Annotated in this window: 100 protein-coding genes, 1 pseudogene and 1 riboswitch (1 of these 102 running past the window's edge); of the genes and pseudogenes, 39 read left to right on the forward strand and 62 right to left on the reverse strand. The window is 70.4% G+C overall.

Features of this window, described 5'->3' with window-relative positions:
• The 7 genes from ACZ601_RS16190 to ACZ601_RS16220 all read left to right on the forward strand — a co-directional run.
• Positions 1–1,497: the 3' portion of a hypothetical protein gene (locus tag ACZ601_RS16190; protein WP_469538027.1), read on the forward strand. Its footprint begins 159 nt before the window's first position; the window shows 1,497 of its 1,656 coding nt (coding positions 160–1,656); the start codon falls outside the window, past its left edge; it ends in the stop codon at positions 1,495–1,497.
• Complete coding sequence (locus ACZ601_RS16195; RefSeq protein WP_469538028.1) at positions 1,494–2,645, forward strand: hypothetical protein; 1,152 nt, start codon at positions 1,494–1,496, stop codon at positions 2,643–2,645. The genes ACZ601_RS16190 and ACZ601_RS16195 overlap by 4 nt, the downstream gene beginning before the upstream one ends.
• A 128-nt stretch (positions 2,646–2,773) precedes the next feature.
• Positions 2,774–3,898: a tyrosine-type recombinase/integrase gene (locus tag ACZ601_RS16200; protein WP_469538029.1), complete on the forward strand. Its 1,125-nt coding sequence runs from the start codon at positions 2,774–2,776 to the stop codon at positions 3,896–3,898.
• On the forward strand, positions 3,895–4,221 hold the full coding sequence (locus ACZ601_RS16205; RefSeq protein ID WP_469538030.1) for a helix-turn-helix domain-containing protein: 327 nt from the start codon (positions 3,895–3,897) through the stop codon (positions 4,219–4,221). The genes ACZ601_RS16200 and ACZ601_RS16205 overlap by 4 nt, the downstream gene beginning before the upstream one ends.
• On the forward strand, positions 4,218–6,596 hold the full coding sequence (locus ACZ601_RS16210) for an XRE family transcriptional regulator (RefSeq protein WP_469538031.1): 2,379 nt from the start codon (positions 4,218–4,220) through the stop codon (positions 6,594–6,596). The genes ACZ601_RS16205 and ACZ601_RS16210 overlap by 4 nt, the downstream gene beginning before the upstream one ends.
• Positions 6,593–7,426, forward strand: coding sequence for a hypothetical protein (locus ACZ601_RS16215; RefSeq protein WP_469538032.1), 834 nt, complete (start codon positions 6,593–6,595; stop codon positions 7,424–7,426). Before ACZ601_RS16210 ends, ACZ601_RS16215 begins: the two co-directional genes overlap by 4 nt.
• A 230-nt stretch (positions 7,427–7,656) precedes the next feature.
• Entirely contained in the window at positions 7,657–8,565 is a 909-nt protein-coding gene (locus tag ACZ601_RS16220) for a DUF5677 domain-containing protein (protein ID WP_469538033.1), read from the forward strand.
• Positions 8,566–8,768: 203 nt separating this feature from the next.
• Here the strand turns inward: ACZ601_RS16220 and ACZ601_RS16225 are convergent, their stop codons facing one another.
• Positions 8,769–9,038, reverse strand: coding sequence for a hypothetical protein (locus tag ACZ601_RS16225; protein ID WP_469538036.1), 270 nt, complete (start codon positions 9,036–9,038; stop codon positions 8,769–8,771).
• Between ACZ601_RS16225 and ACZ601_RS16230 the strand changes: the two genes are divergently transcribed.
• Entirely contained in the window at positions 9,027–9,800 is a 774-nt protein-coding gene (locus ACZ601_RS16230) for a hypothetical protein (protein WP_469538038.1), read from the forward strand. The genes ACZ601_RS16225 and ACZ601_RS16230 overlap by 12 nt on opposite strands.
• The gene (locus tag ACZ601_RS16235) at positions 9,797–10,207 is read left to right on the forward strand and encodes a hypothetical protein (protein ID WP_469538040.1); all 411 of its coding nucleotides are present in this window, start codon (positions 9,797–9,799) and stop codon (positions 10,205–10,207) included. The genes ACZ601_RS16230 and ACZ601_RS16235 overlap by 4 nt, the downstream gene beginning before the upstream one ends.
• Before the next feature lie 206 nt (positions 10,208–10,413).
• Here the strand turns inward: ACZ601_RS16235 and ACZ601_RS16240 are convergent, their stop codons facing one another.
• The 12 genes and pseudogenes from ACZ601_RS16240 to ACZ601_RS16295 form a co-directional block, all read right to left on the reverse strand.
• The gene (locus ACZ601_RS16240) at positions 10,414–12,579 is read right to left on the reverse strand and encodes a family 16 glycosylhydrolase (protein ID WP_469538043.1); all 2,166 of its coding nucleotides are present in this window, start codon (positions 12,577–12,579) and stop codon (positions 10,414–10,416) included.
• A 66-nt stretch (positions 12,580–12,645) separates the two neighbouring features.
• Entirely contained in the window at positions 12,646–13,521 is an 876-nt protein-coding gene (locus ACZ601_RS16245) for a glycosyltransferase family 32 protein (protein WP_469538046.1), read from the reverse strand.
• 202 nt (positions 13,522–13,723) lie between these two features.
• Positions 13,724–14,125 (reverse strand): annotated as a pseudogene (locus tag ACZ601_RS16250) (PIG-L deacetylase family protein); the annotation flags it as partial.
• Positions 14,122–14,589 (reverse strand): hypothetical protein, encoded by a 468-nt coding sequence (locus ACZ601_RS16255; RefSeq protein WP_469538048.1) that lies wholly within the window; start codon positions 14,587–14,589, stop codon positions 14,122–14,124. The pseudogene ACZ601_RS16250 and the gene ACZ601_RS16255, both read right to left, overlap by 4 nt.
• Positions 14,517–15,383 carry a class I SAM-dependent methyltransferase gene (locus ACZ601_RS16260; RefSeq protein WP_469538050.1) on the reverse strand — a complete coding sequence of 289 codons (867 nt, stop codon included), beginning with the start codon at positions 15,381–15,383 and terminating at the stop codon, positions 14,517–14,519. Before ACZ601_RS16260 ends, ACZ601_RS16255 begins: the two co-directional genes overlap by 73 nt.
• A gap of 106 nt (positions 15,384–15,489) precedes the next feature.
• Positions 15,490–16,530, reverse strand: a complete 1,041-nt coding sequence (locus ACZ601_RS16265) for a GNAT family N-acetyltransferase (RefSeq protein ID WP_469538053.1) — start codon at positions 16,528–16,530, stop codon at positions 15,490–15,492.
• A gap of 177 nt (positions 16,531–16,707) precedes the next feature.
• Positions 16,708–18,573: an ABC transporter ATP-binding protein gene (locus tag ACZ601_RS16270; protein ID WP_469538512.1), complete on the reverse strand. Its 1,866-nt coding sequence runs from the start codon at positions 18,571–18,573 to the stop codon at positions 16,708–16,710.
• A 625-nt stretch (positions 18,574–19,198) separates the two neighbouring features.
• The gene (locus tag ACZ601_RS16275) at positions 19,199–20,041 is read right to left on the reverse strand and encodes an SGNH/GDSL hydrolase family protein (protein WP_469538056.1); all 843 of its coding nucleotides are present in this window, start codon (positions 20,039–20,041) and stop codon (positions 19,199–19,201) included.
• 130 nt (positions 20,042–20,171) lie between these two features.
• Positions 20,172–21,191 carry a hemolysin family protein gene (locus ACZ601_RS16280; protein WP_389213244.1) on the reverse strand — a complete coding sequence of 340 codons (1,020 nt, stop codon included), beginning with the start codon at positions 21,189–21,191 and terminating at the stop codon, positions 20,172–20,174.
• Positions 21,188–22,525 carry a hemolysin family protein gene (locus ACZ601_RS16285; protein WP_440576700.1) on the reverse strand — a complete coding sequence of 446 codons (1,338 nt, stop codon included), beginning with the start codon at positions 22,523–22,525 and terminating at the stop codon, positions 21,188–21,190. Before ACZ601_RS16285 ends, ACZ601_RS16280 begins: the two co-directional genes overlap by 4 nt.
• Before the next feature lie 169 nt (positions 22,526–22,694).
• Entirely contained in the window at positions 22,695–23,120 is a 426-nt protein-coding gene (locus ACZ601_RS16290; protein ID WP_469538059.1) for a GNAT family N-acetyltransferase, read from the reverse strand.
• A 124-nt stretch (positions 23,121–23,244) separates the two neighbouring features.
• The gene (locus ACZ601_RS16295) at positions 23,245–24,525 is read right to left on the reverse strand and encodes a cytochrome P450 (RefSeq protein WP_469538062.1); all 1,281 of its coding nucleotides are present in this window, start codon (positions 24,523–24,525) and stop codon (positions 23,245–23,247) included.
• Positions 24,526–24,816: 291 nt separating this feature from the next.
• Here ACZ601_RS16295 and ACZ601_RS16300 point away from each other — a divergent pair, with 291 nt between their 5' ends.
• Together ACZ601_RS16300 and ACZ601_RS16305 are read left to right on the forward strand one after the other, a co-directional pair.
• Positions 24,817–25,044: a hypothetical protein gene (locus ACZ601_RS16300; RefSeq protein WP_030921856.1), complete on the forward strand. Its 228-nt coding sequence runs from the start codon at positions 24,817–24,819 to the stop codon at positions 25,042–25,044.
• On the forward strand, positions 25,041–25,412 hold the full coding sequence (locus ACZ601_RS16305; RefSeq protein WP_024493430.1) for a hypothetical protein: 372 nt from the start codon (positions 25,041–25,043) through the stop codon (positions 25,410–25,412). Before ACZ601_RS16300 ends, ACZ601_RS16305 begins: the two co-directional genes overlap by 4 nt.
• Positions 25,413–25,498: 86 nt before the next feature.
• Here ACZ601_RS16305 and bioD read toward each other — a convergent pair whose 3' ends face one another.
• Genes bioD through bioB form a run of 3 tightly spaced genes read right to left on the reverse strand, consistent with a single transcriptional unit; the run spans position 25,499 to position 28,680 of the window.
• Positions 25,499–26,188 (reverse strand): dethiobiotin synthase, encoded by a 690-nt coding sequence (bioD, locus tag ACZ601_RS16310; protein WP_469538067.1) that lies wholly within the window; start codon positions 26,186–26,188, stop codon positions 25,499–25,501.
• 1 nt (position 26,189) lies between these two features.
• Positions 26,190–27,494: an adenosylmethionine--8-amino-7-oxononanoate transaminase gene (locus ACZ601_RS16315; protein ID WP_469538069.1), complete on the reverse strand. Its 1,305-nt coding sequence runs from the start codon at positions 27,492–27,494 to the stop codon at positions 26,190–26,192.
• A complete protein-coding gene (gene bioB, locus ACZ601_RS16320) occupies positions 27,487–28,680 on the reverse strand; it encodes a biotin synthase BioB (protein ID WP_469538071.1) in 1,194 nt (397 codons plus the stop codon). The genes ACZ601_RS16315 and bioB overlap by 8 nt, the downstream gene beginning before the upstream one ends.
• 142 nt (positions 28,681–28,822) lie before the next feature.
• Between bioB and ACZ601_RS16325 the strand changes: the two genes are divergently transcribed.
• The gene (locus ACZ601_RS16325) at positions 28,823–29,965 is read left to right on the forward strand and encodes an 8-amino-7-oxononanoate synthase (protein WP_469538074.1); all 1,143 of its coding nucleotides are present in this window, start codon (positions 28,823–28,825) and stop codon (positions 29,963–29,965) included.
• Positions 29,966–30,013: 48 nt separating this feature from the next.
• Here the strand turns inward: ACZ601_RS16325 and ACZ601_RS16330 are convergent, their stop codons facing one another.
• Positions 30,014–30,220, reverse strand: coding sequence for a DUF397 domain-containing protein (locus ACZ601_RS16330; protein WP_469538077.1), 207 nt, complete (start codon positions 30,218–30,220; stop codon positions 30,014–30,016).
• A gap of 25 nt (positions 30,221–30,245) precedes the next feature.
• Positions 30,246–31,106 carry a helix-turn-helix domain-containing protein gene (locus ACZ601_RS16335; RefSeq protein ID WP_440576692.1) on the reverse strand — a complete coding sequence of 287 codons (861 nt, stop codon included), beginning with the start codon at positions 31,104–31,106 and terminating at the stop codon, positions 30,246–30,248.
• Positions 31,107–31,325: 219 nt separating this feature from the next.
• On the opposite strand from ACZ601_RS16335, the gene ACZ601_RS16340 reads away from it, so the two are divergent.
• Entirely contained in the window at positions 31,326–31,757 is a 432-nt protein-coding gene (locus ACZ601_RS16340) for an ATP-binding protein (RefSeq protein WP_469538080.1), read from the forward strand.
• A gap of 19 nt (positions 31,758–31,776) precedes the next feature.
• Here ACZ601_RS16340 and ACZ601_RS16345 read toward each other — a convergent pair whose 3' ends face one another.
• The gene (locus ACZ601_RS16345) at positions 31,777–32,694 is read right to left on the reverse strand and encodes a LysR family transcriptional regulator (protein WP_469538083.1); all 918 of its coding nucleotides are present in this window, start codon (positions 32,692–32,694) and stop codon (positions 31,777–31,779) included.
• A 72-nt stretch (positions 32,695–32,766) separates the two neighbouring features.
• Here ACZ601_RS16345 and ACZ601_RS16350 point away from each other — a divergent pair, with 72 nt between their 5' ends.
• Positions 32,767–33,420, forward strand: a complete 654-nt coding sequence (locus ACZ601_RS16350) for a LysE family translocator (protein ID WP_469538086.1) — start codon at positions 32,767–32,769, stop codon at positions 33,418–33,420.
• 39 nt (positions 33,421–33,459) lie between these two features.
• Here the strand turns inward: ACZ601_RS16350 and ACZ601_RS16355 are convergent, their stop codons facing one another.
• From ACZ601_RS16355 to ACZ601_RS16365, 3 genes are all read right to left on the reverse strand, one after another.
• A complete protein-coding gene (locus ACZ601_RS16355; RefSeq protein WP_440576688.1) occupies positions 33,460–33,933 on the reverse strand; it encodes a C40 family peptidase in 474 nt (157 codons plus the stop codon).
• Positions 33,934–33,961: 28 nt separating this feature from the next.
• Positions 33,962–34,040: riboswitch (cyclic di-AMP (ydaO/yuaA leader) on the reverse strand.
• Positions 34,041–34,438: 398 nt separating this feature from the next.
• On the reverse strand, positions 34,439–34,747 hold the full coding sequence (locus ACZ601_RS16360; RefSeq protein WP_440576687.1) for a hypothetical protein: 309 nt from the start codon (positions 34,745–34,747) through the stop codon (positions 34,439–34,441).
• Between the two features lie 7 nt (positions 34,748–34,754).
• The gene (locus ACZ601_RS16365; RefSeq protein ID WP_469538090.1) at positions 34,755–35,387 is read right to left on the reverse strand and encodes an ATP-dependent Clp protease proteolytic subunit; all 633 of its coding nucleotides are present in this window, start codon (positions 35,385–35,387) and stop codon (positions 34,755–34,757) included.
• Positions 35,388–35,485: 98 nt separating this feature from the next.
• On the opposite strand from ACZ601_RS16365, the gene ACZ601_RS16370 reads away from it, so the two are divergent.
• Entirely contained in the window at positions 35,486–35,770 is a 285-nt protein-coding gene (locus ACZ601_RS16370) for a type II toxin-antitoxin system Phd/YefM family antitoxin (protein WP_469538093.1), read from the forward strand.
• A 65-nt stretch (positions 35,771–35,835) separates the two neighbouring features.
• On the opposite strand, the gene ACZ601_RS16375 is transcribed toward ACZ601_RS16370, so the two are convergent.
• Positions 35,836–36,825, reverse strand: coding sequence for an ABC transporter permease (locus ACZ601_RS16375; protein WP_469538096.1), 990 nt, complete (start codon positions 36,823–36,825; stop codon positions 35,836–35,838).
• Between the two features lie 133 nt (positions 36,826–36,958).
• Between ACZ601_RS16375 and ACZ601_RS16380 the strand changes: the two genes are divergently transcribed.
• From ACZ601_RS16380 to ACZ601_RS16410, 7 genes are all read left to right on the forward strand, one after another.
• A complete protein-coding gene (locus tag ACZ601_RS16380) occupies positions 36,959–37,588 on the forward strand; it encodes a TetR/AcrR family transcriptional regulator (RefSeq protein WP_469538098.1) in 630 nt (209 codons plus the stop codon).
• A 138-nt stretch (positions 37,589–37,726) separates the two neighbouring features.
• Positions 37,727–38,029, forward strand: coding sequence for an urease subunit gamma (locus tag ACZ601_RS16385; RefSeq protein WP_311307100.1), 303 nt, complete (start codon positions 37,727–37,729; stop codon positions 38,027–38,029).
• A 13-nt stretch (positions 38,030–38,042) separates the two neighbouring features.
• Entirely contained in the window at positions 38,043–38,354 is a 312-nt protein-coding gene (locus ACZ601_RS16390; protein WP_440578174.1) for an urease subunit beta, read from the forward strand.
• Positions 38,347–40,068: an urease subunit alpha gene (locus ACZ601_RS16395; RefSeq protein ID WP_469538101.1), complete on the forward strand. Its 1,722-nt coding sequence runs from the start codon at positions 38,347–38,349 to the stop codon at positions 40,066–40,068. Before ACZ601_RS16390 ends, ACZ601_RS16395 begins: the two co-directional genes overlap by 8 nt.
• 31 nt (positions 40,069–40,099) lie before the next feature.
• A complete protein-coding gene (locus tag ACZ601_RS16400) occupies positions 40,100–40,762 on the forward strand; it encodes an urease accessory protein UreF (protein WP_469538104.1) in 663 nt (220 codons plus the stop codon).
• A gap of 110 nt (positions 40,763–40,872) precedes the next feature.
• A complete protein-coding gene (gene ureG / locus ACZ601_RS16405; protein WP_024493327.1) occupies positions 40,873–41,550 on the forward strand; it encodes an urease accessory protein UreG in 678 nt (225 codons plus the stop codon).
• Positions 41,547–42,320 (forward strand): urease accessory protein UreD, encoded by a 774-nt coding sequence (locus ACZ601_RS16410; RefSeq protein WP_469538107.1) that lies wholly within the window; start codon positions 41,547–41,549, stop codon positions 42,318–42,320. Before ureG ends, ACZ601_RS16410 begins: the two co-directional genes overlap by 4 nt.
• 4 nt (positions 42,321–42,324) lie before the next feature.
• Here ACZ601_RS16410 and ACZ601_RS16415 read toward each other — a convergent pair whose 3' ends face one another.
• From ACZ601_RS16415 to ACZ601_RS16425, 3 genes are all read right to left on the reverse strand, one after another.
• On the reverse strand, positions 42,325–43,374 hold the full coding sequence (locus ACZ601_RS16415) for an NAD-dependent epimerase/dehydratase family protein (RefSeq protein ID WP_469538110.1): 1,050 nt from the start codon (positions 43,372–43,374) through the stop codon (positions 42,325–42,327).
• Between the two features lie 64 nt (positions 43,375–43,438).
• Complete coding sequence (locus ACZ601_RS16420) at positions 43,439–44,152, reverse strand: lysophospholipid acyltransferase family protein (protein ID WP_469538113.1); 714 nt, start codon at positions 44,150–44,152, stop codon at positions 43,439–43,441.
• Between the two features lie 226 nt (positions 44,153–44,378).
• Entirely contained in the window at positions 44,379–46,505 is a 2,127-nt protein-coding gene (locus ACZ601_RS16425; RefSeq protein ID WP_469538115.1) for a glycoside hydrolase family 6 protein, read from the reverse strand.
• 1,157 nt (positions 46,506–47,662) lie between these two features.
• Here ACZ601_RS16425 and ACZ601_RS16430 point away from each other — a divergent pair.
• Positions 47,663–48,061, forward strand: a complete 399-nt coding sequence (locus ACZ601_RS16430) for an SSI family serine proteinase inhibitor (RefSeq protein ID WP_469538118.1) — start codon at positions 47,663–47,665, stop codon at positions 48,059–48,061.
• An 84-nt stretch (positions 48,062–48,145) separates the two neighbouring features.
• Here ACZ601_RS16430 and ACZ601_RS16435 read toward each other — a convergent pair whose 3' ends face one another.
• From ACZ601_RS16435 to ACZ601_RS16480, 10 genes are all read right to left on the reverse strand, one after another.
• Positions 48,146–48,304, reverse strand: a complete 159-nt coding sequence (locus tag ACZ601_RS16435) for a hypothetical protein (RefSeq protein ID WP_037778359.1) — start codon at positions 48,302–48,304, stop codon at positions 48,146–48,148.
• 66 nt (positions 48,305–48,370) lie between these two features.
• Positions 48,371–49,321, reverse strand: coding sequence for a cytochrome c oxidase assembly protein (locus ACZ601_RS16440; protein ID WP_440576590.1), 951 nt, complete (start codon positions 49,319–49,321; stop codon positions 48,371–48,373).
• Positions 49,322–49,440: 119 nt separating this feature from the next.
• A complete protein-coding gene (locus ACZ601_RS16445; RefSeq protein ID WP_073736192.1) occupies positions 49,441–50,466 on the reverse strand; it encodes a 6-phosphofructokinase in 1,026 nt (341 codons plus the stop codon).
• A gap of 143 nt (positions 50,467–50,609) precedes the next feature.
• Positions 50,610–51,338 (reverse strand): type 1 glutamine amidotransferase, encoded by a 729-nt coding sequence (locus ACZ601_RS16450; RefSeq protein WP_073736191.1) that lies wholly within the window; start codon positions 51,336–51,338, stop codon positions 50,610–50,612.
• A gap of 34 nt (positions 51,339–51,372) precedes the next feature.
• On the reverse strand, positions 51,373–52,611 hold the full coding sequence (locus ACZ601_RS16455) for a Mur ligase family protein (protein ID WP_073736190.1): 1,239 nt from the start codon (positions 52,609–52,611) through the stop codon (positions 51,373–51,375).
• Between the two features lie 183 nt (positions 52,612–52,794).
• On the reverse strand, positions 52,795–53,790 hold the full coding sequence (gene sbnA / locus ACZ601_RS16460; protein WP_469538125.1) for a 2,3-diaminopropionate biosynthesis protein SbnA: 996 nt from the start codon (positions 53,788–53,790) through the stop codon (positions 52,795–52,797).
• 53 nt (positions 53,791–53,843) lie between these two features.
• Positions 53,844–54,914 (reverse strand): 2,3-diaminopropionate biosynthesis protein SbnB, encoded by a 1,071-nt coding sequence (gene sbnB, locus ACZ601_RS16465; protein ID WP_469538128.1) that lies wholly within the window; start codon positions 54,912–54,914, stop codon positions 53,844–53,846.
• Positions 54,911–55,927, reverse strand: coding sequence for a TauD/TfdA family dioxygenase (locus ACZ601_RS16470; RefSeq protein ID WP_469538131.1), 1,017 nt, complete (start codon positions 55,925–55,927; stop codon positions 54,911–54,913). Before ACZ601_RS16470 ends, sbnB begins: the two co-directional genes overlap by 4 nt.
• A 27-nt stretch (positions 55,928–55,954) precedes the next feature.
• Positions 55,955–58,516 (reverse strand): non-ribosomal peptide synthetase, encoded by a 2,562-nt coding sequence (locus ACZ601_RS16475; protein WP_469538134.1) that lies wholly within the window; start codon positions 58,514–58,516, stop codon positions 55,955–55,957.
• Positions 58,513–61,044: a Pls/PosA family non-ribosomal peptide synthetase gene (locus ACZ601_RS16480; RefSeq protein ID WP_469538137.1), complete on the reverse strand. Its 2,532-nt coding sequence runs from the start codon at positions 61,042–61,044 to the stop codon at positions 58,513–58,515. The genes ACZ601_RS16475 and ACZ601_RS16480 overlap by 4 nt, the downstream gene beginning before the upstream one ends.
• Before the next feature lie 291 nt (positions 61,045–61,335).
• On the opposite strand from ACZ601_RS16480, the gene def reads away from it, so the two are divergent.
• The gene (gene def / locus ACZ601_RS16485) at positions 61,336–61,890 is read left to right on the forward strand and encodes a peptide deformylase (RefSeq protein ID WP_469538140.1); all 555 of its coding nucleotides are present in this window, start codon (positions 61,336–61,338) and stop codon (positions 61,888–61,890) included.
• Positions 61,891–61,978: 88 nt separating this feature from the next.
• Here def and ACZ601_RS16490 read toward each other — a convergent pair whose 3' ends face one another.
• Entirely contained in the window at positions 61,979–62,392 is a 414-nt protein-coding gene (locus ACZ601_RS16490; RefSeq protein WP_469538143.1) for a winged helix-turn-helix transcriptional regulator, read from the reverse strand.
• An 89-nt stretch (positions 62,393–62,481) separates the two neighbouring features.
• Between ACZ601_RS16490 and ACZ601_RS16495 the strand changes: the two genes are divergently transcribed.
• The gene (locus ACZ601_RS16495; RefSeq protein WP_469538146.1) at positions 62,482–64,026 is read left to right on the forward strand and encodes an MFS transporter; all 1,545 of its coding nucleotides are present in this window, start codon (positions 62,482–62,484) and stop codon (positions 64,024–64,026) included.
• Positions 64,027–64,102: 76 nt separating this feature from the next.
• On the opposite strand, the gene ACZ601_RS16500 is transcribed toward ACZ601_RS16495, so the two are convergent.
• Complete coding sequence (locus ACZ601_RS16500; protein WP_469538149.1) at positions 64,103–64,753, reverse strand: TetR/AcrR family transcriptional regulator; 651 nt, start codon at positions 64,751–64,753, stop codon at positions 64,103–64,105.
• Between the two features lie 186 nt (positions 64,754–64,939).
• On the opposite strand from ACZ601_RS16500, the gene ACZ601_RS16505 reads away from it, so the two are divergent.
• Together ACZ601_RS16505 and ACZ601_RS16510 are read left to right on the forward strand one after the other, a co-directional pair.
• Complete coding sequence (locus ACZ601_RS16505) at positions 64,940–66,169, forward strand: acyl-CoA dehydrogenase family protein (protein WP_440578930.1); 1,230 nt, start codon at positions 64,940–64,942, stop codon at positions 66,167–66,169.
• Between the two features lie 161 nt (positions 66,170–66,330).
• Entirely contained in the window at positions 66,331–66,729 is a 399-nt protein-coding gene (locus tag ACZ601_RS16510; protein WP_440579341.1) for a hypothetical protein, read from the forward strand.
• Between the two features lie 80 nt (positions 66,730–66,809).
• On the opposite strand, the gene ACZ601_RS16515 is transcribed toward ACZ601_RS16510, so the two are convergent.
• From ACZ601_RS16515 to ACZ601_RS16530, 4 genes are all read right to left on the reverse strand, one after another.
• Positions 66,810–67,298: a glutathione peroxidase gene (locus ACZ601_RS16515; protein WP_469538153.1), complete on the reverse strand. Its 489-nt coding sequence runs from the start codon at positions 67,296–67,298 to the stop codon at positions 66,810–66,812.
• Between the two features lie 104 nt (positions 67,299–67,402).
• Positions 67,403–67,975 carry a GNAT family N-acetyltransferase gene (locus ACZ601_RS16520; protein WP_469538156.1) on the reverse strand — a complete coding sequence of 191 codons (573 nt, stop codon included), beginning with the start codon at positions 67,973–67,975 and terminating at the stop codon, positions 67,403–67,405.
• Between the two features lie 13 nt (positions 67,976–67,988).
• Positions 67,989–68,561, reverse strand: a complete 573-nt coding sequence (locus ACZ601_RS16525; RefSeq protein ID WP_469538515.1) for a helix-turn-helix domain-containing protein — start codon at positions 68,559–68,561, stop codon at positions 67,989–67,991.
• Positions 68,562–68,606: 45 nt separating this feature from the next.
• Positions 68,607–70,367: a cation:proton antiporter gene (locus ACZ601_RS16530; protein ID WP_469538158.1), complete on the reverse strand. Its 1,761-nt coding sequence runs from the start codon at positions 70,365–70,367 to the stop codon at positions 68,607–68,609.
• 206 nt (positions 70,368–70,573) lie between these two features.
• On the opposite strand from ACZ601_RS16530, the gene ACZ601_RS16535 reads away from it, so the two are divergent.
• Complete coding sequence (locus ACZ601_RS16535; protein WP_469538161.1) at positions 70,574–70,804, forward strand: DUF6011 domain-containing protein; 231 nt, start codon at positions 70,574–70,576, stop codon at positions 70,802–70,804.
• A 32-nt stretch (positions 70,805–70,836) separates the two neighbouring features.
• Here ACZ601_RS16535 and ACZ601_RS16540 read toward each other — a convergent pair whose 3' ends face one another.
• On the reverse strand, positions 70,837–71,718 hold the full coding sequence (locus ACZ601_RS16540; protein WP_469538164.1) for an acyl-CoA thioesterase: 882 nt from the start codon (positions 71,716–71,718) through the stop codon (positions 70,837–70,839).
• A 46-nt stretch (positions 71,719–71,764) separates the two neighbouring features.
• Entirely contained in the window at positions 71,765–74,278 is a 2,514-nt protein-coding gene (locus ACZ601_RS16545) for a DEAD/DEAH box helicase (RefSeq protein WP_469538167.1), read from the reverse strand.
• A 182-nt stretch (positions 74,279–74,460) separates the two neighbouring features.
• On the opposite strand from ACZ601_RS16545, the gene ACZ601_RS16550 reads away from it, so the two are divergent.
• On the forward strand, positions 74,461–75,252 hold the full coding sequence (locus tag ACZ601_RS16550; RefSeq protein ID WP_440579331.1) for a metal-dependent hydrolase: 792 nt from the start codon (positions 74,461–74,463) through the stop codon (positions 75,250–75,252).
• 41 nt (positions 75,253–75,293) lie between these two features.
• Here the strand turns inward: ACZ601_RS16550 and ACZ601_RS16555 are convergent, their stop codons facing one another.
• Entirely contained in the window at positions 75,294–76,289 is a 996-nt protein-coding gene (locus ACZ601_RS16555; RefSeq protein WP_469538170.1) for an Lrp/AsnC family transcriptional regulator, read from the reverse strand.
• A gap of 160 nt (positions 76,290–76,449) precedes the next feature.
• Between ACZ601_RS16555 and ACZ601_RS16560 the strand changes: the two genes are divergently transcribed.
• Positions 76,450–78,039, forward strand: a complete 1,590-nt coding sequence (locus ACZ601_RS16560) for a DHA2 family efflux MFS transporter permease subunit (RefSeq protein ID WP_469538172.1) — start codon at positions 76,450–76,452, stop codon at positions 78,037–78,039.
• A gap of 105 nt (positions 78,040–78,144) precedes the next feature.
• Positions 78,145–79,017 carry a methylenetetrahydrofolate reductase gene (locus ACZ601_RS16565; protein WP_469538179.1) on the forward strand — a complete coding sequence of 291 codons (873 nt, stop codon included), beginning with the start codon at positions 78,145–78,147 and terminating at the stop codon, positions 79,015–79,017.
• Between the two features lie 11 nt (positions 79,018–79,028).
• Here ACZ601_RS16565 and ACZ601_RS16570 read toward each other — a convergent pair whose 3' ends face one another.
• From ACZ601_RS16570 to ACZ601_RS16585, 4 genes are read right to left on the reverse strand one after another with little or no spacing between them, the layout of a single operon-like run.
• A complete protein-coding gene (locus tag ACZ601_RS16570) occupies positions 79,029–80,819 on the reverse strand; it encodes an ABC transporter ATP-binding protein (RefSeq protein WP_469538182.1) in 1,791 nt (596 codons plus the stop codon).
• Positions 80,816–82,576 (reverse strand): ABC transporter transmembrane domain-containing protein, encoded by a 1,761-nt coding sequence (locus tag ACZ601_RS16575; protein WP_469538185.1) that lies wholly within the window; start codon positions 82,574–82,576, stop codon positions 80,816–80,818. Before ACZ601_RS16575 ends, ACZ601_RS16570 begins: the two co-directional genes overlap by 4 nt.
• 53 nt (positions 82,577–82,629) lie before the next feature.
• Positions 82,630–84,411, reverse strand: a complete 1,782-nt coding sequence (locus ACZ601_RS16580) for an ABC transporter ATP-binding protein (protein WP_469538187.1) — start codon at positions 84,409–84,411, stop codon at positions 82,630–82,632.
• Positions 84,408–86,258: an ABC transporter transmembrane domain-containing protein gene (locus ACZ601_RS16585; RefSeq protein WP_469538190.1), complete on the reverse strand. Its 1,851-nt coding sequence runs from the start codon at positions 86,256–86,258 to the stop codon at positions 84,408–84,410. Before ACZ601_RS16585 ends, ACZ601_RS16580 begins: the two co-directional genes overlap by 4 nt.
• A 261-nt stretch (positions 86,259–86,519) precedes the next feature.
• Between ACZ601_RS16585 and ACZ601_RS16590 the strand changes: the two genes are divergently transcribed.
• On the forward strand, positions 86,520–87,260 hold the full coding sequence (locus ACZ601_RS16590) for a hypothetical protein (protein ID WP_440573819.1): 741 nt from the start codon (positions 86,520–86,522) through the stop codon (positions 87,258–87,260).
• Here the strand turns inward: ACZ601_RS16590 and ACZ601_RS16595 are convergent.
• Both ACZ601_RS16595 and ACZ601_RS16600 read right to left on the reverse strand, forming a co-directional pair.
• Positions 87,251–90,190, reverse strand: a complete 2,940-nt coding sequence (locus tag ACZ601_RS16595) for an FAD-binding and (Fe-S)-binding domain-containing protein (RefSeq protein ID WP_469538195.1) — start codon at positions 90,188–90,190, stop codon at positions 87,251–87,253. The genes ACZ601_RS16590 and ACZ601_RS16595 overlap by 10 nt on opposite strands.
• A 42-nt stretch (positions 90,191–90,232) precedes the next feature.
• Positions 90,233–90,676, reverse strand: a complete 444-nt coding sequence (locus ACZ601_RS16600; RefSeq protein WP_469538198.1) for a MarR family winged helix-turn-helix transcriptional regulator — start codon at positions 90,674–90,676, stop codon at positions 90,233–90,235.
• A gap of 259 nt (positions 90,677–90,935) precedes the next feature.
• Here ACZ601_RS16600 and ACZ601_RS16605 point away from each other — a divergent pair, with 259 nt between their 5' ends.
• The 3 genes from ACZ601_RS16605 (at position 90,936) to mltG (ending at position 94,968) form a co-directional block, all read left to right on the forward strand.
• On the forward strand, positions 90,936–92,741 hold the full coding sequence (locus ACZ601_RS16605) for an ABC transporter ATP-binding protein (protein WP_469538201.1): 1,806 nt from the start codon (positions 90,936–90,938) through the stop codon (positions 92,739–92,741).
• 155 nt (positions 92,742–92,896) lie between these two features.
• On the forward strand, positions 92,897–94,039 hold the full coding sequence (locus tag ACZ601_RS16610) for an FAD-dependent oxidoreductase (protein ID WP_469538204.1): 1,143 nt from the start codon (positions 92,897–92,899) through the stop codon (positions 94,037–94,039).
• A gap of 89 nt (positions 94,040–94,128) precedes the next feature.
• Positions 94,129–94,968, forward strand: a complete 840-nt coding sequence (mltG, locus tag ACZ601_RS16615; protein WP_469538207.1) for an endolytic transglycosylase MltG — start codon at positions 94,129–94,131, stop codon at positions 94,966–94,968.
• A 97-nt stretch (positions 94,969–95,065) separates the two neighbouring features.
• Here the strand turns inward: mltG and ACZ601_RS16620 are convergent, their stop codons facing one another.
• From ACZ601_RS16620 to ACZ601_RS16645, 6 genes are all read right to left on the reverse strand, one after another.
• Positions 95,066–96,154: an NAD(P)-binding domain-containing protein gene (locus ACZ601_RS16620; RefSeq protein ID WP_469538210.1), complete on the reverse strand. Its 1,089-nt coding sequence runs from the start codon at positions 96,152–96,154 to the stop codon at positions 95,066–95,068.
• 67 nt (positions 96,155–96,221) lie between these two features.
• Complete coding sequence (locus ACZ601_RS16625) at positions 96,222–97,430, reverse strand: LLM class flavin-dependent oxidoreductase (RefSeq protein WP_440573813.1); 1,209 nt, start codon at positions 97,428–97,430, stop codon at positions 96,222–96,224.
• Positions 97,427–98,455 carry an ABC transporter substrate-binding protein gene (locus tag ACZ601_RS16630; RefSeq protein ID WP_469538214.1) on the reverse strand — a complete coding sequence of 343 codons (1,029 nt, stop codon included), beginning with the start codon at positions 98,453–98,455 and terminating at the stop codon, positions 97,427–97,429. The genes ACZ601_RS16625 and ACZ601_RS16630 overlap by 4 nt, the downstream gene beginning before the upstream one ends.
• 57 nt (positions 98,456–98,512) lie before the next feature.
• Positions 98,513–99,283: an ABC transporter ATP-binding protein gene (locus ACZ601_RS16635; protein WP_469538216.1), complete on the reverse strand. Its 771-nt coding sequence runs from the start codon at positions 99,281–99,283 to the stop codon at positions 98,513–98,515.
• Positions 99,256–100,158, reverse strand: a complete 903-nt coding sequence (locus ACZ601_RS16640; protein ID WP_469538219.1) for an ABC transporter permease — start codon at positions 100,156–100,158, stop codon at positions 99,256–99,258. The genes ACZ601_RS16635 and ACZ601_RS16640 overlap by 28 nt, the downstream gene beginning before the upstream one ends.
• A gap of 223 nt (positions 100,159–100,381) precedes the next feature.
• A complete protein-coding gene (locus tag ACZ601_RS16645; protein WP_311307964.1) occupies positions 100,382–100,465 on the reverse strand; it encodes a putative leader peptide in 84 nt (27 codons plus the stop codon).
• A 92-nt stretch (positions 100,466–100,557) separates the two neighbouring features.
• Here ACZ601_RS16645 and ACZ601_RS16650 point away from each other — a divergent pair, with 92 nt between their 5' ends.
• Both ACZ601_RS16650 and ACZ601_RS16655 read left to right on the forward strand, forming a co-directional pair.
• Positions 100,558–100,980: a secondary thiamine-phosphate synthase enzyme YjbQ gene (locus ACZ601_RS16650; RefSeq protein WP_469538222.1), complete on the forward strand. Its 423-nt coding sequence runs from the start codon at positions 100,558–100,560 to the stop codon at positions 100,978–100,980.
• Between the two features lie 1,209 nt (positions 100,981–102,189).
• Complete coding sequence (locus ACZ601_RS16655) at positions 102,190–102,519, forward strand: hypothetical protein (RefSeq protein ID WP_469538225.1); 330 nt, start codon at positions 102,190–102,192, stop codon at positions 102,517–102,519.
• Between the two features lie 101 nt (positions 102,520–102,620).
• Here ACZ601_RS16655 and ACZ601_RS16660 read toward each other — a convergent pair whose 3' ends face one another.
• Complete coding sequence (locus tag ACZ601_RS16660; RefSeq protein WP_469538228.1) at positions 102,621–103,889, reverse strand: DUF6357 family protein; 1,269 nt, start codon at positions 103,887–103,889, stop codon at positions 102,621–102,623.
• 124 nt (positions 103,890–104,013) lie between these two features.
• Here ACZ601_RS16660 and ACZ601_RS16665 point away from each other — a divergent pair, with 124 nt between their 5' ends.
• Positions 104,014–104,619 carry a class I SAM-dependent methyltransferase gene (locus tag ACZ601_RS16665; RefSeq protein ID WP_469538231.1) on the forward strand — a complete coding sequence of 202 codons (606 nt, stop codon included), beginning with the start codon at positions 104,014–104,016 and terminating at the stop codon, positions 104,617–104,619.
• A 108-nt stretch (positions 104,620–104,727) separates the two neighbouring features.
• Here the strand turns inward: ACZ601_RS16665 and ACZ601_RS16670 are convergent, their stop codons facing one another.
• The 4 genes from ACZ601_RS16670 to ACZ601_RS16685 form a co-directional block, all read right to left on the reverse strand.
• On the reverse strand, positions 104,728–108,036 hold the full coding sequence (locus ACZ601_RS16670) for a GH92 family glycosyl hydrolase (RefSeq protein WP_469538234.1): 3,309 nt from the start codon (positions 108,034–108,036) through the stop codon (positions 104,728–104,730).
• Positions 108,037–108,511: 475 nt separating this feature from the next.
• The gene (locus ACZ601_RS16675) at positions 108,512–109,549 is read right to left on the reverse strand and encodes an ABC transporter permease (RefSeq protein ID WP_440573805.1); all 1,038 of its coding nucleotides are present in this window, start codon (positions 109,547–109,549) and stop codon (positions 108,512–108,514) included.
• Positions 109,546–111,132 carry a sugar ABC transporter ATP-binding protein gene (locus ACZ601_RS16680; RefSeq protein ID WP_469538239.1) on the reverse strand — a complete coding sequence of 529 codons (1,587 nt, stop codon included), beginning with the start codon at positions 111,130–111,132 and terminating at the stop codon, positions 109,546–109,548. Before ACZ601_RS16680 ends, ACZ601_RS16675 begins: the two co-directional genes overlap by 4 nt.
• Before the next feature lie 97 nt (positions 111,133–111,229).
• Positions 111,230–112,273 carry a substrate-binding domain-containing protein gene (locus tag ACZ601_RS16685; protein ID WP_440573803.1) on the reverse strand — a complete coding sequence of 348 codons (1,044 nt, stop codon included), beginning with the start codon at positions 112,271–112,273 and terminating at the stop codon, positions 111,230–111,232.
• Positions 112,274–112,725: 452 nt separating this feature from the next.
• On the opposite strand from ACZ601_RS16685, the gene thpR reads away from it, so the two are divergent.
• Entirely contained in the window at positions 112,726–113,304 is a 579-nt protein-coding gene (gene thpR / locus ACZ601_RS16690; RefSeq protein ID WP_469538242.1) for an RNA 2',3'-cyclic phosphodiesterase, read from the forward strand.
• The last annotated feature ends 36 nt before the right edge of the window (positions 113,305–113,340 follow it).

Consider the following 113,340-nt stretch of genomic DNA (forward strand, 5'->3'; position numbering starts at 1 on the left):
CACCTGTTCGCGCGGTTCCTGTCCGAGCTGGAGAACCCGTCGTCGGACTTGGACGGCTTGACTGCGGCCATGCTTAAGCGTTGGCGCACGCAGCACATCGGTTCCAGTGCGGGGCGGAACGCGCTGCAGCTCGTCCGTGCCCTGCTCTGGCGGGATCCGCGACTGGCTGACGGACCGGTGGCCGAGGAGCTTGCCCGGCGCATTCCCAGTTCCAGTCCGAGCAAGCAGTCTTACGACGAGGAGGACCGAGAACGCGTGCGGCTGGCCGCGCAGAAGCAGTTCCGGGCGGCCCTGCTACGGATTCGGGAGAACTCTGAGCTGCTGCATCAGTGGCGGTCCGGCACGCTTGACGAAGGTAGCCGTGAGTGGCGTCTTGGCCAGATCCTCGACGAAGTCGCCCGCACTGGTGACGTCCCTCGCAAAGTCGGCCCGCAGGGCAAAGCCTTCATGAGGAACCACCGTCTCCTGGGCGGGAGGAGGCCCGAGGTCACCTGGGGGCGGCTGTTCCTCACCCGCAGCGAGCTGACGGCGCTGGCCGTCCTCCTTACGGACAGGTTCGGATGGAATCTGTCCGTCTATGACCGCATGCCCACGCCCACCACTGCGCCCGCAGTGGCAGAGACAGCAGCCAAGACCTACCAGATCCAGATCGAGAAGCGCCGCCGTGGCGGCGGACGTTGGTACTCAACGGAGAACATCACCGACTCCGGGGCCGACTCTCGCGGGCGACTGATCACCCAGGCCCTGGAAGCGACCGAGCACGGACGTCATCTGGCCGCCCGCCTGGCCCCAGGCACTGATCTGCTGATGGTCGCCCGCACAGGCCGGATCGGTCAGGAGCACGAGAACCTGGACCGCCCTATGCCGGTCGGTCCGCTCGCCTTCGGCGTCTCGGGAACCGACGGCAAGCGGTGGGCGCGGGCACACCAACTGGGCGGATCGCCGTTCCAGCGGACGCGCAGGACGACGGTGACTCGCGAAGGCCGTCCGTTGCAGCAGACGCAGGGGACACACGAAAGCGTCTACGTCCTGCCGGACAAGCACGTCCAACGAGCCGCCCAGAGCGTCATCGCAGACGGAGCGGCCGAGGCCCTCGAACAGGCCCGGGACGTCGTTTTCAGGGGCCGCCTGAGTACACAGCGAGTGCCCGGGCACCAAGAAACGGCAACGGCCGACTGCGAGGACGCGGCGGCCAGTCCCTGGCCGGCCGCGGACGGCGACTGCGGGGCGGACTACCTACTCTGTCTGGCCTGTCCCAACGCTCACGTTCACCCTGGCCACCACCCTCGTCTGGCCCATCTACACCAACGCCTCCTCAGCCTGCGATCCGCACTGCCCGAGGACTCCTGGAACAAGCATTGGCAAGATCACCTGCTCCGACTGGACGACCTGCGCAGCAAGTTGGGCCCGGCGTCCTGGAGTGCCGCCCTCGGCCAGGTCGACGAGGACGACCACCTCGTCATTGATCTCCTGCTGGAAGGGAACCTCGCTCCATGACCAGCGCCCTCGCCCACCAGGACGACCCCTACACCTTGCCCCTGCCCACGGGCGACACACCGGTGGTGCTTCCTCAGTGGATTCGGCCCGGCAATTCGCACCACAACGCGCGTTTCCGGGACGCGCTCTGGCCGCTGGCACCGCTCATCGACAACCCCGGAGTAGACCTCACCGCGATCAACTGGGAGAAATGCCCCCGAGACCTCCACGGTCAGGTGAAACTCGCCGCCTGGACCATGATCAACGGACGCCTGAGATCCACGTATCTGCAGACCCGCGGTGCACGGGCCCGAGCTCGCCGCTCCGCCGGCGTGCTTCAGGTCACCTGCCGTGAATGGATGCGGCTGGCCCGCTGGCTTCACACGCATGGGATCACAGATCTCGCTCAATGCGACACCGACGCATGGCGGCGGTACATTGCCCAGCGCTGGACGGACAGATGCAGCCGGACGGAAGCCGAGAAAATCCTGGGGCGGCTGACAGACCTGTGGCTGTTCGACCAGCTCAGCGCACGTCCTGCCGGAATCGCCCGTCCCCCGTGGGACGCCGAGGGCGCCGACGACTTCCTTCCCCCTGCCGACACCGCCAGTGCCGGGACCGAGAACTCGACCGAGCCGCTCGATCCCCAGGTCATCGGACCACTGCTGGTATGGGCCATCCGCATGGTCGAAGACTTCGCCGACGACATCCTGGCCGGGTGGGCTGAACACTGTCGCCTGCGATCTCTCGCCACCACAAACCGGACAACGCTCTCTGGGCGAGTCGAACTGGAGGCTCTGGTGCTGCCACTTCTGCGCGCAGGGGCCCAGCTGCCCGCCATGGGAAGGCAGGGAACCCACAAACTCGCTCGCGCCTACCTCGCCGGCACAACCGGCGCTAGCCTCGCCCAGGTCGACCAGCTGAATGTTCGGCACGGGCTCACCTCGCTCGCCGCCCAACGGCCTGGCCCCTGCCCCATGCAAGTACCGGTCACCGGTCGCATCAAGGGAAGCCCCTGGCGCGAATCCCTTGACTACCACGAAGCCGCCGAGTTGATGCGGCATCTCGGAACTGCAGCCTTGGTGATATGCCTATATTTGACGGGAATGCGTCCGCAGGAAAACGAGGCGGAGTTGCATCTGATGCAGCACTCCGCAGGGTCCAGGTAATCGTGAATCAGCAGGTGATGGGCCTCTGCTTGGCCATCCTCTCGCACTGCGCAGGCAATCTACCAGCGGCTCTTGCGCTTCATCGAAGTCACCCCAACAATGATGCGTCTAACGCAACGGAGGTTGGAGTGGCGAAAGCGGCCGATTTGGCAGGTGCGGCACACCTGATGCTCGTGGACGGGATCTCCTACATGGACCCCGCGCCTGCCGTGTTCGAGGCCATGCTGGAGGGGTGGACCAAGCAGCAGCGAGCCCGTTTCCTGAAGTGGGACGGGACCATCAAGCCGCGGCTGTCGCTGGTCCGCCGGTTCGCCGAGTTCTCCAACCAGTACCCGTGGCAGTGGCAGCCGGCGGAGTTTGAGGCGTTCATCGACCATCTGCGCACGAAGACTCCGACGTTCACGGTGTCGAGCGGTCGCAACTACCAGAACCACCTGCGGCTGTTCTGCGAGTTCATCACCGATCCGCGCTACGGCTGGATGTCCGTCTGCCAGGAGCGCTTCGGTGAGGTGCCGGTCCAGATCCTGCACGAGTGGAACACCGTCACCCACGTCAGCGAGTACGAGGGCGACCCGAGCCGCAGGCCACTGACCTACGACGAGATCCAGGACCTGTTCGACGCCGCCGACGGACGGGTCGAGGAGATCCGAAAGCGCGGACGCAAGGGCGCGTTGACCGCGATGCGCGATTCCGCCCTGCTCAAGACCTACTACGCCTACGGCATGCGGCGCCGGGAGAACGTCGGCCTCGACCTCGCCGACCTGCGGCTCAACCCGAAGGCCCCGCAGTACAAGCGCCACGGAGCGGTGTTCGTACGCTGGGGCAAGTCGTCCAAGGGCAGCCCGCCCAAGCGCCGCACCATCTTCACTGTCCCCGAGATGGACTGGATCGTCGACGACCTCGACCACTACCTGACCGAGGTCCGACCCCGCTTCAACGTCGGCAAGCACCCCGCGATCTGGGTCACCGAACGCTGCGGGCGCCTGTCACGCCGGTCGGCGAACGAAGCCTTCCAGGCCGCCAAGCAGGCTGCCGGCCTGCCCGAAGAACTCGAATTGCACTGCCTGAGGCATTCCTATATCACACATTTGACCGAATTTGATTACCCGGAACGGTTCATCCAGGACCAGGCCGGTCACGGCTATGCCAGCACGACGGCCCTCTACACCGGCGTCTCGGACGAGTACCGCAACCGGCTGGTGCACAAGAAGTTGGGCCAGCGATACCCCGGCATCTGGGAGGACGCGAAGTGATGAAGAAGATGGGCTACCGCTGGAATCTGCGCAAGCTCATGGCCGACCGGGAGATGTTCCAGACCACCGACCTGGTGCCACTGCTGGCCGAACGGGGTGTCACCCTCTCGCGCGAGCAGGTCTTCCGCCTGGTCACGCAGCCGCCGCAGCGGATGTCGATGGACACCCTCGCGGCTCTGTGCGACATCCTCGACTGCCAGCCCAACGACCTCATCGAGATCCAGGTCGTCAACGAAGAGGTACGCAAGACCGCCGGCGGCGAGGCACCCGGGTCGCTGCCGGCCGTGCGCCGGACCTCGATCCGGCGACCGGAGGGCCTGTGACCGCGCCTTCGCCGACCGCTCCGTCGGTCGTCGCCCGTCTTGCCGCACAGGCGGCTCGGTTGAAAGCCGCCACGAACGCTGCCGTTGTCCAGGTCACCACGGTTCTGCCGACGCTCAGCACCGCCGAGGCGAACGCGGTGTTGGAGGCGGCGGTGCCGATTCCCGTCCGCGGCGCCGCTCGGTTCCTGGAGGAGCTGGCCGATCACATGACAGCTCACCCCGATGCCTTGACCTCGGGCAGTTCTCTCTGCCCACCGGTTCTGCTGCGGCTGGCCGAGGTGCTGCATGAAGCTGGCCAGCCGGTCGTTCGACCCGGATGCGCGCACTGCGGCAAGATCCGGTCTGACCTGCGTCAACTCCGGCCCGAAGGTCGGGTCTGCGGTTCGTGCGACGCCCGAAGCCGCAACCGCGAAACTTGCGCACGGTGCCACCGTGACGGCCAGCGCGTCACTGCCCGGCGCCCGGAGGGACCGATCTGCCATCGCTGCTACCGCGCGGACCCCGCCACGTTCGAGGAGTGCGCCGGCTGCGGTCAGCTCCGACACCCGGTGGTGCGACGGGACGACGGCCGAGGGCTGTGCATGAAGTGCTGGAAACGCCCGATACACACCTGCGTCAGCTGTGGGAAGTCCGCGGCGGCCGCCCTCGTTGACGACGACGGCGCACTCTGCCACCTCTGCTACAACCGTCATCGCCGGCCCCGGCGGCTCTGCGGCCGGTGCGGAAAGCTCAAGCGCATCGCCCGCAACGCGCGCGACGGCCAGCCGGACCTCTGCGACGGCTGCTACCAGGGCCCCGAGGCGACCTGCTCAATCTGCAGCCGGGTCCGCCCCTGCACCAGCCGTGATCAACAGGGCCAGCCGCTCTGCGCCACCTGCTACCAGCGACACCGCACCGGTGAGCCGTGCGCCCGCTGCAGTCAGACCAAGCCCGTCAACACCCGATGGCCGATCGGGCCGGTCTGCATGACCTGCTACACAGCCGTGCTTCGGTCACCGGCCGAGTGCCCTCGCTGCGGCACGGTCCAGCCACTGATCGCGCGGGACAACGACGGCGCTGGCGTCTGCGGCCCCTGCGTCGGCTTCGCCGCCGACTACACCTGCAAGCAGTGCGGCCGGGCCGGCAACCCCCACAGCCGCGGCCGATGCGCTCACTGCGTCCTCGCCGAGCGGGTCAACGCCCTGCTGGCCGGGCCGGACGGCACCGTCGTTCCGCAGCTGGAACCGCTCGCGTCCGCGCTGGCGTCCCTCCCCTCGCCGTTCCCCGCCATCCAGTGGATCAAGGAGAGCCCGAACACCAGGCTCCTCGCCCGGCTCGCGGCAGACGGCCAGCCCCTGAGCCACGAGTTGCTGGACGAGCTCCCACCCAGCCGGAACCAGCGCTACATCCGGCAACTCCTGGTACACACTGGCGTGTTGGCCGAGCGTCATGAGGACCTCGAACGCATCCCCGGCTGGCTGGAGCACGAGCTCGCGGACAAGCCGGACGCGCACGCCAAGCTTGCCCGCCCGTTCCTGCACTGGTTCCTGCTTCGGCGAGCACGCCAACGAGCCGCAATCCGCCACCGTCCCGCCTCCGCCGACCGCGACCTGCGGCGCCGTGTCAGCGTCGCCCTGGACTTCCTGGCCTGGATGGATCAACGCGACCTGGTCCTCGCAGACCTCGCCCAAGAGCACATCGACGACTGGATCACCGGAGCCACCAGCCAACGCCGCTACCTAATCCGATACTTCCTGAAATGGACCACGAGCCGTCGACTCACCCGCGAGCTGACTGTCCCCTCCATCCCGAGCCAGGAGCCCCAGAACCTGCTCGACGAGGACGACCGATGGCCACTCCTCCAGCGCTGCCTGACCGACGATGCCCTGCCTACGGACGTCCGCGCCGCCGGCGCGATCACCCTCCTGTTCGGCCCGTCCACCGAACGCCTCTGCCATCTGACACCCGAGCACCTCAAGTTCGGTGACAAGCACGCCCACCTGGTTCTGGGCCGACACCCCGTCCTGCTGCCTCCACGACTCGCCGAGCTCCTTCGGCACCTCGCCGAACAACCTCAACTGCGGCCCCAGCTCTCGCGAGTACACCCAGGCCCTCAATGGCTCTTCCCGGGCATGGTCCCCGGAAAGCCGATCTCCACACACAGCATGACCCAGAAACTCAACCGGCACGGCATCCCGGTTCGCACCGCCCGCAACGCGGCGCTGGCCGCCCTCGCTGCTGACCTCCCCAGCCCGATCCTCGCCGACGTGACCGGCATGCACCGCCACACCGCACTCCGCTGGGTCGCCTACGCCCGGCGCGACTGGGCCGAATACCTCGCCGCACGCGCCGAAGCCCACACTGAAAAACTGCAAGAGAGGAATAACAGGGCATGACAGAGCGACCAGAACGTGAACCCGAGAAGAACGAAACGCCGCGCATGGTTAGCATTCCAGGTCGCCTTGAGTATCCTGAAAACCTGAGCCCTGGGAAAACAAAGAAAGGCGGTCTCCATCACAACCTCTACAACAGCCAAGGACGCCTCACGGGCCATGGTGACTTCTTTCCCGACGCAGAGAACGAAACAGATCCACTAACGGACAACGAGTACACGTCGGCTTCACGAACACAGGAGCGCGACGAATTCGCTGAGGCGATCTCTGATCTTCTCGCTCAAATTATCGCCGATGTCGCTTTTGCGCTAACGCCGCTCGTTAAGAGGTGGTGGGAAGATCGGGAGCTGCTGGCGATTAGGGCTCGCCGAACCAAATTTTCTCGGCGGAACATGCCTGCTGGAACCCGCGAGACCGGCAGTCGACCCGCCGCTGTCGAAGCGTCGACTGTGATTGAGGCTACAGTCGTAGATTCCTCGCGAGAGGTGGTTGCCGCACTCGATGGTGATAGAACCAGCATGAGTAGCGCAGAAGCGCAATTGCGTCTTCTGCTGGCTCTGCTGGCTAAGGAATTTAGCGAGGAGCAGGTAAGGATAGTATCCAATGCCGACATTGAAGACGATGGTGGTTTCGTTGACCTGAAATTCGCAGTTGATGAGCTTACGCCTCAGCGAATTGCGACCATCTTCAAGGCGCTTGAGGCGAATCCATTGTTTCTCGGTAATGAGACCTTGGCTGAACTCGGGAAGACTCTCGGGGGGAACGAGAAGATCAACGAGACAGTTCGCCTGACTGATTCTGAGAACCATCCGCGTAGCCTCGACGAGCGCTGATGGCCTGTCCACGAGAGAGCTCATCACCACCCTGTGGCGCCTGGCCCCGTTCCCCTGGTGAGTTCTCGACAGGGCGAGTCTGGTTGGCACGCGAGCCGGAGACGTCCCCCACGCCTGGCCGCCGGGCCGAGCTGGTGTCAACACCGGCTGAGTCGTCTCAAGTCTCAGGAATAGCGCACGGTTGGAATAACCCCATCCCGCCAGTAACAACGAAGTGATAGGTCGGCGAAATGTCACACGCGAAAGATGAAACTAGCGGCGCCGCTGATGACTTGGCAGGTGGCGGCGAGAATCTCATGCGACGAATTGAGGTAACCGAGGAGTTTATCGAACTGGCCAATCGACTGCTTGACGTCGGCGACCTCAAGTGGTCAGAGGCGATGGCCGACTATCGCCGCCTCGCCGTAAACGCATGCCTTCGCCATCAGATCGAAAGCATGAAGGCCGCAACGATTCTCGCACGGCAGGACCTAGGGCATCTCGCCGTTTCATTTGTTCGCGCATCGCTTGAAGATGTCTTGTACCTTGGCTTCTTTGGGTCGCTGCCGCTTGAAGATTCACAGGAGCTCTTTCTGCTGCTGGGGAACTGGGACGCGACGCGGTCGCTGCTGGCCCAACGCGCCTATGTCGGCGATGACGTCATGAAGGAGCTCTGGTATCCGGAAGGATTTCTTGATGCCGCAGAGATCAAGCGAGACGAAGTTCGATCAAGCCTGAAAGGTATACAGAAGCGCTACAAGTGGTCGGGAGGTATCCTTCCTGCCACCGACTGGATTGCCGAGCGAGCAGGAAAGAAGGAGCTTTACGATTATCTCCATGCTGCTACCAGTCGAGCGCTGCACTTTTCTGCTGGCGAAATTATGCGGCGAGGCTGGGGCCACCCCTCCGGCAGAATGACTACTAATAAGCCGGAGTTTCGATCGCATCTTGCATCGTTCGCGCTTGACCAGCTCTGGCGGCTTCATGTGGAGTCCTGGGACGCCACTTCGCCCTTCTGGGAGAGTGCTGGCGTTAGCGGTGACGATAGCTTGAGCTTTTCTGATACTGAACCTGTACTGAATCGCCTACTTGCATTGGGAAAGGTTCCGCTCGTCCACGCTCATGAATGGAACCTGACTCCCGAGGGGCCGTTGCGCTGACTACGGAACGCGAGCAGTGCTGCGATCGCCGGTCCCAGTCTCGTCCGGACTGGGCAGAACTGGGACCGGTCGGCAGGCTGGCTGTCAAGTTGGCGGTAGCTGAGGCGCACAGCTCCTCATGCTCGCACCTCGCGTCGGCGCGCGGCGAGGGAATAGCGCACGGTCGGAATAACCCCCTCCCGCCAGTAGTCGCAGCCCTGCGGTCAGGCTGCTGTCCTGACCCGCAGCCTGCTTCGGATGGCACCGTCCAGCGCCACCTGATCCGCAGCCGTCACTTCAAGAACGTCACCGATGACGACGGCAACCATGTCTCCGCCGGTGAACAACGCGCTGTCCCCTGGGTTGCGATCACCCCTGTCGTCCGGGCGATCCGAATCCTCGAACGCATTGTTCCCCACGGTGAGCTGCTGTTCAGCGCCACCCATCACGACTTCCTGGGGCGACGAGGCCGCCATGGAGCGTTGAAGAAACACGCCCTGAACCTTCGGATCGAGGACTTCATCGTGTGGGTGAACCGGGAGGCCCAAGTGCAAGGGCTGTCGGACCAGTCCATCCCCCAGGATCCCCACGGCGCGCTCGGCATGTCCCGGTTCAGAAGGACCCTCGCCTGGCACATCGCCCGACAGCCCGGAGGACTGGTCGCCCTCGCGATCCAGTACGGACACCTGCGCACCATCTTGGACGCCCGGACCTCGAGCGGTTACGGCTCCCGAAGCCGCGGTGGCATCCACTCTGTCCTCGATATCGAGACGGCCCTGGCGGCCGCTGATACTGCCGCCCGCCTGCGCGACCGTGTGGTTGCTGGGGAGAAGGTCTCCGGCCCGGCCGCTCGCCGGGCGTTGACCGCTGCTGCGATGACGCCGCGGTTCGAGGGCCGGATCGTCCCCACGACGTTCGCGAAGAAGGCCGCCAGGTTCCTCGCTCGGGACGGCGTTGTGCTTTACGACAACCCGGATGCCTTTCTGATCTGCGCGTTCAAGAGGGACAACGCGCTCTGCGAACCTGATCCGGGAGCGACCGCGCCGAGGCAGTACGCCTGCCAGCAAGGTTGCGGCAACGCCGTCCGCACCGAGGCCCACGCACAGCAGATGCGGGAAAAAGCCGACGAGATCGATCTCAAGGCCAGCCTCCTCCCGGAGAAGCTCGCCAACCGGCTGCGTCGTAATGCCGACAACTTCCGCGAGATGGCCGATGCCCATGACGCCACCGCCCAGACCGCCGAGGTTCTGAAGTGAACCAGCAGAACCAGGACGAACGCAGCTTCATCCGCCAGGCGATGGACCGGCTTCTGGCTGGCAAGGCCACCGCTTCCAACGGCAGCCTCACCGCCGCCGCGCTCGCCGCCGAGGCCGGCGTCCACCGCATGGCTCTCTACAAGCGGCACGCAGACCTGAAGAACGAGTTCGAAGAGCGCGTCCGCACGGAGACCAAGCAGGTCCCGGAGACGGAGAAGCAGCTGCGGGCGACCATCGCCAAGCTCAAGAAGACCATCGCGAACCAGAACACCGAGCTCAAAGAACTTCGCGATCTGGTGACTCGCTTGACCCTTGCCAGCGCTGTTCTCACCCAAAGGGCGGATATCCCATCGCAGCGCACCCCGGCCGCTGACAACGTCATCCCATTCCGCCCGCCAACTACCTGAGCTCCTCGACTACCGCGGCCGCCGCAGGCATCACGCTGCGGCGGCCTCGCTTCGTTCCAGGGTCCTTTCGAGCAAACCAAGGAAGCTGAACACAAGATTTGACAGGGGACCGCATGCCACAGCCATGCCTCTGCGCCCCCGTTACTGCCGCCATCCCTGTGTTCCGTCCGGCAACCTGCGTATATGCGGAAGTCCGCTTGCCCCTTTCATGCTTGGGGCAGGCCACGGGCCTCGAGTGAACTGATCTCCAGCACAGCCGGGAGGGCCTCTCTCTCGAGGGGGCCGGCGAACTCGGTGGACTCGCTGCTCCACAGGTTCACGTTGAACTCCAGAGGCTGGTCGGGGACCGGTGTCGGGTCCCACAACACCCGCTCGTACACAGTGGCCCCGTCCACCCGCCACCGGATGCAGTCGGGCTGCCAGTCGATCTCGTAGTGGTGAAACTCCTTCGACGCGTCGAAGCCGAGGTCGATGACCGCAGGCGTGCCTCGGTAGCCATACTCCAGCTTCGTGCCGGGGATGCCGGGGTTATAGAAGACGTTGACGAGCATGCGAGTCGTGTCTTGGCCGAGGATCTCGATGTCGATCTCCTGGCGAGGACCGTTGCGGTGGAGAAACAAACCTGTCACCAGGCCTGATCCGGAGGGGGCGCGCAGGCGAGCACTGAAGGTGCCGTAGGTGAAAGATGGGCGGCTGGCTATGGCGGCCCCCGTGAGGTCGCGGACTTTACTCACCTCCTCTCGGAGCGTGAGCGTGGCGGGTCCGCGCGGCGGCAGGGTTGCATTGCCGGGCCGGAAGAGGGCTCTGTTGCTGGGAAAGGTGTCCTCCCGGAGGTACCAGTACCTGTCCTCAAGCTGGGTGCCCTCGTGCCACGTGGCCGCATTCTGGCTGGCCTGAAGAGCGCTGTCCTGTGGGGCTGACATTTTCGGCATGATGCCCGACCACCCCGCGCGTTGAATGATCCAGGGGCTGGTGTCCCAGGCCAGAGGGTGTCCGGAAGCGCTCGCGTCACTCTGTGAGCGGGGCGCGACACTCCGCTGGCCCTGCTCGGGCTGGCTTGGCCAGGGGTGGGTGGGGTAGTCGCATGCGAGGAATCGGGCGAGTGTCTGCCAGGGGTCGGGGTCGTCGGCCGGGAGCATGAGTCGTCGTTCGGGTCGTTGTTGATCCCATGCTTCCTGGAACGGGGACGGTGGCTTCGCCGCCGTCGTGGACGTGGTCGTCATGATGAGGCGCACCCGATTCGCGGAAACGATACGTGCGACCTCGCGCGGAGTCAGGGAGCCGATATTGACATATGCATCGAATACGCGGCTCCGACTACCGCGGACGAGCGCCTGGGTTTCGTCGGCGGGCAAAGTGGTCAGATCACTGACGCAGCGGAATCCGAGGACGGAGAGTGCCTTGGCAAGAGTGGACAGACCAGTTCCGGGCTCGCCAATAACCAAGATCGGGTCCCGTGTCGGGCGGTGCTGGAGGGATTGGGGCGCTTCGCGCCGGATGGCGCCCACTTTCGCCAGGACCGGCATGACGGAGTAGGAGTTGCTCGAGGCGATGCCTGGTCGCTGCTCAATAATGGGGCGGTGCGTCATCTGTACATTGAGGTGGCTGAACTGCTGGTTGATCCACAGGTCGATGGGGCCGTGGGCCGGCAGCTGGTCAAGTAGCTTGCGCGCTCCAGCTTGGGAGAGCACGTAGCCAGATAGCTGCCAAACTCCCCTAGTAGGGCGCCGCAGTTGAGGCTTTCTTTGGCGTCGAGGGTCTGCTTCCTCACCGGTCTCTTGGTACGAGAGGTAGAGGAGATCGACGGGGTGGCCAGCATCGGAGCTTGCCTGTATGTCGCTCCAGGCGTGCTCGAGCACGGACATACATGTCCGGGTGACGTACGCATCGTCTTCAAGTACCAAGGTGTAGGGAGCGTCGCTGGTGGCAATGAGCTGCCAGACGTGGATGTGTGAGAGGGCTACCGCGATCTCTTGCGGCGTCATGTCGATGCGGGTGGCGCGTGCGGCGTCGTCGATGTCGAGGCGAGGATGCGGGTCGACCAGGAGTTGCTCGGCCAGTGTGTAGGTGGGCTCAAGGAATTCCGGCGGAGGTGAATCCTGTAGGTAACGGGCGTCGACGGCCGGGAAGCGTCTGGCAAGGGTGTGCAGCGGGTGGCCAGCCGCGTCACGGAGCCGACTTAGTTCACGGTTGACCATGGTCCACCGCTCTTGAGCGCGGTCGAGGTTGATCACGTAAATGCGCTCGATCGCCGTGGCCGCATGGTGGGACGAGAACGCGGTGCTCCGCCGGCGAGTTGAAAGGCGCCTGGTGCGGTAGCGTGCGTGGGCCCACAGGGAAATGGGCAGGCCGTGCAGGGAACTGATGTTCATGGGCGGGGAGACACTGCCTCTGTTGTTCGAATGGTCTGCTGCTGGGCCACGTGTCCGGTCCAGTGGTCAGTGCTGCTGGCTCCATAGGCGCCAATTGCGCTCGTCACTGCGGTAGCTGAGCGGCCACCGGCTCACGGCTACGGTGTCCCAGGCGAGGAGGATTTCGACGTCGATCGATTGTCCGAACCGCTCCCGGTGAAGCGCATGTCGGGCGAGTGCGACGGTGAGGTTGCCTGGCCCCGTCAAGGACTGGATGTCCAGGGGACCGCCGGTGTGAGCGAGGAGCGCGGCCGTGGATGCTTGAAGCGCCGCAACGACGACGGGATGCCCGGCAGGCGCGATGATCGGGTTGTTGTTGACGTAGTGGATGAACGTGCCTCTGTAGCCGTCGGCTGTCATGGCCTGCTGCGGGTCCACCATGGTGTCGGTGGCGGTGTCGTAGCACAGCGCCTGCAGTCGCAGCCGCGAGTCGCGGAACAGAGAGGTCCAGTCGGTGCCCTGATAAACGTCGTCCGCATCGACGTAGAAGCCGCCGTTTCGGGCGAGGTAGCACAGCCGGAGGTAGTCGCTGCGCATCGCCGGGTGAGAACAAGAGTCGAAGGCTGCTGTATGCGCCTCACCGAACAGCAAGTTGATGAGCTTGCGCGCCGAGTCGTCGTCGTAGATCTCTCGCCGAAAGCCCTGGTCTTCCAGCACCGTCCAGCTCGTCATGCACTCCTGGACATCGGCGGGGATGTGTGCGGAGTCGTCCCAGAACTGGACGATCACGCGGGGAATGGGGTCGGCAGGTGCTGCTGCCGTGGGCTTGGACAGCATGCCGGTGAGATGCCGAAGGTATTGGGACCTGTATGTGTGGTCCTCTTCGATGTCCTGCGCGGTGAGTGTGCGCTCCCCGACCGCCTCCGGCTGGCCGTACAGCCCAGGCGGCGTGGGCACGGTCATCGGGCCCCCCGCCGGAAGCTCAGCCTGTTGATCTTGAATCCATCGCTCCGGGCCACGGAATCTCCCCTTGCCTTTTGTGTTCTGTTCTTAATGGTAGTGAGAAGAGGACGAAGGAAAGACGGTTACGTTGCGCTGTCGGGCGACTCATAGCGCTGACCCTGCCCTCACTACAAGCGTTGAGCTCTGAACACATGGACTTGACAGGGAAGCCGGTCAGCTGCCCGAGCACGTCGTGCGTGACCACGACATCGGGACGGAACTCCCTCAAGTGGTACACGACATGGCCGACGGCCTCGTCGAGCGGTACATCGACGAGCCGGGCCCGACCGGGGGCGGACGCCGGGTCGCGGGCATCGGCGTGGCCGAGCATGCGCGGCTCGCCGGCGCCGAGCGCACGCAGGGCGTCGCTGAGTTCAGCCGCGCGGGGACTGTCCGGCGCCCACGTGGTGGTGACGACCGCCGTGCGGGCACCGTCGGCGGAGCTCCGTGCGAGCACACCGCCGGCCAGCAGGGACTCGTCGTCGGGGTGGGCGAACACGCCCATCAGTGAGGGGGCGAGCCGGTTCGTGCCACCGCCGGAGGGCCCGTTGACCGGGTTCGTCATGTGCGCCTTCCCACGGCGACGGTTTCGGACGGAGCGTCCGGCCCGGTGACCCGGGCGCCACGGCCGGGCCAGCCGAGAACCAGTCGCGAGGCCGGTTTTTCGAGCACGTCGCCGGGTGGCAGGTGGTCGTCCGGGGTTCCGGCCGGGTGGACGCTCATGGAGGGGTAGCCGCTCGCGCGCACGTCCCGGTCCCACGTGCGCACGCACAGGGCGAACCGCCGCGCCAGCTCCGGTCCGGCCGGCCCGTACGCGTGGATGTAGAACTCGGTGCGGGAACCGGCTGGTTCAGGCGCATCACGGACCTTGATATGGGTCAGGTAGGCGAGCGAGCCGTCGGCCACGACCGCTGCCGCGTCACGCTGGGCGACGAGCTCGGACCCGTCCGGGACGGTCAGCCGGCAGAACCCGGCCAGGGTGCTCGCCGCGAAGACCTGCAGCGTCTCGAAATTGAACGGGCCGGCCACGACGAGTCCCGTGGCAAGCTCGTGGCGCGGCCCGCGCAGGGCCTCGTCCAGACCGCCGACTTCACCCGGGTCACCGTTCTCCCACCCACCGTGACCGCCCCGTCGGCCAGCCGGCCCAGCAGGACCCGCCCGGCCGCGTCGGTGACCACGGCCGCAGCGCCCGCCACCGCCTCCGGGTTCGGCCGTCCCTTCTCCACCGCGGTGAACGACCCGTCCGCGCCGCGCAGCACCAGCACCGCCAGTCCATCCGCCTCGAACCTCAGGGCCTCCTCGAAACCGTCCGCGATCGAGCTGAGCTCGTTCTCGTCCAGGGCGATGTGCCGCCTCTCCGGCGGGGTGTGTTTCACCACCGGTGTGATGACGACGATCGCCCCGCCCTCCCGCAACCGCGCCCCCAGAGCCCGCAGCACGGACGATCGGTTGGTCAAGAAGGCGACGCTCAGTCGGAGGGTGACCAGGTCGTATCCCGCCTCGCCCTCATCGGGCAGGCCGGGCAGGCCGGGCAGGCCGCATTGCTCCAGGTCCAGCTGCAGCCAGCGCACCCCGGACACCGCGGCCTGCTCCGATCGGGCCCGGACGAGCGCGCCTTCGGTGAAGTCGACCGCGTCCACCTGATAGCCCATGCCGGCCAGCGCCGCGGCAAGCTCCCCGGTTCCGCATCCGGCGTCGAGGGCCCGTCCGCCCTCCGGAGCCGGGACGTGCTCAGCCAGCAACGCCCGCTCTGCGTCGCCCAGCGGATCAAACCCCCGGCCGCCGTCGTAATGCTCCTGCCAGGCTTCCTTCCTGACCTGCATCAACGTGTCGCTCCCCTCACCGTCGTACGGTTCCTGACGTCTGATCGCTGAGCGCCCGCGGCCCACATGCCATCGGCCTCCCGCAGGTCGCCCGGCGGCATGATGGTCAGCTGTTCCCCCAGCCCCAGGAGTCGAAGTACGCGGTCGTGCCGGTCAGCCGAGCCGTCATCACCGCGTCCAGGCGGGCGAAGTCCTGCGAGGGCATGAGCGGCTCCCATTCCTTCAACGTGAGGACACGCACGGCGTCATGTTCGTCCGGGTCCAGGACGATGGACCGGATCTGCGCGTCGGAGAGCCGACCGCCGTCGAAGACGCATCCCGTCGTGGAGTACGGCCAGTCGCCCCCGGGCGGTCCGAAGACCGAGGCGAGCAGTCGGGGCGGCCCCGCCACGTCGAGGCCGGTCTCCTCACGGCATTCGCGCTGCGCCGTCTGCCAAGGCCGCTCGCCGTGATCCATCGTGCCGCCGGGGAACTGCCAGGGATGCGCCTCGGAGTAGGTGGCCCGCAACTGCACCGGGCGGTTGTCCTGGTCGGTGAAGAAGATGAAGGCCGATCCGGTCGACTTGGGGACCGAAGAGGCGTACTCCTCCGGTGGGAGCAGGACACGGCCGGCGGGCGGCTCGACGCGGGCGGCCGCTCCCACGAGCCGCGTCATCCGCATCAGCGCGGGATCGGCCGTGAATCCCAGGTCCCGGTACAGCGGTGCGGCCTCCTCGCTCGCGTGCAGTTCGAAGAGGGTGCCCCCGTCCGCCTGGAGCCGGTCGAGGAGGGCGGACAGCACCTCCCTGGCGAGGCCGCGGCGCCGGAACTCCGGTCGTGTGGCCACCACGTGCACGCGCGCGGCCAGCCCCTTGGGGTAGGCGGGCGCCGGGAGGACCGGGTGGATCAGGCCGAGCGCGCAGGAGACGACCGACCCGTCCGGTGCCAGCGCGACCTGGGCGCGGGCGTCTCCTCCCGGGGACAGGCGACGGGCGAGCTGGGTACCGCACAGCGCGGACCACTCCGTGTCGAGGGGCTCGGAGAGGACGAACTCGGACCGCAGACCGATGATGCCCTCGGCGTCGGCGGGACCGGCCGCGCGGGTGGCCGGGCGCCCGGTCCCGGCCTGCGGCCCCACCGTGGCGGTGGGGGCGAGGTCGCGCTTCATGGAACAACTCCTGTCGTCGAGTGGGATGGGCGGCGCTCGGCGCGCGGCCGGGTCGGAGCCCGTCGGCCCTTCGGGGGCGGCCGTCGGGACGGTGCGGTCATGCGGCGCCGGGAACCCCGCCACGGCGCGTACGCGGTCCTGCGCGCTCGCCGCCCCGGTTCCGCGCTGCGGGCGCCCTCATGCGCGGGTCGCCCCGTGCGTGTCGTCGTTCGCCTCCGAGGTGACCTGGTAGGACAACAACTGCTTGAACAGGCCGTCTTGTTCGGCAAGAACCTTGTAGGTGCCCTCCTGCACGACCCTGCCCCCGTCGAGGACCACGATCCGGTCGGCGACGGCCACGTTCGTGATCCGGTGGGTCACCAGCAGTACGACCCGGTCCCGGGCCAGGTCCCGTAGCCGCTGGAAGATCCGGTACTCGGCACGCGGGTCGAGGTTGGCGGTCGGCTCGTCGAGGACCAGGAGCCCGGCCTCGCGGAAGAACGCCCGTGCGAGGGCGATGCGCTGCCACTGGCCGCCGCTCAGCTCCTCGCCGTTCAGCCACTCTCGGGCCAGAAGGGTGTCCAGGCCGGCGCCGAGCTTGTCGATGACCTCGTCGGCGTCGGCGGCCTCGCACGCTTCGAGAACCGCGGCGTCGCCCCGGGCCGTGGGCTGCCCCTGGGTCACGTTCTCCCGCACCGTCAGCGGCCAGTGCGCGTAGTCCTGCGGCACCAGGGCCACCTGCTGCCACAGCGCCTGCGGATCGGCGTCGTCGGTGGGGACGCCGTCCCACAGCACCTGCCCGCACGTAGGCACGTACAGACCGCTGACCAGCTTCGACAGGGTCGACTTTCCCGAGCCGTTGAAGCCGACCAGTGCGGTGACCTCGCCGCGGCGCAGGGTGAGCGAGACCTCGGACAGCGCGTCCTGGTCCTTTCCGGCGTAGCGGTGCGAGACCGACCTGATCTCGATCTCGTCCGGCGGTTCCGGCCGGTGCTCGCCGCGGCGCATGGCGTACCCGCCGGCGAGGTCGAGGAACCGTGACCAGTCGTCCATGTACAGGCCCGTGCGCACGGCCCTGGCCCCGACGGCGACGAGCCCGCGCACCGACTGGCCCACCGTCTGCAGCGCGAAGACGGCCGTCCCGGCGTGCCCGACGCTGATGCGGCCGGTGGCCAGCAGCCACACCACCGCCGCCCACACGACGGCAGATCCGAGGCCGCCGCAGAGCGCGCCGAGCAGCGACATGCGGGCGCCCTTGTCGGCAGCGGTGCGGTCCTCGCGGTTGATCCGGGCGACTGTCTGCCGGTACCGGCCGGAAAGGAAGGCGGCCATCGTGCCGGCCCGGATCTGGTCCGCGGCCTCCCTGGTGAAGATGTGCCAGCGCAGGACCGACAGCATGCGGTTGTCGCCGTTGCTGCGGAGGTTCGCCAGGTAGCGCACCCGGGCGGCGCTGACCTGTGCGAGGGCCTGCGGCAGGCTGGCCGCGACCAGGAGGGGGAGGAGCGTCCAGTTCACCCCGGCGAGCACGGCGGCACCGGCGAGGAAGGACGCGGTCGAGGCGATCAGGTCCTGACCTTCGTTGATCAGGTCGCCGGTGACCTGCGCTCCGCGGTCGGCCGCTTCCCGGTCGCGGTTGAAGTCGGGGTCGTCGTAGGCGGAGAGCTCCACCGTGGCGCAGCCGGTGAGCAGCATCTGCTCGGCCTCGCGCGACATGAGGGGGCTCAGCCGGGATGAGAGCCAGCTGACGGTGATCCCCAGCAGGGCCCGTACCCCGGAGGCGGTGGCCAGCAGGGCCACGGACGGCCATGCCTGCAGGAGCCGGTGGTAGACGTCTCCGCTGGTCAGCAGTGCGGTGAGGGTGCCGCTGATCGCGATCAGGCCCAGCGCCTGCATCACGCCTGCCGCCGTCTGGCACAGCAGAAGGCCGATGGTGGCCCGTCGGTCGACGCGGTGGGCGAGAGCGAGGGACCGCCGGACCAGCTGGGGCAGGCGCCGGGCCATGTCGCGCATCCGGATCGACCGCCCGGCTGCTTCCCGGCTGCCCGTCAGGTCCACGTACCGCATCTCCGGGACGGCGGAGGCCTGCTCCGGCCCGGTGGCCTGTTCCGGCCCGGTGGCCTGTTCCGGCCCGGTGGCCGTCGTGTGTCCTGTTGCCGAGTCGGGCGGGGTGGGGCGCGGCCCCGGGACGCTCCCGGTCGATTCATCGGTCGACTCACTCATGCCTCCCACCCCGTATCCGGACGTGATGAGCAGCGGGTGTCGTCCATACGGAGCATCGTCGCGGCGGCAGGGCGCCGTTCGATTCCAGAGGGCTGATGCACGGGGGCGGGGGCGGGATTCATGACGTTGCTCCATCCGGGCGGCGAAGTGGCACTGGTGCTCTAATAACGCCCCGGATCGGGCTCCGTCACGGCTCATTTTGTGAACACACGTTCTGATTGGGCGGATTGGGCGGGCGGGGCGCGGCAGCGGGCGCTGAAATCAGTTCGATGCGGCCAGTCACCCTTCCGGGGGATTGCCATGCCGACCGCGGCGCCGGTGCGGCGGCATGGCTGAGCGGGCCGTGGCGAGGATGAGGCACGACCCTGGAGTGATCTTCGGTGATCTCTGTGGTGGCCGTCGGGCGCGCCTTGTCCGGCCCGACCGGGCCGGGCAAGGCGGGGGACGGAGGACGGCCGACGGAGTACGGCTATTCGCCCGCGTCCACGCGGCGCCACGTGGCGACCGGGCCCGGGGCGACGGCCTCGTCAGGGGTCACCCAGAAGGCCAGCCCATGCTCGGCGCTGAACTGCGCCCCCGAACGTCCGTCCCCCGAGGAGCGGCCGGTCAGGCGCCGCCCTATCCAGGGAAACAGGTGCTCACGCGCGAAGCGCACATCGTCGATGCGCCGGGTGGCCCAGTGCGGCGGGACGGCGGCGGCCAGCGGCGTCCGCCAGTCCGTCTCCGCGGGCAGGCCGAGGGTCTGCCACACCGCCTCTGCCACCCTGCGGTGACCCTCGGCGGTCAGGTGCAGCCGGTCGACGTCCCACATCCGGGGGTCGCCCAGCGCCTGTGCCCCGTACAGATCGACGACCTCCGCGCCATGCCGGGCGGCCAGATCGTCGACCAGGGAGAACAGCTCCTCCATCCGGGGCCGGAACCGTTGCATCACCGGTCCGTTGCGCCCCGGGCTGCGCATCAGCACCAGCTTCTTGCACGACGGCGCGAGGCGTTCCACGGCCTCCTCCAGCCGCCCGCGGACCATGCCCATGTCGCACTTGGGACGCAGGGTGTCATTGAGGCCGCCGACCAACGTCACGACGTCCGCCCGCAGGTCCGCGGCGACGTCCACCTGCTCGTCGACGATCTGGCCGATGAGCTTCCCGCGCACGGCGAGGTTGGCGTACCGGAATCCGGGAGTCCGGGCCGCGAGCCGGGTGGCGAGGACATCGGCCCAGCCCCGGTACGAACCGTCGGGCAGCCGGTCCGACATGCCCTCGGTGAACGAGTCGCCGATCGCGACGAGACTGGTGTAGGTAGCATTCATTTCCATGGCGATGTGATGATATCGCGGTGCCGCCCACCCCTTCCCGGCGCGCGGGCCGCCTGCAACGCACCGAGCGCGAGGTCAGGCAGCCCGGCCCCGGCCCCGGCTCGCGTACAGGAGCCGGGGCCGGGGCGGGTCACCGTGCCTGCGGCCGTCCCACGAGTTCCCGGAGCACGTCCTCCATCGTCACCATTCCGGCCAGCCGGTCGTCCTCGTCGACGACCGCCGCAAGGTGCGTACGGCTGCGCCGCAGCGCGGTCAGTACGTCGTCCAGGGGGGTGGACGCCCGGACCCGGGCGATCGGCCGCATCGCCGTCACCGGGAACGGCTCATCGCGGGGCGTGACATCGAGGGCGTCCTTCACATGGAGGTAGCCCAGGATCCGCTGCTCGCTGTCCATCACCGGGAAACGGGAGAACCCGGTCTCCGACGAGAGCCGCTCCAGCTCCTCGGGGCTCGTACCGACCCTCGTGTACATCACCCGGTCCACCGGCAGCACCACATCGCGCACGGGCCGGCGGCCCAGCTCCAGCGCGTGGTGCAGCCGCTCCGCCGCCCGGTCGTCGACCAGTCCGGCATCCCCGGCGTCCTTCACCAGGCGGGCCAGCTCGTCGTCCGAGAAGGTGGCGGAGACCTCGTCCTTCGTCTCCACCCGCAGCAGCTTCAGCAGCGCGTTGGCGAAGGCGTTGATCGCGAAGATCACCGGACGCAGTGTCCGGGCCAGCGCCACCAGCGGCGGACCCAGCACCAGCGCGGTCCGCACGGGCTCTGCGAGCGCGATGTTCTTCGGCACCATCTCGCCCAGCAGCATGTGCAGATACGTCGCCACGGACAGCGCGATCACGAACGAGACCGGATGGACCAGCCCGTGCGGCATGCCCACGGCGTCGAAGACCGGCTCCAGCAGGTGTGCGATGGCCGGTTCCGCGACGATGCCGAGGACCAGGGTGCAGAGCGTGATGCCCAGCTGTGCGGCGGCGAGCAGCGCGGAGACGTGTTCGAGTCCCCAGATGACGCTGCGCGCGCGCCGGTTCCCGTCCTCCGCCTGCGGCTCGATCTGACTGCGCCGTACGGAGATGAGCGCGAACTCCGCGCCGACGAAGAAGGCGTTCACGACCAGGGTCATCAGCCCGATGAAGAGCTGTACGGCGGTCATCGGCCCTCCTCCGGCGCATCGTCGGAGCCGGGCAGCGGCGCGTGCAGCAGCGCGCGGGCGGCGCGGCGACCGGAGGCGTCCACCACGTCGAGCCGCCAGCCGGCGAACTCGACCACGTCACCGACGACGGGGATCCGGCCCATTTCCGAGGCGATCAGCCCGGCAAGGGTCTCGTACGGTCCGTCCGGCACGCGCAGTCCGATCCTCTCCAGCTGGTCGGCCCTGGCGGCGCCGTCGGCCGACCACAGGGTGCGTCCGTCGGCGTCCTCACCGGCAGGCGCGAGATCCGGTGTCTCGTGCGGGTCGTGCTCGTCGCGCACCTCGCCGACGACCTCCTCGACGATGTCCTCCAGCGTCACCACGCCGGCCGTGCCGCCGTACTCGTCGATGACGACCGCCATGGCGAGCTTCCCGGAGAGCCGGTCCAGCAACCGGTCCACGGTCAGCGTCTCCGGTACGAGCAGCGGCTCGCGCAACATGTCCCCGACCCGTTTACGGGGCCGCTGTTCCGCGGGGATCGCCAGCACGTCCTTGATGTGGGCGACGCCGACGACGGTGTCGAGGCTGCCCCGGTACACGGGGAACCGGGACAGGCCGGTCGCCCGGGTGGCGTTGGCGACGTCCTCGGCGGTGGCCCGGACCTCCAGCGCGGTGACCTGGACCCGCGGGGTCATCACGTTCTGCGCGGTCAGCTCCGCGAGGTTGAGTGTGCGGACGAAGAGCTCGGCGGTGTCCGCCTCCAGGGCGCCGGCCTTGGCCGAGTGCCGGGCAAGGGCCACCAGCTCCTGAGGGCTGCGGGCCGTCGCCAGCTCCTCGGCGGGTTCGAGCCCGAAGCGGCGCACGATCCGGTTGGCCGTGTTGTTGAGGTGGCTGATGAAGGGCCGGAACAGGGCGGTGAAGACCCGCTGCGGGGTGGCCACGGTCTTCGCGACCGCCAGCGGCGAGGAGATCGCCCAGTTCTTCGGGACGAGCTCGCCGACGACCATCAGGAACACGGTGGACAGGGCTGTACCGATCACGAGCGCCAAGGACGACGACACACCGGCGGACAGCCCGACGGCTTCGACCGGTCCCTTGATCAGTTTCGCGATCGAGGGCTCTGAGAGCATGCCGACCACCAGATTGGTGACGGTGATGCCCAGCTGGGCACCGGAGAGCTGGAAGGTGAGGCTGCGTACCGCCTTCATGGCGCTCGAAGCGCCACGTTCACCCTGCTCGACAGCCCGTTCGAGCTGTCCCCGTTCGACGGTGGTCAGCGAGAACTCCGCCGCGACGAAGGCGCCGCAGGCAAGGGAGAGCAGTACCGCCACGAGCAGCAGAAGCACTTCGGTCATCGGTTCACCTCCGTCCCATGATCGGGCAGGGACAGGAGGATCGCTCGGTATTGGCGATGTCGGCTACTGGGAGGCTCGCCCATGGACGGACGCTCACACCTTTCGTAAGGAGATCGGCAGGAGACACCATGGTAAAGGATCAGCAAAGTCGCCGCTGTCCTGTGCCGCCTCACCCACCCAGCGGCTTCACCCAGCGCCGCCAGTGGTCCTCGCGCCGGTAGCCGGCCGCGTCCCAGGTGTGGTGCGCCCGCTCGTTGGCCTCCAGGACCATGGCATCGACGCGGCGCCCGCCGAGCGCGGCGAACCGCTGCTCCGCCGCGGCCATCAGGGCGGTGGCGATGCCCTGCCGGCGGCAGTCCGGAGCGACGGCCAGCCGGTAGGCGGAGCACCGCCACCCGTCGAAACCGGCTATGACGGTACCGACCAGAGCCCCGTCACGCTCGGCGAGGAGCAGGGACTCGGGGTCGCGCGCGACGAGCCGCCCCACCCCGTCGCGGTCGTCGGTGATGCTCGTGCCCTCCGCCGCCGCACGCCAGAATCGCAGTACGGAGTCGATGTCGGCGGGGGTGGCGCACGTGATGTGGAGGTCAGTCATCCGGTGAGCCAAGCAGAGTGCCGCACGGCGCCGCCAGCCAATACCTGCCCGGCCGCGCGCCACGGGCGGGCACCCGCACCGGCCTCGGCGCAGGTGCACCGGTAGTGACTCGATGCCGTAGACGTCAGCGCAGGTGCACCGGTAGCGACTCGATGCCGTAGACGATTGACAGCTTGCGGAAGGCGAGGTCCTGCGGCGGCACGGCGAGCCGCATCCCGGGAAACCGTCGGGCCAGCGCCGGGTAGGCCGACCGCAGCTCCATCCGGGCCAGTTCGGCTCCGATGCAGCGGTGGATGCCGTGGCCGAAGGCGAGATGCCCCGACGGGGTTGCACGGTCCAGGTCGAAGCGGCCGTCGTCCATGACGTAGGACTCGTCCCGGTTGGCGCCGCTCAGGGAACACAGGACCATGTCCCCGCGCGGAATGACGACCCCGGCTATCTCGATGTCCCGGCGGGCGAACCGGGGGAAGGCCATCTGCACGGCGGAGAGGTAGCGCAGCACCTCCTCGACGAACGGCACGGTCGTGGTGTCGTCCGTCCGCAGCCGGGTGAGCACGTCCTCGTTCCGCAGCAGGACGAGCGAGCCGAGCGCGATCGTGCTGGCCGTGGTCTCGAACCCGCCGGTGAGTACGCCGTCGGCGAGGCCCGCGAGTTCCTCGTCGTCGACGCTGTCGCCGTGCTCCCGCACGATCATGCCGAGCAGGCCGTCCCCCGGCTTCGCGCGCTGCGCCCTGACGACCCCCCTGAAGTAGTCGAGTGATGCGGACATGGCACCGAAGGGCGCGGTCGTTCCGCCGAAGAGGTCGAAACGGTCCATGGCCAGTTGCTGGAAGTCGTTGCGGTCCTCGTACGGCACGCCGAGCAGTTCGCAGATCGTGAGTGAGGGGATGGGCAGCGCGAACTCGTGCACCAGGTCCACCGGGCCCCGCGCGGCCTCCATCGCGGCCAGGCGCTCCTCGACGATGGCATCGATCCTCGGAGCCAGCCGCCGGAGCCGGCGCATGGTGAACTCAGGGGTCAGGATGCGGCGCAGCCGGGTGTGCACGGGCGGATCGCTGAACCCCAGTCCGCCGGGACTCTGCTCTGCGGCTATTCCGGCGTTCGTGGCGAGGTGGGCGAAGTCGGTGCTGAATCCCCCGGCGGAGCCGAGCACGGCCTTCGACTCCTCGTATCCGGTGACCACCCAGGCATCCATGCCGAACGGCAGCGAGACCTTGGACACCGGTGCGGCGGCCCGCGCCGTGGCCAGTTGCCGGACCGGGTCAAGACCGTCCCTGCGCAGCAGCATCAGGAGATCCTCGGGCAGCAGCCTGATCGTGGAGGATCCGATTCCGTGCTTCTGAATCCTGGCCAGGTAGCTGCGGCCGAACCTGGCGGTGATACGAGAACGGAACGTCGTACTCAAAGTGGACTCCATGAGTAGTCGCGGGATGCTGGACGGCCGGCACGCGATTCGACGCCTGGACGTGGCCGACCGCACCGGCGTCGCCTGCCTGACCTGGAATTATGACTACTTGTTCGGACGGGGGAGCGGTCGGGTGGGGTATCCGTCGGTTATCTTCCGACCGTAGGCGTGCCGGGGCGCCCACGCCTGTATCCGGCCCGGCGGCCGGGACGGGCCGGGCGGCCTGCGCAGATGTGCTCCGCGGGCCGCTTCCCCTTGCCGGTGCTAGCGATCCCGCGCTAGCGTGGTGGAGTGCCCAAGACTCAGCTGAACGTACGAGTGGACGAGGCCACCGCCGAGGCCGCGCGACAGCGCGCGCTCCAGAGGGGGATGAGCGTGAACCGCTATATAGAGGAGCTCGTCAAACAGGATGCGGGCGAGGTCGGACACACCTTCGTCGAAGCAGCCGCCGACTTCATGAAGCAGTACGAATCGGTGTTCGCCGAGGAGTTCGGCCCGGAGCGCAAAGGCACCCGTTGAATCTCCGGATCCACCTTTCCTGGCTGCTCATGGTCGCGGAGCACAAGACGCCCGGCGACCCGCAGGTCACCGACTGGGGTGCGCTCGTCGCCGCCGTCGCCCGCCACGAGGCGGAGATCTTCGGCAGCCCCGTCTACAGCGACCCGCACTCCAGAGCCGCGTCGCTGCTCCAGTTGCTGCTGCACGTCCCCGCGCTGGAACGGTCCAACGCGATGTTCGCCTCCGCCGTGGCCTACGCCTATCTCGTCGCGTCGGGCCTGAAGGTCATCACCTCGCCCGAGCAGGTGCGCGATCTGGCGCTGCTGGTCAAGGAGGGCAAGGCGGACGTCCGCGCGATCGCCGACGAACTGCGCCAGTGGAGCCTGTGAGCGGTCGGCCGCCCCCGGTGCACACGTAGTACGGCCGGGTCGCGAAGCGGTGTGCCCCGACGGTCGCGTTCCCTCCGCCCGCGCGGTCAGCCCGACGGACGGACCCCGCCCAGCCCGGTGGCCAGCCAACTTCCGGCCCGCGCACGGAATTCGGCGGGCGGCAACGCCCCCGCACCCGCCGGGATCACGCCGAGCAGCGGTGCCCCCGCGGCCACCGGGAGATCCGTGAGATTGCAGCGCTCCGCCAGATCCGGCTCCGCGGGCATGCTGCCGACCACCACCCCGAGGCAGTCGAGCCCACGGGCGCGCAGCGCCTCCGAGGTCAGCGCCGTGGAGTTGAGCGTGCCGAGCCCGGCCGGTGCCACCACCAGGACCGGCGCCGAGAGCAGCCGCGCCGCGTCCGCCAGGGTGGCCCCCTCGTCGTCGAACCGTACGAGCAGCCCGCCCGCGCCCTCGACCAGGACGAGATCGTGCTCGGCCGCCAGCTTCCCGGCCGCCTCCGCCACCTCGTACGGGCGCACCGGCGGGAGACCGGCCCGTCTGGCGGCCGTGGCGGGCGCCAACGGTTCGGGGAAGCGGGACAGTTCGACGGCCGTCACGTGGCCGCCCGCCAGTCGTACGACCTCGGCGGCGTCGCCCGGCTCACCGGGTGCCAGCCCCGTCTGGGCCGGTTTGAGCACGGCCACCCGCTGTCCTGCGGAGGCCGCCGCCACGGCGGCGGTCACGATCGTCTTGCCGATCTCCGTGCCCGTACCCGTCACTACCAGAACGCTCATCTCACCCCTCCTGCGCCGCCGCGCACACCGCGCGGCAGATCCGTGCCACATCGTCGTCGCCGGTCACGTACGGCGGCATGGTGTAGACGAGGTCGCGGAACGGCCGCAGCCACACGCCCTCGCGCACCGCCGCCCCGGTCGCGGCCGCCATGTCCACCTCGTGGTCGAGCTGGACGACGCCGATGGCGCCGAGCACGCGCACGTCCCGGACCCCGGGCAGTTCCGCCGCGGCGGCCAGGCCCTCGCGCAGACCCGCCTCGATCCGTTTGACCTCCTGTTCCCAGTCCTGGCCGAGCAACAGCTCGATGGAGGCGCAGGCGACCGCAGAGGCCAGCGGATTGCCCATGAAAGTCGGGCCGTGGGCGAGCACCGGCACCTCGCCGCGCGAGATGCCCCCGGCCACCTCGCTCGTGCACAGCGTCGCCGCCATCGTCAGATAGCCGCCGGTCAGGGCCTTGCCCACGCACATCACATCGGGGGAGACCCCGGCGTGTTCAGCGGCGAAGAGCTTCCCCGTACGGCCGAATCCGGTGGCGATCTCGTCGAACACCAGCAGCACACCGCTGGCGTCGCACGCCTCGCGCAGCACGCGCAGATAGCCCGGCGAGTGGAACCGCATCCCGCCGGCCCCCTGCACCACCGGCTCCACGATCACCGCGGCCAGCTCATCGGCGTGGTGCGCGATCAGTTCCCGCAGGTGCGTCGCGTACGCGGCGTCCGGCTCCGCGTCGAAACCGGCCGGAGGCTCGTCCGCGAAGACCTGCCGCGGCAGCGCCCCCGACCACAGTTCGTGCATACCGCCCTCGGGGTCGCACACCGACATGGGCTGCCAGGTGTCCCCGTGGTACCCGCCGCGCCAGGTCAGCAGCCGCTGCTTCGCCGGCCGGCCGGCCGAACGCCAGTACTGGAGGCACATCTTGACGGCGACCTCGACCGAGACCGAGCCGGAGTCGGCGAGGAACACGTGCTTCAGCGGTTCCGGGGTGATCTCGACCAGCCGGGCCGCCAGCCGCACGGCGGGCTCATGGGTGAGCCCGCCGAACATCACATGGCTCATCCGGTCCAGCTGGCCCCGGGCCGCCTCGTTGAGCACCGGATGGTTGTAGCCGTGCACCGCCGACCACCAGGACGACATGCCGTCGACCAGCTCGTGCTGCCCGTGGGCCGGTTCGGCGAGCCGGAGCCGTACCCCGGACGCGGACTCCACGACCAGCGGCTCCTGCCGGCCCGGCATCGGACCGTAGGGGTGCCAGACGTGGGCCCGGTCCAGGTCGCGCAGAGCGGCGGGGGAGAGCGGCTCAGGCATTGGGTGCGAGATCCGTTCCCGCGCCGCGACGGCGGACCGACACCAGATCCGTGCGGGCCGCTGGGACCTCGGCGGGTTCGGTGGTCTCCGCCTCCGCCTCGGGGCCCTCGCCGCAGGGGGCGCACCCGCCGGAGTGCGAACCGCAGGCGTCCGACTGCGAACCGCAGCCGCCGCCCGCGTCGGCGCGGTGCCGGGGGAGCGTGGTCGTGCCCGCGCCCTCGACCTCGAAACCGGCGTCCGCGATCATGTCGAGGTCGGCCTGTCCGGCCTGGCCCTCGCTCGTCAGATAGTCGCCCAGGAAGATCGAGTTGACCAGGTGCAGGGCGAGCGGCTGCATCGAACGCAGATGCACCTCACGCCCGCCGGCGAGCCGTACCTCGACATCCGGGCAGACGAAGCGCACCATCGCCAGGATCCGCAGGCAGCGCTGCGGAGTCAGGTTCCACTCCTTGGCCAGCGGCGTCCCCTCGAACGGGATCAGGAAGTTGACCGGTACCGAGTCGGGGTCGAGCTCGCGCAGCGCGAAGACGACATCGACCAGATCGGAGTCGCTCTCGCCCATCCCGGCGATCAGCCCGGAACAGGCGGAGAGCCCGGCCGCCTGCGCCTGGTGCACCGTCTCCACCCGGTCCGCGTAGGTGTGGGTGGTCGTGATCTCCCCGTACGTCCCCTCGGACGTGTTGAGGTTGTGGTTGTACGCGTCGGCCCCCGCAGAGCGCAGCCGGCCGGCCTGACCGTCGGAGAGCAGACCGAGGCAGGCGCAGACCTCGACGCCCTGGTTCTGTTCCTTGATCGCCTCGATGGTCTGCGAGACCCGGTCGACGTCCCGGTCGGTCGGGCCCCGGCCACTGGCCACCAGACAGACCCGCTTGGCACCGCCCGCCACCCCGGCGGCGGCCGCCTTCGACGCCTCATCGGGCTTCAGCCAGGTGTACTTGAGGATCTCGGCCTTGGAGCCCAGCCGCTGCGAGCAGTACGAGCAGTCCTCGGGGCAGAGCCCCGACTTCAGATTGACCAGATAGTTGAGCTTCACGCGCCGCCCGAACCACTGACGGCGTACCTTTCCGGCCGCGGCCACCACGTCGAGCAGATCGTCGTCAGGGGTGGCCAGTACGGCGAGCGCTTCTTCACGGGTCGGCAGCTCGCGCCGCAGCCCCTTCTCCGCCAGCGTGTTCAGGAGGTCCATGGCGATGATCCTGACGCACGGCACGCCTCCGAGCCAAGGAAGAACCGGACAACAGAGAGCCATCAGGGTGTGTGCATGGCCACACCCTGTCCGGCTTCGCCCCCGGTTAAGGTCTGTGAGTTGCCTACAAAAGGGACTGCCCATGCCCTTCGCCCCGTTCGACTGGATCGACGACGAGGCCCGCCGCCGCGCGGACGCCGGACTGGTCCGGACGCTCCGGCCCCGGCCCGCGGAACCGGAACTGCTGGACCTCGCCAGCAACGACTACCTCGGGCTGACCAGACACCCGGAAGTGACCGGGGCTGCGGCAGATGCCGCGCGCCGCTGGGGTGCGGGGGCCACCGGATCGCGCCTGGTGACCGGTTCCACCGCGCTGCACGCCGAGCTCGAACGGGAACTGGCCGACTTCTGCGGTTTCGAGGCGGCCCTCGTGCTGTCCTCCGGCTACGCGGCCAACCTCGCCGCCCTCACCGCCCTCACCGGACGGGGCGCCCTGATCGTGTCGGACGCGGGCAACCACGCCTCGATCGTCGACGGCTGCCGGCTCTCCCGGGCCGAGACCGCCGTCGTGCCGCACGCGGACCCCGACGCAGTGCGCAAGACCCTGCACGCGCACGACGGCAGGGCGCTGGCGGTCACCGACTCGGTCTTCTCCGTCGACGGCGACGCCGCTCCGCTGGGCGCACTGGCCGAGGCCTGCCACGACGAGGACGCCGCGCTGCTCGTCGACGACGCGCACGGTCTGGGGGTCCTCGGCGAGGGCGGGCGCGGCGCGCTCGCGGCCGCGGGCCTGGCGGGCGCGGAGGGCGTCGTCGCCACGCTCACCCTCTCCAAGTCGCTGGGCAGTCAGGGCGGCGCGGTCCTCGGTCCCGCCCGCGTCATCGACCACCTGGTCAACACCGCCCGCACGTTCATCTTCGACACCGGGCTCGCCCCGGCCGCCGCCGGCGCCGCACTCGGCAGCCTGCGGCTGCTGCGCCGCGAACCGGAACGGGCGGGCCGGGCCCGTACGGTCGCCACCGCGCTGTACGACCGGCTGACCTCGGCCGGTCTGACCGCTGTACGGCCGGACGCGGCCGTGGTCTCGGTGCGGGCGCCCTCGGCCGACGCGGCGGTCCGCTGGGCGGCCGACTGCCGTGCGGCAGGTATGGCGGTGGGGTGCTTCCGGCCGCCCTCGGTACCGGACGGCATCTCCCGGCTGCGGCTGACCGCACGCGCCGACCTGACGGACGAGCAGATCGCGACCGCGGTCACGATCGTGCGGCGGACCGCTCCGGGCGCCTGAGACGACACCCGCGTCGTCCGGCGCCGTCGACCGGCCCGCCGCGTCGCGTCAGCGGACCGGGCCGAGGCACAGACCGGCGACGAAGGAGGTCCAGGCCTCGGCCGAGAACTGCAGCGGTGGCCTGGACACATCCTTGGAGTCACGCACGGCCAGCCGTCTGCCGCCGAACGGCGCGGCTTCCACGCAGTTGTTCATTCCCGTGCTGCGGCTGCTGCGCCGCCACCGTAACGCGTGCTGTGCGAGGCAATCCGACATGACGCCCCCCTCGGGCAGTCCGTAGTTACTGACCGCCGCGGTCGATCGTGGCGATCAGGTCCAACGAGTGCTCCGGCGACAGCGCGTGCGCCTGCAGAGTGCGGAAGGCCGAGCTGTACGCCTCAAGGTCTTCTTTCCGCTCCAGATAGAGGCTACTCGTCAGGTGGTCAAGAACGACCACATCCAGATCAGAAGTGCTCGGAAACGAGAAGATTACGAAAGGTCCGGTGAGGCCGACATAGCCGCCCACCGAGAAGGGCAGTAACTGGAGGTTCACATGCGGAAGCCGGGCCAGCCGGATGAGATGGCGGAGTTGCTCCCGCATGACCCGCCGGCCGCCCACCGCGCGCCTCAGCACCGCCTCGTCGAGCACCGCGCTCAGCCTGAGCGGCGGATCGCTCCTGAGTACCCCCTGCCGGGCGAGCCGCACCTCGACCAGCGAGTCCAACTGGCCGGCCGGTAAACCGTCGAGCGAGGCCCGGGTCACCGCGCGTGCGTAGTCCGCTGTCTGCAACAGGCCCGGAACCACCGAGGTTTCCAGGGTGCGGGCGGTGCGCGCCTGTGACTCCAGACTGATGAAGTCGCGGTACTGGGGCGGGATGAGCCCGCGATATGCGTGCCACCAGCCCGCGCCGCCACCGCCCGCGGAGCCCGCGAGTGTCTCCAGGACCTCCCGCAACTGCGGGTCGTCCACCGCGTACGCGTCCAGCAGCCGACTGACGTCCGCCGGCCGCACCCCGCTGACACCCGTCTCGATCCGGCTCACCTTCGACTGGTGCCAGCCGAGCAGTTGCGCGGCCTCCCGGCTGGTGAGGCCGGAAGTGTGGCGCAGACTCCGCAACTCCTCCCCGAGCTTGCGGCGTCGCACCGCAGGGCCGTGCTGCATATGGTGGCTCCCCTCCCGGTCCGGCCGGCCACTGCGGGCCGAGCGGACAGTGTGCCGCTCCCGCACGGTATCCAGCGAAGAGTTCACCGCTTTGAGCGACAGATATATGCATATCTTGGTGGATCGTCGTCACAGAGGGCAGCATCAGTGGCAATCTGGCGCGAAGCACAGCACGGACCGATCGCGGGTCGGTTCCGGGCGGGAAAGGGGCGGCCGGCCATGGCGGACCAACAAGAGGCGAGCGTCACGCTGCCGAGCGAGCCGGTTTCGGTCTCCGCGGCCCGCAGGTACGTGGCCCGGGTATTGGCCGAATGGGGGCTGTCGGACGGGAGCGATGCCGCCGACACCGTCCGGCTCATCGTCTCCGAGCTCGCCACCAACGCCGTCCAGCACACGTTCGGCCAGTCGCCCACCTTCACCGTGGACCTCCGCCTGGAACGCGATGAACAGCTGCACCTCGGGGTGACGGACAGTCACCCGCGCTGGCCCCAGCGGCTGCCCGCCGCCGTCCAGCAGGACAACGGGCGCGGCATGGTGATCATCCGCTCGCTGGCCAAGGAGTACGGCGGCCGGCTGACCGTCACACCCACCGCCGAGGGCGGCAAGACCGTCTGGATCATGCTCCCCTGGAGCGTCCCCGTCCAGAGCTGACCCCACCGGGGCCCCGGGGTCACTGCGCCGCGGTGGAGCGGCTGAACCCGCTGCGCAGCAGGGCCCGCAGGGTCGCCGCCGCGGCGCTCGACCGGTCGCCGCGGTGCACCACGGAGATGGTCCGCCGGAACGCGGCCGGCTCCAGCCTCCGCACCGACAGCGGCGTCGGTGACATCGCCGCGACCATCTCGGGCACCACCGCGATCCCGATGCCCGCGCTGACGAGCGCGCACACCAGCGCATAGCCGGGCGACTCGCAGACCACCGCGGGCAGGGCGCCCGCCTCGGCCAGCGCGTTCTCCACACCGCGCCGCGGCGGATGCGTGGGCGCGCTGCTGATCAGCGGCCGGCCCGCGAGGTCCGTCACCGGCAGCCGCCCGCTGCCGTCGGCCAGCACCTGACCGACGGCGGTGATCAGTACCAGCTCCTCGACGAGCAGGGGCTCGGCGCTGATGCCCGAGGGCAGCGGCGCCGTGGCGGCCGGTTCGTACGCGTGCGTCAGCGCGAGATCGACCTCTCCCGAGGCCACGGCCGCCACCCCGCCGGGCGGCTCGTACTCCGTGACGAGCAGCTCCACATCCGGGTGCGCCCGGCGGAAGGCGCTCAGCACCGGGGGCAGCAGATGGATGCCGGCCGTCGTGAAGGTGCCGACCCGCAGCCGCCCGCCGGAGAGCCCGGACAGCCGGGCCAGCTCGTGGCGCGCCTGGTCCATCTCGTCCAGGACCCGCCGGGCCCGGCCCGCGAGCAGCTCGCCCGCGGCGGTGAGCCGGGCGCCCCGGTGGTGCCGGACCAGCAGCGCGGCGCCGGCCTCCCGCTCCAGCTTGGCGAGCTGCTGGGAGAGCGCGGGAGCGGTATAGCCCAGCCGGGCGGCGGCCCGGGTGATCGAACCGGCCTCCGCGACCGCCACCAGCGCCGCCAGCCGTGTCGGGTCGTACATTAAGCGTTCCTTTTGGCAGACCCACAAGATTGCAAGTACATGCTAAAGGCCGTTCGGGTCCAGGGTGGAGCCATGGACGCCCAACTGACCGCCTTCCTCGGAGTCGCCGCCGTCATGGTCGCGCTCCCCGGAGCGGACTTCACCGTCGTCGTACGCAACGCTCTCGCCTCGCGCTCCGCGGGGGTGGCGACCGCGCTGGGCGTGGCCGGTGGCCTGCTCGTACACACCGCGCTCGCCGTCGCCGGGCTGGCCGCCGTGCTGGTGGCGGTGCCGGTGCTGTTCCGCACGGTTCAGCTCCTTGGCGGGGCGTACGTGCTCTACCTGGGCATCAGTGCGCTGCGTGCGGCCCGGCGCGGCCCCGGGCAGGCGGGGGGCGCCGAAGCCGCGGCCGGCCGGGGCGACGGCCCGCACGCCGCGAACGGGACGCGGCGCGCACTGCGCCAGGGCTTCCTGACCAACGCGCTGAACCCCAAGGCGCCGGTGCTCTTCCTCAGCCTGCTTCCGCAGTTCGTCCCGTCCGGGGCCGCCCCGCTGCCCCGGACGCTGCTGCTCGCCGCGATCGTCGTGCTGTTCGCGCTGATCTGGTTCCCGGCCGTGGCGCTCCTGGTGGACCGGCTGGGCCGGTGGCTGCGCCGGCCGCGCACCGCCCGCGCGATCGAGGGCGGCAGCGGCGCGGCACTCACCGTACTGGGGGCGGTGCTGGTGACCGGCACCCTGCTGCACTGATGCGGGGTGCGCGTCGCGTCCTGTGGCGGGGCGGTGGTGTCAGCTGACCCGGCCGTAGTAGACGCTCTTCGTCCAGATCCTCTCCAGCCGCACCACGGCACCGGTCTTCGGCGAGTGCCAGATCTTTCCGCTGCCCGCGTAGATGCCCACGTGGAAGACGCTGCGGCCGGAGTGGAAGAAGACCAGATCGCCGCGCTGCCGCTTCGAGGCCGAGATGTGGCGGGTCTTGTTGTACTGCTGCTGGGCCGTGCGCGGGAGCTTCTTGCCCGCCTTCTTGAACGAATACAGCGTCAGACCCGAACAGTCGAAACGGCTGGGGCCGCTGGCGCCCCACCGGTACGGCGATCCCTTCTTCGACGCGGCGATGTTGAGCGCCTTCATCGAATGAGTCGCGGCCTGGGCGTCGGTCACGGCGCCGGGGACGAACAGCGTGCCGCCGACTGCGGCGAGAGTGAGAACCGAGGCCGTCGTGGCCCGGGTGAGGAGAGACGGGACATGAACCTGCGCACTCATGCGCAACCCTTCGTCAGCCGCCTGTGAAGGATGACCTGTCGGGTTCGGGCTGGCGAAGTCGCCCGGCCGCACGTGGCGGCTTCACCCCGAGGGACGACCGGATCCCCGGTCGGCCCGTTGTGCTCGGGTCCTCCACTCCTGCCGATCCACTCCTGTCGACCAGGCATCCGGACAGCGGCAGGACTCGGCGTCCGCCCGGACCGCCCCGCCGCGGTGGCGGGGGCTTGCCGTCCCAGGGATCTTGACTCACCGAACGCCGGATTTCCGAGGTGAAACGGTGATATGTGAGGCTCATCACCTTTGACCTGTTTGGGTGGACAAGGGGCCTTACGGGGAGTTTCCGCACCTCTCCTTCCGGGGCCGTACCAGGGGCGGAACGGGAGATTTCGCCCATGACCCACTTCGAAAGCGCAAGTTGGCCTGTCCCTCCCGCGAGGTAACACCTACGCCGAACGAGCGAGATAATTCGGTCCGCCCGTCGGGCGTGTCGGCGCAAGGGAGTTGATCAACTCGGCGGGTCGGGTGGCACGGTGAGCCGCCCGGCGCGGCGTTCCCCGTCCAGCACCCGTAACGCTCGCGTCAACGTGGCGGAGTGGATCCGGCTTTCACCCCGCTCGTGCATCATCGTGAGCGCGTCCCGTAGCGCCGCGGCGTGCGAGGCGAGCGCCTGTGCGGCGCGCAGGGCCCGGTAGGTGTCGTCGGCGCGGGCCGGGTTGATCCGGCCCAGCTGGTCGACGACCTCCAGGTAGCGGTCGATGAACTCGCCCTCCGCGCGGGTCAGGGCGGGCAGCGGCGGGAACTCGGGTGGCCGCATCGCGGGTTCACCCCGCGGCGGGCGGCAGCGCGGGCCCGCGGTTCTGCACGATGTGGTCGATCAGTCCGTAGGCCCTGGCGCCCTCGGCGTCGAGGATCAGGTCGCGCTCGGTGTCGGCGGTGATCTCCTCGGTGGAGCGGCCGGTGTGACGGACCAGCATGCCCGTCAGCGTCTCGCGCATCCGGAGCAGTTCCCGCGCCTCGATCTCCAGGTCGGACGGCTGTCCCTGCACCGGCTCGGCGAGTTCGGGCTGCTGCATCACGACCCGTGCGCCGGGCAGTGCGTGCCGCCGGCCGGGAGCTCCCGCGGCCAGCAGGACGGCCGCGCCGGCGCCCGCCTGGCCGAGGCAGAAGGTCTCCACCGCGCAGGTGAGGTAGGCCATCGTGTCGTACACCGCCGTCATGGCTCCGAACGAGCCGCCGGGGGAGTTGATGTAGAGCTGGATGGGCCGGTCGGGTGCGTCGTGCTCCAGGTACATGAACTGCGCGACCAGGTCGTTGGCCGCGACGTCGTCGACCGGGGTACCGAGGAAGACGACACGTTCGGCCAGCAGCTTGGAGTACGGATCGAGCGTGCGCGTCCCCTGGGACGTGCGCTCGGTGAACTCGGGAAGTACGTAACGGGCGGCGGGGCGGTGCATGGCGCGGGACCTCTCCTCCGGGCGTGCGGGCCTCATGGGGGCGCCGCGCACGCTTCCGTAAAAAATGTACAGGACGTACGGAAGTTACGATGTGGAGCATGGCCTACGAGATTCCGGTGACGCAAGCCCGAGCTGAGCTCGCCGAGCTGATCAACCGCGTCGTCTACGGCGGTGAGCGAGTGGTCGTGACGCGGCACGGCAAGCCGCTCGTGGCCCTGGTGTCGGCCGCTGACCTGGAGAGACTTGAGGACGAGGAGACGGCGGAGCAGGAGCAGGTGATCAGTTCGGTCTCCTCGATCCACTCCTCCTCTTCCGCTTCCGGCGAACGGAGCCGCTTCGGGATCGCGGCGGAACACCGAGGGCGGCACGACCCCGGGACCTGATACGGAAACGCCGTGCGCCCCCGGCCCGTGGAGGGCGGAGGGCGCACGGCATCGCGCGGGGTGTGTCAGCCGGCCAGTGCGGGCTGACGCTCGGGCGTGGCGGCGGGATTCGCGGTCCTGATCCCTCGGCGGCCGCCGACGAGTACCGCGGCCAGCCCCAGTGCGGCCCACAGACTGAGGGCGAGGAGTGGCAGGCCCGCCGCGTTGCCGTCGAAGAACGCGACGGAGCGCAGCAGCGATCCGCCCGCGCCCGGCGGCAGCCACTGGCCGATCGCGCCGATCGGCCGGGGGAGCAGCTCCGGTGCGCTGGTGACGCCCGAGAAGGGGTTGCCCACCAGCACCATCACCAGCGACCCCAGCCCGACGCCCGCCGTGCCGATCAGCGCGGCGAGCCCCGCCACCGTCCCGCCGATCGCGAGCACGGTGAGCCCGAACGCGCCCGCCTCGCTCCACCAGTCGCCGGTCAGCGCGCCGAGCCAGCTGTCCGTGAGCGCGGCGGCCACCATCCCCACCAGGGCGGCGACCCCGAGCAGTGCCGCGGCCGCCCGGCCGCCGCGCAGGCCCAGCAGGGTCACCGCGGCCCCCGTGGCGACGCCCGCGATGGCCAGGGGCAGGATGCTCGACCCGAGGACGCTGCCGCGCGGATCCGCGGCCGGGGCCGCCACCACGTCCGTGACCGGGACCGCCACGCCGTCCGGGGCCTGGGCGGCGACCGCGTCGTGCAGCAGCTGGGCCACCACCGGGCTTGCCGCGGACGCGGTCAGCAGTTCGGGGCCCCGCGCGGTGACCGCGACCGCCCCGTATACGGTCCGGTGCTCGATCGCGGTGCGGGCGGCGGCCCCGGAGTCGTACCGGTGGATCTCGAAGGCGCCGTCCCGCGCCTCCAGCCGGTCCTGGAGCTGATCGGCGGCCGGTCCCGAGCCCACCACGCCGACGGGCAGATCGCGCGGGGCCATCCGGGCGGCGGGCCAGGTGAAGGCCCAGAGGACCAGGGCCACCACGAAGGGGACCAGGAGAACGACCGCCACCAGGCGGCGGTTGGGGGCAGCGGACATGACGCGGGCCTCGATTCGAAGAGACTGATCGATCTGGAGTCGTTAAAGAGAATGATCGTTCGTTTTATCTGGCTCCACTGTTCCGTCGGCGGTGGAGCTTGTCAAGAAGGAACGTTCGTTTTAGATTGAAGGCATGGCCCGTGTATCCCAGGAACACCTCGATGCCCGCCGCCGGCAGATTCTCGACGGCGCCGCCCGCTGCTTCGCCCGCGACGGCTTCCACGGCACCTCGATGCAGGACGTGCTGAAGGAGGTCGGGCTGTCGGCGGGCGCCGTCTACCGCTACTTCAGCGGCAAGGACGATCTGATCGCAGCCATCGCGGGGGAGGCGGTCGCCGGCGTCAGGCAGGCGTTCGAGCGGGCCTCCCGGGTCGACCCGCCGCCCACGCCCGACGTCCTGATCGGCCGCGTGGTGCGCACCCTGTTCGCCGAAGGGGTGGACGGGGGGCGCGGCCTTGACCGGCGGGCGTACGCCGGGCTGATCGTGCAGGTGTGGTCCGAGGCCCTGCGCAGCGACCGGCTGGCGGCCACCCTCGTCGAGGCGTACGGGGGGCTGCGGGCGTCCTGGTCCGAGCTGGTCGGGGTCTACCGCGAGCGGGGCGTGCTCACCGCCGACGTGCCGGACGAGCGGGTCGCGCGCATGCTGATCGCCGCCGCCCAGGGGTTCATCGTCCAGATGGCGATGTTCGGTGACCCCGGTCCCGAGACCATGGAGGACGGCCTGCGGGGGCTCATGTCCATGGATGTGCAAAAGATCAGTTAACGCGCCGGAAAAACTTCGGCTCTAACGTGCAATACCTCGCCGCGCGGCACCAGTTCGGTATTCAACAGTCTGTTGAAGAGGGCTAGTGTCGCGCTGCGCCCAGGGCCGGTACTGGGCGGACGACTGTGAGGTGGACACGTGCAACTGACCCCGCACGAGCAGGAACGTCTGCTCATTCACGTAGCCGCGGAGGTGGCGGAGAAGCGCCGCGCCCGCGGACTGCTGCTCAACCACCCCGAGGCGGTGGCCCTCATCACCGCCCATCTGATGGAGGGCGCCCGCGACGGCCGCACGGTCACCGAGCTGATGGCGTCCGGGCGCAAGGTGCTCAGCCGTGACGACGTCATGGACGGCATAGCCGAGATGATCCACGACGTGCAGGTCGAGGCGACCTTCCCGGACGGCACCAAGCTCGTCACCGTCCATGACCCGATCGTCTGACGGGCCGCCGCCGATGATCCCGGGCGAAATCCTGTACGCGGACGGGCCGGTGCCGCTCAACGAGGGCCGTACCGTCACCCGTCTCACCGTCCTCAACGCCGCCGACCGTCCGGTCCAGGTCGGCTCGCACTACCACTTCTCCGAGGCCAACCCCGGTCTGGAGTTCGACCGGACGGCAGCCCGCGGCCTGCGGCTGAACATCGCCGCCGGAACCGCTGTCCGCTTCGAGCCCGGTATACCCGTCGACATCGAACTCGTGCCCCTGGCCGGACGGCGGATCGTCCCCGGCCTGCGCGGCGAGACCGGAGGTGCTCTCGATGGCTGAACTCCATCGCGCCGTGTACGCGGACCTGTTCGGTCCCACCACCGGCGACCGGATCCGCCTCGCCGACACCGATCTGCTCGTGGAGATCGAGGAGGACCGCTGCGGCGGACTCGGACGCGCGGGCGACGAGGCGGTGTTCGGCGGCGGCAAGGTGATCCGCGAGTCCATGGGACAGGCGCGCACCACCCGCGCCGAGGGCGCCCCCGACACGGTGATCACCGGCGCCGTCATCATCGACCACTGGGGCATCGTCAAGGCGGACATCGGCATCCGCGACGGCCGGATCACCGGGATCGGCAAGGCCGGCAACCCGGACACCATGGACGGTGTCCATCCCGAACTGGTCATCGGTCCGGAGACCGAGATCATCGCGGGCAACGGGAAGTTCATCACCGCGGGCGCCATCGACGCCCATGTGCACTTCATCTCGCCGACCCTCATGGACCAGGCGCTCTCCAGCGGCATCACCACGCTCGTCGGCGGCGGCACCGGACCGGCAGAGGGCAGCAAGGCCACCACCATCACCCCGGGCCCCTGGCACCTCGCCCGGATGTTCGCCGCGCTGGAGGCCTACCCCGTCAACATCGGCCTGCTCGGCAAGGGCAACACGATGTCCCGCGACGCCATGCACTCCCAGCTGCGCGCCGGGGCGCTCGGATTCAAGATCCACGAGGACTGGGGGGCGACACCGGCCGTCATCGACGCCTGCCTGCGCGTCTGCGAGGAGACCGGCGCCCAGCTGGCCATCCACACGGACACGCTCAACGAGGCCGGGTTCGTCGCCGACACCCTGGCCGCCATCGCCGGGCGCTCCATCCACGCGTACCACACCGAGGGGGCCGGCGGCGGACACGCACCCGACATCATCAGCGTCGTCTCGGAGCCGTACGTCCTGCCCAGCTCCACCAACCCGACCCGGCCGCACACCGTCAACACCATCGAGGAACACCTCGACATGCTGATGGTCTGCCATCACCTCAACCCCACCGTCCCGGAAGATCTGGCCTTCGCGGAGTCACGGATCAGGCCCTCCACCATCGCGGCGGAGGACATCCTCCACGACCTCGGCGCCATCTCGATCATCTCCTCCGACTCCCAGGCCATGGGCCGCATCGGCGAAGTCGTCCTGCGCACCTGGCAGACCGCGCACGTGATGAAGAGGCGTCGTGGCGCACTGCCCGGTGACGGGCGCGCCGACAACCGCCGGGTCCGTCGCTATGTCGCCAAATACACCATCAACCCGGCGGTCGCCCAGGGCCTCGACCAGGAGATCGGCTCCGTCGAGAGCGGCAAGCTCGCTGATCTGGTGCTGTGGGAACCGGCGTTCTTCGGAGTGAAGCCGCAGACCGTCATCAAGGGCGGCCAGATCGCGTACGCGCAGATGGGGGACGCCAACGCCTCCATCCCGACCCCGCAGCCCGTCCTGCCCCGGCCGATGTTCGGCGCCGTCGGCCGGGCCCCGGCCGCCAACTCCTTCAACTTCGTGGCGCAGGCGGCGATCGATGACGGGCTGCCGGAACGGCTCGCACTCGGGAAGCGCTTCGTCCCGATCACCAGCACCCGGGGGGTCGGCAAGGCCGACATGCGGGAGAACGACGCACTGCCACGGGTCGACGTCGACCCCGACAGCTTCGCCGTCACCATCGACGGCGATCCGGTCGAACCGGCACCCGCCGCCGAACTCCCCATGGCCCAGCGCTACTTCCTCTTCTAGTTCCTTTGACCCTTCTGAGAGCGGTCCCCTGATGAACCGAGCAGCCCTGCTCGTACTGGCCGACGGCCGGTTCCCCGCAGGCGGCCACGCCCACTCCGGCGGCGCAGAACCGGCCGTCGAGGCCGGGCGCGTCCGCAACGCGGAGGACCTCGCCGCGTTCTGCCGGGGCCGCCTCCACACCGCCGGGCTGACCGCCGCAGCGCTCGCCGCGGCGGCCGCCCACGGGCACGACCCGCTCGCCCTCGACGAGGCCGCCGACGCCCGCACCCCCTCGCCGGCGCTGCGCGCGGTCGCCCGCAAGCTCGGCCGCCAGCTGATGCGGGCAGCCCGTGCGACCTGGCCCAGCGACGAACTCGACGCGCTCGCAAGGGCCCGGCCGCGTGGCGTCCATCAGCCCGTCGTGCTGGGTCTCACCGCCCGCGCGGCCGGGCTCGGTCCGGAGGACGCCGCGTACTGCGTCGCCTACGAAGCGGTGAGCGGACCGGCCACGGCGGTGGTCCGGCTGCTCTCCCTCAACCCGTTCGACGCCACCGCCGTCCTCGCCCGGCTCGCTCCCGAACTCGACCACGTCGCCGGGCTGGCGGCGGCCGCCGCAGCCGGGAGCATCGACGAACTGCCCGCCGCTTCCGCCCCGCTGCTCGACATCGCCGCCGAGGCCCACGCGGCCCGGCCGGTCCGGCTGTTCGCCTCGTAACCCCGCCCGAAGACCAGTCAGCAGATCAGCCCGCAGACCAGTCATAGACCAATCCGCAGACCTGCCCCGCAGACCCGCTCGTCGCCCCGAAACAGCACAGGAGCCGCACCATGCACCTCGACCACTCCCACCCCGGCCCGGCAGCCGTCGGCGCCGACGCCGCACGCCCCGACGGCACCCGGCGAGCCCTGCGCATCGGACTCGGCGGACCCGTCGGCTCCGGCAAGACCGCGACCGTGGCCGCGCTCTGCCGCACCCTGCGCGACCAGCTGTCCCTCGCGGTCGTCACCAACGACATCTACACCCGCGAGGACGCCGCGTTCCTGCTGCGCAACGCGGTACTGCCGCCCGAGCGGATCCAGGCCGTGGAGACCGGCGCCTGCCCGCACACCGCGATCCGCGACGACATATCCGCCAACCTCGAAGCCGTCGAGGACCTGGAGGACGCGGTGGGACCGCTCGACCTCATCCTCGTCGAATCCGGCGGCGACAACCTCACGGCCACCTTCTCCAAGGGGCTCGTCGACGCCCAGATCTTCATCATCGACGTGGCGGGCGGCGACGACATCCCGCGCAAGGGCGGACCCGGGGTCACCACGTCCGACCTGCTCGTCATCAACAAGACCGACCTGGCCCCCTACGTCGGCTCCGACCTCGGCCGGATGGCCCGGGACGCCGCCGAGCAGCGGGGCGAACTGCCCGTCCTGCTCACCTCGCTCACCTCCGGCGAGGGCGTCGGGCCGGTGGCCGACTGGGTGCGGGGGCGGCTCGCCTCCTGGAACGCGTGAGCGTCCGGGCCACCGCCCGCGTCACCGCCGTACCCGACGGACGCGGCGGCACCTCGCTGCCCGTCCTGGAGAGCGAAGGGCCCCTGGCCCCGCGGCGGACCAGGTCCCTGACGGCCGGAGCCGCCCGCGTCACCGTCGTCGGCGCGATGAGCGGGCCGCTCGGCGGTGACCGGCTCGCCATCGAGGTCAGGGCCGAGTCGGGAGCCCGGCTCACCGTCGACTCGGCCGCGGCGACGGTCGCGCTGCCCGGCCCGGGGCCCGGCAGCGGACCCGCCCACTACGAGGTACGGCTGACGGCGGGGGAGGGGGCCCGGCTCGACTGGCTGCCGGAACAGCTCATCTCCGCCCACGGCAGCGAACTGATCATGAGGACCACCGCGGAACTCGCCTCCACCGCAAGGCTGGTGCTGCGTGAGGAACAGATCCTCGGCCGCCACGGGGAGACCACCGGCACCTTGTTCAGCCGGCTCACCGTCCGTCGTGGCGGGCGCCCGCTCCTCGACCAGCAGACGGCCCACGGACCCGGGGCTCCCGGTGGCTGGGACGGTCCGGCCGTGCTCGGCGGCCATCGCGCCGTCGGACAACTGCTTTTCGTGGAACCGTCGTTCGAGGAGCGGGGGCCGGAGAGCAGGCTGCTGGGTCCGACCGCCGTGCTCACCCGCCTCGCCGGTCCCGCCGTGCTGGTCACCGCGGTGGCCGCCGACGCGAGGGAGCTGCGGGCCGTGCTGGACCACGCGCGGGAGGAGCTGAAGACCGACGGGCCCGGCTGACCGCTCACCCCGTACGGTCGTACCGCTCCAGCCAGGCGTCCTCCGCCGCGTAGTCGAAGAGCCCTGTTCCGTAGGACCGTGCCATGGCGGGGTAGGCGTCCGTCCAGTCGCGCCCCGCCAGTTGCGCGGTGATCCACTCGACGGTCTCCGGGAGCGACTCGGCGTAGCCCGTCACCGGCCGGTAGCCGAGCTCCTGTTCGGCGGCCGTCAGGTCGTAGACGATCGGATGAGGCGCGCCCCAGGGTGACAGGCCGACGCCCTCGGGCGGGGCGGCGCCCGCGATCAGCACGGTCTCGGTCTTCCGGCCCAGCACCGCGTCGACCGCCTCGCCGATCTCCGCGACCGTCGGGGCCTGCGGGTCGGCCGCGTTGAGCACCCGGGAGCCGGGGCGCAGGGCGGCCAGCCGGATCAGCTCGGCGGCGTTGGAGGAGTGCAGCGGATGGAAGCGCGAGCTGCCCCCGTACGCCAGCACGCGCCGGGCGCGGCCGTCCAGAGCGCGTTTCACGAAGTAGAGCTCGCGCGGCGAGCGGCAGTGCGGACCGTGCACCGCGCCCGCCCGCAACAGAGTGACGGGCAGTGCCTCTCCCGCCGCGAGGAGATCCCGCTCCAGCTGGATCTTCCGGGTCCCGTACGTGGCCTCGCCCGGCGGGACGGTGGGCTGCGACTCCGGTATCGGCACCGGGTAGCACGGTGATCCGTCGGGCTCGCCCTGCGTGTCGAAGCTGCGGCCGCGCTCGTCCGCGTACACCGCGCCGCTGGAGACGACGACGGCCGAACCGATCCGGTCCGCGAGACCGGTCAGCTGCCGGGCGTGCTCTCCGTCGTACGCGACCATGTCGACCAGTACGTCGCAGCCGTCCCCGAGCGCCGCCGCGAGCGCGCCCTCCTCGTCGCGGTCGAGTGCGACCGTGCGCACCCCCTCTTCCCAGCGGTCGTCACGGCCTCCGCGGCGCGAGGCCGCGGTGACCGTCCACCCGTCCTCGACGAGTGAGCGCACGGCCGCCCGCCCGATCTGGCCCGTCGCTCCCAGCACCCATGCGTGTCCCTTGCTCATGCAAAGCACACTATGAGGCGCGCGGGGCCCCGACCAGCGGGGTTCACCGATCGCGAATCCGCCGTCAGCGTCGCAGTTTTGGGAACTTTCCCGGGCGTTCCGCCTGTTCGGCGGCCTTCACCTTGGCCGCGTACTCATCGACGTACTCCTGTCCGGAGAGGCTCAGGATCGCGTACATGATCTCGTCGGTGACCGCCCGGATCGCCGCCTTCTCGTTCTCCAGCCCGGCGTAGCGGGAGAAGTCCAGCGGTTCGCCGAAGCGGATGGTGACCTGCTTGAGGCGCGGCACGACCTTGCCGGGAGGCTGGATCTCGAAGGTGCCGACCATGGCGCACGGCACCACCGGCACCTGCCCCTTGATGGCCATCACCGCGACCCCGACCTTGCCCTTGTAGAGCCGGCCGTCGTGCGAACGGGTGCCCTCCGGATAGATGCCCAGCAGCTCACCCCTGCTCAGCACCCCGAGCCCCTCGCGGATCGCGGCCTGTCCCGCCTCCTTCCCGGACCGGTCCACCGGGATCTGGCCGGCGCTCCGGAAGAACGCGGCGGTCAGCCGGCCCTTCACACCGGGACCGGTGAAGTACTCGGCCTTCGCGAGGAAGGTGATGCGGCGTTTGATGATCGCGGGCATCAGGAAGTGGTCGGAGAACGACAGGTGATTGCCGGCGATGATCGCCGCGCCGTCCGCCGGAATGTGCTCCGTGCCCTCGATGTCGGGACGGAAGAACAACCGCAGCAGCGGCCCCAGGACGACGTACTTGAGCAGGTAATAGAACACGGGGCGGCTCCCAGTTCGACTCCACAGCTGCGTTGTGCCAGGTCAGCGGAGATCTCGGCAGAGGACACCATATGTGCAGCCGTCGACCCGTCTACCCGCCCCCGGGCAAGTCGATGCCGGTGCGACGGCATCGGCTCCGGGACGCCCGGAACCACACCGCCCCCTGCCGGATGTCCGGCAGGGGGCGGTGGAGCGGGCGGGGCGGGTGGAGCGGGTGGGAGGACGGTCAGGGCGCGGTGCCCCAGGAGAGCGCGCCGGTCACGTACACGCCGATCTTCGGCGCGTCGGCGTAGCTCGTGGTCGTCGAACGGCTGTAGTCGTCCGCCTCGTTGAAGTTGGACCAGTCGCTCTTGTTCAGCCTCAGCTGCATCTCACCCGTGGAGGCGCCGGCGGCGAGCGTGCCGCTGCCGAAGCCGACCTCCAGGTAGTGGCTGGCACCGGCCGCCGAGCTGCCGGAGGACTTCACGCCGTGGGTCAGGTTTCCGCAGCCGGTCACCGCGTAGTCGCAGGCGGTGCCGAAGGTGGCGGCCCCGGCCTCCGGGGTGAACCAGTACCGCACCTTCACCGTGGACAGGTCCACGGAGGTGCTGCCGGTGTTGACCAGTTGCAGACCCATCCGGATCTGGTTGTCGGTGGCGGAGGAGTCGGTGTTCTTGTACTGGACCTTGAGCGCGCCCGTCCCGGTCCCGCCGCCCGCGGAGGTGGTGGCGGAGAGCGCGCCGGAGGCCGCCGACACGTTGCCGGCCGCGTCCTTGGCCTTGACCGTGTAGCTGTAGGCGGTCGAGGCCGCCAGACCGGTGTCCGTGTACGAGGTCGTGGTGGTCGAGCCCACCTTCGTGCTGCCCCGGTACACGTCGTACCCCGTCACCCCGGTGTCATCGGTCGACGCGGTCCAGGACAGCGAGACGCTGCCGCTGGTCTTCGCCGTGACGGTCACCCCGGTGGGCGCGGTCGGCGCCTGGGTGTCGTCGTCATCGCCGCCACCACCCGGGGTCCCGTCGAGCGCGGGGTAGGCGTTGCGGACGAGCTCCTGGAACTGCGCGGAGAACCAGTGGCCCGCCAGCGGGGAGTTGGGCAGTGCGCCGGTCAGGTTGTTGCCGTTGCGTCCGTTACCGGTGTACGTGGGGTCGCACATCCGGTCGAAGCCCTTGCCCTCGTCGTTGTCGATGGGGGCGCTGTTGCCGTCCGACTCACCCGGCGGCTTGGCCCAGACGTACGCGTCGATGCCGGGCTCCGGGGCGGTGGTGGGACGTTCACCGACACCGGCGCCGCTCTGGTTGCACCAGTTGCCCGCGTGGATGCGCCGGTCGACCCGGCCGCCGTCGATGTAGGCGTCCACGCTGGTCTGCGGTCCGGGGCCGGTGGGCCGGTCGCTGCCGCCCCAGCCGTTGCGGGCGGTGTCGATCAGCATGCCGATGTTCGAGGCGAAGCCCTGGCTCACCAGCTCGGTGCGCAGCGCCTGGGCGAACGACAGCTCATCGGTGTAGTAGTTCCAGTCGATCCACTTGGACTGACGGACCTGAGCGCCGTTGACCGTGTCGGTGATCTTGAAGTTGGGCTCCTTGAGAGCCGAGTAGTTCGCCGTGTTCACGATGAAACCCGTGACGTCGGAGACCGTGGCCCCCTCGGACGTGGCGGCCTTCTTGAACTCCTGGGCGGCCGGGACGAAGTTGGAGTCCCAGCCCAGCCAGCCGTGGTGGGCGGCGTCGATGTAGTTGTACACGTTGGGAATGGCACCGAGGGTGTGCAGGGCGTAGCCGACCCCCTTCTCGTAGTTGCCGTTCGCCTTCATGGTCGCGCAGGCCTCGGTGGAGCCGGCCGAACCGCCCGCGTTGGTCACGATGTTGGGCAGCGAGTCGGGCTCGATGATCGTGACGATGCGCAGGTTCGCGTACGCCGGGTCCGCGAGGATCTCGGAGATCGGGTCGATGTACTCGTCCTTGTACCGGTCCAGCTCGGTCGGCCCGAGCTCCCCGTTGGACGCCAGCGCGGCGCAGTCCCGTCCCGGCAGGTCGTAGATGACGACCTGGAACAGGCTGGCGCCCTGGTCCAGCGCCGTGTCGAGGTGCTCGCGCAGGCTCATCGCCTCGGACGAGCCCTCGATGGCCGCGATGCGGTCCATCCAGACGAATCCCGGTTCGTCGGCGATGGCACTGCCGCCCGGCTCGGCCGCCGCCTTGGCGGACCAGTCGGGGTTCACGTATGCCGTGGCGCCCACATAGGGGTTGTCGACCCGTGCCGCCGCCGAGGCGGGGGCGGGGATGGCGACTGCCAGTGCCGCGCCCATGGCCAGGGCGGAGAGTGCGGCCAGCCTGCTGCGTAGCCGGTGCGTGATGGTGCCTCTGGTTCTCATTGCGGCTCCGTGCTCCTCTCGTACGTCTGCGGAAGCTCCCCGCAGACGGATTCGTGGGGTGTAGCCAGGGGCGGGACCGGTCGGTCCCGGTACCCCCTTCGGGCCGCCGTCGGAGGGGACGGCGGTCGGTGGTGTTGCCGGTGAGGCGTGTGGTGGTGCCCCGATGGCGGGTTCAGCGGGGCGGATGGGCGACCTGCCATCGGGAGTGCGGTGCGGTCGCGGCTGCGGTGCCGGTGGCGCGGCCGGAGTCGGCGGCCGCGTCGAAGCCGGACCAGTCGTGAACCCGTAGCGGGTGGTCACTTCCGGGAGGGTGACCGCTGTGGTATCGGCGTTCACGAGTTGGAGACCCCGGCTTTTTGCCAGGCGGGCCACGACGGTCCGCCGGCAGGTGGGGGACCGGGATTCGTCCGGAGCGGCGGCGCCCGCAGCGCTTTATCAAGCTCATGACAAACGCCTTCCTCTGCCGGGCGGCGAGGAGCGGGCCGGGAGCGCGGCTGCGCCCCGAAGCGCCCGTCTCGGCACCCGGTATTGGGGGAGAAGGGAGGGGAGTGGAGTGTGCAAGTCTTGATTGTGGGAGCGCTCCCAAGGTGGCGTGGTGATAGGCACCTGTCAAGACTTAAATCACAACTGGCTTACGGGTGCGTTAACGCGGCCATATGTCGAACGGGCCCTGGAAGAAGCCTTGTTGACGGCTCCCGGGGGCGGCTCCCGACCTCGCCCGCAGGTGTTCGCATACGCGTCGGGGCGGCTGCGAGGAGCGTCTCAGGGGCGTGTGCGGCGGCGCTCGTGATGGATGCGTACGGTGATGGCGAGGTGACCTTGCGTCGAATGCGTGCCGGTGCCGGGGCGGGGGTGGCGGAACGCGCGCCGGGTGCACCTGGATCGTGTGCGGTGCGGAAACGCATCTGTCCGGGCGGCGGTACCTCGTACATGTGCCGGCCGGGCGCATACTCTCCCGCTACGCAGAGTGCCGGACAGTCGCTCGGTGCCCGAGGGGCCGCGAAGTGCCCCCAGTCGAAGGTTTCCCCGTACGCGATGGCACACGGCGGCGAACGCGTGTCAGGGGCGCGCGGCGCGGCTGCTTGCCACGGCGGCGGTGCCGGGGTGGGGTGGACCCGCAGTTCCGAGCCACTGATCCCGGAGCACCGGAGCCCGACATGCGCGTGCGCGCCGCCCTTACCGCCGCCGTCCTCACCGCCCTGCTGCCCCTCGGTTCGGCCCTGCCCGCAGCGGCCGCACCGCACCCGGCGCCGGACCGTGGGGTTCTGCTGACCGTTTCCGGCAGCGCGAACACCTGGATCCGCGGGGTCGTCCTGCACTGCCCGCCGGGCGCTGACGACCGGCATCCCGACGCGCTCGGCGCCTGCGCGGCGCTCGACACGGCCGGCGGGGACTTCGACAACCTCGCCGGCGACCCGCACCCGTGCACCTATGAGGACGCCCCGGTGACCGTCACCGCCAAGGGCGTCCGGCAGGGCGACGCCGTCGACTGGCGGCACACGTACTCCAACGCATGCCTGATGGACGCGGCCACCGGCCCGGTGTTCCGCTTCTGAACCGCCAGGTCGTGAACCGCCGGGGCGTGAGCCGCCAGATCCTGAACCGCCGGGCTCCCGGTCACCGAGAGCCCGGCCCCGGGCTCAGGTCTCGCGCGTGGCGACCATTCCGATCGTGATCAGCCCCAGCACCACCCAGCCGAACCAGAGCCAGCCGTTGCTCCCCAGCGCCACCGTGTACCCGGTGACCGTCACCAGAGCACCTACGGTGAGCACTCCCATGGTCTTCGTGGATCCGGACATGCGCGCACGCTCCTCGTCGGCCGCGCGGCCGTTACCGCCATCGTCACCCCGAAGGCCTGTCCGGCGCTACTGTCCGCGCGCCTGCAACGAGGCGAGATACGCGTTGTACGCGTGAAGCTCCTGGTCACCGTCCCGGTCCGCCGCACGGTCCGAGCGCTTCGCGGTCCGCTGATCCGAGCGGTACCACTGGAAGACCAGGGCGAGCAGCACCAGCACCGACGGGATCTCACTGAACGCCCAGGCGATCCCGCCCGCCGCGTTCTGGTCGGACAGGGCGTCGATGCCGAGCGAGGCCGACGGGTTCTTGTAGACCTCGACCATGGGCTGGGAGGCCATCATCAGCGCGATGCCGAAGAACGCGTGGAACGGCATCCCGGCGAACAGCTCCAGCATCCGCAGCAGATAACCCGGGCGGTGCGGCCCCGGGTCGATGCCCATGATCGGCCAGAAGAAGACCAGACCGACCCCGAGGAAGTGCACCATCATCGCGAGGTGCCCGGCCGTCGAGCCCATCAGGAAGTCGAAGAGCGGCGTGAAGTACAGGCCGTACAGGCTGGCGATGAAGAGCGGGATGGTGAACACCGGATGCGTGATGATCTTCATGTACCGGCTGTGCAGCAGCATCAGGAGCAGCTCGCGCGGCCCCTTGCTGCCACGCGAAGCGACCGGCAGAGCACGCAGCGCGAGCGTCACGGGCGCGCCCAGCAGCAGCAGGATCGGCGACAGCATGCTGATCACCATGTGCTGCACCATGTGGACGCTGAACATGACCATGCCGTAGTCGTTGAGCTTGGTGCACATCACCAGGGCGATGCTCAGCACACCGATGACGAAGAAGACGATCCGGTTGACCGGCCACCCGTCCCCGCGCCCGCGCAGCCGCACCACCGCGTACCCGTACAGGAGCACGGCGAGCACGCAGCCGATCAGGAAGATCGGGTCCGCGGAGAACTGGAGCCCGCGTCCCAGCGTGAACGGCGGCAGATCCATGTTCATGCCGTGCCCGCTGTGATCCATCTGTTCACTCCTGTAGGGGGCGCCGGGACGTCCCCGTTTCGTGCCGGTTGTCCCGACCAGAGTAGAACTGCCCCCGGCCGCACTCGCGGCCGGGGGCAGTCCTCAGACGGTGGTGTCGCTCAGAGCACGCACTCGGCCTCGCCGTACCGCTCGGCCGGGACGGTCTTCAGGGTCTCCACGGCTTCCGCGAGCGGGACCATGGTGATGTCCGTGCCGCGCAGCGCCGTCATCATGCCGAACTCGCCCCGGTGCGCCGCCTCCACCGCGTGCCAGCCGAACCGGGTCGCGAGGACCCGGTCGTACGCGGTCGGCGTTCCGCCGCGCTGGACGTGGCCGAGGATCACCGGGCGGGCCTCCTTGCCCAGGCGCTGCTCCAGCTCGATGGAGAGCTGGGTCGCGACGCCCGCGAAGCGCTCGTGCCCGTAGATGTCCTTGACGCCCGACTGGAACTCCATGGAGCCCTCGCGCGGTTTCGCGCCCTCCGCGACCACGACGATCGCGAACTTCTTGCCGGCCGAGAAGCGCCGGCCGACCAGCTCGGTCAGTTCGTCGATGTCGAAGGGGCGCTCGGGGACGACGATGGCGTGCGCACCGGCCGCCATGCCGGAGTGCAGGGCGATCCAGCCGGTGTGCCGGCCCATGACCTCGACGATCATGACGCGCTGGTGGGACTCCGCGGTGGTTTTCAGCCGGTCCAGGGCCTCGGTGGCCACGCCCACGGCGGTGTCGAAACCGAAGGTCACATCGGTGGAGGCGATGTCGTTGTCGATCGTCTTCGGTACGCCGACGATCGGCAGCCCCGCCTCCGACAGCAGGTTCGCCGCCTTGAGGGTGCCCTCGCCGCCGATCGGGATGATCGCGTCGAGACCGAGGTCGTTGACATGGCCCCTGGCCTGTTCCACGCCGCCGCGCAGGTGTGCGGGCTGGACCCGGGAGGAGCCGAGGATGGTGCCGCCGCGGGCGAGGATGCCGCCGACCGCGTCGAGGTCGAGCTTGCGGTAGTCGCACTCCAGGAGGCCCCGCCACCCGTCGTGGAAGCCGATGACCTCGTCACCGTGGTCGACCACCGCACGGTGGACGACGGAACGGATGACCGCATTGAGGCCGGGGCAGTCGCCACCGGAGGTGAGCACACCAATTCGCATTGCCCGGGAAACCTTTGCAACGTGGGCCGACGACCGGACCACGTCGTCCGGCTGGAATCCCGCCACCCTACCGGCGCAGGGTGGCGGGACCGAACCGGGCGTCCGCCTGCTGGACTCCGCTCAGCTGAGCGAATTTCGCCTCATCAGACGGGCTGTGTCGCGGACGCGATCCGCTCGGCGCGCAGCGCCTCGTACCAGCGGTCGTCGGTCGGCGGCAGCGCGTTCACATCGAGCGCCAGCTTCAGCAGCAGGTCCGCGATGAGCGGGTTGCGCGCCATCACGGGACCGTGCATGTACGTGCCGAACACGGTGTCGTTGTACGCGCCCTCCGTGCCGTCCCCGGTGCCGTTGCCCCGGCCGAACTGCACCCGGGCGAACGGGCGTGCCGTCGGTCCGAGATGGGTGACGCCCTGGTGGTTCTCGAAGCCGGTCAGCGGCGGCAGCCCGAGGTGCGGGTCGATGTCCGCGAGCACGTCGCCCACGCACCGGTCGCCCTCGCCGCGGGTGGAGACCACGTCGAGCAGCCCGAGGCCCTGCTCGCGCTCACCGAGGTCGTTGACGAACTCGTGGCCGAGGATCTGGTAGCCGGCGCAGACCGAGAAGATGATCGCGCCGTTGGACGCGGCCCGGCTGAGACCGCCGTCACGGCGCAGCCGCTCTGCGGCGAGCCGCTGCGGACGGTCCTCACCGCCGCCGATCAGATAGATGTCGCCCGACGTGGGAACGGGCTGGTCGCTGCGTACGTCGACGCGCGACACGTCGAGACCGCGCTGGCGGGCCCGGCGCTCCACCACCAGGGCGTTGCCCTGGTCGCCGTAGGTGCTGAGCAGGTCCGGGTAGACCCACACCAGCCGCAGGCTGTTGTTGCTCATGCTTCGTCCTCTCCGGAGGGGGCCGGGGCCGGGGTCAGTTGCCGACACGACGGCGCAGATCCTGGAAGGCGGTGTAGTTGGCGATGACCTCGATACGGCCGGGCGGTGCCTGCTGCACGGCCTCGTCGAGGTTCTCGCAGACCCGGAAGTCGAGACCGGCCACTTCGAGCCGGACCGCGAGGTCGAGCTTGCGGTCGCCGAGCACGAAGATCGGGTGACCCGCGAGCTGGGTGTAGTCCACGTCCCAGAGCCAGGAGGTGTCCGTACCGTCGGCGCCGCGGGCGTTGACGGAGAGGATGACCGGGGTGGGCGGCGGGTCGATCAGCGAGAACGTCTCCAGCCAGCCGGCCGGGTTCTTCGCCAGCAGGAGCCGCAGCTCACGGTTGAGGAAGGTGACGACGTCGTAGCGGCCCGCGACGGCCTGCACGTGGTACATCCGCTCCAGGGCGACCTGGGGCGGCACGCCGAAGACGGCGGCCACGGCCGCCGAACTGGTGGCGTTGGCCTTGTTGGCGCGGCCGGGCAGCTGGAGGTGGATCGGCCAGGCCGAGCCGTGCGGGTCCAGTACGTAGTCGCCGTGCAGCACCCAGCTGGGCGGCGGCCGGCGGAAACCGCACTCGCCGCAGAACCAGTCGTCGCCGGGGCGCTGCATCACACCGCCGCAGGACGGGCAGGACCAGGCGTCGTCCTTCCACGCCTGTCCGGCCGCGACCCACACCACGTTGGGTGAGGAGGAGGCCGCCCAGACGATCAGCGGGTCGTCGGCGTTGGCGATGATCACGGCCTTCGAGCCGGACAGGCCCTCGCGCCACTTCTCGGCGAGCATCCGGGTCTCCGCGGCCCGGTCCAGCTGGTCGCGGGAGAGGTTGAGCAGCGCGATCACCTTGGGCGTCGTGTCGCGGGCGACCCCCGCGAGGTACTTCTCGTCCACCTCGATCACGCCGTACTGCGCGTCCGAGCCGCCGGCCAGGGCCGAGGTGATGCCCGCGGGCATGTTGGCGCCGAGCGCGTTCGACACGACCGGGCCGGCGGCCCGCAGTGCCTCGGCGATCAGCCGGGTCGTGGTCGTCTTGCCGTTGGTCGCCGACACCAGGATCACGTCCAGGTGCTGTGCCAGCCGCCCGAGCAGGTCGGGGTCGAGCTTGAGCGCCACCCGGCCGCCGATCACCGATCCGCTGCCCCGCCCGGCTGCCCGCGACACCGCCGCAGCGGCCTTGCCCGCCGTCACGGCCAGCTTGGCCCGCGGCGACAACGGCTCCGTGTTGCCTGCCATCGTCCTAGATCCTCCTTGCATCGGTCCGCGCCCAGCCTATCGATGTCCGGCGCGGCGGAGGCACGGCGGCACCGCTCGGTGCATGGAGTTCCGGTGGAATGTGGGGCGCGCGGCGTACCACCGGCGCGAAAAACCCCGTTGCGGTACGGCTGGGGCGGCCGGGGTGACCGAGGTCACGCCTCTTCAGGCCGCAGATGTCCCGGGGGCGGCCGGCACCGGCCGGTCGGCGTCGAGCAGCCCCCGGCCGTACAGGTCCCGGACCCAGTTGTCCTGGTACACGGTGTCGAGGTAGCGCTCGCCCAGGTCGGGTGCCACGGCCACCGCGGTGAGGTCCCGGGCCCCCCGCCGGTCCAGCCAGTCGACCGCGCCGCTCACCACCGTGCCCGTGGAGCCGCCGAAGAGGAAGCCCCGTCCGGCCAGCCGACGGCAGGCGCGGATCGTGTCCGCCTCCTCGACCCGGACCACCTCGTCCACGTACGACTCGTCCAGCAGCGGCGGACGCATGCTCATGCCAAGCCCCGGGATCATCCTGCGGCCGGGGGTGCCGCCGAACGCCACCGAGCCGGCGGTGTCCACCGCGACGATCCGCACCGGCAGCCGCAGGTCCCGGAAGTAGCGCGCGCAGCCCATCAGGGTCCCGGTCGTCCCCGCGCCGACGAACAGCACGTCCAGGTCCGGGAAGGAGCGGGCGATCTGCGGGGCCGTCGTCAGGTAGTGCGCCCGCCAGTTGGCCGGATTGGAGTACTGGCTCAGCCACACGCACCGGTCGTCGGAGGCGCAGAGGCTCCGGACGTAGTCCAGCCGCGCCCCCAGGAAGCCGCCGTTGGACTCCTCGCCCGCCACGCTGCGCACCTCGCTGCCCAGCGCCTCCATCAGCAGCCGGGTCGTGAGATTGCAGCGTGAGTCCGTCACGCAGATGAACCGGTATCCCTTGCTCGCCGCGATCATGCTCAGCGCGACGCCGAGGTTCCCGGACGAGGACTCGACCAGGACGGAGTCGGCCTTCAGCGAGCCGCTGCGCTCGGCGGACGCCACCATCTCGGCGGCCGCCTTGAGCTTGATCGAGCCGGCGAAGTTGAAGCCTTCGCACTTGAGGAGAAGCGAGCGCCCGAAGACCGGCTCCACATCGACGTAGAGGTCCTCCTCGTTGAATTCCTGGGGAACGGATATGACTGACACGACCAACTCCTCCTCCGGGCGGTACGTCCTGTCCGTGCTGCGGGCCGAGGCACTCACCCGTACCTGCGGCGCTCGTGGAAGAAGTCGTCGACGGTCCGCAGTTCGCCCGAGCGGTCCACCTCGTCGTAGACGTAGGCGCCGACCGCGAGGTCGAGCACGCCGAGGCCGAAGGGCGAGAACACCACGGGCCGGTCGGCCGGCACGTCGACCCGGCCCGCCATCACGTCGTCGAGCGTTCCGCTGACGAAGTTCCGGCTGCCCGTGAGCTGTTCGGTCAGATGCGGTGACGTGCCGGCCCTGAGGCAGTGCTCGATGTCGTCCACGATGTTGGTCGAGGCCAGCAGGACCTGCGGAGCGAGGTCCCGCAGCGACACGTGGAGCACCACCGGGTTGTGGCCGAACCAGGCCGGGTCGCTGACGTGCGGCTGCCCGGCCACGGTCGCGAAGACCACGAGATCGCTCGTACGGATCAGGTCCTCCGGCTCCCGGTGCACGGTGACGGCGGCGGGGCTGCCGGACTGTTCCACGTACACCCGGAAGCCGGCCGCGCTCTCCGCGGACACGTCGTACACCCCGATGTCGTCGAACGACCAGCCGGATCCTTCGAGGAAGGTGTGGATGTACCGGGCGATCAGGCCCGTTCCGAAGAACCCGACGCGGACCGGCCGGGGACGGCCCCGGCTGAGCCGGTCCGCCGCAGACGCCGCCGAGGCGGCCGTTCTCGTCGCGCTGATGATCGAGCTCTCCAGGCAGGCGAACGGGTACCCGGTGTCCGGATCGTTGAGGATCAGCACGGCGGAGGCCCGCGGTACGCCCGATGTCACGTTCCCCGGGAAACTGGCGATCCACTTCAGCCCGTCCACCCTCGCCGCACCGCCGAGCGAAGCGGGCAGCGCGATCATCCGGGCGGTCGGGCGGTCCGGGAAGCGCAGGAATGAGGAGGGCGGGTTCACCGTCCGGCCGGAGCCGTGCAGGCGGTACGCCGCCTCGACCACGTCCACGATGTCCTTCTCGCGCCCCTCCAGGGCGCGCCGGACCTGACCGCCGGGGATCACCGCGAACGAGGGCACGGCGATGTCGCCGGGTGCGGTGTACCCGGGCGTGCGCTCCTGGGCGGTGTTCATCGCTGACCCACCTCCGCCGTCGGCGAGCAGGTGTCCGGCCGGGTGGGGGAGGCCATCGCGACGACCACGTCGCGCGGTCCTTCGTAGGCCTCCCTGCTGTGCGCGGTACGGATGTTGTCGATGAGCAGCAGGTCACCGGCGCGCCACGGCCGGTGCACGGTGTGTTCCGCGTAGACCGAACCGATGAGCCGGACGGTCTCCTCCTCCAGGGGCTCGCCGTCGCCGTACCGGGTGTTGAACGGCAGTCCGCCGGGCCCGTACTCGTCGACCAGGTACTCCCGCACCTCGGGCGCGAGCGTCCATTCGTTCAGGAAGGCGATCTGGTTGAACCAGCAGCGTCGCCCGCTGACCGGGTGGCGCACCACCGCCGCGCGGCGCTGCGTGGTCCGCAGTCCGCCGTCGGGCCGCCAGTCCCAGTCGATGCCGTGGGCGCGGCAGTAGCCCTCCACGGCCTCGCGCTCCGAGGTGCCGAACGCCTGGGACACGGTGGCCCCGATCTCGTCGTTGTAGCTGCGGTCCAGCAGCCAGCCCTCGCGCTCGAACCGTTCGACGAGGTCGCGGGGCAGGGCGTCGAGCACGGCCGCGGCGTCCGCGAGGCCGACGGCTCCGCCGCTGGTGGGAGCGGTGAGACAGGCGAAGAGCAGCAGGGCGGGGAAGCCGAGCGTGTAGCTCAGCTCGTGGTGCATGCACATCGGCTGGTCCGGTGGCCAGGGAGACGCGGAATGCACTCCGGGGGCGTAGTGCTCCCTGGGTGCGAAGGCCTCCCGCTCCGTCACCGGTTCGACAGCCAGCTCGTCCAGTACCGCGGCGACGTCCGCCGGTTCGCGCGGCTCAAGGCCGCGGACCAGGACCGCGCCGTTCGTGAGGAGCGCGGTGCGCAGGCGTTCGCGCGCTCCGGTGGCCCAGCCGGCCGGGTCGTGGGTGTCGGGGACGCACAGCACCGGGGGCTGACCGGCCACGCCGGGCTCCGCCTCCAGGCCGAGCGGTGAGTCCGTGATTTCGATGGAGGACATGTCACTCTCCTCAGGGTGGTGATCGGTTCACCGGGCAGCGCGCTCGTCCACGAGCGCGGCCAGATCGGTCAGTACGGGGTTGCGGACGAGGTCCTTGAGCGAGACCTCACGGTCCAGGGAGATCACGACGCCGACCGCTGCCAGCGAGGTGCCGCCCCGGTCGAAGAAGTTGTCCCGCCGCCCCACCCCGTCCGGCGGGACCCCGAGCGCCTGGGCCCAGGCGGCCGCCAGCCGCCGCTCCGTACGGGTGCGGGGGAGGGCGGCGCTCCGGTGGCCGCCGGGCGCCCCGAGTTCTCCGAGTTCTCCGAGTTCTCCGAGTTCTCCGAGTTCTCCGGGTTCTCCGAGCTTTCCCGCGAGGCGGGTCAGTTCCGCTCGGTCGGTCTTCCCGTTGGCGGTCAGCGGCAGGGCGTCCTGCCAGTGGACGGCGGCGGGAACCATGTACGTGGGCAGGGATTCGGCGAGGTGCTCGCTCACGAAGGCGGCCGGCAACGGCTGTGCGCCACTGCAGAAGGCGACCAGGCGCTTCGACCGGCCGGCCGCCCCTCCGGTGACGACCACCGCGCCGTCGCGCACCCCCGGGACCGCCAGCAGGGCGTTCTCGATCTCGCCGGTCTCGATGCGGAAGCCGCGGATCTTCACCTGGCTGTCGCGGCGGCCGAGGAACTCCAGCTGCCCGTCCGGGAGCCAGCGGCCGTAGTCCCCGCTCAGGTGCAGCCGCTCCCCGGGCCGGTACGGGTCCGGCAGGAAGGCGGCCCCGGTCCGCTCGGGGTCGTTGATGTACCCGCGGCCCACGCAGATCCCGGAGAAGGCGATCGCGCCGGGGGCGCCCAGCGGCACCGGGCACCTGTGCTCGTCGAGGAGGTACATGCGCACGTTGCGGACCGGTCGCCCGATCGGCACCGCATCGGTGTCCGGCACCCGGTGCATGACCGCGTGACTGGTGTCGTCCGAGGTCTCGGTCAGCCCGTAGGCGTTGACGAGCCGGACCCCGGGCCGGGCGTCGAACCAGCGCCGGACCAGATCCTTCTTGAGCGCCTCTCCGGTGACCGAGACGCAGCGCAGGTCCGGCAGTTCGCGCGGGTGCCGCTCCAGGAAGGCCAGGACGGCGTCGAGATAGGACGGCACGACCTGGACCACGCCTGCCCGGCCCTCGGCCAGCGTGTCGAGGAAGCGCCGCACGTCCAGAACGGCCTCCTGGCCGACCAGCAGGGTGGTTCCGCCGGTGAGCAGGGGGCAGAGCAGCTGCCACAGCGAGATGTCGAAGCACTGGGGGGCGGTCTGGGCGACCACGTCCGCCTCTCCGATCCCGAGGTCGTCGATCTTCGCGAGGAGATGGTTGAGCAGGCCGCCGTGCTCCACCATCGCGCCCTTCGGCTCGCCGGTGGAGCCGGAGGTGAAGAAGACGTAGGCCAGATCGTCGGCGCCGACCGGGACGCCGGGGCCGGGAACGGCGGGCGTCCCGGAACCGGTGTCCTCGGGACGCGGTTCGCAGAGCGGGCCGATGAGCAGCTTCCGGGTGCCCGGCAGGGATTCCAGCGCGCGGTCGAGCGTCGCGGTGCTGCCCGGTTCGGTGAGCACCAGTCCGCAGTCGGCGCGGGTGAGCATGGTGGCGATGCGCCCGGCCGGGAAGTGCGGATCGACGGGGAGGTAGACGCCGCCGGACTTGAGGATCGCGAGTACGGCCGCCATCCATTCCAGACTCCGTTCGGTCACCAGGGCGACGACCCCTTGCCTCGTCAGTCCCGCGTCCAGCAGGGCGTTCGCCAGCCGGTTGGCGCGGGTGTCGAGGTCGCGGTACGTCCACCGCCGGTCGCCGTGGACCGCCGCGACGCTGTCGGGGCGCGCGCGTACCCGCTGTTCGAAGAGCTGGTGGAAGCGGAGGCCGGGCAGCTCCCGGTGCGGCCCGGCGAGTCCGTCGAGCTGAAGGCGCAGTTCGCCGGGTGACAGCAGGCTCTGCCGTCCGTGCGCCGCATCGGGATCTGCGGCGATCAGCCGCAGCGCGTTGAGGTGATAGCCGGCGATCCTGGCCGCGGCCTCCGCGTCGAGCGCGTCGGTCCGGTAGCGCAGCCGCAGCACGTCGTGCCCGTCGCGGTGGGTGAACCCGACGCCGATGACGGCACCCGGTACGGGGCCGGCCCGGCCGGTCGGGTCGAACACCGCCTCCGGCGCGGTGGCGGGGAGGCGCAGCCGCCGCCTGAGGTCCTCGACCGGGTATCCCCGGTGGGCCAGCAGTTCCGCCTCGGCGCGGTCCGCGTGCAGCAGGAGGTCCCGCCACGACCTGGCGCCGGTCGTGAGCCGGCAGAGCAACGGCCCGGCGCCCGCGGCGGGGACGTACCCCGTCGTGACACCGGGTTCGCCGCACAGCGCGGCGAGGACCCTGGCGTGGCCGGCCAGCAGCGGCGCGGTGGGTGAGATGTCCATCGAGCGGGCCAGCACCCGCAACTCCGCGGCCAGTGCGCCCGGGACGGCCGTCTCGACCATGGCGGTGCCCGGCGCCGGGCGGCGGGTCCACCTCGGGACGGCGGTGGGCCCGCCGGCGGTCAGCACATCGCGCCAGTACTCGGTTCCGGTCCGCGCGGGCGTGTTCATCGTGCCGCCTCCTCGCTCCGGGCGCCGCCCGCCCGGATCTGGTGTGCGGGGTTGCCGCCCCACAGCGCGTCGCGCGGGACCGACTCGCCCTTCATCAGGAAGGAGTCCGGAGCGAGAGCGGCGCCGTCGTCGATCGTCACGCCGTAGTGCACGAAGGCCCCGACCCCGAGGGTGCAGTGCGATCCGATCGTGGTGCGGGCCGACTTGAAGGCGCCGTCCTCCTGCGAATGGCACTGGACGACGCTGCCGGCGTTGAGCGTGGAGCGGTCCCCGATGGTGACCATCGTGCGTTCCGTCAGATAGCAGCCGTCGTCGAAGACCTCGCGCCCGATCCGGACCCCCAGCGACCGCCAGACCAGACTCTTGAAGGGCGTCCCGTCGAAGACCCGGAGATACGTCTCCGACGGCACCTTCCAGAAGCGTTCGCGCCGCCAGAAGCGGCGGTCGTAGATCGAGCAGAACAGCGGGCCCGGCGGGTGGAACGCCGTGACGAGGCGTTCGACCAGGACGAAGTACCCGGCGCTGACCACGACGAGGAGCACGTTGCCCAGCGCCACGGCCGCGGCCCCCACCGAGGTGTACAGCTCCGCCGCCCCCGACATCACCAGGGCGACCACGAAGGCGTAGCACCACCGCGCCATCAGATACAGCCCCATCGAGGCGGCGTTGTGCCTGTTCTTGGCCGCCAGGCCGCTGCGCAGCGTCTCGCCGCTCTTCATCCGGTCGAAGCCGCTGTCGCGCTGGACCGAGCGGGGGATCTCGAAACAGGGCGAGCCGAGCAGGCCGACGCCCTCGCGGGTCCTGCCGTCGACCGGGACCATGACCTTGGTCGCCAGCAGGCAGTTGTCCCCGGCCCTGCTCCGCGCCGGGTAGGCGATCCTGTTGCCCAGGAAGCTGTGTGCCCCGATGGCCGTCCGGGAGACGCGGAACGAGGTGCTGGAGAACTCGGCGTTGTTGACCGACAGCCCGTCGGCCACCATCGTTCCCGTTCCGACCGCGCTCAGGTACGGCGTCTCGTGCTTGACCTCGGTACCGAAGTTCGACCCCGTCTGCTCCACGCGGGAGAGGTCGTACCCGAGCAGACGGAGGTAGGGGACGATGCCGGAGCTGTCACCGAACAGGCGGGTGAGGAAGCGCCGGTTGGTCAGCAGCATGATCGCGCGGTGCACCCCGTAATGGAAGCCGTAGAGGGGATAGACCTTGTCCGGCACGATGGTGCGGCTCAGCAGCCGGGGGACGGTGGCGAGCAGCAGGAAGGCGAGCGGCACGATCACGAAGAGCAGGACGAACGAGGCCGCCAGTGTGTCCCGGTAGAAGGCCCAGGTCGTGAGGACCGTGGGCCCCGGGTCCAGTACCGAGGAGAGCTGCGGGGCCACGGCGAGCAGCATCCCGATACCGCCGACGGCCAGCGGCAGGTACACCAGGAGCGCGCTCAGCAGCTGGGTGGCGCCGTGGACCGCCCTGCGCAGGGTGCCGCAGGCCGCCGGTTCCACCACCTGGTACTCCGCCCCGGCGTGCTGCGCGGGTGAACCGTGCCAGTGCTCGCCGGCGGGTACGCGCTGGCCGCGGTGCAGGGCGGAGGCGTGGGCCAGCCGGGCGCCGTCGCCCATGGACGTCCCGATGTCGAGCACCGAGGCCTCGGCGACGAGGACGTCCTTGCCGAGGGTCACGGTGCCGGTCTGGATCAGGCCGTCATGGGCCCGGTAGCAGGGGAAGAACGAGTCCTTGCGGATGACGGAGGAGTCCCCGACGGTGAGCAGGTCGGTGCAGAGGGGCACGTTGCGGGAGAAGATCACCGCGCCCTTCCCGATCCTCGCGCCCAGCGCCTTGAGGTAGAGCGTGTACAGCGGCGATCCGGCGAACAGGACCAGCGGGTCGGCGCGGACGAGCGTTCTGACGATCCAGAACCGGACGTACGCGAGGCTCCAGATACGGATCTCCCGGGGCTTCCAGCGTCCGACGAGAACCCATTTCGCGGCGATCGGCAGAGCCGAGAGCCCCAGCAGGGCCCCGGCGCCGAACGCGACGGAGCGGAGGTACCCGGAGAGCAGGCCGGACCCGGCGGATATCCACTCGTACCCCCGGACGGTGATGAACGCGATGACGCACGAATAGGCGACGAAGGCCACGAGCTGGAGCGCCCCGCACAGGAGGTACCCGGCCCGGCCCGTGGCCGCCGTCGGCGGGGGAGCGGGGAGGGTGCCCACGGCGGGGGAGGCGGGTGCGGCGGTCGTCGCCAGCGCGGTCGCCAGTTCACCGGCCGTGGGGTGCGCGTAGACGTCCCGCATCGAGACCGGCGGCAGCTCCGCGCGCTTTCTCACCCGGGCGCAGAAGTGGGCCATCACCAGGGAGTCCGCGCCCAGGTCGTCGAAGAAGTGGCTGTCCGCCGCCACCCGGTCGAGGTGCATGACATCCGCGAGAACCTCCCGGAACGCCGCCTCGGCGTCGCGCGGTACGGCAGCGGCACTGCCGCGGGCCGCGGCCTCGCGTGGATCCGGCGGCAGTGTGGCGACTCGCTTTCCTGTCATGAGGGCTCCCTGGATGTCCATGGGGTCACCGGTGACGCACGGCGACGCGGCCCTCGGCGGGCTGCTCCGGCCGACCGGTGGGCCCGATGCGAGCGATGCTCGGCGGCCCTGCCTGTCCGGCTCTCTGCCTGTGCGGCTCTGTCTCGGTGGCTCTATGAGGAATTCGGGGCCGACGGAGGGGCGGATTGCCGCATAGAGAATAAATCTCGACATTTATCCCACGGGTGCGTATGTGCCGTCGTCTCCGAGCCGGGCGGCTGCCGTGCGTCCGTCGCCGCGCCGGACCGTACGATGGCCGCCATGCGAAACCGCCCGATCCCCGGCAGTTCCGGACGCGTCCGGGCCATGAGCCTGCTCGGTGACCCCGTGCTGCACGGCGCCTGCGAGCCCGTCACGGACTTCGGGCCCTCGCTCGCCCACCTGGTCGAGGACATGTACGCCACGATGTACGCGGCGAACGGCGTCGGACTCGCGGCCAACCAGGTCGGCGTGGCGCTACGGGTGTTCGTGTACGACTGCCCCGACGACGAGGACGTCCGGCACCTGGGGCACCTGGTCAACCCCACCCTCGTCGAGGCCGACGGCATCACCGTGCGGGGCCCGGAGGGCTGCCTCTCGCTGCCGGGCATCGAGGCCGGTACGCCCCGCTTCGACCACGCGGTGGTCGAGGGGGTCACGGTCGAGGGCGAGCCGGTGCGGGTCAGCGGCACCGGCTTCTTCGCCCGCTGCCTCCAGCACGAGTGCGACCACCTGGACGGCGCCGTCTACACCGACCGGCTGACCGGGCTGCGGCGGGCGCGGGCCCTGCGCGCGGCCCGCCGGGCGCCCTGGGGGCAGTCCGGCTGACCGGGCAGCGGCGTCCGCGGCGTGCGGCAGTTCCGCGACTACGTACGGCGCTACGCCGCGGAGGAGGAGGGCGGCGACGGTTTCATGATCACGGCACGGCCTGGCCGGCGGCCTCCTCGACCGGGTCGCCGTCCGCCCGTCCAGGCACCTGGGGCGGGCCGTCCGACGGGCTGTCCCGGGTGCTCAGATACCAGCGGCCCCAGTCGTCGAGCAGACCCGCTATCGCATCGAGGCTACGGCCGGTTGCGGTCAACGTGTACTCGACCCGTGGTGGCACCTCGCGGTAAACCATGCGGTCCACGAGCCCGTCCTCCTCCATCGCCCGCAGCTGCCGGGTGAGCATCCGCGCGGTGATCTGCGGCGTCCCGCGCTTGAGCTCGCTGAAGCGTCGTGTGCCACCGAGGAGTTGTTTGAGGATGACCAGCTTCCAGCGACCGCCGAGCACCTCCATAGCCGCTTCGATCGCGCAGAATTCCGGCGTCGGTTCCGTCGTGCTCCGCATCAACAACCCCCATGGGTATACAGATTGGCACTATGGCACATAAATGACCGTACTTGTCCTGCTGATACCCGGAGCACGATAGTGCTGCCATGGCTCACAGCACGGCGTCGATACCCCCTTCTCCCCTCCCGGCGGAGCTGCCGGCGAAGCGTCGGTGGCTCGTGCTCGCCGTGCTCTCCGCCGGCCTTCTGCTGTGCGGAATCGACCTGACGGTGCTTCACGCCGCTGTTCCCGGTCTGAGCCTGGAGTTGCGGCCCAGCAGCGCCGGGCTGCTGTGGATCGTCGACGTCTACTCGCTCACCCTCGCCGCGCTGCTGGTGACCTGCGGCACGCTCGGGGACCGGATCGGACGCAAGCGGATGGTCCTCAGCGGCTTCGCCCTGTTCGGACTCGCCTCCGCCGCCGCCGGTCTCTCCTCCTCGACCCCGCAGCTGATCGCCTCCCGCGTGGTCCTGGGTGTCGGCGCGGCCATGATCATGGCATCGACCGTCGCGATCATCCGGGTGGTGTTCACGGACAGCCGGGAGCGGGCGGTGGCCATCGGCATCTGGACGGCCGCCCACAGTGTCGGCGCGGCCATCGGACCGCTCGTGGGCGGGTTGGTGACCGAACGCTGGGGCTGGGGCGCCGCCTTCCTGATCAACGTCCCCGTCGCCATGGCCGTCTTCGTGGTCGGCGCCCGCACCATCCCCGAGTCGCGCAACCCCCGGCCCCGGCGATGGGACCTGCCCAGCGTGGCGTTGTCCGTCACAGCTCTGGCCGGACTCGTGTACGCGCTGAAGCGGGCCGGTGAAGAAGTCGGCGTCAGCCCGGTGATCCTGCTGACCGCGGCGGGAGGAGCGGTACTGCTGTACCTGTTCGTGCGCCGCCAACACCGGCTCACCGAACCGCTGCTGGACTTCTCGCTCTTCTCCGACCGCGTCTTCCGCACCGCGACGCTGTGCGTCATCGGTTGCTTCGGCAGCTATGTAGCGCTGCTCTTCTTCCTGACCCAGTGGTTCCAGCAGGCCGGAGGCTTCTCTCCGGTGCGGGCGGGCCTGGCCCTGATGCCGCTGGCGGCCGCCAACGCGGCCGGTGCGACGACGGCACCCCGGGTATCGGCCCGCCTTGGCAACCGGTGGGCGCTGACGAGTGCCCTCGGCGGCTTCGCGGCCGCCATGGCGCTGATGGCCCTGCTGGGCGACACGGGCGCCTACCCCGTGCTGGTCGGCCCGCTCCTGGTGGCCGGGTACGGGGCGGGCATCGTGATGACGCTGGGTGCCGATGCCATCATGGCCGCGGCCGATCCGGACCGCTCCGGCGAGGCCGCGGCCATCCAGGAGACCTCCTTCGAGCTCGGTGCGGGGCTCGGCGTCGCGGTCCTGGGCACGGTGCTCACCGTGGCCTACCGCGTCGGGTTCCACGACACCCCGGGGGTGGCGGCCTCCGCCAGGGAGGCGGCGAAGGAGTCGTTCTCCGCCGCCGAGGCGACCGCTGACACGCTGGACCCGCCGGCCGCCGGGCAGGTGCTCGCCGCCGCCAGGGCCGCGTACGACCAGGGCTTCACCGCGGTCGCCCTGTGCACCGCGGCGGGCCTGGTCCTGACGGCGGCCCTCGCCGCGGCACTGCTGCGGCCCCGTCCCGACGACCGGTGACCCGTCGACGGCATCGGAGACTGCCGGGCGAGTGGCTCTGTCCGAAATCGGGCTCCCGTCGGGGCGAACCGCCCTCTCAGAACCCGGGGCCGCCGGGGCGGTCGCCCGCCGCGGCCAGCCTGCCCCACAGCAGATCGGCCAGGCTGCTCACCAACTGGGCCCGCGAGCAGGGGCGTTCGCCCAGCCACCAGTCGCCCGCCGCGTGCATCATGCCCACGATGCCGTGACCCCAGATCCGGGCCATGACCTGGCTGTCGGCCCCGAGGTCCACCCGCTCGGCGATGACTGTGGCGAGCTCCTCGCCGAGGCGCCGCAGCAGCGGGGCCGAGTGGCGCCCCACGTCGAAGCCCTGCTCGGACGGGGGTGCCGCGTCGTCGGCGGGATGCATCAGGAACCGGTAGACCTGCGGACGGGCCTCGATGGCGGCGAGATAGGTGTCGAGCGTCGCCTCGACCCGGGCGCGGCGGTCGGCGGGGGCGTCGAGGGCAGCCCGCAGCGCGCTGAGGAGCGCGTCGGTGTGCCGTTTCGCGAGGGCGCGGTAGAGGCCGCCCTTGTCGCCGAAGTGCCGGTAGAGGATGGGCTTGGTGATCCCGGCCTCCGCCGCGATGGCGTTCATCGAGGCCCCGGGTCCGTCCCTGAGCACCACGCGGTCGGCGGCTTCGAGCAGCTCCCGGCGGCGGCGTTCTGCCGCGGACCGTTGCCGCTCCGCCTGTCGTGCGGTCTCCATGCTGTTTCTCCCACCCCTGGCCGTGCCTGTCCGTCCTGCCTGCGCAACGTAACACCCTGTCCAGCGGTGCGCGGATCTGCGGTTGGGCGGTTGACAGAGGCTACTTGCCGGTAACAGACTGTTGTTACCGCAAGTAACTAACGGTTTTCGGCAGCAGTATTTTGACAGCAGTACGTGGAGGGGAAAATGGCCGAGTTCACGCTCGAACTCAACGACGACCAGAAGCAGGTCCGTGACTGGCTGCACGGCTTCGCCGCGGATGTGATCCGTCCGGCCGCTTCGGAGTGGGACGAGCGTGAGGAAACGCCCTGGCCCGTCATTCAGGAGGCGGCCAAGGTCGGCATCTACTCCCTGGACTTCTACGCCCAGCAGTTCTTCGACCCGACCGGCCTCGGCATCCCGATGGCGATGGAGGAGCTGTTCTGGGGTGACGCGGGCATCGCCCTGTCGATCGTCGGTACGGGCCTGGCGGCCGTCGGCGTCCTCGCCAACGGCACCGAGGAGCAGATCGGCACCTGGATCCCGCAGATGTACGGCGACGCGAACGATGTGAAGGTCGCCGCCTTCTGCTCCTCCGAGCCCGACGCCGGCTCCGACGTCGCCTCGATGCGCACCCGCGCGGTGTACGACCAGGCCAAGGACGAGTGGGTGCTCAACGGCACCAAGACCTGGGCGACCAACGGCGGCATCGCCAACGTCCACGTCGTGGTCGCGGTCGTCGACTCCGGGCTCGGCTCCAAGGGGCACGCCTCCTTCATCGTGCCGCCGGACACCCCCGGGCTCTCCCAGGGGCAGAAGTTCAAGAAGCACGGCATCCGCGCCTCGCACACCGCGGAGGTCGTCCTGGAGGACGTGCGCGTCCCGGGCCACTGCCTGCTCGGGGGCAAGGAGAAGCTCGACCAGCGCCTCGCGCGGGCCCGGGAGCGCGCCGCCTCCGGTGGCGGCGAGCGGGTGAAGAACGCGGCGATGGCCACGTTCGAGGCGTCCCGCCCGGCCGTCGGCGCGATGGCGGTCGGCACCGCCCGTGCCGCGTACGAGGTCGCGCTCGACTACGCGAAGACCCGCACCCAGTTCGGCCGTCCGATCATCGACAACCAGGGCATCGCCTTCCAGCTCGCCGACATGCGCACCCGGATCGACGCGGCCCGGCTGCTGGTCTGGCGCGCGTCCTGGATGGCGGCCGCCGGCAAGCCGTTCGAGTCCGCAGAGGGCTCCATGTCCAAGCTGTACGCGAGTGAGACGGCCAAGGAGGTCACCGCGCAGGCGGTCCAGATCCTCGGCGGCAACGGCTTCACGCGTGAGTACCCGGTGGAGCGGATGCACCGGGACGCCGCGATCTACACGATCTTCGAGGGCACCAGCGAGATCCAGCGCCTGGTGATCGCCCGCACGCTGTCCGGGATGCCCATCCGCTGACACCCGGCCGGGCCGCCCGCGCGCACGCACCGGCCCCCGTCTCCCGCCGCACCGGCGGGAGACGGGGGCCGGTCCTTTGTCACGGGCGGATGGTGTGCACCTGCCATGCACCTGTAGATTCCCCGTGAAGATCGTGACTGGCCGATGGAGGGGAACGCACCATGCTGAGGTTCACCGGGAGGCGGGTCCTGGCCGCCGCCGTGGCGGCGTTCGGCCTCGTCGTCGCCGCACAGGGCACGGCCGAGGCCGCGCCGAAGTCGATCGAGGCGACCTTCGGCGGGTACGGCGAGTGGAACCCCGACCCCTACGGCAGCATCCCCGGTGACTCGATCCGCGCCTGCGACACCAGTGCGGACGGCTGGGGCATCGAGGTGAAGCTCGACATCGGCCGCGACGGGACCTGGGACCGGGTCGTGAGCACCCGCGGTCACAACTCCCCGTACTGCAGCCCGTGGAAGAGCGGCAACATCAAGGAAGGCACGCCCGTGAGCATCCAGGTGGCGAATGTGAACGCCGGCGTGACCTACCCCAAGGGCTCGCTCCTGCTCAGCCACGCCTGAGCGGCAGGCCCGAGTGGCAGGCCCGACTGCCACCGGGCGGCGGGCGGCGGTCCGGCCGCGGGCCACCCGGCGGCATCGCTTCAGGCGGGAAGCTGGGCCTCGATGGCCGCGACGAGCTCCGGGGCCTCGGGCTCGGTGGCGGGACGGAGCCGGGCGACCGGCTCGCCCGCAGGGGAGAGCAGGAACTTCTCGAAGTTCCACTTCACGTCACCGGCTTCGCCGTCGGCGTCCGCGAGCTTCGTCAGTTCCGTGTAGAGCGGGTGCCGGCCCGCGCCGTTGACGTCCGTCTTGGCCAGCAGCGGGAAGGTCACCCCGTACGTCGCCGAGCAGAACGCCTGGATCTCCTCCGAGCTTCCGGGCTCCTGGCCGGCGAACTGGTTGCACGGCACGCCGAGCACGGTGAACCCCCGGTCCCCGTAAGTCTTCTGGAGCCGCTCCAGACCGGCGTACTGCGGGGTCAGCCCGCACTTGGAGGCGACGTTCACCAGCAGGACGGCCTGGCCCCGGTAGGCGCCCAGGGTGGTCGGCTCACCGGTCAGCGTGTGGAGGGGGATGTCGTAGAGCGTCATGAGGATCTCCTAGTAAATGGCTTTCACTGCCATTCTTACGCCCGCGGGGCCCCACTTATGCCCACGGGTTCATCGGGACGATTCCGGTCGCACGGCCGTCCGGATCAGGTGGCGTCGTCTGCGAGGACCTCGACGGGCTCGCCGCCCGGGGCCGGTCCCGGTCCGGCCTCCTTGTAGTAGTAGGTGGTCGCCCTGAGGGCCCCCGCCGGATCGGCGGCGTAGCCGGGGACCGAGCCGCACGCCGTCCAGCCCGCAGACCGGTAGAGCCGCTCGGCGGCACTGTCGCTCTCGGTGTCCAGGACGAGCAGCGTGACTCCGTCCCGGGCCGCCGTCTCCTCGACCGCGTCCAGCAGCCGCCGGCCCAGACCCCGGCCCTGCGCCGACGGACGCACCATCAGCTTGGTGACCTCGGCGCGATGGCGGGCGTTGGGCAGCGGCGCCCGGACCAGGCCGATCGTCCCGGCGACCCGCTCACCGTCCCGGGCGATCCAGACCTGGAGGCGCCCGGCGGAGACGGACGCGGCCTGCTCCCGCCACCAGCAGGCCGACGCGTCCCGGTCCAGTGGTGCGAGGAATCCGACGGAGGCCCCGCCGTCCACGATCTCCACCAGGAGTGCGGCCAGCTCATCGGCGTACGTGACCAGTTCGGGTCCGGACACCTGGACGATCTCGGTCATGCGGCAGGTCCTTTCAGGGCAGAACGATCATCAGTGCGTAACGGACCCCGGCCGGGCCCGGACAGTGGAAACGCGAGGGCCCACGCAGCCGGAAGCGCAGGCAGTCGCCGGTGCGGAGGGTGTGCACGGTGCCGTCCACGGTGATCTCGACCGTCCCCTCCAGGACCCAGATGTGCTGTTCGAGGCCGGGGACGGGCGGGTTCTCGTACGCGATCGAGGCGCCCGCGCCGAGCACCCCCTCGACGACCTCCGCGCGCAGCCCCGGGTGCGGGGGCGAGACGGAGCGGCGGACGAAGCCGGACTCCTCGTCGTGCCAGACCGGCTGGCGTTCGGCGGGCACCAGCTGCGGCGGCTCCGCCTCCACTTCGAGGAGCAGCCGCGACATGGTCCGCCCGTGGACCGTGCACAGCCGCCCGAGCAGGGCCGCGGTCGGGCTCAGCTCACCGCGTTCCAGCCGCGAGAGCGTCGAACGGCTCACCCCCGTGCGATGCGCCAGCTCCTCCAGCGACCAGCCGGCCTCTGCACGCAGTTCGGCCAGCCGTGCCGCGAGCCGGGCATCGACGGTGCCCGGCTCGACGCTCTCCATCTCTCTCACACCAGAGATCATATCTCTGTTTGGGGACGACCCGGTTCAGGGCCGCGACGGTGGGCTCAGCAGGACGAGGGTGTCGCCCGGTACCGGCGCGGCCGTGCCGGTACCGGTCACCGGCGTGAGCCGGCCGGTCGCGCTCACCACGAACAGCAGCTCGTTCCCGGCCGGGACCTCACCGTCGAAGGGCCGGTTGACCACCCGCGCCCCGGCCTCGTACCTGCGGGTCAGTTCGGGACCGGTGAGCCCGGGACCGAACAACGGCTCACCACCCGTGTACGGGGCCACCACTCCTTGGCTCGCCGACGGCGGCCGCAGCCGGTGGACCGGGCCCTCGAAGGTGTCCCGGAGCGTCATCGACGCGAGTGCGTTGAAGTCGTCCTCACCGGTCAGCAGCAGCACCCCGCTGATCCCCTCAAGCTCCGCCCCGGCGCCGGTGGCGGAGGCGAGCAGTTCACCGGGGGCGAGCTTCAGCCCCGCCTCCTCGATCCGCGCCCGCTCGGGGGCGGCGCCCGCCCACATCAGTACGTCCGGCCCCGCGGAGCGCAGCGCGCACGCCAGGTCGACCGTCCACGGGGCGCCGCCCACCAGCAGCGGCCTGGACCTCGCCGGGCGCAGCACCCGCAGCCTCCGGGCCACCGGGAACGCCGTCAGGCCGTAGAGCGTGACCGTGGCGACGATCACCACGAAGGTGGCCGGGAGGATGCGTTCCGCGCCGCCGACGCCCTTGTCGGCCAGGGTCGCGGAGAACGTGGAGGCGGTGGCCGCCGCGACGATGCCCCGGGGGGCCATCCAGCCGATGAACCACCGCTCCCCGCGCCCCACATCGGTCCCGAGCGTCGCGAGGTGGGCCACCAGGGGTCTGGTCACCAGGACGAGCAGCGCGACCAGCGCCAGCGACGGCAGCACCACGTGCCGCAGCGAGGCGGGCGTGACCGTGGCCGAGATGGAGATGAAGAGCAGACCGATGGTGAGCGAGACCAGGGTGTCGAAGAAGGGCCGCCGCACCGGGATGTCCGGGCCCGGCAGGTTGGCGACGGCCATCCCCATGACGACGGCGGAGATCAGCCCCGTGTCGTCGCGCAGCGCGTCGCACGCCGCCGCCACGCCGATCACCGCGGCGAACTGCACCGACGTACCCAGCTCCTCGCTCAGCCGCACCCGGCTCAGCAGCAGCCACAGCAGACCCGCACCGACCGCACCGCCGGCCACGCCCACCCCCGCGCTGGCCGCGAACTGCCCCAGCTGACGGCCGAACCCGGGCCGGTCGCCCGCGAGCACCCCGTGGAAGACCAGCGCCCCCAGGATCCCGCCGACCGGATCGATCAGGGACCCCTCCCAGATCAGCACCCGTTGCAACCGCTCACTCGGCCTGACGAAGTTGAGCAGCGGCCCGACGACGGTCGGGCCGGAGACGACCAGGATCGACGCGAGCATCACGGACCCGGACATCGACATGTCGAGTACCGGCACGGCGAACAGCGCGGCCGACACCACGGTGAGCACCGTCCCGATCCACAGGAGCCGGACCACGACCCGGCGGTTGTGGCCCTTGAGCCTGCTGACATCCAGCCCGAGCCCGGCGTCGTAGAGGATCACCGCCACGGCCAGCGACACCAGCGGTGAGAAGGCGGTGCCCAGCAGCCGCTCGGGATCGATGTCGTCCGTCAGCGCGCCGGCGGTGAAACCGACCGGCAGCAGGACGAGCAGCGCCGGCACCCGCAGCCGGCCGGCCAGCAGCTGCGAGCCGACCGCCAGCACCACAATCAGTCCCAGGCCGAGGAACACCTGATCGTCCGTCATGACCGCGCCTCCTGCGGTGAGAGCGCCGGGCCGGCGCTTCCGCCCCGTGGATCACCGCGCGCGACCACCCTCCGTGGCGGCGAACGACAGCGGGGGAAGGGCTCGCGCCGTGGCCCGGCCGAGTCCCCCGCTGTCCGCCGGACGGGCTAACGGTGTGCGGGGGCGGGAAGTCGCGGAGTGGTCCGGGGGCTTGAGAGGATCGACGGGTGGAGTCTCCCGAACCCTTCCCCGGATCAGGTACCGAACCGCTGCCCGAAGCCGGAGAGGCGGCGGTCCGCCGCACCGTGCGCTGTCGGCTGTGCGGACGCCCGCTCACCGGCACGGCCTCGCGCCGCACCGGACTCGGCCCCGCCTGCGACGCCAAACTGCACCCGGCGCCGCCGGACATCCGCACCCGCCGGCACGAGGTCGAACAGGACCCGCTGCCCGGCACCTGAGCCCGCGCCGGGCGGGCCCGGCACCCCGGCCGTCAGGAGGGCTGCTCGCCCAGCCGCCGGAACAGCCCCTCCTGCACCACGGACACCAGCAGATTCCCCTCGCGGTCGTAGATCCGGCCGCGCGCCAGACCCCGCCCGCCCGTCGCCACGGGTGACTCCTGGTCGTACAGGAACCACTCGTCGGCCCGGAACGGACGGTGGAACCACATGGCGTGGTCCAGGCTCGCCATATCGAAGCCGCGCGGCCCCCACAGCGGCTCCACCGGGATCCGTACCGCGTCCAGCAGCGTCATGTCGCTCGCGTACGTCAGCGCACAGGTGTGCACGAGCGGGTCGTCGCCGAGCGGCCCGACCGCACGCATCCAGACCGCGCTGCGCGGGTCCGCGTCCGTGATCTCGTCCCGGGTCCAGCGCAGCCGGTCGACGTAGCGGATGTCGAACGGCTGGCGCCGCGCCATCCGCTCCAGGGCCTCGGGAAGCGCGCCGAGGTGATCACGCACCTCCTCCGCGACCGTCGGCAGCTCCTCCGGATCCGGGACCACGCGCGCCGGGGGCAGCTGGTGCGCGATGCCCGCCTCCTCCGGACGGTGGAAGGACGCGGTCAGATCGAAGATGACGCGCCCCTGCTGCACCGCCGTCACCCGGCGGGTGGTGAAGGACCGCCCGTCCCTGACCCGCTCGACCTGGTAGACGATCGGCACCCCCGGACGGCCGGGCCGCAGGAAGTAGGCGTGCAGCGAATGGACCGGCCGGTCCCCGTCGGTGGTGCGGCCGGCCGCCACCAGGGCCTGCCCGGCGACCTGTCCGCCGAAGACCCGCTGGAGGGACTCGTGCGGGCTGCGGCCGCGGAAGATGTTGACCTCGATCCGCTCCAGGTCGAGCAGGTCGACCAGGCGCTCTGCGGGGTTCGTCATGCTGTTCGTCTCCACTCTCGCGACGCCGCCCGCGGTACGGGCGCGCTCACAACTGGCCCACGGAGGTGACCCGGAGCACCGCCCGGCCCTCCTCGTCGGACGCGGCGAGATCGACCTCGGCGCTGATGCCCCAGTCGTGGTCGCCGCTCGGGTCCGCGAACGTCTGCCGGACCCGCCACAGACCGTGCTCGGCGTCCTCGTCGATCTTCAGCAGCTTCGGGCCGCGGGCGTCGGGACCGGTGCCCAGCTCCTCGTGCTCGTCCCAGTACGCGTCCATCGCCTCGCCCCACGCGTCCTCGTCCCAGCCCGCGTCGCCGTCCAGCTCACCGAGATCGCGGACCCGGTCCAGCGCGGCCAGCTCGACCCGGCGGAACATCGCGTTGCGCACCAGCACCCGGAAGGCGCGGGCGTTCGCCGTGACCGGCTTGACCTCGTCGGCCCGCTCCTGCGCCTGCTCGGCCGTCTCCACCTCGGGGTTGGCGAGCTGCTCCCACTCGTCGAGCAGACTGGAGTCCACCTGACGCACCATCTCACCGAGCCAGGCGATCAGGTCCTCCAGGTCCTCGGACTTGAGGTCGTCCGGAATGGTGTGCTCCAGCGCCTTGTACGCGCCCGCGAGATACCGCAGCACGATGCCCTCGGTCCGGGCCAGCTCGTAGTTCGAGGTGAACTCCGTGAACGTCATGGCGCGTTCGTACATGTCACGGACCACCGTCTTGGGCGACACCGGGTGGTCGCCGACCCACGGGTGGCTCTGCCGGTAGACGTCGTACGCGTGCCACAGCAGCTCGCTCAGCGGCTTCGGGTACGTGACGTCCTGGAGGAGCTCCATCCGCTCCTCGTACTCGATGCCATCGGCCTTCATCTGGCCGATCGCCTCGCCGCGCGCCTTGTTCTGCTGGGCGGCGAGGATCTGACGCGGGTCGTCGAGCGTCGACTCGACCACCGAGACCATGTCCAGCGCGTACGAGGGGGAGCCGGCGTCCAGCAGCTCGAACGCGGCGAGCGCGAACGTGGACAGCGGCTGGTTCAGCGCGAAGTTCTGCTGGAGATCGACGGTGAGCCGCACGATGCGGCCCTCCGCGTCCGGGGTGTCGAGCCGCTCCACCACGCCGCCGTCCAGCAGCGAGCGGTAGATGGCGATCGCCTGGCGGATGTGGCGCAGCTGCGCCTTGCGCGGTTCGTGGTTGTCCTCCAGCAGGTGCCGCATCGCCTCGAAGGCGTTGCCGGGACGCGCGATGACGGACAGCAGCATGGTGTGCGTGACCCGGAAACGGGAGGTCAGTGGCTCCGGGTCGGACTGGATCAGCTTGTCGAACGTCGTCTCCGACCAGGCCACGAAGCCCTCGGGGGCCTTCTTGCGGACGACCTTGCGCTTCTTCTTCGGGTCGTCGCCGGCCTTCTTGACCAGCTTCTCGTTCTCGACGACGTGCTCGGGGGCCTGCGCGACGACGAAGCCCGCCGTGTCGAAGCCCGCCCGCCCGGCCCGGCCGGCGATCTGGTGGAACTCACGGGCGCGCAGCGTACGCACCCGGGTGCCGTCGTACTTGGTGAGCGCGGTGAACAGCACGGTGCGGATGGGGACGTTGACGCCGACGCCCAGCGTGTCCGTGCCGCAGATGACCTTGAGCAGACCCGCCTGCGCGAGCTTCTCCACGAGCCGGCGGTACTTCGGCAGCATGCCCGCGTGATGCACCCCGATGCCGTGCCGCACATAACGGGAGAGGTTCTGGCCGAACTTGGTGGTGAAGCGGAAGTTGCCGATGAGATCGGCGATCTTCTCCTTCTCCTCCTTGGTGCACATGTTGATGCTCATCAGCGACTGCGCCCGCTCGACGGCCGACGCCTGGGTGAAGTGCACGATGTAGACCGGAGACTGCCGGGTGTCCAGCAGTTCGGTGATCGTCTCGGTGATCGGCGTCAGCCGGTACTCGTAACTGAGCGGGACCGGACGCGTCGCGGACCGCACCACGGAGGTGGGCCGGCCGGTGCGGCGGGTCAGGTCCTCCTCGAACATCCTGACGTCACCGAGGGTGGCAGACATCAGGACGAACTGGGCCTGCGGCAGCTCCAGGATCGGGATCTGCCAGGCCCAGCCGCGGTCCTGCTCCGCGTAGAAGTGGAACTCGTCCATCACGACCTGGCCGATGTCCGCGTACTTCCCGTCCCGCAGGGCGATGGCGGCCAGCACCTCGGCCGTGCAGCAGATCACCGGGGCGTCGGCGTTGACCGAGGCGTCTCCGGTGAGCATGCCGACGTTCTCGGTACCGAAGAGCTTGCACAGGTCGAAGAACTTCTCCGAGACCAGCGCCTTGATCGGCGCGGTGTAGAAGGTGACCTTGTCCTGTGCCAGGGCCGCGAAGTGCGCTCCGGCCGCGACCAGGCTCTTGCCGGAGCCGGTGGGGGTGGAAAGGATCACGTTGGCCCCGGAGACCACCTCGATCAGCGCCTCCTCCTGAGCCGGATAGAGGGTGATGCCCTGCGTCTCGGTCCATGACGAGAATGCCTCGAAGAGGGCGTCGGGGTCGTCGGTCGGGGGCAGCTGATCGATTAGGGTCACGCCCCCATCTTGCCTGCCTTCCGCCCGGATGAGGGAACCGGACGACGGCACGAAGATCACGGACGATACGCTTCCCCCTCAACTCGACGACAGCGCAACGGCGGTGGTCCGCGCCCGGACAGGGCGACATCCGTTCACGCGTTGTCCATCACTGGTCAATACCTATGGGGGCGGCAACAGACATGATGGGACCGGCACACTCTCTGTCAGGGGCGGCGGCCTGGCTGGGGGTGGGTGCGGCTGCGGCAGCCGCGGGACACACCATGCCGTGGCCCGTTCTGGTCGTCGGCGCGCTGATCACGGCCGGTGCCGCGCTGGCACCGGACCTGGACCACAAGTCCGCGACCATCTCACGCGCCTTCGGGCCGATCTCCCGGGGCCTCTGCGAGATCGTCGACACGCTGTCGCACGCCGTCTACAAGGCGACGAAGTTGCGGGGCGACTCGAACCGCAACGGCGGCCACCGGACCCTCACCCACACCTGGCTGTGGGCGGTCCTGATAGGTGCCGGCGCCTCCGCCGCCGCCATCACCGGCGGCCGCTGGGCGGTGCTGGCGATCCTCTTCGTCCACCTGGTGCTCGCCGTCGAAGGCCTGCTGTGGCGGGCCGCCCGGGTGTCCAGCGACGTCCTGGTGTGGCTGCTGGGGGCCACCAGCGCGTGGATTCTCGCCGGCGTCCTGGACAAGCCGGGCAACGGTTCGGACTGGCTCTTCAACGCCCCCGGCCAGGAGTACCTCTGGCTCGGGCTGCCGATCGTGCTGGGCGCTCTCGTCCACGACATCGGGGACGCGCTGACCGTCTCCGGCTGCCCGATCCTCTGGCCGATCCCGGTGGGCCGCAAGCGCTGGTACCCGATCGGCCCGCCGAAGGCCATGCGGTTCCGGGCCGGCAGCTGGGTGGAACTGAAGGTGCTGATGCCGGTGTTCATGGTGCTCGGGGGAGTGGGCGCCGCGGCCGCGATGAACGTCATCTGAGGCCTGGGGCGTGTTTCGGCAGGCGGGACTTTCAACATGTCCTAGCCCGGTGCGGGATGCACCAGGCGGCCGTGGGAGATCAGTGAGGCGGCCTGCTTGAGGCGGCGGACCCGGATGCTGACCCCGTAGGCGTCGATGCCCGGTACCGCGGCGAGGCGGGTGGTCAGATAGCGGTAGAAGTCCTGGGAGTCCCGGCAGGTGACGATGGCCATCACGTTGTGGTCGCCGCTGGTGGCACCGGCGAAGGCGACCTCCTCGTGCCCGGCGAGCTCGTGCCCGGTGCGTTCCAGGTGGGATGGGGCGACGCGCAGCCACAGAGTCGCGTTGAGGTGATAGCCGAGGCGCTCGGGCAGCAGATCGATGTCGTACGACAGCGCGCCGGACGACTCCAGGGACTCCAGGCGACGCGCGACGCGGCCCTTGGACCAGCCGGTGACCTCGGCGAGCCGCGTGTGCGAGGTACGGCCGTCCTCCGCGAGAGCGGCGAGCAGCGGGGCGTCCTCGGCATCCGGGGGGAGGGGAGGGCCGGCCGGAGCGGGGGACGGGCCGCCGGTCAGCCGCTCCTCCTGCTCGGGCGTGAGATGGCCGCCGTAGCCGGTCCATCCGGGCGTGCCGGGGGGCTCGAAGGGGTGGATGAGCAGATCGATGCTCACGTCGAGCACGGCGGCTGACCTGGGCAGCTGCTGGAGCAGCATGTCCTCGCGCCGGGCGTCCAGCGGTGAGCGGATGACGCAGATGATCTCCGAACCACCCGAGGCGATGCTCGCGTAGGCGATGTCGGGACGCCGGGTGAGGGCGTCGGCCAGCGGACCGACCCGGTCCGGGCGGCAGCGGATGCGCGCGACCCACTGCGCCTCCCCGTACACGGCGGGGTCGACCAGGCCCACCACCCGCAGCACCCCGCTACGGCGCAGGGCGTGGTAACGGCGGGCCGCGGTCTGCTCCGACACTCCGTTCACCTCACCGATGAGCCGGAACGGCGCCCTCGGCGCGCACTGGAGCGTACGGAGGATCTGCGTGTCCACTGCGTCTATCACGGTGGAAGTGTGCCACGCGTCGCCGAGCCCATGGAGGTTTCGGTTCGATCAGGGCAGCCGCTTCGTTGATTCCGGCCGGTGTCACCGATGCTGGCGACCGGGGCGGACGAGCCCCGCTGAACATCAACCGCGGCGCCGAGCGCCGCCAAGGAGCACATCCGTGAACGTCACACCCTCGGCGAGCGGGCCGGCCGACCGGCGGGCGGCCACGCTCGCCATGGCCTGCCTGGGCGTATTCGTCGCCTACTTGCCGGTGACCACCGTCTCCGTGAGCCTGCCCGCCATCCAGGCGGCACTCGGCGCCTCGACGGCGCAGCTCGCGTGGGTCCAGGACGCGTTCGTCCTGCCCATGGCCGCGTTCATCCTGACCGCCGGAGTGTTCGGAGAGGTCCACGGGCGCAAGAAGGTGTTCCAGGCGGGGCTTGCGTCCTCCGCCGTCGGTGCCGCCGTCGCCCTGACCGCCCCGTCGATCGAGCTGCTGTGGATCGGCCAGGCACTCGCCGGACTCGGTGCGGCCGCGCTGCTGCCCACCACGCTGGCCCTGATCAGCCACGCGGTGCCCGACCACCGGGAGCGCGGCAAGTTCATCGGTCTCTGGGCCACCTCGCTCCTGCTGGCGCTGGCCGTCGGACCGCTGATCGCCGGGGTCGTCCTGGAACACGCCTCCTGGCGCTGGATCTACCTCCTGGTCATCCCCGTCTCGCTCCTCGCGATGGCGGTCGCCGCGCGGCTGCTGACCGACTCGCGCGCCCCGCACGGGCGGCGGCTGGACTGGCCGGGCCAGATCACCGCCGCGTCCGCGATCACCGCGCTGGTGTACGGCGTGATCGAGGGCGGCGCCGGATCGTTCACCGACACCCGGGTCCTGGTGGCCCTGCTCGTCGCGGTGGCCGCCGCCGTCGCCTTCGTCCTGGCCGAGCGGCGCAGCGACAGCCCGATGCTGGACCTGGCGCTGTTCCGCAGCGCCGCGTTCACCGCGACCACCCTCGTCGCGATGATCACCTTCCTGGCGCTGATCGGCTTCTTCTTCCTCCTGAGCCTCTACTTCGGCCTGGTGCAGCAGCTCGACACCCTCCAGGCGGGCTGGCGGCTCCTCATGGTCACCGGCGCCGCCATCGTCGCCGGCGCCCCCGTCGGCCGGCTGATGCACCGGGTGCCCGCCCGCGTCCTGATCACCGCCGGACTGCTCGTCGTCACCGGCTCACTGCTCTCGCTGACCACCGTCGACGCGGACACCTCGTTCGCCTCCATCGCCTGGCGGCTGGCGCTGCTCGGCCTGGGCATGGGCGGCGTCCTGACGCCCATGACCGCCACCGCCGTCGCCTCCGTGCCCGTCCACCTGGCAGGCATGGCCGCAGCCGGCAACAACGCCTTCCGGCAGGTCGGAGGGGCACTCGGCCCGGCTGTCCTGGGCGCCCTCCTCACCGCCCGCGCCCTCGACACCTTCCCCGCACACCTCGCGGACGCCGGGGTCACCGGAGCCGTCGGGCAGGGCATCACGGAGACCGCCCGCTCGGGCGGACTCGGCGCGGTCGCCGGAATGCACCTGGGCGCCGCCACAGGCCCGGCCATGAGCGCCGTGGGCGACGCCTTCCTCGACGGCCTCCGCCTCTGCCTGATCGTCGCCGCCTCCCTCACCCTGCTCGCCGCCCTGGTCTCCGCGGTACTCCTGCGCCGACCGCGCGGGGCCTCCACCGTCGCGGCCTCCTCCAGCGGCGCGCCCGCCGCCGAGCGGGCCCAGGTGGGCTGACGGACCGGCGCCCGCGACTGGCACACCACCGGGGGCTCCCAGCGGTGTGTCAGTCGTTACCGGCACACTTGGGGGCAGGGGAGAACCGCACGAACGAGGAGCACGATGGATTCCCTCTCCATGGCCACCGCCCCTGCCGTCGCCCCGCTGCTCGACGACTTCTCCCTGGAGATGACCGGCAAGGACGTCCCCGGGCTCGAAGCGGCCCGCGACCTCATCCCGGCCGGCACCCGGATCAACATCACCTTCCTCGGCACGGAGGACCTGGACACCCGGCTGGCCGCGGCCCGTACCGTCCGGCGGCTCGGCTGCACCCCGGTTCCCCACATATCGGCCCGCCGACTGCGCTCCCGGCCGGAACTGGAGGAGCTCCTCGCCGCCCTCCGCTCCGACGGCACGGGGGACAACGTCCTGGTCATCGGCGGCGACCCGGCCGAACCCCACGGCCCCTACGACGACTCCCTCGCGCTCATCAGGTCCGGGCTGCTCCGGTCCTACGGCGTACGGCACGTCGGCATCGGCGGATACCCGGAGGGGCACCCGGCCATCGCGGGCCCGGCGCTCTGGTCCGCGATCGAGGACAAGACCACCGCCCTCGCCGGTCAGGGCCTCTCCGGTGATGTCATCACCCAGTTCGGCTTCGACGCGGACCCGGTCCTCGCCTGGGTCGAGGCGGTACGGAAACGGGGCATCGACGCACCGGTGCGTGGCGGGGTACCGGGTCCCGCCGGAATCAAGCGGCTGATGACGTACGCCACGCGCTTCGGCGTCGGCACGAGCACGTCCATCGCGAAGAAGTACGGATTCTCGCTCACCAACCTGATGGGCACGGCCGGCCCCGACCGCTTCATCCGTGCCCTGGCCGAGGGGTACGACGTCCGCCGCCACGGCATTCTCAAGCTGCACTTCTACACCTTCGGGGGGATCGGGGCCACGACACGGTGGGTCACCGAATTCCGGGCCGGCGGAGGCGGCTGACCGCCGCCCGTTCAGGACGAGGGCGGCCGCCCGCCGTGCCACGAGCGCCAGAGCGCGGCGTACGCGCCGCCGGCCGCGACGAGATCGTCGTGGGTGCCGAGCTCGGTGATCAGGCCGTCCTCCATCACGGCCACCCGGTCGGCATCGTGGGCCGACTGCAGCCGGTGCGCGATGGCCACGACCGTCCGGCCTTCCAGTACGGCGGCCAGCGCGCGCTCCGTGTGCCGGGCCGTCCTCGGATCCAGCAGTGCGGTGGCCTCGTCGAGGATCAGCGTGTGCGGGTCGGCCAGTACCACCCGCGCCAGGGCGAGCTGCTGCGCCCTGGCGCCGTCCGGCCGGTGTCCGCCGTGGCCCAGATCGGTGTCCAGGCCGTCCGGCAGCTCCTCTGCCCACTCGGCGCCGACGGCGGCGAGCGCCGCGCGCAGTTCGGCGTCGGTGGCGTCGGCCGAGGCGATCCGCAGGTTCTCCCGGACCGTGCCCAGGAACACGTGGTGCTCCTGGGTGACCAGGACGACGTGCCGGCGCAGCCGGTCGGGGTCCAGACCGGCCACCGGGACCCGGCCCACCGTCACCGAGCCGGTGTGCGGTGCGTCCATGCCGGCCAGGAGCCTGCCCAGGGTGGTCTTTCCCGCGCCGGAGGGGCCGACGATCACCAGCCGCTCCCCGGCCCTGACCGTCAGGTCGACCCCGTGCAGGACGTCGCCCCCTTCGTCGTAGGCGTAGCGCGCCCCGGCCACCTCGATCACGTCATGGACCGGTGCGGCAGAGGCAGCCGGTGCGGGCGGGACGGCCGACAGGGACTGCGCCGCCGTGCCGATCCCCTCCACCCGCGCGAACGAGGCGCCACTGCTCTGGAGCTGCTCCATCTGCTGGAGGATGACGTCCAGGGGCTGGGACAACTGGCGCAGGTACAGCGCGGAGGCGACGACCGCGCCGAGGCTCATCGCCCCGTGGTCGTGCAGTACGCCGCCGATCAGCAGGACACCGGCCACCGGGATGACGTAGGAGATGTCCACGGCCGGGAAGAGCACGCTGCGCAGGAACAGCGTCCGGGTCCGGGTGCGCCGGCACTTCTCGGTACTCTCCCGGCACGCCGCGATACGGCGCCGCTGAAGCCCCAGGGCCTCGACGGTGCGAGCCCCCGCGGCGGTGGCGGCGAGCTGCTCCGCGAGCTCCGAGTTCGCGGCTCCCTCCGCCAGGTACGCGGTGAGTGCCCGGCGCAGGTACCAGCGCGCGGCGAACCAGATGCCGAGCAGGCCCAGCACCCCGCAGGCGCCCAGCAGCGGGTCGAGAACGAAGACCGCACCGAGGACGAACAGCGCCTGGACCCCCGCGACGAGGACCTCAGGACCGGAGTTCCGGAGGGTGGCGCCGACCGCGGCGACATCGGTGGTGCCACGGGTCATCAGGTCTCCGGTGCCGGCCCGCTCGACGGCCGTGGCGGGCAGCGCGAGCGCCCGCTCGGCGAACTGCTCCCGGATACGGGCGAGGGTCCGTTCACCGAATCGGTGCGCGATGAGACCGGCGTAGCGGACCAGCAGCAGCTGCGCCACGGCGAAGACCAGGATGGTGAGCGCGAGGCGGTCCACCTCCGCCACCCCGCCGCCCGCCCGGACCTCGTCGATGATGCGCCCGAGCAGCCACGGGCCGACGAGCCCGGCAGCCGCGGCAAGGGCGTTGAGCGCGGTCATGGCGGCGAAGGCGCGGCCGTCCAGCCGGATCAGCCGGAGCGCGGCCCGGCGGACCAGGCGCGGTCCGGCGACGGGCAGGGTCCGGTCCGCCGCCCCCGGGCCCGCGGTCATCGCACGGCCTCGCGGGACGCCGGGACGGAATCCCCGGCCGCGCCGCCAGGGGCGTCGTCGTCCGCGCCGCGGGACACCAGCCCGCGGTATCCGGTTTGCCCGTCCAGGAGTTCGCGATGGCTGCCGACGGCGGCGACGGAGCCATCGACCAGGTAGTACACGGTGTCCGCCCGGTCCAGCAGGAGCGGTGACGTGCTGGTGACGACCGTGGTGCGGCCGGACCGCGCGGTGTGCAGCCGCTCCGCGACGGCCGCTTCGGTGTGTGCGTCGACCGCAGAGGTGGGCTCGACCGCCAGGAGCACCTCGGGATCGGCCAGCAGCGCTCGGGCCAGCCGGACGCGCTGGCGCTGGCCTCCGGAGAGGTTGCGGCCCTGTGCGTCGACCGGCGATTCGAGCCCGTCCGGCAGTCCGCGCACGATGTCCTGCGCCATGGCCGCGCGGACGCACCGGCCGATGGCCTCCTCGTCCCGCTCCAGCGCGCCGGAAATCACCTCGCGCAGCGGTCCGGCGAACAGATCGGCCTCGTTGTCCGCGACAAGGATCCGGCGGCGGACCCTTGTCAGATCGATCTCGTCCAGGCGTATCCCGCCCCAGGTCGCGGCCGACTCCGCGAACCGGCCGAGCCGGTCGACCACCGCCGCCGAGTCCGAAGGGCGGGCGCTGACCAGCGCGGTCAGCCCGCCCGGCGCCACCTCGACGCCGGATTCCGGATCACGCAGCGCGGACGGCCCGGAGGGCCCGTCCGAAGTGGCCTCCCCGCCCCCGGAAGCGGGCTCCAGAGCCAGGAACCGGATGACCCTGCGGGCGGCGACCAGCCCCCGGCTGAGGGAGTAGCCGCCCTCGATGAAGAACGAGACGGGCACCACCAGCACCGCCGTGTACCCGTACACCGCGACCAGCTCGCCCACGGTGAGGGACCCCTGAGCGGCCATCCGGGCCGCCAGCCAGGTCACGACGGAGAGGAACAGGGTGGGCAGCCCGACACCGAGGGCCTGGATCCAGCTGGTCACCGTACCGACCCGGTACCCCTCCGCCGTCAACTCCCGCGAACCCCGCCGGTAGCGCTCGCCGTACACCTCCTTGCCGCCGATGCCGTTGAGGACGCGCAGGCCCCCGACGATGTCCTCGAAACGGGCGGCGAGAGTGCCCTCCTGCTCTCGGTACGCCGCCTCGACGCCTTGCAGACGCCACAGCAGCGGCCCGGCCAGCACCGCGAGCAGCGGCACACCGAGCAGCACCACCACCGCGAGCAGCGGAGAGACGGTCAGCAGGAGTACGGCCACGACGACATAGGCCAGGACCGCGCCGACCCCGGGGCCGGTGATGGTCAGCGTTCCGGCCATCACGGCGACATCGCGGAAACCGATCGTGACGACCTCCCCGCCCGTGACCCGGCGCGGCAGCTCCGCACCGAGTACGGTCGCCTGCCTGACCACGACCGCCACGGACCGGAACGCGGCGTCCATGCGCACCCTGGTCATCGTGCGGTGGCGCATGATCGCCAGCCACGCGTTGAGCACCCCCACCCCCAGCAACGCCGCGACCCAGCCCGCCAGAGCTGGCCAACGCCCCGGTTCGAGTCCGTCGTCGATGGCGCGCGACAGCAGGTACGGCGGCAGCGTCAGACAGACCATCCAGGCACTGCCGAGCAGCGCACCGGCCGCGATCCGGAGGCGCTGGCTGGTGACCAGCCACCACAAGTAGCGCAGGGCGCTGCGACAGTCAGGGGTCCCCGGATCCGCATAGGAATCTGCCATGTACCGACATTAACGATCCCCGGAAGACCGGTGGATCCCGGGGACCTCCCGGCTCAGCCGTGCCAGGACCGCCACAGCGCCGCGTAGGCGCCGTCCGCCGCCACCAGTTCGTCATGGCTGCCCAGCTCGCTGATCCGGCCCTCCTCGACGACCGCGATCACATCCGCGTCGTGCGCCGTGTGCAGCCGGTGCGCGATGGCCACGACCGTACGGCCGTCCAGCACCCGGGCCAGCGAGCGCTCCAGATGACGGGCCGCGCGCGGATCCAGCAGGGACGTCGCCTCGTCCAGCACCAGCGTGTGCGGATCGGCCAGCACCAGCCGGGCCAGCGCGATCTGCTGCGCCTGCGCGGGCGTGAGCACCAGACCGCCGGAGCCGACCTCGCGGTCAAGACCCTCGTCCAGTGCCCTGGCCCAGCCGTCCGCGTCCACCGCGGCCAGCGACGCCCACAGCTCCGCGTCCTGCGCCCCGGCACGGGCCAGCAACAGGTTGTCCCGCAGCGTCCCCACGAACACATGGTGCTCCTGGTTCACCAGCGCGACATGCGTACGCACGTGCTCCGCGGTCATCCGCGACAATTCCGCACCGCCCAGCGAGACCTCACCCGTGCGCGGCGCGTAGATTCCGGCCAGCAGCCGCCCCAGTGTCGACTTGCCCGCACCGGACGGGCCGACGAGCGCCAGCCGGGTGCCCGGAGCGACGTCCAGCGACACCTTGTGCAGGACGTCGAGCCCGGCCCGGTAGCCGAAGCGCACCTCGTCGGCCCGCACGTCCCGGCCGTCCGGGGCCACCGACGCGTCCCCCGCGTCCGGCTCGATCTCGCGGACCCCCACCAGGCGCGCCAGCGACACCTGGGCGACCTGCAACTCGTCGTACCAGCGCAGGATCAGACCGATCGGGTCGACCATCATCTGGGCGAGCAGGGCACCCGTCGTCAGCTGCCCCACCGTGAGCCAGCCCTCGATCACGAACCAGCCCCCGAGCATCAGCACCGTGCCCAGGATCGTCACGTACGTGGCGTTGATGACAGGAAAGAGCACCGACCGCAGGAACAGCGTGTACCGCTCCCACGCGGTCCACTCCTTGACCCGCTGGTCCGACAGCGTGACCCGGCGCGCACCCAGCCGGTGCGCCTCCACGGTCCGCCCGGCGTCCACCGTCTCCGCGAGCATGGCCGCGACCGCCGCGTATCCGGCGGCCTCCGAGCGGTACGCGGACGGCGCCCGGCGGAAGTACCAGCGGCAGCCGATGATCAGCACCGGCAGCGCGATGAGCACCGAGAGCGCCAGCGGGGGAGCGGTGACCGCGAGCGCGGCGAGCAGCAGGCCCGCCCACACCACACCGATGGCCAGCTGCGGCACCGCCTCGCGCATGGCGTTGGCGAGCCGGTCGATGTCCGTGGTGATCCGGGAGAGCAGATCACCCGTCCCGGCCCGCTCCAGCACGCCCGGCGGCAGCCGGACGGAGCGCACGAGGAAGTCCTCGCGCAGATCGGCCAGCATCTCCTCACCGAGCATCGCGCTGCGCAGCCGCATCATCCGGGTGACCACGGTCTGGATGACCAGCGCGACGGCGAACACCGCGGCGGTGCGCTCCAGATGGAGCTCGTCGGCCCCGTCGGACAGGTCCTCGACGAGCCCGCCCAGCAGGTAGGGCCCGGCGATCGAGGCGACCACCGCGATCGTGTTGAGCAGGGTGACTACGATGAACGGCCGCCGGTGGCGCCGCATCAGCTCCCCGACGTAACTCCGTACGGTCGCGGGGGTGCCGACCGGCAGGGTGGTGGCCGACTCGGGCGCGGCCGGGTCGTAGGCCGGTGGTGCGAGGCCGGTCATGCCCTCTCCTCGATTTCCTCGTGGGTGTCGATCGCGTGGACCTCTTCGTCCCCGCCCGGCCGGGCGGGGATCTCGTCGTCGGTCTCGCGGGTGACGACGGCCCGGTACCGAGGTTCGCCGAGCAGCAGTTCACGGTGGGTGCCGACGGCCACCACCGTGCCCCGGTGCACCAGCGCCACCCGGTCCGCCAGGTCGAGCAGCAGCGGCGAGGAGGCGAAGGCCACCGTCGTACGGTCCTTGCGCAGCGCCTTGATGCCCGCGGCGACCCGCGCCTCCGTGTGCGAGTCGACCGCTGAGGTCGGCTCGTCGAGCACCAGCGCCTCCGGGTCGGTCACCAGCGAACGTGCCAGGGCGAGCCGTTGGCGCTGGCCGCCGGAGAGCGACCGGCCGCGTTCGGTGATCCGGGTGTTCATCGGATCGCCGTCGGAGTCGGCGGACGCGTGCGCCAGGGCGCTCAGCACGTCCTCGCACTGGGCGGCCGACAGCGCCTCATCGGCGCTCACCCGGCCGGACGACGGCACGTCCAGCAGTTCGCGCAGGGTGCCGGAGAGCAGCACCGGGTCCTTGTCCTGGACGAGGACGGCGGTCCGGGCCGCGTCCAGTTCCAGTTCGTCCAGGGGGACTCCGCCGAGCAGCACGGACGGCACTCCGTGGTCCGCCGTCCCGCCCTCGACGGCACCGTCCTTCGCCACCTCCGGCTGGGCGTGGCCGCCGAGCCGGTCCGCGAGCCGCCCGGCCTCGTCCGGGTCGCCGCAGACCACCGCGGTGAACAGGCCCTCGGGCGCCATCAGTCCGGTGACCGGGTCGTACAGGTCCCCGGCCGGTGCGGTGTCGAGCGTCGAGGGACGGGCGACCCGGCTCAGCGACAGCACCCGGACCGCGCGCTGCGCGGACGGCCGCGAGAAGGAGTACGCCATGGCGATCTCCTCGAAGTGGCGCAGCGGGAACAGCAGCAGCGTCGCCGCGCTGTACACGGTCACCAGCTGACCGACGTCGATCTTCCCGTCCCGGGCCAGGGCGGCACCGTACGTCACCAGCGCGATCAGCAGAACGCCCGGCAACAGCACCTGGATCGCGGAGATCAGCGACCACATCCGCGCACTGCGGACGGCGGCCTTGCGTACCTCCTGCGAGGCCTGCCGGTAGCGGCCGAGGAACAGCTCCTCGCCGCCGATCCCGCGCAGCACCCGCAGCCCGGCCACGGTGTCGGAGGCCAGTTCGGTGGCCTTTCCGGCCTTCTCGCGCTGGAAGTCGGCGCGGCGGGTGGCGCGGGGGAGGAGCGGCAGCACGCCCAGTGCGAGCACCGGCAAGGCCAGCGCCACGAGCACGCCCAGCGAAGGCAGATACAGCACGAGGCCGACGCAGATGATGACCAGGGCGGCAGCGGCTGCCACGAACCGGGAGAGCGCCTCGACGAACCAGCCGATCTTCTCCACATCACCTGTCGACACCGCTACGACCTCGCCCGCGGCGACCCGGCGGGTCAGCGCGGAGCCGAGCTCCGCGGTCTTGCGGGCCAGCAGTTGCTGGATCCGGGCGGCCGCGGTGATCCAGTTGGTGACAGCGGTCCGGTGCAGCATGGTGTCGCCCACCGCGATCAGCGCGCCGAGCACCGCGATCAGCCCGCCGGCCAGTGCGAGCCGCCCGCCGGACCGGTCGACGACCGCCTGCACGGCGAACCCGACGCCGAGCGGCAGCCCGGCGAGGGCGCACTGGTGGAGCAGGCCCCAGGACATGGCCTTGAGCTGTCCGCGGATCTGGTTGCGGCCGAGCCAGATCAGAAAGCGAGGACCCGACCGGACATCGGGATCGCCGGGATCCGGGTACGGAAGATCGCGAATTTGCATGACGTCCCAAAGATCGGAAGGAGCTGAGGCCCGCGAGGACCTCCAGAACACGTGGGCAGGTGCGTGTGGGCAGGAGCATGTGGGGGGACCAAACCGTCCAATCCTCGCGTCCGGCCGTGGGCGCGGCAAACCCTTTTACGCACGGGGGACCGCGCGCACCGAAGGCGGTCGGGGAGACCGAGGGGTAAAGATTCGGCACGCATTCGCCGCGGCCCGCACGGGTGGGCGGGGCCGGACACCGCCGGATGCGACCATGGACGGATGCATATAGCCGGTGCGGTACGAGTGGTGGTCTCGGCGGCCGCCTGCGGAGTCCTGCTCACGACCCTGACGTCATGCGGCGGGGACCAGGACGCTAAGAAGGACGACGCGCCGTCCGCCGATGCCCGGAAGCCGAAGGACAAGGCGCAGACCACCGACCTGAAGCGCATTCCGGACGTCGGCGACCGTTGGCAGTCGAAGATCCCGGCCAACTCCCGTCAGGTCGTCACCGTGTACGGCGAGGGAAAGAACTCCGCGGACTCCACGGTCGTGCTCTACACCAAGTCCGGCTCCACCTGGGACAAGGCCGCCGACTGGAAGGCCCACAACGGGAAGAAGGGCTGGGCCGACAACCACCACGAGGACGACAAGCGCAGCCCGGTCGGTGTCTTCACCCTCACCGACGCGGGCGGCGTACTGCCCGACCCGGGCGCCCGGCTCCCGTACACACGGTCCGCGTCCATCCAGGCCCCCCACTACTGGGCCAAGTCCCACTGGCACGACTTCGACTACGTCATCGCCATCGACTACAACCGCGTCAAGGGCACCCCGCCCAACGACCCGACGCGGCCCCAGGGGCAGACCAAGGGCGGCTCCATCTGGCTGCACATGGACCACGGCAGCGGAACCTCGGCCTGTGTGAGCCTGCCGAAGACGGCCATGGAGAAGCTGCTGCGCACCCTGGACCCCAAGCAGCACCCGGTCGTCGTGATGGGCGACCGCGCGGCGCTTCAGGCCTGACCGGGACCGGGCCGGGTCGCCCGCTCCAGCTCCATCAGCACCGAGTAGTACGGATGGCCCGTCGCCCGGTCCATGCCGATCTCGCACATCCGGTTGGCCGAGAGATACGTGTCGTACTCCCGGGTGTTCACCTCCGCGGCCTCCTTCGCGGTCGCGGAGGCCGTCAGCTCCTCGTGCAGCATGCCCCGGTCGCCCGCGAATCCGCAGCACGCGGCGTCGTCCGGGACGACGACCTCCCGGGCGCAGGCCTCCGCGACCGCGCGCAGGTGCGCCACATCGCCCAGATGCTCCATCGAGCACGTCGGGTGCAGGACCGCGGAGCCGGTCCGGCGCAGCACCGTCAGCTCTGGCAGGAGCTCGTCGGCGGCCCAGACCAGTGAGTCGACGACGGTCAGCTCGCGGTGCAACGCCCGGTTGTCCTCGGTCAGATACGGCACCACCTCATGGGCGATGCCCAGCGTGCAGGAGGAGGCGTCGACGACGAGCGGCAGTTTTCCGCCCGCGGTCCAGCCCCAGGCGGCCTCCACGATCCGGTTGGCCATCACGGCGTTCGCGGTGTCGTACCCCTTGGAGTGCCAGATCGTCGCGCAACAGGTTCCGGCGACATCCTCGGGGATCCAGACCGGCTTTCCGGCCCGCGCCGACACGGCCACCACCGCCTGCGGCAGCGACGGGAGGTGCTGCCCCTCCGGGCCGCCGAAGATGCGGTTGACGCAGGCCGGGTAGTAGACGGCGCTCGCTCCCGCCCTCGATGTGGGCGGCAGCTTGCGGGCGGCGGCTCCGGGGATCTCCGGCAGCCAGGCGGGCATCAGATCGGGGCGCACGGCCCGGCGGGCGAGACCGGTGACACCTTCGAGGAGCCGGTCGTCGATCCGGCTCGCCGCGGCGACCGCGAGCCGGGCCGCCGCCTCCACCGCGCGGAAGTTCTTCGCCGTGAGCGCGGCGATCCGCTCCTCGCGCGGGGAGTGCCGCTGGTGGCGGAAGCCCTTCATCATGGCGCCCGTGTCGATCCCGACCGGACAGGCGAGCTTGCAGGTGGAGTCGCCCGCGCAGGTGTCGACGGCGTCGTAGCCGTAGGAGTCGAGGAGCCCGGTCTCCACCGGGGATCCGTCCGGCTGCCGCATCATCTCCCGGCGCAGCACGATGCGCTGGCGCGGTGACGTGGTCAGGTCGTGGCTGGGGCAGGTCGGTTCGCAGAATCCGCACTCGATGCAGGGGTCGGCCACCGGCTCGACGCGCGGGATGGTCTTCAAACCGCGCAGATGGGCCCTCGGGTCGCGGTCCAGGACGATCCGGGGCGCCAGCACGCCGTCGGGGTCGATGAGCTGCTTGGTCCGCCACATCAGTTCGGTCGCCCTCGGTCCCCACTCCAGCTCCAGGAAGGGGGCGATATTGCGGCCGGTGGCGTGTTCCGCCTTGAGCGATCCGTCGAACCGCTCCACGGTCAGCCGGCAGAAGTCCGCCATGAACGCGGCGTACCGGTCCACGTCGGACGGCTTCGCCGCGTCGAAGGCGAGCAGGAAGTGCAGGTTGCCGTGGGCAGCGTGGCCCGCGACGGCGGCGTCGAAACCGTGCTCGGCCTGGAGCGCGAGGAGCGCCTCGCACGCGTCGGCCAGCCGGGAGGGGGGTACGGCGAAGTCCTCCGTGATCAGGGTCGTACCGGACGGCCGGGAGCCGCCCACCGCGGTGACGAAGGCCTTGCGGGCCTTCCAGTAGCCGGAGATGGTCTTGGCGTCCCGGGTGAACTCGTTGGTGACAGAGGTGACGGGCCGGACCAGCTCCAGCCGGCGCACCACACCGGCCGCCGCCCGCTCGTACGCCTCCTGGCCCGCGTCGTCCGGCGCGCGGAACTCCACCAGCAGCGCCGCGGTCTCCTTCGGCAGCCCGGCCCAGTCGGCGGGGACACCCTGGACGCTGACGGAGGCCCGCAGGGTGTTCCCGTCCATCAGCTCGACGGCGATGGCGCCCGCTTCGTTGAACAGCGGTACGGCGGCCGCCGCCGCGGTCAGGGACGGGAAGAAGAGCAGCGCGGTGGAGATGCGGCGGTCCAGCGGCAGGGTGTCGAAGACGACCTCTGAGATGAAGCCGAAGGTCCCCTCGGAGCCGACCATGAGCCCGCGCAGGATCTCCACGGGCGTCGTGCCGTCCAGGAAGGCGTCGAGCCGGTAGCCGTTGGTGTTCTTGATCTCGTACTTGGCCCGGATCCGGGCCGTGAGCTCCGCATCGGCCTCGATCTCGGCCTTCAGCGCGAGGAGCCCCGCGCACAGCTGCGGCTCGGCGTGCGCCAGGTCCTCGTCCGCCGAGGGGTCGCCGGTGTCCACCACCGTGCCGCCGGGCAGTACGAAGGTCAGCGAGGACACGGTCCGGTACGAATTGCGGCTGGTGCCCGCCGTCATCCCGGAGGCGTTGTTGGCGACGACCCCGCCGATCGTGCAGGCGATCGCGCTCGCCGGGTCGGGGCCGAGCAGTCGGCCGTGCCGGGCGAGGGTCGCGTTGGCCCGCATGATGGTCGTCCCCGGCCGGATGCGGGCCCGCGCCCCGCCGTCCAGGACCTCGATGCCCGCCCAGTGATGCCGTACGTCGACGAGGATGTCCTCGCCCTGCGCCTGGCCGTTCAGACTGGTGCCCGCGGCCCGGAAGACGACGTTGCGGCCCTTGCCGTGCGCGTACGACAGGATCGCCGAGACATCGTCGATGTCCTCGGGGACGAGCACGACCTGGGGCACGAACCGGTAGGGGCTGGCATCGGAGGCGTACCGGACCAGGTCGGAGATCTTCCACAGCACTTTCCGGGGCCCCAGCAGCGCGGTCAGCTCGCTCCGCATCGGCTCGGGTGTGCCCGGTGCCTGCCCGTCGGGCACCCGGTCGTGGGCGGGGCTGCGCATCGCCCCGGGGCTCAGGGCTTCCGGCTTCGGCTCCAGCAGCGGCATTCGAGGTCCCCTCGGCGGCTCGGTGGGGTGCTTCGCCCCGGGTCAGCAGCGGCGCTCCGGCATTCCGTCGACCAGAGCGGTCAGCAGGCCGCCGAGCACGTCGCGCTGATCGGCGGTCAATGGAGCCAGGATCTCCTCTGCGGCCGCCCGGCGCCCGTTGCGCAGCGCGCGGAGGGTGGCGGTGCCCTCGTCGGTGATCTCGACCCGGACGACCCTGCGGCTGTCCGGATCGGGGACCCGGCGCACCCGGCCGCTGGCCTCCAGACCGTCCACCAGGGTGGTGACCGCGCGCGGGACCACATCGAGGCGCTGCGCGAGATCCGCCATCCGTGGCGCACGGTCGTACTGGGCGACTATGCGCAGCAGCCGGAACTGTGCGGGAGTGATGCCGGCCGGCTCCAGCTGACGGCTCTGAATGCGCTGGAGCCTGCGGGTCAGCCGCAGCAGCTGTTCGGCGAGCAGGCCGTCGGGGTCGGGGGAATCCATAGCAGGAACAATATCAGGACCTGGTTCATTGTGAGTAGAGGTAACAATGAGCTATGCTCCTATCTGCTGGACTGCTCAGGGCCGTAAATCCCCGAACCCGGAATCTCCGAACCCGGAATCCCGGAGTCACGGAATTCCGGCAGGACGCAGATCCGTACGGGCCGCCGGTCCTGGACCGCCCCGGACCGCTGACGCGCACGGCGTCGCAGGCGGTCGCAGCCCTCCTCTCCCCGTTGCCGCACGCCTGACGAAGGAGCCCATGAAACCCGACGAACCCGCGTGGACACCCCCGCCCCCGGATGCCGGGCAGCCGCCCGCCGAGCTGCGCCGCATCCTCCGCCTCTTCCATCCCTACCGCGGCCGCCTCGCGGTGGTCGGACTGCTCGTCGGCGCCTCGTCGCTGGTGTCGGTCGCCTCGCCGTTCCTGCTGCGCGAGATCCTCGACACCGCCATTCCTCAGGGGCGGACCGGACTGCTGTCGCTGCTCGCGCTCGGCATGATCCTCACCGCCGTGATGAACAGCGTCTTCGGCGTGCTGCAGACCCTCATCTCCACCACCGTCGGCCAGCGCGTGATGCACGATCTGCGCACCGCGGTCTACACCCAGCTCCAGCGGATGCCGCTCGCCTTCTTCACCAAGACCCGCACGGGCGAGGTCCAGTCCCGGATCGCCAACGACATCGGAGGCATGCAGGCCACCGTCACCTCGACGGCGACCTCGCTGGTCTCCAACCTCACCGCGGTCATCGCCACCGTCGTCGCCATGATCGCGCTCGACTGGCGGCTGACCATCGTCTCGCTGCTCCTGCTGCCGGTCTTCGTCTGGATCAGCCGCCGGGTCGGCCGGGAGCGCAAGAGGATCACCACCCAGCGGCAGAAGCAGATGGCCGCCATGGCGGCCACCGTCACCGAATCGCTCTCCGTCAGCGGCATCCTGCTCGGCCGCACGATGGGCCGCTCCGACTCGCTCACCAAGGGCTTCACCGAGGAGTCCGAGCGGCTGGTCGACCTCGAAGTACGCTCCAGCATGGCCGGACGCTGGCGGATGTCGACGATCGGCATCGTCATGGCCGCGATGCCGGCCGTCATCTACTGGGCGGCGGGCATCACCCTCCAGTCCAGCGGACCCGCCGTCTCCATCGGCACGCTCGTCGCCTTCGTCTCGCTCCAGCAGGGCCTGTTCCGGCCCGCCGTGAGCCTGCTCTCCACCGGCGTGCAGATGCAGACGTCCCTCGCGCTCTTCCAGCGGATCTTCGAGTACCTCGACCTCACGGTCGACATCACCGAGCCGGAGAACCCGGTCCGGCTGGAGAAGATCCGCGGCGAGATCCGCTTCGAGAACGTCGACTTCAGCTACGACGAGAAGGGCGCGCCCACGCTCAGCGGCGTCGACGTGGCCGTGCCCGCCGGCGGCAGCCTGGCCGTCGTGGGCCCCACCGGCTCCGGCAAGTCCACTCTCAGCTACCTGGTGCCCCGGCTGTACGACGTATCCGGCGGACGGGTCACGCTCGACGGCGTCGACGTACGGGATCTGGACTTCGACACCCTCGCCAGGGCCATCGGGGTGGTCTCCCAGGAGACGTACCTCTTCCACGCCTCGGTCGCGGAGAACCTGCGCTTCGCCAAGCCCGACGCCACCGATGACGAGATCGAGGCGGCCGCCCGCGCGGCACAGATCCACGACCACATCGCGTCGCTGCCCGACGGCTACGACACCCTGGTCGGTGAACGCGGCTACCGGTTCTCCGGTGGCGAGAAGCAGCGCCTGGCCATCGCCCGCACGATCCTGCGCGATCCGCCGGTGCTGATCCTCGACGAGGCGACGAGCGCCCTCGACACCCGTACCGAATTCGCCGTGCAGGAGGCGATCGACGCCCTCTCCGCCGGACGCACGACTCTCACCATCGCGCACCGGCTGTCCACCGTGCGCGACGCGGACCAGATCGTCGTTCTGGACGGAGGGCGGACCGCTGAGCGCGGCAGTCATGAGGAACTGCTCGGCCAGGACGGCCGCTATGCGGCTCTGGTCCGCAGGGACACCCAGCTCGCCCCGGCGGCGGGCTGACGGGCCGAGGAACACGCCGAGCGGACGAACGAACTTGTTCGGTACGAACGTGTTCGTTACGGTGGCTGTGTGCCCCTCGCCGTTCTGTCGCCGCCGAGGGCGCCGGCCCTCGGGAAAGCCGCGGCCGGCATTCCCGACGAGCCGGAGGTACCACCATGAGCACCGCGCACCACCCCATCGCGATCATCGGCGCCGGCCTCGGCGGCCTCACACTCGCCCGCGTACTGCACGTGAACGGGATCGAGGCGGCGCTCTTCGACCTGGAGGCCGACCGGAGCGCCCGCACCCAGGGCGGCATGCTCGACATCCACGAGGATTCCGGTCAGGCGGCCCTGCGCGCCGCCGGCCTGCACGAGCTGTTCAGGGAGAAGGTCCACCCCGGCGGCGAAGCCATGCGGATCCTCGACAAGCACGCCCGGGTGCTGCATGAGGCGGCGGACGACGGTTCGGGTGACCGTCCCGAGATCGACCGGGGCGACCTCCGCGATCTGCTGCTCGACTCGCTGCCCGAGGGCACCGTGCGCTGGGGCAGCAGGATCACCGGCGCCGCGCCCACCGCCGACGGAACGCACGAGGTGACGCTCGCGGACGGCACCTCCTTCACGGCCGGACTGCTTGTCGGGGCGGACGGAGCCTGGTCCCGTATCCGTCCGCTGCTCTCCGATGCCGTCCCCGCCTACACCGGCGTCTCCTTCGTGGAAATGGACCTCTTCGAAGCCGATGCCGATCATCCCGAGTGCGCCGAGCTCATCGGCGGCGGGATGTTCTTCGCGCTCGGTGACAACAAGGGATTCCTCGCGCACCGCGAATCAGACGGCAGTCTTCACGTCTACACCGGGCTGCGCGCCGCAGAGGACGGGCTGTCGACGATCGACTTCACCGACGCCGAAGCCTCCAAGGCCGCCGTCGTCCAGCGCTTCGCGGACTGGGCGCCCGGTCTCCGGCGGCTGATCACCGACGCCGACGGCCTGCTGACTCCGCGCCTCATCCACGCACTTCCCGCAGGGCACCACTGGAAGCGCACTGCGGGTGTCACCCTGCTCGGTGACGCCGCACACCTGATGTCACCCTTCGCGGGCGAAGGCGCCAACCTCGCCATGATCGACGGCGCCGATCTGGGCCTGGCGCTCGCCGCTCACCCGGGAGACGTCGAAGCGGCGCTGGCCGCGTACGAGGAAACCCTCTTCGTGCGCAGCGCGAAGAGCGCCCAGGAGTCCGCCGAGGGCCTGGAAATGATCTTCAATGACCGGGCACCACAGCCGCTCGTGGACATGTTCACCTCATTCGCCGCGGGGTGACCCCGGCCCGGGGGCCCACACGACGGCGCCAGCGTGTCGCCGGAGGCGGGGTGCGGAGGGAGCGGACGGCTGCGGGATAGCGTGCCCGCATGGTGAACGAGTCCCCGGACACCCCGCCCCCTCGCAAGCTCCGCCCGACCCGGCGCGGCCGGCTGGCGTTGCTCATCGGCGCCGTGCTCGTCCTGGTGGTGGCCGCCGCCGTACTCGTACCCCTGCTGACGCGGGAGCAGGGGTACGAGCCGACCCGTTCCCTCCTGGTCCCCGAGGGGTGGCGGGCCTCCCAGGTGTACGCGGCCGCGGACAAGGTTCTCGACGAGCCGTCCGGCACCACGGAGAAGGCCGCCGCCACGGCCGGCCTGCCCCTTCCGGCGGCGGCGAAGGGCAACCCCGAGGGCTACCTCTTCCCGGCGACGTACCCCGTCACCTCCGGCACCACCCCGGAGAGCCTGCTGCGCTACATGGTGGACACGGCGGTCAAGCGGTTCGGCGCGGACCACATCACGGCCGGGGCGCAGCGCAACGGCGTCACGGTCTACCAGACGGTGACGCTCGCAAGCATCGTGCAGGCGGAGGCGGACACCGAGCCGGACATGGGCAAGGTGGCCCGGGTCGTGCACAACCGGCTCGCGCGTGACATGCCGCTCCAGATGGACTCCACGCTCAACTACGCGCTGAACCGCAGCACCCTGGACACCACCACGGGCGACACGAAGATCGACAGCCCGTACAACAGCTATGAACGCAAGGGGCTGCCGCCCACCCCCATCGGAAATCCGGGGGAGCAGGCGACGGTTGCCGCGATCAGCCCCACCCCGGGTCCCTGGCTCTACTTCGTCACCGTCGCGCCGGGCGACACCCGTTTCACCGCCGACTACGCGGAGCACCAGCGCAACGTAGCGGAGTTCAACCGCAACCGACGCGGCGGCTGAGTCGCGTCCGGGCCTCTGCGCTGGTCCGGTGAACGCGTCGAGGTTCCAGGGCGCGGCGGGCCGGTTGAGGCTCTCGGCCGTGGTGCGGCGGGCGCGATCAGGCTGCGGACTCCGCAGGTTCGGCGGCCGGCCCGGTGCGTTCCAGCAGCCGTCCGACCGCCCGCGCGGCGGCCCGCCCCGCCCGGTTGGCGCCGATCGTGCTGGCCGACGGACCGTAGCCGACGAGCTGGACACGCTCGTCACGTACCGCCTGAGTCCCCTCGACCCGGATGCCGCCACCCGCCTCGCGCAGTCTCAGCGGGGCGAGGTGGTCGACGGCGGGCCGGAATCCGGTCGCCCAGAGGATCACATCCGCCTCGACGGAGCGGCCGTCGTCCCAGGCGACACCGTCCGGTGTGATCCGGTCGAACATCGGCAGACGGTCGAGCACCCCCGACTCGCGGGCGCGCCGGACGGCGTCGGTGACCGGCAGCCCGGTCACGCTCACCACGCTCTGCGGAGGCAGCCCGCGCCGCACCCGGTCCGCCACCATGGCGACCGCTGCCCGTCCCCGGTCCGCGTCGAACGGACCCTCGCGGAAGACCGGCGGCCGACGTGTCACCCAGTGGGTGTCCGCGGCCACCTCGGCGATCTCCATCAGGTGCTGGGTACCGGAGGCCCCGCCGCCCACGACGACGACCCGCAGTCCGGCGAACTCGGCGGGCCCCGGATAATTCGCCGTGTGCAGCTGGCGGCCCCGGAAGGTGTCCTGGCCCGGGTAGCGCGGCCAGAACGGCCGGTCCCAGGTCCCCGTGGCGTTGATCAGCGCGCGCGTCGCGTACGTACCTTCCGAGGTCTCCACGAGCAGCCGCCCGCCGTCGCCCTCGCGCACCGCGCTCACCTCCACCGGCCGGTGCACCCGGAGGCCGAAGGCGTGCTCGTACGAGTCGAAGTACTCACCGATGACCTCGGAGGAGGGCCTGCTGTCATCGGCGCCGGTCAGTTCCATGCCGGGCAGTGCGTGCATGCCGTGCACCTTGCCGTACGTCAGCGACGGCCAGCGGAACTGCCAGGCGCCACCGGGGCGCGGCGCGTGGTCGAGCACCACGAAATCGCGGTCGGGCTCCAGGCCCGTACGGCGCAGGTGGTAGGCGGCGGACAGACCTGCCTGCCCGGCACCCACCACCACGACATCCACTGACTGCACCCCGATGTTGTTCACGCTTCTACCAACTACGCGGGGCGCGTGGATCTTCCCGGGGGCCGTTGACGGTTCAACGCCCCCCGGCGATCAGCAGCGGTGCACCACCCGGAGCTGAGGCCGGGCGGCCGTTCGCCGCGGGCACCGCGGAGAGCGGGGACGCCGGGACCGTCGACAGCAGCCCCCGGGCCGCCAGCTCCGGAGTCACACCCTCACCGAACCAGTACGCCTCCTCCAGATGCGGGTACCCCGACAGCACGAAGTGCTCCACACCCAGGGCGTGGTACTCCTCGATCCGGTCCGCGACCTCGGCGTGGCTGCCGACCAGCGCGGTGCCCGCACCGCCCCGTACCAGACCGACGCCGGCCCACAGATTGGGCGCGATCTCCAGCTTGTCGCGCGAGCCCCCGTGCAGCGCCAGCATCCGCTGCTGGCCCACGGACTCGCTCCGCCCCAGCGCCTGCTGGGCCGCGGCGACCGTGTCCGCGTCGAGATCACCCAGCAGCCGGTCCGCGGTCGCCCACGCCTCGCGGGAGGAGTCGCGCGAGATGGTGTGCAGCCGGATCCCGAACCGCACGGTGCGACCCTGCTCCTCGGCGAGCCCCCGGATCCAGTCGATCTTCTTCTTCACGTCGGCGGGCGGCTCGCCCCAGGTCAGATAGACATCGGCGTGCGCGGCCGCGACCGGCCCGGCGGCGGCCGACGACCCCCCGAAGAAGATCTCCGGCAGCGGATCCGGCGGCAGCGCCGTCAGCCCGCCCTCCACCTGGTAGTGCTCACCGTCGAAGTCGAACGGCCGGCCGCTCCACGCCCCCCGCACCACCGACAGGAACTCCGCGGTCCTCGCGTAGCGCCGGTCGTGGTCCAGATGGTCACCGAACCTCCGCTGCTCCGTGGAGTCACCGCCCGTCACGACGTTCAGGAGCAGCCGCCCCCGGGTGATCCGCTGATACGTCGCGGCCATCTGCGCGGCGAGGACCGGCGAGATCACGCCCGGCCGGAACGCCACCAGGAACTTCAGCCGCTCGGTGTGCTGGGCCAGCGCCACGGTCGTGAGCCAGGCGTCCTCGCACCAGGTCCCGGTCGGCGTCAGCACGGCCTCGAACCCCAGCTGCTCAGCGGCCTTGGCGATCTGCGCCAGGTACTCGATGTCGGGCGCGCGCACCCCGCTGACCGGAGTGATCCGGTCCCGTTTGATCCCGCCGTCGGTGTACGCGTGCCGGTCGACGAGCGTGCGCCCGTCGCCGCCCGTGGGCAGGAACCAGTGCAGGTGGACGTTCATGAGGAGGCCTTTCCGTACGAGCGCGGGGTCGCGGAGGACGCGGGGAGGTCGCGGTTGAAGCGGGTGTCGACGAAGTCCTTGAAGTCGAAGCGGCGCGGGATGAGCTTCAGATCCGCGAAGGTGTCCGCGATCTCCTGCTCGGAGGCGATCGCGGCCGGGTCGATGGCGACGGGGACCCTGGTACCGGCCGTCAGCTTCACCGCGTCCAGTGCCACCTGGTACGGCAGCCCGGTCTCCTTCGCCCAGACCTTCGCCCACGCGTCGGGGTGTTTGAACACCCAGCTCTGCGCCCGGTTCAGCCGGACGAGCAGATCACCGATGGCCTTGGACTTCCCGGGTTCCTTGAGCGCCGCGGGCGAGGCCACCTGGAACCCGAGACCGTTGACGACCCCTTCACCCGTCGTCAGGACCCGAGCCTTCCCGCCGCGCAGCACCTGCGAGGTGTACGGGTCCCAGATCGCCCAGGCGTCGACCTTGCCCCGGGTGAACGCGGCCAGTGCGTCGGCCGGCTGAAGGTACTTCAGCTTCACGTCCGAGAGGCCGAGTCCCGCCTTCTTCAGCGAGCTGATCAACTGGAAGTGGGCGGAGCTGCCCTGGGCCACGGCGATCGACCTGCCCTTGAGCTGGGCCGGACTCCGCAGCGGCGAGTCCTTGGGGACCACGATCGCCTCACCGGCCGAGGAGCCGTGCGTGGCGCCCACCACCACGACCTTGGAACCGGCGCCTGCGGCGAACACCGGTGGGGTGTTGCCGACCCCGCCGATGTCCACGGCCCCGGCGTTGACCGCCTCAAGCAGGGGTGGGCCGGAAGTGAAGGTGGACCATTTGATGCGGTAGTCGAGGTCGTCCAGCTCACCGGAGGCGCGCAGGATGGCTTCGTAACCACCCTTCTGGTCACCGATGTTGAGCGTGACGCTGCCCTTGCCGTCGGTGCTGCCCGCCGTGGAGGCGGAGCTCGCGCCACCGCAGGCGGTGAGCAGCAGGGCGAAGGGGAGCAGGAGCGAGGGCAGGGTACGGCGGTTCATATATCGTCTCTCTCCGGTCCGGACAGGAGGGGTTCAGGGGCTGAGCGGGCTCGCGTCTCAGGCGCGCGCGGGGGCCGTCTCCACGCCGAGCTCGGTGAGCAGCCGGGTGCGCAGCGCGGCGAACTCCGGGGTACCGGGGTTGCGCGGCCGGTCCAGGCCCACCGGTGTCTCGTACGCGATGACGCCGTCCCGCATGACCAGCGCGCGGTCGGCGAGGAGCAGCGCCTCGTCCACGTCGTGCGTGACGAGCAGTACGGCGCAGCCCCGGCGCTGCCAGAGCTCGGCCACCAGTTGCTGGGCCTTGATCCTGGTCAGCGCGTCGAGTGCGCCGAACGGCTCGTCGAGCAGCAGCAGATCGGGCTCGCGGACCAGCGCCCGCGCGAGCGAGGCGCGCTGCGCCTCACCGCCCGAGAGGGTCCTGGGCCAGGCCCCGGACCGCTCACTGAGCCCGACCTCCGCCAACGCCTCTTCGGCCACGGCGCGTTCGGGCTTCCCTGGCAGCCCGAGCAGTACGTTGCGCCAGACCCGCTTCCAGGGCATCAACCGCGGTGCCTGGAACGCGACGGCCCGTCGCCGGGGCACCAGCACCGTCCCCCGGATCTCCCGGTCGAGGCCGGCGAGCACCCGCAGCAGGGTCGACTTCCCGCACCCGCTGCGACCGAGCAATACGGTGAACTCCCCGGCGCACACGGTCAGATCGAGTCCGTCGATGACGTCCCGGCCGTCGAAGGAGCGGGACAGCCCCTCGACCCGCACGGCGGCTTCCGGCAGCGCGCCGGCCGGGGCGGGGGAGTGGTTGGTCACTGGCCCGTGAAGGTCGGTCGCCATTGCAGCAGCAGCCTTTCGAGAACGCGGACGATGACATCGGCGGCGAGGCCGAGGAAGGCGTAGACCACCAGGCACACGACGATGACGTCGGTACGGAAGAACTCCCTGGCCTGGTTCATCAGGAAGCCGATTCCGGCATCGGCGTTGACCGACTCGCCGAACACCAGCGCCAGCCAGGCGGTCGCCAGCGAGTAGCGCAGCCCCGTCATGGCCCCGGGCAACGCCCCCGGCAGCACCACATGGCGCACCAGCCCCCAGCGCCCGAGCCCCAACGACTCACCGGCTTCGATGAGTTGGGGATCCACACCGCGAATGCCCGCATACACGTTGAGATACAGATGGAAGGCCACACCCAGCGCGATCAGCGCCACCTTGGGGGCCTCACCGATTCCCAGCCAGATGATGAACAGCGGGATCAGCCCGACCCACGGAACGGTGCGCAGCATCTGGACGCTCGCGTCGACCAGATCCTCGCCCAGCCGGGAGAGCCCCGAGATCAGCGCGAGCGCCGTGCCGACGGCGCCCCCGAGCACCAGCCCCACGGCCACCCGCTGGAGGGAGACGGCCATCGCGGAGGTGAGGGTCCCGTCCGCGATCAGCCCCCATCCCGCGCGGGCGATGGTGCCGGGCGAGGCCAGTACGTCCGGATGCAGCACACCGGTGGCGCTGAACACCTGCCAAAGGATCAGCAGCAACAGCGGCCCGGCGGTACGTCGGAGCCACCGCGGTACGTTCCGCAGCCGCACCCCGCGAACGGCGGCCGGCGTCACGGGCTCCAGGTCGAGCGGCCGAGGCCGGACCGCACCTTCCGGCTGGCCGGATTTTGCTATTTCGACGGATATATCGGGTGGGGTGAGAGCGTGATCGAGAGTCATGTGGGCTCCACGAACGGTTCATGGGAAGGGGGCCCCGACCCCTGGCCCCGGGCCCCCGGGCACACGACGGCCGTGCCGTACGAGCGGAGGTCACGGAGGAACCACCGCGGGCATTCGGCGGGACCGAGCGGCACGGGAGGGGGAGGAGGCGGGACGCGTACTACGTCAGGAGCGGTCGGGCGCCTCGCGCCCGGTCACTGACGGGAAAAGTGCTGAGAGAACGTCAGCAGCCGCGACAACAAGCGGCGGAGGCCACCCGCAGCAGGTCGATGTGACCGCGCGAAGTGAGCAGAGCTGATCGGAACATGCCGCTGAACGTAGCGATCCCTCAATGAAACGGTCAATGGTGTCTCGGCACGTGGACGCGCGATCATGCGGCACGGGCAGGAGAATGACCCCATGTCCACCGCCTTCACCACCAGCGTCCTGCACGTCACCACAGGAACCACGGAGACCGTCACCGACCTGACGTCCGACTGCGAACAGTTCCTCACCCGGGCGGCCGCCGGCCGGGACGGGCTGCTCAACATCTTCGTACCGCACGCGACAGCGGGGATCGCGGTCCTCGAAACCGGCGCGGGCAGCGACGACGACCTCCTCTCCGCCCTGCACACCCTGCTCCCCGCCGACGACCGCTGGCAGCACCACCACGGCAGCCCCGGCCACGGCCGCGACCACGTACTCCCGGCCCTCGTACCGCCGCACGCGACACTCCCGGTGATCGCGGGGCGGCTGGAGCTGGGGACGTGGCAGTCGGTGTGCCTGGTCGACACGAACAGGGATAATCCGGAGCGTCAGGTGCGGCTGAGCTTTCTGGGCTGACGGAGATCGCTAACTGAGCTGAACTCCCTCCTGCCAGTGCGCCTACGCCCTGGGCGCCCGGTTTGCGCACAGGCCCGAACAGAACGAACCGAGCCCACATCGGACGCGGTCCGAGCCCAGCTGGTCGCCGGGCTCGGACTCAGGATCTCGGGCAGTTGGGGAAGGTCATCTGCACCCAGACCTCCGCCTGGGACGAGGCCGGCCGGCTGTCCGCTCAGCGCTTCACTGCCGGTTCCCGCACGCTCAATGAGTACACGTACGCCTACCGCGCCGACGGCCGTCTCATCGCAACGTCCGACCGGACGTCGGGGACGCGCACCTTCGACCTCGACCCGGTCGGCCAGGTTACCGCCGTCCACGCACGCGGCTGGAGCGAGCGGTACGCCTATGACGCGAGCGGCAACCAGGCCTTGGCCTCCTGGCCCGACTCGCATCCCGGTCACGAGGCCACCGGCCCCGCGCCTACACAGGTACCACCGTCACACGTGCGGGTGACGTCCGTTTCGAGCACGACGTGCTCGGCCGTGTCACCTTGGCCAGAAGACCCGGCTCTCCCGGAAACCGGACACCTGGCGCTACACGTGGGACGCCGAGGACCACCTCGCCTCCGTAGTCACCCCCGACGGCATCCGTCGGCGCTACCGCTACGCCCCGCTCGGCCGCCGCTTCTTCGCCATCGCCACCGACCTCATCGGCACTACGACCCGGAGACGGGGCGGTCCACGTCTCAGGATCCTCTGGGGCTCTCGCCGGCGCCGAACCTGGTCGCCTACGTGACCAACCGCACACGATCTGCGATCCCGTTGGCCTGTCGCCGTCTGACTGCGCCGACGGCCCGCCCATCGGCGAGTACACCTCCAAGGGCGAGGGACAGGGCCTCAAACGTTCCGCCAAAGTGGGCGACGACCAATGGCAGTTCAACACCGGTCACGGCTACGACCGAGCCCACACCGGGCCGGGCGGAACTATGAACGATCTGCGCTCCACCAACTTGAAACCCGATCAGATCGAACAGGCGATCGTCTCGGACGTGTACACGTACATGAGGGACGGAACTGGCTCAACCCGTAACGACCGGACCCCGGCTCCGGCACCGCACAGGCCACCGGGGCGAAGGGGAGCCGACTGCTAAGGTCTGCGCGCGCATACCGTCAACGACCTCCGCTGCCCTCCGGAGCGCCGGCAAGAACTTGTCAGGAGAAGCGTGAGATGCCCGATCCGACCCTCGCCGCCAGGAGCCTGAGCCAGGCGATCGACAGCGCCGAACGCCAGCAGATCAGCGAAGCGGGCCGTGACTTTATCGAGAAGCTCACCTTCGCAACGGCCGACGAGATCCTCACCATGCTTCGGGAACTCCTCGCCGAGGACTGGATGGCGCTGCCGCCCTGGGCCCGGAATCTCGCCTACCGCCTAGCCTGCTTGCAACGTCCTGATGACCCGAGACTGCTCCGGGAAGCGGCTGCGGACCTGTTGTGCTTCGGACCCGACTGGGACGAGTTCGCCGAGGACCTCAAAAGGCGCGCGGCGAAACTGGAGTAGGGCCTGCTTTCCGTGGAACTCCTGTACCTGAAGGTCCCTATCGGCTCCTTCAAGCGAAGCCTCGGGACGCACGCGGCGGAGCGCGCGGGCTCCCGCCGGGGCTACTGGGCGCCACGCCGCCGTCGGCGGGCCCGCTCGAACTCGGCGGCATCCGACAACCAAGGGCCGTGGTGTTCGAGTGCGGCGCAGCCGCCGCGGACGAAGGCGCCCACCAGGTTCCGGTACCCGCCGATCCCGTCGACCAGGCTGTACTCGACCCGGTACTCTGGATCCGACCCGCCGTCTGCTCCCTCGCGCACGGTCGTGATCCGGGCGATGGAGTCCGCGTAGAAGTGGACCTGGATCCCTTCGCCCATCTCCTCGTCCTCGATGGTGAACACTTCGTTGTCCGCAGCGGAGCGATCGCCGACGAAATCCCAGAACTCGGCGGTGGCAGGGCGAGGACTGTCCGGGAGCCACTTCTTCTCGACGCCCTTGTCGTCGGTGAACGACAGGGGCCTCCTCTTCACACTTCCGCCGGAGTGGGCGCGGTCGCCGGCAGTCTCCGCGTCATCCTCCATGGGGGCACTCCTGGAGCGGTCCGCGGCCTCCGAGCACATCAGGAAGCCCACGGTGCGCACCGCCTCATCGACGAGCTCAGGGTGTGCGCGGCGCACGGCCGCATCGACCGTTGCTGCCATCCGCGCCCAGTCCTGTTTGTCCGTGGCACGTCTTCCGTGCCGCGGATCGCGGCCGATCCGCATTCCGGCGGATGCCTGTTCCGCGGTGGCGATCACACGTATGACTTCGGGCAGCAGAGCGGGGTCGACCGCATCGGGCATCCGCCTCGGAACCGTCGCGCCGTGCAGGTATTGGCCCGTGTACTTGAGAAGCGCGGTGTCGAGGGGGCCGAGTGGCGCTCCGCGTTCGGTGCGACGGCGGTTCGCCCGGTACTCGTGAGCCCGCTTCTCGTTGGACGTCTCCGTCGCCGCGCGCATCGCCGCGCAGACCTGGCCACGTTCGAGCAGATCGATGTCGGCCCCATGGGCGATGAGCCGGATCCTGTCCCACCGGATGCGCTGGAAGAGCGCGTCGACGTCCGCGGGCGTGGAGAGGAGGACCGGGTCCAGGAGCGTCATGGCAGCGTTCTCGTCGAGCCGGCCACGGGTTCCGGCGGCGTCGCACAGCGGAAGCACCGCGCTCCACAGCAGCAGGTGTCTGGCCAGGTCATCCTGGATCACCGCGAGATGGGCTTCCCTGATCGAGAACGTGAAGGTGCGGGGCTCATGGTTGGCGTCGGCCCCGGCGCCGAGCATCAGCCTCAGCTCACCGTCCTCGCGGATCACGTTCGGTATCCAGCCGCTCTGCCGCGTGAAAACGATGTCTCTCATGGACTCAGTCTTCCCCACCGGACGAGGCCGGCGGCGAGGAAGCGGGACGGGCTGCGCGCCGAACCGTGCCGGACCGCTCCGGTGCTCGGCTTCGGCCGGTGAGCGGCACCCTATGCTTGGCCTCATGAGTCGTTGGTCGGATTTCGCCGGGAAAGCGTCCGGGGAGGACTACGCCGCACGATTTGCGGCCCTGGCCCGTAGCGGCAAGGACGTGCACGGTGAGGCGCGGTTCTGTGCCGCGCTTCTGCCGGCCGGAGCGCGGGTGCTGGACGCCGGGTGCGGTACCGGGCGGGTCATGATCCGGCTCGCGGAACTCGGGTACGACTGTGTCGGGGTGGATCTTGACGCGTCGATGCTGGCGGTGGCTCGGAAGCAGGCACCGGGACTGCCGTGGTTCCAGACCGATCTGGCCGAGTTCGAGCCCGCCCGGCTCGGTATCGCGGGTGGCTTCGACCTTGTCGTCGCCGCGGGCAATATCTTCCCGTTGCTCGCTTCCGGTACCGAGGCGGCGGTGGTGAAGCACCTCTCCGCGGCCCTGCGCCCGGGGGGTCTGCTGGTCGCCGGCTTCGGCCTCGACGAAGCCCACCTGCCGGTGCCGCCCGGCCTCACGCTGGCAGACTACGACGACTGCTGCGCCGCGTCCGGCCTGTCCCTCGTCGACCACTTCGCCACCTGGGATGCCGACCCCTACGAGGGCGGCGGCTATGCCGTAAGCGTTCACCGTCGATGAGGACGTGTCGGACGCCGTGATCATGGGAGGCCCGGTGCTGGTGCGCACCGGGCCTCCGTCGATCGCTGCGAATCTGTGTGGCAGGAGTACAGGAGTGACTGTGACCGGTCAGTGCTCCAAGGTCATCGCGTAGATCTCCAGGTCGCTGTTGCGTTGCCAGTCGAGTCCTCCGGACCCGGGTGCGACCCATGCCGGCACGGATGGTGTTGCCAGGGAGAGGGACCGGACCTTCTTCCCGGACTCCAGTGGGACGGTCGTTTCGTAGAGCGATGCCTTGGTGTCGGTCTTCCCGGTTCCGGCCTTGAGCTGGTACGCGGTCGTCAGCGCGACGGCGTTGCCGAAGTCCGGAGCCTTGTTCGCCCAACCGGTGAGTTCCAGCGGGACGGTCGCGGTGCTGCCGTCGGTGTAGGTGACGACGGCGGTGGCCGACGCGGCGCCGGTACTGCCGTTGTCGGAAGCGCCCACGATGTGGAGGCTGTGGTAGTCGCCGGAGGGCAGGGCGATCGCCTGCCCGGTGGACTTGACGAAGTTCTCGCTGGTGCCGGAGGTCCTGGGCGCCTGGTAGGTGACCCCACCGAAGGCGACCGGTCCCGGTGCGGGCAGTTGGTCGGCGGCGAAGCTCGTACCCGTGCCGTCGAAGTCTCCCTGGCCCGGTGCGGCGAGCGTGGCGACGCCGTCGTTGTTGTAGGTGTCGTTCAGGTCGACGGCGCATGAAGTGGCCGTTTTGATGGCGCAGTTGCCGGCCTTCTCGACCGCGACGCCCACTGTCTTCCTGACCGGCGCGGCTCCGGGGAGTTCGGCGGTCACGGTCACCTTGTAGGTGCCTGCCTCGGTCCCGGCCGGTGCGGTGATCCGCAATCGCCTGTCCAGCTGGGCGGGGAGCCCGTTCGAGTCGGCCTTCGCCGTCGCGCGGGACGGTGACACCGACCATCCCTTCGGCGCCTTCGCGGTCACGGTGACCCGCGCGGTGTGCGGAGCCGTGGCCAGCAGCGTCAGGTCCACCTGCTGCCGCGAGGCGTGATCCGCCGTGGGCTCCATGACGACCTGCTCCGGCCCGACGCCGGCGCTGAGCTGATGCTGCGGATTCGGCGCCGTGCTGATCGACGGCGGGGCGTCCTTCGCGGCCGTCGCCCACGCGGTGGGCTCGGTGCTCAGGGCGTAGTCGATGCGCCCGCCGTGGGCGATGTCGGCCTGCGCGACCCATGCCTTGTCCCAGGCCTTGCCGTTCACCTTCGCGGAGGCGATGTAGCGGTTGGCCATGCTGGTGCCGGGCGCGGAGATCGTCAGAGTCCCGCCCTGCGTCTTCCCATAATTACCGATCCGTACCTGGGCGTTGGGGAACTGCGGCGTGGTGATGACGTCGAAGTTGCCGCCGCTGGTCGTGGGGTAGAGCCCGAGCGACGACATCACGTACCAGGCGGACATCTCGCCCATGTCGTCATTGCCGGGGATGCCGCCGGGGCTGTTCGTGAACAGGGTCTCCTGCGCCTTGACCACGGTCGCGGTGTTGCCGGGCTGCCCCGTCCACGCGTAGAGGTACGGCGCGATGAGGTTCGGCTCGTTGTTCGGGTTGTACTTCGTGGAGCCGTAGTAGTTGTACGGGTCCATGACCCAGGCCGTGCGCGCGGTCCCCGCGGGGTCGGTCAGGAGGTCGTCATAGGCGAAGAAGTCGTTCAACCGCTTGTTCGTCGCGTCCTTGCCACCCAGCATGCCGACGAGCCCCGCCGGGTCCTGGGGCACCGACCACTGGTACTGGCTCGCGTTCTGCTCGTGGAACGCGTGGTCGCTGGTGACCGGGTCGTACGGGGTCAGCCAGGTGCCGTCGGACGCGGTGCGGGGCCGGAACTGGCTGGTCCTCGTATCGAAGACGTTCTTGTACGACTGGCCGCGCCTGGCGAACATCTTGGCGTCGGCCGTGTGGCCGAGCCCCTTCGCCATCAGGGCCAACGACGCGTCGGCAGCCGCGTACTCCAAGGTGGCCGACGTCCCGTAGTAGCAGTCGTTGTCGTTCGACTTCGTCGGGCAGCAGTTGCCGCTCGTTCCCCTGTCGCAGTCGGCGCTCGACTTCACGTTGAGGCCGTAGGGGATGTATCCGCGTTCCGCGTAGTACGCGGCTCCGGCCCGCCCGTTCTCACGGACGTCGGCGGGCGGCACCTCGGTCGCGTTCGCCCGGAGGTACTTGTACGCCTCCTGGGCGTCCGCTCCGGTCAGTAGCCCCTTTGACCAGCCCTCGACCAGGAACGGCGTGACCGGGTCGCCGGTCATGATGTTGCCTTCCTCGTTCTCCAGATACCAGCGTGGAAGCGCCCCGCCCTCCCGGGCGATCGCCAGGATCGACATATCGATGTCGTGTGCGACCTCTGGAACGAGCATCTCCAGGAGCTTGTTCTGCGTCCGGTAGGTGTCCCACAGCGAGAGGTTGCTGTACGGGGTGTAGTCCCTGGCGGTGTGGATCTTCTTGTCGGCTCCGACGTACCGGCCGTCGACGTCACCGATGATGTTCGGATCAACCATGGAGTGGTACAGCGCGGTGTAGTACGCGACCTGCTGGTCGTGCGAACCGCCACCGATCGCGGCCTTGTGCAGCATCGAGTTCCACTGGGTGTTCGACGCCTTGTGCACGGCGTCGAAGTCGAAGCCGAACTTCCCCGTCTCCGCCGAGAGGTTCTTGCGGGCGCCGCCGAGCCCGGTGAAGGAGAGCCCCACCTTGGCGACCACAGGCGTGTCGTTCTTCCTCGTGTCGAACGACACCCACGCCCCGTTGGAACCCTTGGCGGCCGACGTACGGGACCCCGGGCTCCGGTCGGCGCCCTTCCAGGTGCCGTACGACGTGAACGGCCGGCTGAGCTGTGCGACGAAGTAGGTCTTCTTGGAATCCTCGACCCAGCCCTCGACCGTCCGGTCACCGACGACGTGGATCTCGGAACCGGTCACGCCGGCACCGGCGTTGAACATCACGTTCGCCCGACTCGTCCGAGGGAACTCGTACTGCTGCCACCCGGTCCGTTCGGTCGCCGTCAGGGCGGCCGTCACGCCGTACCTGTCGAGCTTCGTCCGGTAGTAGTCGGGTCCCGTCGTCTCGTTCTCATGGCTGAAGCCAGACGCGTACTGTGCCGGATCGGTCGAAGTCACCGCGCCGGTCGTGGGCATCATCGGCAGATAGTTGAACCGGCACCCGTTGATCGTCGTCTGGCTGAACCCGATGACCGTGTCGGACGACTCCTTGTCGCACCCCGTGCCACCGGATGTCTTCATCAACGGACTCTCCTGCACCAGCCCGAACGGCGCGCCCGCGGCGGGGAAGGTCAGCCCTTCGTTCTCGGTCCCGATGAACGGATTGACCAGCTTCGTCAGATCGGTCCCCGCGCCCGGAGTCGCCTCGGACACCGCGGAGCGCGTGGCGGCAACCGCGCTCACGGCAGTCCCGGTGACAGATCCCGCGGCAGCGAGGGCGATACAGAGCGCGGCCGTCCCCAGCCGGTTTCTCAGACGCCGCGCCGTCGAACTGCTCCGGGCCGGTGCGTATCGCGTTGATTGCATACCACTCCCGTCGTGCGCCTGCTCGTAGACATCGTTGTCATGCACCGAACGTGACGCTAGATCGTCTCCTCCACCCCTGCAAGGGGTTACTCCTGCGTCACTTGGCTCGGGCCTCGTCCGCCACGACCGCAGGACGTTCGCGCGTACGGAACCGGTCGCGCTCGACGCGGACCGGTACGGCACCCCGCGAGCCGCAGTGGACGAACGTGGCAGGTTCCACGCCATCCGCAGGCGCGGCCTGATCCGGATCGAGGTCGGCCGCCGCTGAGCGACTGGTGACGACGTACGTCCGGCGTTCCTCGCGCTGAGCGAGCCGTCGCCGCCCCGGCCGGCGCGGCGACGGCCGAAGCGGTCAGTGAGGCAGCCCGACAGCCCTCTCACCGCTGCGGCGCTGCTGGATGACGACGGCGATGACGAGCAGCGCGCCCTGCGCGACGTTCTGCCAGAAGGTGTTGATGCCCTGGACGGTGAGCCCGTTCTCCAGGCAACCGAGCAGCGCCACGGCGAGCAGGGTGCCGCCGATCCCTCCCTTGCCGCCCTTGAGCGCGGCGCCGCCCAGGGCCGCCGCGGTGATCGCCTTGAGTTCGAGGCCCTCGCTGCCGGAGGTGGGCTGGCCGGAGCCGGTGCGGGCGGTCAGCAGGATGCCCGCGATGGCGGCGACGACGCCGATGAGGGCGTAGACGCAGATCAGGTACTTGTTGATGTTGATACCGGCCAGGCGGGCGGCGGTGTCGTTGCCGCCGATCGCGTACAGGTTGCGCCCGATGTCGGTGTACTTGAGCAGCAGGTGGACGATGACGGCCACCACGATCAGGATCCAGACCATGACCGGCAGACCGGCGATCTTGCCGCGCCCGAGGAAGATGAAGAAGTCGTTGTTGAGGACGTAGCCCTGGGCCCGCCCGTCCGACAGGAGCTGAGCGAGGCCCTTGTAGGCCGCGAGCCCCGCCAGGGTGGCGATCGTGGGGTTGACCCGGCCGTAGACGATCACGAGGCCGTTCAGCGCGCCGATCAGGACACCGACGCCGACGGCCGCGGCCATGCCGAGGAACGCGTTCGAGCCCGCTGAGGTGAACACCATGGCGCTGACGACCGAGGCCACGCCCACCTGCGAGCCGACCGAGATGTCCAGACCGCCGCAGATGATGACCACGGTCTGCACGATCGCGAGCAGTCCGGTGATGGTCGCCGCTTCGGCGATGACCTGCATGTTCGACAGGCTCAGATAGTTGTCGTTCAGGACGCCGAACAGGATGAGAACGACGGCGAGCGCACCGATCAGGCTGACGTTCTGGCCGCCCAGGCCGCCAAGGATCTTCGAACGGCGCGGCGCGGGGCTGTCGTCGGGGGTTCCCTTCACGGACGGAGAGGGGGAACTGGTGAGGGTCATGAGGAGGCTCCGGGGGCGGTGCCGACTATGTCATCGGCCATGGCGAGCTGGAGGATGGATTCTTCGGTGGCTTCACCGCGGTCGAGTTCGCCCGTGATGCGGCCGTTCTGCATCACAATCACGCGGTCCGCGAGGCCGAGGAGTTCGGGAAGCTCGGAGGAGATGACCAGCAACGCGACCCCCTCGGCCGCCAGGTCGGCGATGATCTGGTAGATCTCCGCCTTGGCGCCGACGTCGATGCCGCGGGTCGGCTCGTCGAGGACCAGCACCTTCGGCTTGCGGGCCAGCCAGCGGGCCAGGACGACCTTCTGCTGGTTGCCGCCGGACAGTTTGCGCACCTCGTGGTCGATCGACGGGGCCCGGACCCGGAGCCGGTCGGTGTACTCCTGCGCGAGGCGGCGTTCGGCCGTGCGCCGGACGAAGCGGAAGCGCCGCAGCCGGTCCAGCATCACGAGCGAGGTGTTGTCCTTGATGGACTGCTGGAGGAACAGGGCCTGGGCCTTGCGTTCCTCGGGCGCCAGTCCGAGACCCGCGCTGATGACCTCGCCCGGCCGGCCGCTGCGCAGCGGCGTGCCGTCGAGGGTGACCGTGCCCTCGCGGACGGGCAGGTCGCCCGCGAGCGCGAGGGCCAGTTCCGAGCGGCCGGCCCCGATCAGCCCGGCGAGGCCGACGACCTCGCCCGCGTGGACCTGGAGCGAGATGTCGGTGACGTCGTCGGTGGTGAGGTGCTGGACATCGAGGACCAGGCGGTCGGTCGCCACGTGCGGGCGTACGAACCCGGCGGACAGGTCGCGGCCGACCATCTGGCGCACGAGCTCACCCTCGTTCGTGGCGCCGGCGTCCTGGACGCCGACCAGGCTGCCGTCGCGAAGGACGGCGATGCGGTCGGCGAGCTGGAAGATCTCCTGCATGCGGTGCGAGACGTAGACGATGGCGATGCCCTCGTCGCGCAGCCGGCGGATGAGGGTGAACAGGGCGTCCACCTCGTGCTCCGACAGCGACGATGTCGGTTCGTCGAAGGCGATCAGCCGCGCGGTCGTGGCACCGGTCAGCGCGCGCATGATCTCGACCAACTGGCGCTGGGCGGGCGTGAGCTGGGAGCCGAGCAGGGCGGGGTCCAGGACGTGGGCGAAGCCCAGCCGGTCCAGGTCGGCCCTGATCCGCCGGTTGAGTTCGGCCCGGTCCAGCACCCGTCCGCGCTTGCGGGGGAGGGCGCCGGCGTAGACGTTCTCCGCCACGGAGATATGGGGGATGATCTCGGGTTCCTGCGGGATGATCCGGATTCCGGCGGCCCGTGCGCGGGCGGGGGAGTCGAGGGTGATGTCCTCCCCGTCCATGACCACGCTCCCCTCGGTGGGCTGGTGGTCACCGGTGAGGATCTTCAGGAGGGTGGACTTGCCGGCGCCGTTCTCACCCATCAGCGCGGTGATCTGTCCGGCGGGGAAGTCGAGTGTGACGCCGCCGAGTGCCTGCACGGGGCCGAAGCGCTTGGTGAGGCCCGACACGGCGACGGGAGTGGGGTGGGGCGCCGCCGGGCCGCCGGGGGGTTCCGGTGCGGCGGCCGGGTGTTGCGCTGGGGTCATGGGTCGGTTCACCTCGATGGCGTGGTGCAGGCAAGGTCGGAAGCGCGGTGGGGTCACCGGCGGGCGGCAGCGTGTCGCGGCCGCCCGCCGGGAGCACTCAGCTGCAGGTGACTCCGGCGCCCTTCCACGAGGTGGAGTCGACCATGGTGGTGGGGGCGAAGGCCTCGGCGGGGAACTTCTTGTCCTTCTTGAGCTTGTCGTACATCGTCTGGACGGCCAGCGCGCCGACGTCCTTGCCGTTGATGAAGAGGGCCGCCTTCATGCCGGTCGGCTTGTCGGACTGCCACTCCTTGCAGGCGAGATAGGCGCCGAGCCCGACCCCGATAACGTTGTCGGGGCTGACGTCCGCGTTGGCGAGCGCGGTGACGCCGCCCATGACGTTCTCGTCGTTGCAGCCCCAGACGACCCAGTTCTTCACCTTGGAGTTCGCGGTGATCGTCGCGGCGATCTTGTCCTGCGCGCCCGTGGGGGTGTTGTCGGTGGGGACGTTGATGGTCTTCACACCGGGAACGGCGGCCTGGAACGCCTTCTTGGCCCCTACCACCCGGTCGCCGCAGACGGTGACGTCCTGCTTCCAGGCCGAGATGATGCGGGTGTCCGCGGCCTTCCAGCCGGCCTTCTTGTACTCGGCGGCGGCGCGCTTGCCGACCTCCCCGCCCATCTGGGCACCGCTGAATCCGATCCGCGGGACGAGATCGTCCTTGCCGCACTTGGCCGGGTCGGGTCCAGAGGCGCAGATCTGGTCGTCGGACGTCAGCAGCGCGACCTTGCCCTCCTTCGCGGTCTGTACGACCTGCGGGCCGACGGCCGGGTCCGGAACGACGATGATGACGCCGCTCGTCTTCTGCGCGATGGCCGACTGCACTTCACTGACCGTCTTGTTGGCATCGTTGCCCAGGTTCACCACCTTGAGGCCGATGCCGAGTTCCTTCGCCTTCGCCTTCGCGCCCGCGGCCTCGCCGATGAAGTACTCCTGGTCGCCCTGCTTCTGCAGATACGTGAGCGAGATCGCGCCCTTGACCTTGCCGCCGCCCTGGTCGTCGGTCGTGGACTCCTTGCCCGAGGAACACGCTGAGCTGAGGCCGAGGGCCAGGAGGAGGCCGGTGGCGGCGGCCGCACGGCTGGGGGTGGAACGGAACATCAGGGGCTCCTTAGTACTGACAGCGGCCCCCGCTGCACAGTCGCGCGGAGGCCGGTTCGAGAGAAGGGGGAGGCTGCGGGCTGAGGGTGCCTCGGTAGGGAACCGGAATCGTCGAAATCAAACACATTCAAACGTTTAACTGCATAACATAACGCGGTTTCCTCTGCGTCAAGAGGCGTGACGGGTTGAAATACGCCTGTGATGTTCCCCGGCCGAATCTGTGAACAGGCGGGGAAAAGCTCCCAGTTCGTCCGAGCGTGCCATCGATGCCGGTGGCACGCCCAGACGTTCCGAGAGCGTATAAGGAAACAATCAGCGGGAATCGGCTGTTGGACCGGTCGACGGTGAAACCCTGGTCCTCGCGCCGGCGCGGGTGGTCGCGGACTCCGCTGAGCCCCTTCGCTACAGCCGGCCTTCGCCACAACCGGTCGGAATGCGGTACGAAGTTCGGTGTGAACGAACAGACTCAGCCCACGACCGTTCGCGTGTTCATCGCCCTGGCCCCGCCCGACCACGCGAAAGACGAACTCGCCCGGGAACTCAGCCCCGCCTACGACACGCACCCCCAGATGCGCTGGAACCGCATCGAGGACTGGCACATCACCCTGGCGTTCCTCGGGGAGCTCCCCGTCTCCACCTTCCCGCTCCTGCGCCCGCCGCTGGCCGGGCTCGCGGCGGCCCGCCGGCCCCTCTCACTGGCACTGCGCGGCAGCGGGACGTTCGACGACCGGGTGCTGTGGAGCGGCATCGACGGGGACCTGGACGGGCTGCGGACGCTCGCCACCGACGTACGCGCCCTGGTCAGGGACTGCGGTGTCGCGTTCGAGGACCGGCCGCTGCGCCCGCATCTGACGCTGGCCCGCGCACGGCGGGACGACCGGTCCGGGGCGGCGGAGATCGCCTCCCGGCTCGCCGGATTCACCGGCAGCCCGTGGCCGGCGAGACGCCTGCACCTGGTCGGCAGCAACGCCGGCCGGGGCACCGCGCCGATCCGTTACCGCGACATCGAGGCATGGGCCTTCGGGGGCTAGGTCGTGTCCGCAAAGTCCCGTCGTACGCCCGGAGGG

This window comes from Streptomyces sp. NPDC104307, from assembly GCF_055584045.1.

What these genes read in the sequence shown, in the direction of transcription:
- def (WP_469538140.1), top strand. Translation starts at nt 61,336, where the DNA reads ATGGCCGCCATGCGAAACCGCCCGATCCCCGGCAGTTCCGGACGCGTC.
- ACZ601_RS16540 (WP_469538164.1), bottom strand. Translation starts at nt 71,718, where the DNA reads ATGACGAACCCCGCAGAGCGCCTGGTCGACCTGCTCGACCTGGAGCGG.
- ACZ601_RS16600 (WP_469538198.1), bottom strand. Translation starts at nt 90,676, where the DNA reads ATGGATTCCCCCGACCCCGACGGCCTGCTCGCCGAACAGCTGCTGCGG.
- ACZ601_RS16455 (WP_073736190.1), bottom strand. Translation starts at nt 52,611, where the DNA reads ATGGCAGGCAACACGGAGCCGTTGTCGCCGCGGGCCAAGCTGGCCGTG.
- ACZ601_RS16515 (WP_469538153.1), bottom strand. Translation starts at nt 67,298, where the DNA reads ATGACGCTCTACGACATCCCCCTCCACACGCTGACCGGTGAGCCGACC.
- ACZ601_RS16590 (WP_440573819.1), top strand. Translation starts at nt 86,520, where the DNA reads ATGCATATAGCCGGTGCGGTACGAGTGGTGGTCTCGGCGGCCGCCTGC.
- ACZ601_RS16380 (WP_469538098.1), top strand. Translation starts at nt 36,959, where the DNA reads ATGGCCCGTGTATCCCAGGAACACCTCGATGCCCGCCGCCGGCAGATT.
- ACZ601_RS16675 (WP_440573805.1), bottom strand. Translation starts at nt 109,549, where the DNA reads ATGACCCTCACCAGTTCCCCCTCTCCGTCCGTGAAGGGAACCCCCGAC.
- ACZ601_RS16365 (WP_469538090.1), bottom strand. Translation starts at nt 35,387, where the DNA reads ATGCACCGCCCCGCCGCCCGTTACGTACTTCCCGAGTTCACCGAGCGC.
- ACZ601_RS16580 (WP_469538187.1), bottom strand. Translation starts at nt 84,411, where the DNA reads ATGACCGGCCTCGCACCACCGGCCTACGACCCGGCCGCGCCCGAGTCG.
- ACZ601_RS16505 (WP_440578930.1), top strand. Translation starts at nt 64,940, where the DNA reads ATGGCCGAGTTCACGCTCGAACTCAACGACGACCAGAAGCAGGTCCGT.
- ACZ601_RS16360 (WP_440576687.1), bottom strand. Translation starts at nt 34,747, where the DNA reads ATGCGGCCACCCGAGTTCCCGCCGCTGCCCGCCCTGACCCGCGCGGAG.
- ACZ601_RS16435 (WP_037778359.1), bottom strand. Translation starts at nt 48,304, where the DNA reads ATGTCCGGATCCACGAAGACCATGGGAGTGCTCACCGTAGGTGCTCTG.
- ACZ601_RS16325 (WP_469538074.1), top strand. Translation starts at nt 28,823, where the DNA reads ATGCCCTTCGCCCCGTTCGACTGGATCGACGACGAGGCCCGCCGCCGC.
- ACZ601_RS16375 (WP_469538096.1), bottom strand. Translation starts at nt 36,825, where the DNA reads ATGTCCGCTGCCCCCAACCGCCGCCTGGTGGCGGTCGTTCTCCTGGTC.
- mltG (WP_469538207.1), top strand. Translation starts at nt 94,129, where the DNA reads ATGGTGAACGAGTCCCCGGACACCCCGCCCCCTCGCAAGCTCCGCCCG.
- ACZ601_RS16480 (WP_469538137.1), bottom strand. Translation starts at nt 61,044, where the DNA reads ATGACAGGAAAGCGAGTCGCCACACTGCCGCCGGATCCACGCGAGGCC.
- ACZ601_RS16280 (WP_389213244.1), bottom strand. Translation starts at nt 21,191, where the DNA reads ATGACCGCCGTACAGCTCTTCATCGGGCTGATGACCCTGGTCGTGAAC.
- ACZ601_RS16500 (WP_469538149.1), bottom strand. Translation starts at nt 64,753, where the DNA reads ATGGAGACCGCACGACAGGCGGAGCGGCAACGGTCCGCGGCAGAACGC.
- ACZ601_RS16290 (WP_469538059.1), bottom strand. Translation starts at nt 23,120, where the DNA reads ATGACTGACCTCCACATCACGTGCGCCACCCCCGCCGACATCGACTCC.
- ACZ601_RS16345 (WP_469538083.1), bottom strand. Translation starts at nt 32,694, where the DNA reads ATGTACGACCCGACACGGCTGGCGGCGCTGGTGGCGGTCGCGGAGGCC.
- ACZ601_RS16450 (WP_073736191.1), bottom strand. Translation starts at nt 51,338, where the DNA reads ATGAGCAACAACAGCCTGCGGCTGGTGTGGGTCTACCCGGACCTGCTC.
- ACZ601_RS16220 (WP_469538033.1), top strand. Translation starts at nt 7,657, where the DNA reads ATGTCACACGCGAAAGATGAAACTAGCGGCGCCGCTGATGACTTGGCA.
- ACZ601_RS16315 (WP_469538069.1), bottom strand. Translation starts at nt 27,494, where the DNA reads ATGCCTGAGCCGCTCTCCCCCGCCGCTCTGCGCGACCTGGACCGGGCC.
- ACZ601_RS16655 (WP_469538225.1), top strand. Translation starts at nt 102,190, where the DNA reads ATGCCCGATCCGACCCTCGCCGCCAGGAGCCTGAGCCAGGCGATCGAC.
- ACZ601_RS16215 (WP_469538032.1), top strand. Translation starts at nt 6,593, where the DNA reads ATGACAGAGCGACCAGAACGTGAACCCGAGAAGAACGAAACGCCGCGC.
- bioB (WP_469538071.1), bottom strand. Translation starts at nt 28,680, where the DNA reads ATGGACCTCCTGAACACGCTGGCGGAGAAGGGGCTGCGGCGCGAGCTG.
- ACZ601_RS16640 (WP_469538219.1), bottom strand. Translation starts at nt 100,158, where the DNA reads ATGACTCTCGATCACGCTCTCACCCCACCCGATATATCCGTCGAAATA.
- ACZ601_RS16595 (WP_469538195.1), bottom strand. Translation starts at nt 90,190, where the DNA reads ATGCCGCTGCTGGAGCCGAAGCCGGAAGCCCTGAGCCCCGGGGCGATG.
- ACZ601_RS16415 (WP_469538110.1), bottom strand. Translation starts at nt 43,374, where the DNA reads ATGAGCAAGGGACACGCATGGGTGCTGGGAGCGACGGGCCAGATCGGG.
- ACZ601_RS16685 (WP_440573803.1), bottom strand. Translation starts at nt 112,273, where the DNA reads ATGTTCCGTTCCACCCCCAGCCGTGCGGCCGCCGCCACCGGCCTCCTC.
- ACZ601_RS16530 (WP_469538158.1), bottom strand. Translation starts at nt 70,367, where the DNA reads ATGACGGACGATCAGGTGTTCCTCGGCCTGGGACTGATTGTGGTGCTG.
- sbnB (WP_469538128.1), bottom strand. Translation starts at nt 54,914, where the DNA reads ATGAACACCGCCCAGGAGCGCACGCCCGGGTACACCGCACCCGGCGAC.
- ACZ601_RS16355 (WP_440576688.1), bottom strand. Translation starts at nt 33,933, where the DNA reads ATGAGTGCGCAGGTTCATGTCCCGTCTCTCCTCACCCGGGCCACGACG.
- ACZ601_RS16270 (WP_469538512.1), bottom strand. Translation starts at nt 18,573, where the DNA reads ATGCGGTACGTGGACCTGACGGGCAGCCGGGAAGCAGCCGGGCGGTCG.
- ACZ601_RS16630 (WP_469538214.1), bottom strand. Translation starts at nt 98,455, where the DNA reads ATGAACCGCCGTACCCTGCCCTCGCTCCTGCTCCCCTTCGCCCTGCTG.
- ACZ601_RS16245 (WP_469538046.1), bottom strand. Translation starts at nt 13,521, where the DNA reads ATGACCGTGCCCACGCCGCCTGGGCTGTACGGCCAGCCGGAGGCGGTC.
- ureG (WP_024493327.1), top strand. Translation starts at nt 40,873, where the DNA reads ATGCACCTCGACCACTCCCACCCCGGCCCGGCAGCCGTCGGCGCCGAC.
- ACZ601_RS16490 (WP_469538143.1), bottom strand. Translation starts at nt 62,392, where the DNA reads ATGCGGAGCACGACGGAACCGACGCCGGAATTCTGCGCGATCGAAGCG.
- ACZ601_RS16565 (WP_469538179.1), top strand. Translation starts at nt 78,145, where the DNA reads ATGGATTCCCTCTCCATGGCCACCGCCCCTGCCGTCGCCCCGCTGCTC.
- ACZ601_RS16475 (WP_469538134.1), bottom strand. Translation starts at nt 58,516, where the DNA reads ATGAACACGCCCGCGCGGACCGGAACCGAGTACTGGCGCGATGTGCTG.
- ACZ601_RS16625 (WP_440573813.1), bottom strand. Translation starts at nt 97,430, where the DNA reads ATGAACGTCCACCTGCACTGGTTCCTGCCCACGGGCGGCGACGGGCGC.
- ACZ601_RS16260 (WP_469538050.1), bottom strand. Translation starts at nt 15,383, where the DNA reads ATGCAGGTCAGGAAGGAAGCCTGGCAGGAGCATTACGACGGCGGCCGG.
- bioD (WP_469538067.1), bottom strand. Translation starts at nt 26,188, where the DNA reads ATGAGCGTTCTGGTAGTGACGGGTACGGGCACGGAGATCGGCAAGACG.
- ACZ601_RS16605 (WP_469538201.1), top strand. Translation starts at nt 90,936, where the DNA reads ATGAAACCCGACGAACCCGCGTGGACACCCCCGCCCCCGGATGCCGGG.
- ACZ601_RS16195 (WP_469538028.1), top strand. Translation starts at nt 1,494, where the DNA reads ATGACCAGCGCCCTCGCCCACCAGGACGACCCCTACACCTTGCCCCTG.
- ACZ601_RS16635 (WP_469538216.1), bottom strand. Translation starts at nt 99,283, where the DNA reads ATGGCGACCGACCTTCACGGGCCAGTGACCAACCACTCCCCCGCCCCG.
- ACZ601_RS16495 (WP_469538146.1), top strand. Translation starts at nt 62,482, where the DNA reads ATGGCTCACAGCACGGCGTCGATACCCCCTTCTCCCCTCCCGGCGGAG.
- ACZ601_RS16470 (WP_469538131.1), bottom strand. Translation starts at nt 55,927, where the DNA reads ATGTCCTCCATCGAAATCACGGACTCACCGCTCGGCCTGGAGGCGGAG.
- ACZ601_RS16340 (WP_469538080.1), top strand. Translation starts at nt 31,326, where the DNA reads ATGGCGGACCAACAAGAGGCGAGCGTCACGCTGCCGAGCGAGCCGGTT.
- ACZ601_RS16430 (WP_469538118.1), top strand. Translation starts at nt 47,663, where the DNA reads ATGCGCGTGCGCGCCGCCCTTACCGCCGCCGTCCTCACCGCCCTGCTG.
- ACZ601_RS16650 (WP_469538222.1), top strand. Translation starts at nt 100,558, where the DNA reads ATGTCCACCGCCTTCACCACCAGCGTCCTGCACGTCACCACAGGAACC.
- ACZ601_RS16370 (WP_469538093.1), top strand. Translation starts at nt 35,486, where the DNA reads ATGGCCTACGAGATTCCGGTGACGCAAGCCCGAGCTGAGCTCGCCGAG.
- ACZ601_RS16390 (WP_440578174.1), top strand. Translation starts at nt 38,043, where the DNA reads ATGATCCCGGGCGAAATCCTGTACGCGGACGGGCCGGTGCCGCTCAAC.
- ACZ601_RS16525 (WP_469538515.1), bottom strand. Translation starts at nt 68,561, where the DNA reads ATGGAGAGCGTCGAGCCGGGCACCGTCGATGCCCGGCTCGCGGCACGG.
- ACZ601_RS16240 (WP_469538043.1), bottom strand. Translation starts at nt 12,579, where the DNA reads ATGAACATCAGTTCCCTGCACGGCCTGCCCATTTCCCTGTGGGCCCAC.
- ACZ601_RS16520 (WP_469538156.1), bottom strand. Translation starts at nt 67,975, where the DNA reads ATGACCGAGATCGTCCAGGTGTCCGGACCCGAACTGGTCACGTACGCC.
- ACZ601_RS16425 (WP_469538115.1), bottom strand. Translation starts at nt 46,505, where the DNA reads ATGAGAACCAGAGGCACCATCACGCACCGGCTACGCAGCAGGCTGGCC.
- ACZ601_RS16575 (WP_469538185.1), bottom strand. Translation starts at nt 82,576, where the DNA reads ATGGCAGATTCCTATGCGGATCCGGGGACCCCTGACTGTCGCAGCGCC.
- ACZ601_RS16395 (WP_469538101.1), top strand. Translation starts at nt 38,347, where the DNA reads ATGGCTGAACTCCATCGCGCCGTGTACGCGGACCTGTTCGGTCCCACC.
- ACZ601_RS16680 (WP_469538239.1), bottom strand. Translation starts at nt 111,132, where the DNA reads ATGACCCCAGCGCAACACCCGGCCGCCGCACCGGAACCCCCCGGCGGC.
- ACZ601_RS16510 (WP_440579341.1), top strand. Translation starts at nt 66,331, where the DNA reads ATGCTGAGGTTCACCGGGAGGCGGGTCCTGGCCGCCGCCGTGGCGGCG.
- ACZ601_RS16400 (WP_469538104.1), top strand. Translation starts at nt 40,100, where the DNA reads ATGAACCGAGCAGCCCTGCTCGTACTGGCCGACGGCCGGTTCCCCGCA.
- ACZ601_RS16350 (WP_469538086.1), top strand. Translation starts at nt 32,767, where the DNA reads ATGGACGCCCAACTGACCGCCTTCCTCGGAGTCGCCGCCGTCATGGTC.
- ACZ601_RS16665 (WP_469538231.1), top strand. Translation starts at nt 104,014, where the DNA reads ATGAGTCGTTGGTCGGATTTCGCCGGGAAAGCGTCCGGGGAGGACTAC.
- ACZ601_RS16330 (WP_469538077.1), bottom strand. Translation starts at nt 30,220, where the DNA reads ATGTCGGATTGCCTCGCACAGCACGCGTTACGGTGGCGGCGCAGCAGC.
- ACZ601_RS16610 (WP_469538204.1), top strand. Translation starts at nt 92,897, where the DNA reads ATGAGCACCGCGCACCACCCCATCGCGATCATCGGCGCCGGCCTCGGC.
- ACZ601_RS16265 (WP_469538053.1), bottom strand. Translation starts at nt 16,530, where the DNA reads ATGAAGCGCGACCTCGCCCCCACCGCCACGGTGGGGCCGCAGGCCGGG.
- ACZ601_RS16335 (WP_440576692.1), bottom strand. Translation starts at nt 31,106, where the DNA reads ATGCAGCACGGCCCTGCGGTGCGACGCCGCAAGCTCGGGGAGGAGTTG.
- ACZ601_RS16570 (WP_469538182.1), bottom strand. Translation starts at nt 80,819, where the DNA reads ATGACCGCGGGCCCGGGGGCGGCGGACCGGACCCTGCCCGTCGCCGGA.
- ACZ601_RS16275 (WP_469538056.1), bottom strand. Translation starts at nt 20,041, where the DNA reads ATGGAAATGAATGCTACCTACACCAGTCTCGTCGCGATCGGCGACTCG.
- ACZ601_RS16660 (WP_469538228.1), bottom strand. Translation starts at nt 103,889, where the DNA reads ATGAGAGACATCGTTTTCACGCGGCAGAGCGGCTGGATACCGAACGTG.
- ACZ601_RS16285 (WP_440576700.1), bottom strand. Translation starts at nt 22,525, where the DNA reads ATGACCGAAGTGCTTCTGCTGCTCGTGGCGGTACTGCTCTCCCTTGCC.
- ACZ601_RS16440 (WP_440576590.1), bottom strand. Translation starts at nt 49,321, where the DNA reads ATGGATCACAGCGGGCACGGCATGAACATGGATCTGCCGCCGTTCACG.
- ACZ601_RS16585 (WP_469538190.1), bottom strand. Translation starts at nt 86,258, where the DNA reads ATGCAAATTCGCGATCTTCCGTACCCGGATCCCGGCGATCCCGATGTC.
- ACZ601_RS16550 (WP_440579331.1), top strand. Translation starts at nt 74,461, where the DNA reads ATGATGGGACCGGCACACTCTCTGTCAGGGGCGGCGGCCTGGCTGGGG.
- ACZ601_RS16645 (WP_311307964.1), bottom strand. Translation starts at nt 100,465, where the DNA reads ATGTTCCGATCAGCTCTGCTCACTTCGCGCGGTCACATCGACCTGCTG.
- ACZ601_RS16445 (WP_073736192.1), bottom strand. Translation starts at nt 50,466, where the DNA reads ATGCGAATTGGTGTGCTCACCTCCGGTGGCGACTGCCCCGGCCTCAAT.